The 115,343-nt window shown below is 41.7% G+C and carries 73 protein-coding genes (1 of these 73 only partly in view); 52 read left to right on the forward strand and 21 right to left on the reverse strand.

Features of this window, described 5'->3' with window-relative positions:
• From FAZ15_RS07865 to FAZ15_RS07980, 24 genes are all read left to right on the forward strand, one after another.
• Positions 1 to 960 carry the end of a glycoside hydrolase family 31 protein gene (locus FAZ15_RS07865; protein ID WP_136900773.1) on the forward strand. It extends 1,488 nt beyond the left edge of the window, so the window shows 960 of its 2,448 coding nt (coding positions 1,489-2,448); its start codon lies off the left edge, out of view; it ends in the stop codon at positions 958 to 960.
• A 1-nt stretch (position 961) separates the two neighbouring features.
• Complete coding sequence (locus tag FAZ15_RS07870) at positions 962 to 3,910, forward strand: DUF4982 domain-containing protein (protein WP_136900774.1); 2,949 nt, start codon at positions 962 to 964, stop codon at positions 3,908 to 3,910.
• Position 3,911: 1 nt separating this feature from the next.
• Positions 3,912 to 4,223 carry an L-rhamnose mutarotase gene (rhaM, locus tag FAZ15_RS07875; protein ID WP_136900775.1) on the forward strand — a complete coding sequence of 104 codons (312 nt, stop codon included), beginning with the start codon at positions 3,912 to 3,914 and terminating at the stop codon, positions 4,221 to 4,223.
• 8 nt (positions 4,224 to 4,231) lie between these two features.
• Positions 4,232 to 6,973, forward strand: coding sequence for a glycosyl hydrolase (locus tag FAZ15_RS07880; RefSeq protein WP_136900776.1), 2,742 nt, complete (start codon positions 4,232 to 4,234; stop codon positions 6,971 to 6,973).
• A gap of 216 nt (positions 6,974 to 7,189) precedes the next feature.
• Positions 7,190 to 10,441 (forward strand): SusC/RagA family TonB-linked outer membrane protein, encoded by a 3,252-nt coding sequence (locus tag FAZ15_RS07885; RefSeq protein ID WP_136900777.1) that lies wholly within the window; start codon positions 7,190 to 7,192, stop codon positions 10,439 to 10,441.
• 24 nt (positions 10,442 to 10,465) lie between these two features.
• Positions 10,466 to 12,622, forward strand: coding sequence for a RagB/SusD family nutrient uptake outer membrane protein (locus tag FAZ15_RS07890; RefSeq protein WP_162304901.1), 2,157 nt, complete (start codon positions 10,466 to 10,468; stop codon positions 12,620 to 12,622).
• A gap of 143 nt (positions 12,623 to 12,765) precedes the next feature.
• The gene (locus tag FAZ15_RS07895) at positions 12,766 to 13,797 is read left to right on the forward strand and encodes a GntR family transcriptional regulator (RefSeq protein WP_136900779.1); all 1,032 of its coding nucleotides are present in this window, start codon (positions 12,766 to 12,768) and stop codon (positions 13,795 to 13,797) included.
• Positions 13,798 to 14,646: 849 nt separating this feature from the next.
• Positions 14,647 to 15,747, forward strand: coding sequence for a glycoside hydrolase family protein (locus tag FAZ15_RS07900; protein ID WP_136900780.1), 1,101 nt, complete (start codon positions 14,647 to 14,649; stop codon positions 15,745 to 15,747).
• A gap of 55 nt (positions 15,748 to 15,802) precedes the next feature.
• Positions 15,803 to 17,203 carry a glycoside hydrolase family 28 protein gene (locus tag FAZ15_RS07905; protein WP_202912350.1) on the forward strand — a complete coding sequence of 467 codons (1,401 nt, stop codon included), beginning with the start codon at positions 15,803 to 15,805 and terminating at the stop codon, positions 17,201 to 17,203.
• Complete coding sequence (locus FAZ15_RS07910; protein ID WP_202912351.1) at positions 17,204 to 20,818, forward strand: DUF4450 domain-containing protein; 3,615 nt, start codon at positions 17,204 to 17,206, stop codon at positions 20,816 to 20,818.
• A gap of 83 nt (positions 20,819 to 20,901) precedes the next feature.
• Positions 20,902 to 23,055: a glycoside hydrolase family 65 protein gene (locus FAZ15_RS07915; RefSeq protein ID WP_202912352.1), complete on the forward strand. Its 2,154-nt coding sequence runs from the start codon at positions 20,902 to 20,904 to the stop codon at positions 23,053 to 23,055.
• 9 nt (positions 23,056 to 23,064) lie between these two features.
• On the forward strand, positions 23,065 to 24,192 hold the full coding sequence (locus FAZ15_RS07920) for a glycoside hydrolase family 88/105 protein (RefSeq protein WP_136900781.1): 1,128 nt from the start codon (positions 23,065 to 23,067) through the stop codon (positions 24,190 to 24,192).
• Between the two features lie 273 nt (positions 24,193 to 24,465).
• Positions 24,466 to 31,599 (forward strand): LamG-like jellyroll fold domain-containing protein, encoded by a 7,134-nt coding sequence (locus FAZ15_RS07925; RefSeq protein WP_136900782.1) that lies wholly within the window; start codon positions 24,466 to 24,468, stop codon positions 31,597 to 31,599.
• A gap of 17 nt (positions 31,600 to 31,616) precedes the next feature.
• Complete coding sequence (locus FAZ15_RS07930) at positions 31,617 to 32,480, forward strand: PorP/SprF family type IX secretion system membrane protein (protein ID WP_162304902.1); 864 nt, start codon at positions 31,617 to 31,619, stop codon at positions 32,478 to 32,480.
• A 231-nt stretch (positions 32,481 to 32,711) separates the two neighbouring features.
• Positions 32,712 to 34,913, forward strand: a complete 2,202-nt coding sequence (locus tag FAZ15_RS07935) for a fasciclin domain-containing protein (protein ID WP_136900784.1) — start codon at positions 32,712 to 32,714, stop codon at positions 34,911 to 34,913.
• Positions 34,914 to 34,947: 34 nt separating this feature from the next.
• Entirely contained in the window at positions 34,948 to 38,196 is a 3,249-nt protein-coding gene (locus tag FAZ15_RS07940) for a SusC/RagA family TonB-linked outer membrane protein (protein WP_136900785.1), read from the forward strand.
• Positions 38,197 to 38,206: 10 nt separating this feature from the next.
• Positions 38,207 to 39,667: a RagB/SusD family nutrient uptake outer membrane protein gene (locus FAZ15_RS07945; RefSeq protein ID WP_136900786.1), complete on the forward strand. Its 1,461-nt coding sequence runs from the start codon at positions 38,207 to 38,209 to the stop codon at positions 39,665 to 39,667.
• Positions 39,668 to 39,676: 9 nt separating this feature from the next.
• Positions 39,677 to 41,293: a fasciclin domain-containing protein gene (locus FAZ15_RS07950; protein ID WP_136900787.1), complete on the forward strand. Its 1,617-nt coding sequence runs from the start codon at positions 39,677 to 39,679 to the stop codon at positions 41,291 to 41,293.
• Positions 41,294 to 41,406: 113 nt separating this feature from the next.
• Positions 41,407 to 42,978, forward strand: a complete 1,572-nt coding sequence (locus FAZ15_RS07955; RefSeq protein ID WP_136900788.1) for a fasciclin domain-containing protein — start codon at positions 41,407 to 41,409, stop codon at positions 42,976 to 42,978.
• A gap of 20 nt (positions 42,979 to 42,998) precedes the next feature.
• Complete coding sequence (locus FAZ15_RS07960) at positions 42,999 to 46,097, forward strand: SusC/RagA family TonB-linked outer membrane protein (RefSeq protein WP_136900789.1); 3,099 nt, start codon at positions 42,999 to 43,001, stop codon at positions 46,095 to 46,097.
• A gap of 11 nt (positions 46,098 to 46,108) precedes the next feature.
• Positions 46,109 to 47,737, forward strand: a complete 1,629-nt coding sequence (locus tag FAZ15_RS07965; protein WP_136900790.1) for a RagB/SusD family protein — start codon at positions 46,109 to 46,111, stop codon at positions 47,735 to 47,737.
• A 292-nt stretch (positions 47,738 to 48,029) separates the two neighbouring features.
• Complete coding sequence (locus FAZ15_RS07970) at positions 48,030 to 51,251, forward strand: SusC/RagA family TonB-linked outer membrane protein (RefSeq protein WP_136900791.1); 3,222 nt, start codon at positions 48,030 to 48,032, stop codon at positions 51,249 to 51,251.
• An 11-nt stretch (positions 51,252 to 51,262) separates the two neighbouring features.
• A complete protein-coding gene (locus FAZ15_RS07975; protein WP_136900792.1) occupies positions 51,263 to 53,074 on the forward strand; it encodes a RagB/SusD family nutrient uptake outer membrane protein in 1,812 nt (603 codons plus the stop codon).
• A gap of 118 nt (positions 53,075 to 53,192) precedes the next feature.
• On the forward strand, positions 53,193 to 54,344 hold the full coding sequence (locus FAZ15_RS07980) for a glycoside hydrolase family 88/105 protein (RefSeq protein WP_136900793.1): 1,152 nt from the start codon (positions 53,193 to 53,195) through the stop codon (positions 54,342 to 54,344).
• A gap of 38 nt (positions 54,345 to 54,382) precedes the next feature.
• Here FAZ15_RS07980 and FAZ15_RS07985 read toward each other — a convergent pair whose 3' ends face one another.
• The 3 genes from FAZ15_RS07985 to FAZ15_RS07995 form a co-directional block, all read right to left on the reverse strand.
• The gene (locus FAZ15_RS07985; RefSeq protein WP_136900794.1) at positions 54,383 to 54,988 is read right to left on the reverse strand and encodes a DUF4136 domain-containing protein; all 606 of its coding nucleotides are present in this window, start codon (positions 54,986 to 54,988) and stop codon (positions 54,383 to 54,385) included.
• Between the two features lie 75 nt (positions 54,989 to 55,063).
• Positions 55,064 to 56,707: an NAD+ synthase gene (locus tag FAZ15_RS07990; RefSeq protein ID WP_136900795.1), complete on the reverse strand. Its 1,644-nt coding sequence runs from the start codon at positions 56,705 to 56,707 to the stop codon at positions 55,064 to 55,066.
• A 21-nt stretch (positions 56,708 to 56,728) separates the two neighbouring features.
• A complete protein-coding gene (locus FAZ15_RS07995; protein WP_136900796.1) occupies positions 56,729 to 57,427 on the reverse strand; it encodes an outer membrane beta-barrel protein in 699 nt (232 codons plus the stop codon).
• Between the two features lie 136 nt (positions 57,428 to 57,563).
• On the opposite strand from FAZ15_RS07995, the gene gldB reads away from it, so the two are divergent.
• The 7 genes from gldB to FAZ15_RS08030 all read left to right on the forward strand — a co-directional run bounded on the left by gldB (position 57,564) and on the right by FAZ15_RS08030 (position 70,439).
• Complete coding sequence (gene gldB, locus FAZ15_RS08000) at positions 57,564 to 58,601, forward strand: gliding motility lipoprotein GldB (protein WP_136900797.1); 1,038 nt, start codon at positions 57,564 to 57,566, stop codon at positions 58,599 to 58,601.
• A 302-nt stretch (positions 58,602 to 58,903) separates the two neighbouring features.
• The gene (locus FAZ15_RS08005; protein WP_136900798.1) at positions 58,904 to 60,622 is read left to right on the forward strand and encodes a DUF6377 domain-containing protein; all 1,719 of its coding nucleotides are present in this window, start codon (positions 58,904 to 58,906) and stop codon (positions 60,620 to 60,622) included.
• 891 nt (positions 60,623 to 61,513) lie between these two features.
• Positions 61,514 to 62,842, forward strand: a complete 1,329-nt coding sequence (locus FAZ15_RS08010; RefSeq protein ID WP_136900799.1) for an IPT/TIG domain-containing protein — start codon at positions 61,514 to 61,516, stop codon at positions 62,840 to 62,842.
• Between the two features lie 22 nt (positions 62,843 to 62,864).
• Positions 62,865 to 66,023, forward strand: a complete 3,159-nt coding sequence (locus FAZ15_RS08015; RefSeq protein WP_136900800.1) for a SusC/RagA family TonB-linked outer membrane protein — start codon at positions 62,865 to 62,867, stop codon at positions 66,021 to 66,023.
• Between the two features lie 23 nt (positions 66,024 to 66,046).
• Complete coding sequence (locus tag FAZ15_RS08020) at positions 66,047 to 68,113, forward strand: RagB/SusD family nutrient uptake outer membrane protein (protein WP_136900801.1); 2,067 nt, start codon at positions 66,047 to 66,049, stop codon at positions 68,111 to 68,113.
• A gap of 128 nt (positions 68,114 to 68,241) precedes the next feature.
• On the forward strand, positions 68,242 to 69,141 hold the full coding sequence (locus FAZ15_RS08025; RefSeq protein WP_136900802.1) for a BT_3044 domain-containing protein: 900 nt from the start codon (positions 68,242 to 68,244) through the stop codon (positions 69,139 to 69,141).
• Positions 69,142 to 69,170: 29 nt separating this feature from the next.
• Positions 69,171 to 70,439, forward strand: a complete 1,269-nt coding sequence (locus FAZ15_RS08030; protein ID WP_136900803.1) for a BACON domain-containing protein — start codon at positions 69,171 to 69,173, stop codon at positions 70,437 to 70,439.
• 82 nt (positions 70,440 to 70,521) lie between these two features.
• On the opposite strand, the gene FAZ15_RS08035 is transcribed toward FAZ15_RS08030, so the two are convergent.
• Positions 70,522 to 71,160, reverse strand: coding sequence for an FKBP-type peptidyl-prolyl cis-trans isomerase (locus FAZ15_RS08035; protein ID WP_162304903.1), 639 nt, complete (start codon positions 71,158 to 71,160; stop codon positions 70,522 to 70,524).
• Positions 71,161 to 71,330: 170 nt separating this feature from the next.
• The gene (locus FAZ15_RS08040; RefSeq protein ID WP_136900805.1) at positions 71,331 to 71,975 is read right to left on the reverse strand and encodes an FKBP-type peptidyl-prolyl cis-trans isomerase; all 645 of its coding nucleotides are present in this window, start codon (positions 71,973 to 71,975) and stop codon (positions 71,331 to 71,333) included.
• Between the two features lie 375 nt (positions 71,976 to 72,350).
• On the opposite strand from FAZ15_RS08040, the gene FAZ15_RS08045 reads away from it, so the two are divergent.
• Positions 72,351 to 72,779: a CBS domain-containing protein gene (locus tag FAZ15_RS08045; RefSeq protein ID WP_136900806.1), complete on the forward strand. Its 429-nt coding sequence runs from the start codon at positions 72,351 to 72,353 to the stop codon at positions 72,777 to 72,779.
• A gap of 51 nt (positions 72,780 to 72,830) precedes the next feature.
• On the opposite strand, the gene FAZ15_RS08050 is transcribed toward FAZ15_RS08045, so the two are convergent.
• From FAZ15_RS08050 to panC, 5 genes are all read right to left on the reverse strand, one after another.
• Entirely contained in the window at positions 72,831 to 73,334 is a 504-nt protein-coding gene (locus FAZ15_RS08050; protein WP_136900807.1) for a thioredoxin family protein, read from the reverse strand.
• An 11-nt stretch (positions 73,335 to 73,345) separates the two neighbouring features.
• Positions 73,346 to 75,577: a TonB-dependent receptor gene (locus tag FAZ15_RS08055; RefSeq protein WP_317130486.1), complete on the reverse strand. Its 2,232-nt coding sequence runs from the start codon at positions 75,575 to 75,577 to the stop codon at positions 73,346 to 73,348.
• Positions 75,578 to 75,824: 247 nt separating this feature from the next.
• Positions 75,825 to 76,193 carry a hypothetical protein gene (locus FAZ15_RS22840; RefSeq protein WP_238387195.1) on the reverse strand — a complete coding sequence of 123 codons (369 nt, stop codon included), beginning with the start codon at positions 76,191 to 76,193 and terminating at the stop codon, positions 75,825 to 75,827.
• 49 nt (positions 76,194 to 76,242) lie between these two features.
• Complete coding sequence (gene panD, locus FAZ15_RS08065; RefSeq protein WP_136900808.1) at positions 76,243 to 76,593, reverse strand: aspartate 1-decarboxylase; 351 nt, start codon at positions 76,591 to 76,593, stop codon at positions 76,243 to 76,245.
• A 74-nt stretch (positions 76,594 to 76,667) separates the two neighbouring features.
• Positions 76,668 to 77,516, reverse strand: coding sequence for a pantoate--beta-alanine ligase (gene panC / locus FAZ15_RS08070; protein ID WP_136900809.1), 849 nt, complete (start codon positions 77,514 to 77,516; stop codon positions 76,668 to 76,670).
• A gap of 148 nt (positions 77,517 to 77,664) precedes the next feature.
• Between panC and FAZ15_RS08075 the strand changes: the two genes are divergently transcribed.
• The gene (locus FAZ15_RS08075) at positions 77,665 to 78,486 is read left to right on the forward strand and encodes a glycogen/starch synthase (protein WP_136900810.1); all 822 of its coding nucleotides are present in this window, start codon (positions 77,665 to 77,667) and stop codon (positions 78,484 to 78,486) included.
• A gap of 59 nt (positions 78,487 to 78,545) precedes the next feature.
• Here FAZ15_RS08075 and FAZ15_RS08080 read toward each other — a convergent pair whose 3' ends face one another.
• Both FAZ15_RS08080 and FAZ15_RS08085 read right to left on the reverse strand, forming a co-directional pair.
• Complete coding sequence (locus FAZ15_RS08080; RefSeq protein ID WP_136900811.1) at positions 78,546 to 78,869, reverse strand: DUF493 domain-containing protein; 324 nt, start codon at positions 78,867 to 78,869, stop codon at positions 78,546 to 78,548.
• A gap of 88 nt (positions 78,870 to 78,957) precedes the next feature.
• The gene (locus tag FAZ15_RS08085; RefSeq protein WP_136900812.1) at positions 78,958 to 81,219 is read right to left on the reverse strand and encodes a GH92 family glycosyl hydrolase; all 2,262 of its coding nucleotides are present in this window, start codon (positions 81,217 to 81,219) and stop codon (positions 78,958 to 78,960) included.
• 293 nt (positions 81,220 to 81,512) lie between these two features.
• Between FAZ15_RS08085 and FAZ15_RS08090 the strand changes: the two genes are divergently transcribed.
• Entirely contained in the window at positions 81,513 to 82,502 is a 990-nt protein-coding gene (locus FAZ15_RS08090; protein WP_136900813.1) for a LacI family DNA-binding transcriptional regulator, read from the forward strand.
• Positions 82,503 to 82,521: 19 nt separating this feature from the next.
• Here the strand turns inward: FAZ15_RS08090 and FAZ15_RS08095 are convergent, their stop codons facing one another.
• Positions 82,522 to 82,950 (reverse strand): methionine-R-sulfoxide reductase, encoded by a 429-nt coding sequence (locus FAZ15_RS08095; protein ID WP_394343810.1) that lies wholly within the window; start codon positions 82,948 to 82,950, stop codon positions 82,522 to 82,524.
• Positions 82,951 to 83,369: 419 nt separating this feature from the next.
• Between FAZ15_RS08095 and FAZ15_RS08100 the strand changes: the two genes are divergently transcribed.
• The 16 genes from FAZ15_RS08100 (at position 83,370) to FAZ15_RS08175 (ending at position 100,539) form a co-directional block, all read left to right on the forward strand.
• Positions 83,370 to 84,653 carry a cytochrome c3 family protein gene (locus FAZ15_RS08100; protein WP_136900815.1) on the forward strand — a complete coding sequence of 428 codons (1,284 nt, stop codon included), beginning with the start codon at positions 83,370 to 83,372 and terminating at the stop codon, positions 84,651 to 84,653.
• 38 nt (positions 84,654 to 84,691) lie between these two features.
• Positions 84,692 to 87,697 carry a TAT-variant-translocated molybdopterin oxidoreductase gene (locus FAZ15_RS08105; RefSeq protein ID WP_136900816.1) on the forward strand — a complete coding sequence of 1,002 codons (3,006 nt, stop codon included), beginning with the start codon at positions 84,692 to 84,694 and terminating at the stop codon, positions 87,695 to 87,697.
• 29 nt (positions 87,698 to 87,726) lie between these two features.
• Positions 87,727 to 89,211 carry an NrfD/PsrC family molybdoenzyme membrane anchor subunit gene (gene nrfD / locus FAZ15_RS08110; RefSeq protein ID WP_136900817.1) on the forward strand — a complete coding sequence of 495 codons (1,485 nt, stop codon included), beginning with the start codon at positions 87,727 to 87,729 and terminating at the stop codon, positions 89,209 to 89,211.
• A 6-nt stretch (positions 89,212 to 89,217) separates the two neighbouring features.
• Complete coding sequence (locus tag FAZ15_RS08115) at positions 89,218 to 89,754, forward strand: DUF3341 domain-containing protein (protein WP_136900818.1); 537 nt, start codon at positions 89,218 to 89,220, stop codon at positions 89,752 to 89,754.
• Positions 89,747 to 90,376 carry a c-type cytochrome gene (locus FAZ15_RS08120; protein ID WP_317130487.1) on the forward strand — a complete coding sequence of 210 codons (630 nt, stop codon included), beginning with the start codon at positions 89,747 to 89,749 and terminating at the stop codon, positions 90,374 to 90,376. The genes FAZ15_RS08115 and FAZ15_RS08120 overlap by 8 nt, the downstream gene beginning before the upstream one ends.
• Positions 90,377 to 90,395: 19 nt before the next feature.
• The gene (locus tag FAZ15_RS08125; RefSeq protein WP_136900820.1) at positions 90,396 to 91,631 is read left to right on the forward strand and encodes a quinol:cytochrome C oxidoreductase; all 1,236 of its coding nucleotides are present in this window, start codon (positions 90,396 to 90,398) and stop codon (positions 91,629 to 91,631) included.
• A gap of 39 nt (positions 91,632 to 91,670) precedes the next feature.
• A complete protein-coding gene (locus FAZ15_RS08130) occupies positions 91,671 to 93,011 on the forward strand; it encodes a cytochrome c oxidase subunit II (RefSeq protein ID WP_238387196.1) in 1,341 nt (446 codons plus the stop codon).
• Between the two features lie 27 nt (positions 93,012 to 93,038).
• The gene (locus FAZ15_RS08135) at positions 93,039 to 94,913 is read left to right on the forward strand and encodes a cytochrome c oxidase subunit I (protein ID WP_394343807.1); all 1,875 of its coding nucleotides are present in this window, start codon (positions 93,039 to 93,041) and stop codon (positions 94,911 to 94,913) included.
• A 20-nt stretch (positions 94,914 to 94,933) separates the two neighbouring features.
• Positions 94,934 to 95,977, forward strand: coding sequence for a COX15/CtaA family protein (locus FAZ15_RS08140; protein WP_136900821.1), 1,044 nt, complete (start codon positions 94,934 to 94,936; stop codon positions 95,975 to 95,977).
• Positions 95,978 to 96,006: 29 nt separating this feature from the next.
• Positions 96,007 to 96,912 (forward strand): heme o synthase, encoded by a 906-nt coding sequence (cyoE, locus tag FAZ15_RS08145; RefSeq protein ID WP_136900822.1) that lies wholly within the window; start codon positions 96,007 to 96,009, stop codon positions 96,910 to 96,912.
• 8 nt (positions 96,913 to 96,920) lie between these two features.
• Positions 96,921 to 97,505, forward strand: a complete 585-nt coding sequence (locus FAZ15_RS08150) for a cytochrome c oxidase subunit 3 (protein WP_136900823.1) — start codon at positions 96,921 to 96,923, stop codon at positions 97,503 to 97,505.
• Positions 97,506 to 97,514: 9 nt separating this feature from the next.
• Positions 97,515 to 98,252, forward strand: a complete 738-nt coding sequence (locus FAZ15_RS08155) for a cytochrome c oxidase subunit 3 (protein WP_136900824.1) — start codon at positions 97,515 to 97,517, stop codon at positions 98,250 to 98,252.
• Positions 98,253 to 98,359: 107 nt separating this feature from the next.
• Positions 98,360 to 98,737 (forward strand): cytochrome C oxidase subunit IV family protein, encoded by a 378-nt coding sequence (locus FAZ15_RS08160; RefSeq protein ID WP_136900825.1) that lies wholly within the window; start codon positions 98,360 to 98,362, stop codon positions 98,735 to 98,737.
• A gap of 5 nt (positions 98,738 to 98,742) precedes the next feature.
• The gene (locus FAZ15_RS08165) at positions 98,743 to 99,465 is read left to right on the forward strand and encodes an SCO family protein (RefSeq protein ID WP_136900826.1); all 723 of its coding nucleotides are present in this window, start codon (positions 98,743 to 98,745) and stop codon (positions 99,463 to 99,465) included.
• A 2-nt stretch (positions 99,466 to 99,467) separates the two neighbouring features.
• On the forward strand, positions 99,468 to 100,007 hold the full coding sequence (locus FAZ15_RS08170; protein ID WP_136900827.1) for a DUF420 domain-containing protein: 540 nt from the start codon (positions 99,468 to 99,470) through the stop codon (positions 100,005 to 100,007).
• A 76-nt stretch (positions 100,008 to 100,083) separates the two neighbouring features.
• Positions 100,084 to 100,539, forward strand: coding sequence for an ABC transporter ATPase (locus FAZ15_RS08175; RefSeq protein ID WP_136900828.1), 456 nt, complete (start codon positions 100,084 to 100,086; stop codon positions 100,537 to 100,539).
• A gap of 31 nt (positions 100,540 to 100,570) precedes the next feature.
• On the opposite strand, the gene pckA is transcribed toward FAZ15_RS08175, so the two are convergent.
• Together pckA and FAZ15_RS08185 are read right to left on the reverse strand one after the other, a co-directional pair.
• Positions 100,571 to 102,181 (reverse strand): phosphoenolpyruvate carboxykinase (ATP), encoded by a 1,611-nt coding sequence (pckA, locus tag FAZ15_RS08180; protein ID WP_136900829.1) that lies wholly within the window; start codon positions 102,179 to 102,181, stop codon positions 100,571 to 100,573.
• Between the two features lie 199 nt (positions 102,182 to 102,380).
• On the reverse strand, positions 102,381 to 103,283 hold the full coding sequence (locus FAZ15_RS08185) for a S66 peptidase family protein (RefSeq protein ID WP_136900830.1): 903 nt from the start codon (positions 103,281 to 103,283) through the stop codon (positions 102,381 to 102,383).
• A 147-nt stretch (positions 103,284 to 103,430) separates the two neighbouring features.
• Between FAZ15_RS08185 and metG the strand changes: the two genes are divergently transcribed.
• Positions 103,431 to 105,500: a methionine--tRNA ligase gene (gene metG / locus FAZ15_RS08190; protein ID WP_136900831.1), complete on the forward strand. Its 2,070-nt coding sequence runs from the start codon at positions 103,431 to 103,433 to the stop codon at positions 105,498 to 105,500.
• Between the two features lie 92 nt (positions 105,501 to 105,592).
• Here the strand turns inward: metG and folP are convergent, their stop codons facing one another.
• From folP to FAZ15_RS08210, 4 genes are all read right to left on the reverse strand, one after another.
• Positions 105,593 to 106,432 carry a dihydropteroate synthase gene (gene folP, locus FAZ15_RS08195; RefSeq protein ID WP_136900832.1) on the reverse strand — a complete coding sequence of 280 codons (840 nt, stop codon included), beginning with the start codon at positions 106,430 to 106,432 and terminating at the stop codon, positions 105,593 to 105,595.
• 139 nt (positions 106,433 to 106,571) lie between these two features.
• Positions 106,572 to 107,051, reverse strand: a complete 480-nt coding sequence (locus FAZ15_RS08200; protein ID WP_136900833.1) for a DUF4920 domain-containing protein — start codon at positions 107,049 to 107,051, stop codon at positions 106,572 to 106,574.
• An 11-nt stretch (positions 107,052 to 107,062) separates the two neighbouring features.
• Complete coding sequence (locus tag FAZ15_RS08205) at positions 107,063 to 107,641, reverse strand: L-threonylcarbamoyladenylate synthase (RefSeq protein ID WP_136900834.1); 579 nt, start codon at positions 107,639 to 107,641, stop codon at positions 107,063 to 107,065.
• An 11-nt stretch (positions 107,642 to 107,652) separates the two neighbouring features.
• Positions 107,653 to 108,465 (reverse strand): 2,3,4,5-tetrahydropyridine-2,6-dicarboxylate N-succinyltransferase, encoded by an 813-nt coding sequence (locus tag FAZ15_RS08210; protein WP_136900835.1) that lies wholly within the window; start codon positions 108,463 to 108,465, stop codon positions 107,653 to 107,655.
• Between the two features lie 138 nt (positions 108,466 to 108,603).
• Here FAZ15_RS08210 and FAZ15_RS08215 point away from each other — a divergent pair, with 138 nt between their 5' ends.
• Complete coding sequence (locus tag FAZ15_RS08215) at positions 108,604 to 109,008, forward strand: RNA-binding S4 domain-containing protein (protein ID WP_136900836.1); 405 nt, start codon at positions 108,604 to 108,606, stop codon at positions 109,006 to 109,008.
• A gap of 56 nt (positions 109,009 to 109,064) precedes the next feature.
• Here FAZ15_RS08215 and FAZ15_RS08220 read toward each other — a convergent pair whose 3' ends face one another.
• Positions 109,065 to 110,531 (reverse strand): glutamate synthase subunit beta, encoded by a 1,467-nt coding sequence (locus tag FAZ15_RS08220; RefSeq protein WP_136900837.1) that lies wholly within the window; start codon positions 110,529 to 110,531, stop codon positions 109,065 to 109,067.
• Positions 110,532 to 110,549: 18 nt separating this feature from the next.
• The gene (gltB, locus tag FAZ15_RS08225) at positions 110,550 to 115,064 is read right to left on the reverse strand and encodes a glutamate synthase large subunit (RefSeq protein ID WP_136900838.1); all 4,515 of its coding nucleotides are present in this window, start codon (positions 115,062 to 115,064) and stop codon (positions 110,550 to 110,552) included.
• Positions 115,065 to 115,343: the final 279 nt, after the last annotated feature.

Consider the following 115,343-nt stretch of genomic DNA (forward strand, 5'->3'; position numbering starts at 1 on the left):
GTTATTAAAGCTGGATTGAACATCGGCCTGTCTGGAGTAGGGAACTGGACACATTGTATGGGTGGGTTTGAGCATAATGCCGATCCGGAGCTTTATACACGATGGGTTCAATTTGGTATGTTTTCGCCTATTGCCATGGTATTTGGTATGGATCACCCCGGTTACAAAGAGCCCTGGAATTATGGCGAAGAGGCGTTAGCCAATTTCAAATTCTACGACGAGCTACGCTACCAATTAATGCCATACCTGTATACCGCCCTCTATCAGAATCACCTCGAAGGTACGCCCCTAATGCGTGCGTTACTTTTGGATCATCAAGATGATGTGAACACCTATTCCATAACCGACCAGTATATGTTGGGTGACTATTTAATGGTGTGTCCGGTGACGACCAAAGGTGCTATTACACGGAGTATTTACCTACCTGAAGGTATTTGGTTTGACTATTGGACGGGTAAGAAATACGAGGGTAAACAATATATCCATGTGGTATCTCCGCTAGAAACAATACCGTTATTTGTGAAAGAGGGGGGAATTATACCCATGCAACCGAAAATGGCCTATACCGATGAAAAAAAGCTTGATAATATGACCTTAGATTTATTTCCCATAGGTCGCGATAAGGAATCGCGTTTCATCGTATACGACGATGATGGAGAAAGTCTAGCGTACAAGGACGGAAAGTTTGCGACTTCAACGATTACATGGAACAATGCCATATTGAAAATTGAGCGGAGCCAAGGTGGTTTTTCCGTACATCCGCGAACGTATACCGCGAAAATAAGATCTGTTATGTCAGCGCCACAAGCTATTTCAGAGAATGGGAAGTCGTTGCCTAAAGTGGCTACAGCAGATGGACTTTTCGGTGGTAGCTGGTATTATGACGCTACCAACCATGAATTAACGGTACAAACGGCTAATATGAATGCTGTAGATATTCAAGTAAATATAACCTATTGATATGCGTAATCTTCTAACCTTACTTCTACTTATGTATAGCTTTTTCGTATTCGGCAACGATCGTACGAAGTTTAGTTTTAATGCAGGATGGAAGCTGCATGTCGGAGACATAGCGGGTGCGGAAAAGCCTACTTTTGATGACGGAGAATGGAAGGGAGTCACATTGCCTTATGCCTGGAATGAGGACGAGGCTTTTGCCAAGCCCATTCATGAGCACAGCACGAATATTGTGTGGTATAGGAAATCTTTTGTCTTGCCAAAAGGCACGGTGACGGATAAGGTGTTTTTGGAGTTAGAAGGTATTCGGCATGGTGGAGAATTTTATTTGAATGGAAAATTCATCGGCAGACACGAGAATGGTGTGATGGGTGTAGGATTGGATCTATCAGATGCACTCCTGCCCGATCAGGAAAATATCTTAGCTATACGTATAGACAACAGTTGGTCGTACCGGGAAAAGGAGACGAACAGTACTTATCAGTGGAATGATAAAAATTTCAACGCCAATTACGGTGGAATTCCGAAAAATGTGTGGATTCATTTCACGGCGCCTGTTTACCAGACGCTGCCTTTATATTCTAATCTAAAGACAACGGGTGTGTATGTTTACGCCAAGAATATACAGATTGATAAAAAGACGATCGATCTATTCGTCGAATCGGAAGTGAAAAACGAAACGAATGAACCTAAAAGTGTCAATTTTGTCGTTGAGCTTCGTGATATGGATAATCAGGTTGTCAAAACCTTTGCAAAAGATTATATCGTGCAGCCAGGGAGTACCCACGTTTTGCAAGCCAGTGTATTTGTCAAGGACGTCAATTTCTGGAGTTGGGGCTATGGATATCTGTATACGGTAACCTCGAAGCTCGTTATTGATGAGCGTGTAGTCGATGCGGTCGATACCAAGACCGGATTTCGAAAAACAGCCTTTAAAGAAGGTATGGTGTATCTAAACGACAAGGTGTTGATGATGAAGGGGTATGCGCAGCGCACAAGTAACGAATGGCCGGCAATCGGGTTATCCGTTGCGCCTTGGCTGAGCGACTACAGCAATCGATTAATGGTAGAGAGTAATGCCAATCTGGTTAGGTGGATGCATGTAACGCCGTGGAAGCAAGACGTGGAATCATGTGATCGGGTCGGTTTGATGCAGATGTTGCCGGCCGGAGATGCGGAAAGAGATGTTACCGGCAGACGATGGGAACAGCGTACAGAACTCATGCGGGATGCGATCATATATTATAGAAATAGTCCCAGTGTGCTTTTTTACGAATGTGGCAATGAATCGATTTCGGAAGAACATATGGCAGAAATGATTGCTATACGGGACCAGTTTGATCTTCATGGCGGAAGGGCGATAGGCTCACGTGAGATGTTGGATAGTAAAATAGCCGAATATGGTGGAGAGATGCTTTATATCAATAAGAGCGACAGACATCCGATGATTGCAACAGAGTATATGCGCGACGAAGGATTACGTAAATATTGGGACGAACATACCTATCCGTACCATAAAAACGGGGAAGGACCGCTATACAAAGGAAACGATGCCAGCGACTATAACCGCAATCAGGACTCTCATGCTGTTGAAGCTGTAAAAAGATGGTGGGAGTACTGGAATGTTCGCCCTGGAACAGGAAAAAGAGTGAGTTCAGGCGGGGTGAATATTATTTTTTCAGATTCAAATACACACTATCGTGGTAAAGAGAACTACCGACGGAGTGGCGAAGTGGATGCCATGCGTATTCCAAAAGATGCTTTCTATGCACATCAGGTGATGTGGAACGGATGGGTAGAAACAGATCCGACGGGTTTGCATATCATTGGGCACTGGAACTATGGGCCTGAAGTGAAAAAGGATATCTTGGTTGTCGCTGCGGGAGAAAAAGTGGAACTTTTTGTCAATGGTGTTTCCAAGGGCTTCGGTGAGCGGTCGTATAATTTTCTTTTTACATTCCCAAACGTTGCATTCGAACCGGGAGAGATCACCGCGAAATCCTATACGAAAGATGGCATGTTGTTAGCGGAGAAATCCCTTGAGACGACCGGTGCCCCTTACCGTGTCAAATTAAAATACCTACATGGAGAAAATGGATTGTACGCCGATGGAAATGATATGGTAATGGTCGATGTAGAAGTCGTGGATCAAGAAGGTCGACGTTGCCCCACTGCGCTTAATATGATCGATTTTAATATCGATGGACCAATAGAATGGAAGGGAGGCATTGCGCAGGGGCCTAACAACTACATACTTTCCGAATCGCTGCCAGTAGAAGGCGGTGTGAACCGTGTGCTCCTGCGTACCCGCTATGGCAAGAAAGGTAAGGTACAGGTGAAGGCTTCTTCAAATGGTTTAATGGCGGATTCCGTCGCGTTTGAAGTGTCTCCGATAAAAACAATGGGTGATTACTTTGTAAAAGCGTCGGCTCTGAATCTGCCACTAAATCTGAGTCGGGGAGCCGCTCCGACAGGATCCACTATCGTCCGTACCCGTGAAACGTTACCAATTCAAAAAGTTACAGCTGGTGCGAATGCGGAGAGTGGTATGAAATCTTATGACAGCAACGAACTGTCAGATTGGGTAAACGATGGGAAATTAAATACAGCATGGATCGAATATACACTGGCTAAAAAATCGGATATTGATGAAATTGATCTGAAATTGAACAATTTTAGATCGCGATCATACCCCATTCAGATTTTTGTCGACGATAAATTGGTCTACGAGGGTAATACACCGACCACCTTGGGCTATTGTACGATATCCTTCCCAAAAACCAGCGGACGAAAGGTAAAAGTTCAATTGGCAGGATCGTCTTATATTGCTAGTGAGAATAAACATGAGGAAATCGGTGGAAAAAAACTGGACGATGGTGTACAACGGGACGATATGAACGCAAAAGGTACATTGAGTATTATTGAAATTGATATTCATAAAAAAATAAAATAGCATGGAAAAGATTGCATTTAAAATGAAACTCAAAGAGGGACAAAAGGAAGAGTATATAAAACGACACAACGAAATATGGCCGGAGCTGGTAAGGTTGCTTAAGAATGCTGGAGTGAGTGACTACAGTATTTTTCTGGATGAAGAAACAGATACATTATTTGCCGTACAGAAACAGGCGGGTAGTTCTTCCCAAGATCTAGGGGAGGAAGAAGTTGTGCAAAAATGGTGGAAATACATGGCGGATATTATGGAGACCCATGCGGATTCTTCGCCGGTATCTATACCTTTAACAAAAGTATTTCATTTAGATTAATCAAAAATATGAAGAAGATAGTTGCAGCGGTGATGTTGTCTTTGACGAGTTCTATGTCGATTTCTTTCGCGCAGGACCTATGGCCAAGTGTGACCAAGGAAATGAAGCCTTGGACCCGCTGGTGGTGGCTAGGATCGGCAGTGGATAAACCTAATCTGGACCGCGAATTAAAGCTGTTCGAGAAGGCGGGTTTCGGTGGCGTAGAAGTGACGCCCATTTATGGCGCAAAAAACTACGAGAAAAGATATGTACAGTACCTTTCCCCCACTTGGATGGAGATGCTCGACTTTACGACAAGCACTTCCAACAAACTGGGAATGGGTGTTGATATCAATCTCGGTACGGGATGGCCGTTTGGTGGTCCGCAGATCGAGGAAAAAGATGCTGCAACCCGGGTGTTTTTGGACGAGATCATCATAAAGAAAGGCGAAAAGCTCCACTTTCCAATCAAGGTAAGTGATGCCAAACAAACCTATTCAAGCTTGCAGGCTTTACGGGCTTACACCTCATCGGGCGAAGAAATAAATCTAGATGCCTTCATCCGGTCGGGAGATCCCGCTTGGACCGCTCCAGAGAATGTAAACATTATTGCCTTATTTTCGGGAAGAACACGGCAGAAGGTAAAACGGGCAGCTCCGGGTGGAGAAGGCTTTACCCTGGATCACTTAGGTACCTCTTCCGTGCAGACTTATTTTCAGCGGTTTGAAAAAGCATTTTCGGATAGACAGTTAAATGTGCGATCGTTCTTTAACGACAGCTATGAGGTATATGGTGCAAATTGGACAGATGGATTTCTAGGCGAATTCGAACAGCTAAAAGGATATAAATTGCAAGATCAGCTTATTCATTTTGCAGGTAAAAGTACTGATTTGGATAAGCAGGCTAGGGTTAAGTCGGATTATCGGGAGGTGGTAAGTGCGATTCTAAAAAATAATTTCTTAATTCCCTTTACGGCATTTGCCAATAAGCATGGAGCTATCTCTAAAAATCAGGCGCATGGATCGCCCGGTAATTTGATAGATTTGTACGCCAGTACGGATATTGCCGAATGTGAAACGTTTGGTTCGAGCAGTTTCGATATCCCGAACTTGAGAAGAGATAGTGCGGATGTACGAAATGTAGATCCGGATCCCATGATGGCCAAGTTTGCCACCTCTGCTACAAATACCAGCGGCAAGAAATATACCTCTTCGGAAACCTTTACCTGGCTCACCGAGCATTTCAAGACTTCGTTGTCTCAGGCCAAACCCGAAGTGGAACAACTGTTTTTGGCGGGTGTGAATCATGTGTTTTATCACGGCACGACCTATTCGCCTCAAGATGTCCCTTATCCAGGTTGGTTGTTTTATGCGTCTGTTAATTTTACGACCAATAATTCTTTCTGGCCACACCTGAGCGGATTGAATCAATACATAACACGCGTACAGTCAATTTTGCAAACCAGCAAAGCGGATAACGAATTATTGATCTATTGGCCGATATACGATATATGGCACAACGCGAAAGGTGTGGATAAGTCATTAAGTGTGCATCATGTGGACGATTGGTTACATCCTACAGAATTCTACAAGCAAAGTGTTCGTCTGCAAAAAATGGGTTTTAGTTTTGATTTCGTGACCGATGATATTATCGGACGAGCATCGGTACAGGATCATCGCATCATCACGGCAGAAAAAGCAAATCCCTATAAGGTAATCTATATTCCAACCTGTACCTATTTCTCGGAAAAGACCTTTGAAAAATTGTTGCTTCTAGCAGAGCAGGGTGCAACGATTATCTTTGAAGACTTGCCAAAAGAGATCCATGGTCTTTCGGATTCGGAAGGACGAAAAGCTAAACTCCAAAGTCTTATTGCAAAGCTGAACTTTAATAAAGATGATGTGAACCAATATACCGCCTATGGAAAGGGTAAGGTTTACTTGACCAAAGATGCGCAGTCTGCGTTGGAAACGGAACAGGTATTTGGTGAACGGATGATACGTACTGGTCTTAAGTTTAGTAGACGTGTGAGTGGTGAGGATACCTATTATTACCTGGTCAATCACGGGAAGTCTACTGTAGACCAAGAGGTACGATTGAATACGGAAGGAAAAAATTACATTCTATTGGATCCACAAACCGGGGCAAACTATGCTTTACCTGTTCGTAACAAATCGATACGGGTGCAGCTCAAGTCCGGCTATGCCTGGGTAATCCTTGTTACTGACGATAAACAGGCCGAAAAGACCTATGCTTATCACGACGATGTAAAAGAGGTCGTTACGTTTTCTGCACCATGGAAGGTAACCTTTACAACGGGCGGGCCTGAACTTCCAAAAGGCAGATCATTGTCAGAGCTTTCCTCGTGGACGACGTGGAATGACAAAGTAGCAAACAGGTTTTCGGGGACTGCGGCTTATGAAACAACATTCAAGCTGAACAAAGAGCAGGGAAAATCCTATGTGTTGGAATTGGGTAAAGTGGCTGAGAGTGCAAAGGTGATGGTCAATGGTAAGAACGTAGGACTCGTGTGGGCGCATCCGTTTGAAGTTAATATTGAAGATTTCCTAAACGACGGCGAAAATACCATTCGCGTTGAGGTGGCTAATTTAATGGCCAATCGGGTTCGGGATCTGGATGTACAAGGTGTGCAATGGAGAAATTACCATGAGATCAATTTTGTGAACATCAATTATAAGGAATTTGATGCGAGCGGTTGGAAGCTAATGGATAGTGGTTTGTTGGGGCCGGTTCGGATTTTAAGTTATTAGTGTTACAAAGATGATTACCGGAAATAGTTAGCTAACATACTATTTTATATTGTTTCTCAATAGGGAGCAGGATGCCGATATCCTGCTCCCTATTGTTTTTAAGGTTTATAGCTTCTAGGGACAGCACAGCGCCTGTAAGTCCATGATGGTTAGCAAGGAAACTGTTTTTAAATTGCGTTGCACCTATTGTAAAAATAAACCTCTAATAATTTTGATATGGATAAACATTTTTTTGCAAAAACTAAGATCATTCCCTTTTTATTTGTGCTGTACTCGATATTTGTTTGCGCAAATCTGTATGCCCAATCGGATCTTAGAAAAGGCAGAGTTGTTGATGCAACAACGAAAAAACCTATTAATGGGGCGACTTTAAAGATAGTTGAGACAGGTCTTTCTGCCTCTTCGGGTTCAGATGGAACTTTTCAAATCTCAGGAAAAAGCACGGAAACATTGGAAGTTAGTGTGGTTGGCTATACGACACGACGAGTACCACTCTCAGGCAATATTACCGAAATTGGATTGCAAAGTGAGGAAGAAGAACTGGAAGAGGTGGTCGTCGTGGGATATGGAACGCTGCGAAAACGGGACGTAACTGGTGCTATATCGCAGGTTTCCGGAGATGAAATTCGCGAACGGCCTGTACAAAACGTCGCAGAAGCCTTGCAGGGTAAGGCTGCAGGCGTCAATGTATCCAGTAATATTCGTCCCGGAGAAACACCATCTATCCGCATTCGTGGGAATAGATCGTTGACGGCTAATAATGAACCTTTAGTGGTTGTCGATGGTATTCCTTTAGTAGGGGGAGTATTGGGTGATATCAGTCCCAACGACATTGAGTCCATGGATGTACTTAAAGATGCTTCCGCTACAGCAATCTATGGGTCACGCGGTGCGAATGGTGTTATTCTTATAACGACAAAAAAAGGTAAATCTGGTCGTACTTCGGCCTCGTACCGTGGTACTGCTACCGTAGATCGCTATAAATCTTTAACCGACTGGATGGATGGTGGTCAGTATATTGATCGTTGGCGGGAAAGTTTAATGAACGGTAACCTGTACAGTACGGCCAAATATACCGATGCGTTTACGCCTGTAGGCAGAGGTTATGCCGATCCTTTTGAGGATGAAAGGAGAATGAGTCTTGGGCAAGATGCTTTTTCTAGAAACAGGGTCTGGCAAGGCTATGAATGGGAGGATTTTGGTAAAGTCGTTAAGACACGACCAACCACGGCTGCAGAACAGGCTATGGGGTGGCCCGCTGAAGTTCCTATCTACAATTCTGCAAATATTCCAACCCACGATTGGGTTGGAGATGTAACACGCCCGGGGGTAACGCAGAATCACCAGGTATCGGTGTCTAGCGGTAACGAAAAGTCCAGAATCTATGCGTCGTTAGATTATTTTGACCAGCAGGGCGTACTAAAAGATCAAGATTACGAGAGATTTAATATAACATTAAATGGAGATATAAATGCGACCGACTGGCTGAGCTTCGGAGCAAGTATATTTGCATCCACATCGATACAGAATTATGGTATATTAGCACCTAATACATCGAATACGGGCGCAAAAGATATCTTATCGAGAGCTTTATCACAGTTTCCTTTTGCTGCACCGACCAACGATAATGGAGACTGGATTGTTAATCCGGGAGGTAATCTGCAAATTTTTAATCCTGTTATGGATATTGACCAAGTGAAAAACGAGCGTCGCACATACGCGGTATCACCAACTTTATTTACAGAAGTGCAAATTCTTCCGTGGCTGAAGTATCGTCTCAATTTTGGAACGCAATTTCGTAACTACCGCGCCGGAGCATGGACTGGGCCGAACGCAACATCTCATCTAAATAACCGTCCAAATACCGCAGGATATACCAATGAGCAACGATTAGGATGGGTAGCCGAAAATTTACTTTTTGTGGATAAGGATTTTGGCGAAGACCATCGTCTGGGTGTTACCTTATTGCAATCTGCACAGCGTGAGCGTTTTGAGAGTATCAATACTAACGTAATTGGAACAGTATATGACATCAGTTATTGGTACGACCTCGCTTCCAATACTAATGGTAGACCCAATGGTTATGGAACAGGGTTTTCGGAGAATACCTTGATGTCTTGGATGGGTCGGGTGAACTATGGTTATAAAGGAAAGTATTTATTAACCGCTACCGGTCGTTACGACGGAGCATCGGTATTGGCACCAGGGCATAAATGGCATTTTTATCCCTCTATGGCATTGGCTTGGAATATCATGGATGAAGGCTTTATGTCGGCAGTTACCTGGGTCGACGAATTGAAATTGCGTGCGGGATATGGTGTTACTGGTAATGCTGGTGTTAATCCATATACTTCCAGTGGCCCATTAAGTCGCAATCCCTATGCTTTTGGCGATGGCGCCGCAGTTGGCTATTTGCCCCAGCTCGTACGCAATCCGTTGCTAGAGTGGGAGAATACAGCGCAGTATAATCTCGGCTTAGATTTTAGCTTGTGGAGTAGTCGTATTGGCGGTAGCATCGAGATGTATCAAGGAAATACTTCTTCCTTATTATTGGAGAGATCGCTACCACCGGTGTCGGGATATGTAAGTAAACTTGAAAATATTGGTAAAACGTTAAATCGTGGATTGGAGATCACATTGAATACGGTTAATATCCAAAAGGAAGATTTTTCGTGGTCAACTTCAATCAACTGGAACACCAATCGGGAGGAAATTGTCGAATTGCAGAACGGAAAGGAGGATATGTTAGCTGACCGAAGGTTTATTGGTCATCCTACACAAGTCTTTTTCCATTATGACAATGCCGGCATTTGGCAGAATACGCCAGAAGATATCGCGGAAATACAGCAATTCAATGCGAATGGCCATCGTTTTGCTCCAGGAGATATACGGGTCGTGGATCAGAATGGTGACTATAGAATTACTGGAGATGATATGGTGATTCGCGGTACCACGCGTCCCAAATGGGCAGGGGGTATTACAAATACCGTTCGTTACAAAGCTTTTACCCTTAGCACGTTTATCTATGCGCGTTTTGGGCAAACGTTTTATGGAGGATATCCCAATTCGTATGGTGGTATATGGCCAAACGGCCGGGTGGAGAACGATCTATGGTCGTTTGAAAATCCGAACGGCGCTTGGCCTAGAGCCAATTTGATAGGTAATAGAGACAATATCACACCGGCCATGCAATACCATGATGGATCGTTTGTATCGGTTCGCAATATATCCCTAACCTATGACTTACCTAAGCTTTTGCTGGAGAGACAGTTTGTAAAAGGAATACAGCTCAATGCCCAAGTGATGAACCCCTTTCTCTTCGGAAAGGATGCAGTCAAAATGGGATACAATCCCGATGATGATACGAACTGGGAGCGATCTTCCGGGGACGGCAATCCGCTGGGCGGGAACAATAATAATACGATTTTACCACAATCGTATGTATTTAGTATAAGAGCGAATTTTTAAATGGATCTACAAATTAGAAATGTGATGAAAAAATATATATTGATACTATTTACGGCGACCAGTTTGTTTTCGTGTAAGGGGTTTTTAGAAGAGGAGCAAGTTGCCAATCTGACACAAGATTTTTATACGAATGAAGTTGGTTTAGAATCGCTTATAAATGGGCTTTACGTGTATGCGAGGAATAAGCATGAGTGGGACGGGAGTGGAGCAAGATTAATCGAAACCGAGACGGATACTTATCAGACCGCTTCTGCTCCTGTTGCGCAAATGAATGTGGGAGAGTATGGAAACGATCTGAGTCGTATTGCTGGGAACATTGCTAATTTTCTTGGAGCAGTAAATGCTAGTTATGCACCGATGGGCGCTTATCCGCATATCAACAACTGTCATATTGCCTTAGAGACAATGGATCAGATAGCTCCTGGACGCTTTGGAAGCGATGAAACATTTTCGAATACGCGTCGAGCGGAGGTACGGTTTTTAAGAGCATGGGCATATTATTTGATTTCTAATCAATTGGGTGACGTGCCTATATTAAGTCAGGCAAGATACGAGACGGATGGCGTATTTCATTACCCCAAGTCTAGTATCGAAGATGTATATAAACACATTATTGAGGATCTGCGATTTGCTTATGAGCACCTACCGGTTTTGCAGAACGATCAAGGCCGTGTGACTAAACTTGCAGCGGGCCATTTCTTGGCGAAAGTTTACCTAAATCGTGCGCAGGCGGCAAATTTCCAGAACAGTGCGGAAGAACATCTTCGTATGTTGTACAAGGGAAATGTGACGACGGATCTGGATTCGACCATTTTATTGACTTCTGAAGTGATAAATTTGGCTGGAGGCGAAGGCGGTCTTGCGGTTGACTATTGGCGGTTATTTGATCCGGCCATAGCGGAAACGAATCCAGAAAAAGAAATATTATGGGCAGCACAATTTGATATTAACCTTACCTTACACGCTCGATTTGCTAACCGGTCGGTTAACTACCATACCGGTAACTACACCAATCAGTCAGGTGTAACAAGATCGATGATATATGGACGTCCTTTTGGTACTTTCAAACCGACGGATTGGGGCTACGATAATTTTACGGACAGAATGTACGATTCGCGATATGCAAAGACATTTCAGCATGAATACATAGCAAATATGCCGGAAAATACCAGTACATCGTATACTTGGGGGGCAGCAGCAGCCACCTGGTGGAATGCCAACAAACCGGCGGATGCACCGACCGTTTCGGCCAATGAAAAACGGATAAAGCAAAATCAACGCGCAATCATCTACCTTGAAAACAGCAAGGAAACCGCTTTAGATTCGGCCATGGTGCATAGTCAACCTTATCAGTTTATGGCCCGATGGGTGCGTTCCGCGACGAGCGGTCGATACTATTACCGACTTTTTATAGATGGTTCGAACCTAGGTTTGGCGACCGGACAGCCTGCGCCGTACCTGGCTTCGCGTAAACACGTTGATCCAATGCGGGGTGGAAGTGCGGATGAAGCTAATTTTAACAGTGAATCGGGTACACGGGATGCGATCTTGATGCGTTTGGCGGAGACGTTTTTAATCCGCGCAGAAGCATATGGCCGTAAAGGACAATATGGCCTAGCTGTCGAGGATATCAATGTAATACGTAGGCGTGCTGCTTTCAAAGCGGGTGATCCTCGACCTGAAGTGCTGGTACGGTGGGAACCGGAGGCTGTGGAGCTTGCTCCTGAAGAAAGAGTAGCGCCATATGCAACGGCGTCTAATACATTTGCTAAGATTGCGGTGACTGAGAGTTACTTTACTCCTGGAACGGCGGAGGCAAATCGCCAAGGCTATATGCCCAGCATAACTTCAAAGGAAGAGGCATTTATTCATTTTATCTATAATGAAAAGGCCAGAGAGTTTTTATCGGAAGGGTTGGCTTGGGAAGATCTACATAATGCTGGGATATTATATGAACGCACCGCACATTATAATCAAATGGCTTCTGACCGCTCTGGACTATGGCCTGTTGCGAGCAATACGGCTAACGGGACGGGTCAAAACGGCAACGGAAAAGGGCAGTTGGCGAAACACCACACCTTCCGTCCATGGCCTAACGCTTTCTTAGTTCAATTAACGGATGAATCAGGAAATCCAATGGACGAGGCGGCTCGAAAAGACTATCAGAATCCTGGCTATTAAGTTATGCAGAATGCTAAAAAGTAAAAGGCTTAATTCGTTAAGCCTTTTACTTTTTAATAATAATGTTACTGGATAATCTTTGCGTTTCGATTAAAATTCCTTTTCTTTACCCCTATTCCAATTTTAAATAAAGATTCACTGCTATGAGTTCGGTTGATTTGATTAAATATATTCAAATTAGTGATTTTTCATCTACTCCTAAGTATTTACAATTAGCGGATGCCGTAATTGATGCGATCAAAAACAAACTCATTGGGGTAGGGGATATGTTACCTTCTATTAACGAGCTGAGTATGCATTTGGATATTTCGCGCGATACCGTAGAGAAGGGATATAAATTGCTTAAAAATCAGGATATTATTGCATCAACGCCTGGTAAAGGATACTTTATTGCGAAGGCAGACATCAGAAGCCGCCAAAAAATTGCCCTATTCTTAAACAAGCTCAGCGCCCATAAAAAAATTGTCTATGATGCATTCGCGAAGGAGTTAGGCGATGATGCTTCTTTGGATATGTTTGTTTATAACAGCGATATATCCTACTTACGAAGCTTATTATTAAATCTGACTAAACAATACGACCGATATGTGGTCTTTCCGCACTTTAAAGAAGGCCGAGATCAGGCTCCAGATGTACTTGCCTTAATACCGGAAGAAAAGCTCATGTTGTTGGGAAGAATGGTAGATGGAATGGAAGGGGATTTCCCGGCCGTATATGAGAATTATGAGAAAGATATCTATCAAGCATTAGAAAAAGCGTTGGATCCGTTATCCAAATACCGTATGTTGAAGTTGGTATTTCCAGATAACAGTGATTACCCTAAAGCCATTATCAAAGGTTTTTATAAATTTTGTCAGCAATATGCTTTTGATCACAGTTTAGTAGGCAATCTATCCAAAGAAAATATAAAAAAAGGAGAATGTTATATTAATCTTGCTGAAGACGATTTAGTGATTCTTGTTGATAAAATAATATCAAAGGGATTAGAAATCGGAACAGACATTGGCATTATCTCCTATAATGAAACACCACTCAAGAAGTTTATCTTAAACGGTATTACAACAATTTCAACCGACTTCGAGTTAATGGGGAAGTATGCAGCACAGATTATCAAAGAAAATTCCAATAACCATGTTGAAGTACCATTTTATCTTAATTTGCGGCCTTCGATTTAAAACAGAAATGTTTTAAAATTTTATTTGTTAAATTTAAGGAAGGTTTATTTAACTATTTTATCTGTCTCCTTCTAATTCCAAATGGTATTAGCAATCATTAAATTCTGTTTTTTATCTTCTTGCCCTCATCGGCGGGCGGCCGCCTTCTTTTCTCTCAAAAGAAGCAAACCGAAAGTAGTGAGCTCAAGAATTCCATTAAAAACAACCATTTATTCTTAAAGTCGTCGCTGTGCCGGCTCGCACGTCGGCAAGTGCCTCCTCCTGCTACTAGCGATCCGCCAAGGCGACATTTTCCGGGTGTGTAAGGATAGTGCATTTGTAGTACGATTATATAAATCAGCTGAATTTAAAAGGACGACCTAGGTCCATGTAGCGTTAAGAAAGCTTTTGGGTTTGCGTTAAGAACAGATCTACGAAGTGCAACGGCTCAGATCTGTTTAGTAAATCCAAAAGCTTTTAGCGTAACATTGACCCAGTCTTGATTTTTTGTTTCGTTTTTTATCAAGAAAAAATGAAAGCCACGTCGCGGCGAGCGACAAACTGAATAAAATAAACCTTCTTTTCCCCATCCAAAAAATCACAACCCCAAATTTGTGTATCTATTCGCAAACTAAAGAACTCATGTAGTACACCGCTGCCACTCTGTAATATTGTAGTTATAGTATCTGTTGTGCAACTATTCAAAAGCTACGATAAAACTATCAAGAATAGCGATTTAGCCCGCTTTTAGAGAAAATACGGACGCGAATTGGATTTTTTACAGGACGGTGCAGGATACGCACGTATAGTGGTTTTAATATCTTGGTGGTTTAAACCTATAAGTTATCTTGTTAAAATCGTTGATTTACCATGATTGAAAGTAGCACAAATACGGAATTCCTTTCCAGAAAAAGATTTATAAAATCTTTAGTTTTGGCGACTTCTGCCGTGTTGGTCCCTAGTTATCTGTTAGCAGATACGGCGGTTAACGCACGGCCCTATTTTAAACTCAAACCCTTGGGCAGGAGCTTTTCACTCGAAGACTATTATATCTGGTGTTCATCACCTATTTGGGGCAAGGACGGAAAAGTCCATCTCTTTTATTCGCGATGGTTGAAAACGAAGGGAATGAGTGGTTGGATCAGAGGTTCTGAAATAGGTCATGCCGTAGCAGATTCCCCAGAAGGCCGTTTTCAGCACAAAGATGTTGCTTTGGCGCCAAGGGAGGAATATTGGGATAGCACGACCTGCCATAATCCGTTGATCAAAGAGGTGGAAGGTACATATTATCTTTTTTATATGGGCAATTCAAACGGGAAAACAAATACAAAGCGTATCGGTATAGCGACTTCAGAGAGCCTCGACGGACCTTGGAAACGGTACGATCAGCCCTGTCTTCTACCTGGTAAGGAGGGTGAATGGGATGATCACTGCACCACGAATCCTGCATTTATAAAAGGGGCCGATGGTAAGTATTGGTTGTATTACAAATCATGGAATACCGCAGAATACAACAACATGACAGGAGCCGTGCGTGGCAATCGTAAATATGGATTAGCAAAGGCTGACCACCCACTAGGGCCCTATCATAAAGTATCGGATAAACCCGTTATCGACTTCTCCAATCGTCCAAATAATGCGCAGCTCGAGGATGCATTCGTGTGGCGGGAGAGAAATAAATACAAGTTGATCGCGCGCGACATGGGGTTTTACAACCATGAGTACGGATTGATTTTAACATCCGATGACGGAATAAGCTGGTCGGAACCACAGATCGCTTACCTCGACTTAAAAACTTATGTAACCGAGAACGAACCACCTAAACACTTAAAGCGTTTCGGAAGATTAGAAAGACCAATGATTTTGTTTGACAAAGATAATAAGCGACCGAAGTACATCTTTGGCGGGACCCAGGGAGGAGCATACGATACGGCAACTACTTTCGTGTTTGAAATAGTAGACGCAGGTTGATCGGAGAAAGATAGCATTACAAAGAATAGACATAAACAAACTAGAAACTAATACCATGATGAAAAAACTATTGTACATCCTTATTTTAGTGATAATAGGTGTACAGGGAAAGGCACAAGAAACGGTGTGGACTTCTGTAAAGCAACCACTGAAGGAAGTAAAAGCTTTGAAAAAGCAGATCGTCAAGCCAAAATTTCGCAATAAAGACTATTCTATTACGGATTTTGGAGCAGTAGGAGATGGAACGACGAAGAATACCCAAGCGATAGCCGATGCCATTGCAAAGTGCCATGCTGATGGTGGCGGTCGCGTAGTGGTCCCGAAGGGGATATTTTTAACAGGAGCTATTCATTTGAAAAGCAATGTAAACCTGCATCTAGCCGATAGCACAGTTGTACTTTTTAGCCGGGATTCTACGGATTACCCAATGGTATTCACACGCTGGGAGGGTATGGAGTGTGTCAACTATTCCCCATTCATATATGCGTACGAACAGGAAAATATTGCTGTTACCGGCAATGGTACACTAGATGGTAATGCGAATATGGACTACTGGTGGTGGTGGTGTGGTGCCAAAAAATTCAATTGGGATGAAAGCAAGGGGAAGCAAACGCCGGCCCGTGTTGCCCTACATGAAATGATGGCCGATGAAGTAGATCCCAAGACGCGGATTTTTGGAGATGGACACTACCTGCGTCCGGCTTTTGTACAACCGTATAAATGTTCTAATATTTATATCGCTGATGTCAAATTAATTAATGCACCCATGTGGAACCTGAATCCTGTACTGTGCGAAAATGTATTGATCGAACGTGTGAAAGTGATTACACACGGTCCAAATAATGATGGTTGCGATCCGGAAGCCTGTAAAAATGTTTGGATCAAGGACTGTTATTTTGATACTGGAGATGATTGCATTGCGATCAAATCAGGTCGTGACGAAGACGGACGTAAAATTGGAAGACCGGCGGAAAACCACATCATCGAAAATTGCATTATGAAAGATGGGCACGGTGGTGTTGTTATTGGTAGTGAAATAGCGGGCGGTGCAAGAAATATCTATGCCTTAAATAATACGATGGATAGTCCTAATCTGGATCGTGCCTTGCGTATAAAAACTAGCTCAAGTAGAGGTGGTACAACTGAAAATGTGTTCTTTTATAACACCAAAGTTGGTAAATATAAGGATGCTGCGGTTCGGTTTAACATGTTTTATGAGAAACCTGGAAACCATATTCCTACAATCCGAAATATATGGGTAGAAAATATGAAGGTGAAAGAAGGCGGTAAATATGGTGTACTATCAGCTGCCTACAAAGAATCGCCTGTAAAAAATGTAACCATGATTAATTGCGTAATTGATGGGGTTAAAGAAGCCTATAAAGTAGATTACATGGAAAATGTAACCTTAAAGAAGGTTACGATTAACGGGAAGGCATACCAATCTTTTGACTAAATGATGTTTAAAAAAATAGCAGTTACTACATTATGTTCTGTTGCCATATATTGTGGAAGTTTGGCCCAATCCAAGCACTGGCAGCACAACGAACGTACGTTACACTATACCGAGGACAAAGGTGATTTTTTATTGGTTGAAGGCAAATATCGCTTCAACCGGGCTTTGTATGGAAGTAATAAGGCCTCTCGTGTGGAGGCGGGAGATCTTCCTGAATTTGCACTTTATATGCCAGGAATGGGTGGCAACCTGCAATTTGTGCTAAAAGGTAACAACGAATACAAGAAGCTCATTCATGCCGATAACATAGAGACAAGGTACCGGCCTGGAGCGATGGTTTATGCCATTCGGGATAAGCTACTAGGTAAAGGCGTGTTGGAAATCACGGTTCTAGCGCAGGTAGCTGAAGAGGGAATGATCGTCAAAGTTGGTGCCCAAAACGTACCTAAAGGAACGGAGTTGTTTGCGATATATGGCGGAGCAAGTGGAAAGCGATTTAGCCGCAATGGTGATATTGGGGCAGATCCCGAATCTGGCTTTTACCTGTTGCCTGAATACTGCAAGCAGAATAAGTTCGAGATAGCTAAAAACAGCTTTCAGCTGAACTATTTGGGAAGAAGCGCAGAAGAGGAAGTGCTATATGGTACATTTGGAAGCGCAGGAAAAGTTACATTGGCCGACGCGACGATGTTGGATGATATATCAAAGATAACGGTTTCAAAGGCAAAAGACGCCCCTATTGTAGTGGCAAACTATGGATTGGGAGCTGCACCATTTTATATACAGATCGCACGTGGTGAATTAAAGAACAAACTGCTTGGCGAGGCCGATTTGGTAAAGATCTATGATAAAGCGGAGTCGGATAGACAACAGCTAGCCAACCGCGTTACCATAAATACTCCAGATCGCTATATCAATAACTTTGGTGCGACACTCGCGGTCGCTGCCGATGGAATTTGGGAAAGTCCGACTTTCTTGCATGGTGCTGTCGCATGGCGAATGCGTTTAAATGCCTGGCGTGGGGCCTATTCCGCGGACGCGCTGGGGTGGCATGATCGCGCAAAAGAACATTTTTCGAGCTATGCAAATTCGCAGGTAATCGAGCCCGAGGTGGGTAAGGTCGTGGCAGATACGGCTTTGCATTTGGCACGCCACATTGAAGAGATGGGAACCGCCGTTTTTTCTAGCGGGTACATCTCGCGGAATCCGAACGATAACTCCAGACCCCATCATTATGATATGAACCTGGTGTTTTTCGACCAACTGTTTTCTCATTTTAATTATACCGGGGATCTCGTCTATTTGAAAAAAATGTGGCCTACGATTGTGCGTCATTTGGCTTGGGAACGTCGTAATTTTGATGTGGATCGAGATGGGCTCTATGATGCCTACTGCGCGATTTGGGCCAGTGATGGATTACAGTATTCGGGAGGAGGTGTGGCACATACAAGTGCGTATAACTATCGAGCGAACAAAGCGGCTGCTAAATTGGCCAAATTGATAGGTGAAGATCCAACGCTATATGAATCCGAAGCAAAAAAAATAGCCGATGCATTGCGTGCCCGGTTATGGCTCAAAGGAAATGGCCACTTTGCGGAGTATCAGGATTTATTAGGTAATAAGATAGTTCACGATAAACCGGGGCTTTGGACCATATATCATATTGCTGATGCGTATATTTTAGATGATTTCGATAACTACCAAAATGTGCAGTATATCGAGAATCACTTGCCCAAAATACCCGTACAGGTTAAAAATGGGGAACACCAAGGTTTATATACCTTGGCAACGACCAATTGGCAACCCTATACCTGGTCGGTTAACAACGTAGCATTGGCGGAAAACCTGCAAGCTGCTCTTGCATATTGGCAGTCCGGACGCTTTAATGAGGCTTTTCACCTTTGGAAGAGCAATATTATCGAAAGTATGTACCATGGAATCAGTCCGGGTAACTTTCAACAATTGTCGCATTACGATGCATATAGAGGTGAATTGTACCGGGATTTCGCCGATCCAATTGGTGTGGCTTCCCGCACATTGGTGGAGGGCTTATTCGGTATCCACCCCAATTTACTGGACAATAGCATTTTCATAAAGCCTGGTTTTCCAACGGAATGGGATTTTGCAGAGATTGAATTACCTGAACTAAGCTATAGTTACAAACGAACGGGAAAAACGATCCATTATAACATAAAACGTAAGGTTTCGGATCCGGTGTCGCTACGGTTGGAAATTCCGGTAAACCACACAAGAATCAAATCGGTGAAGGTAAATGGCAAAGAGGTCGAATGGACGTTAAAGCCGTCGTCTATTAATCTTCCGTATATCCAGTTCGAGACAGAAGCTAGTTCTTCTTTTGCGATAAACGTCGAACAGGCGGGTGAAAATATTTTACCAGTTTCCTATCGCTCCACGTATCCGTATACCGATCCATTTGTGATTAAGCTTTCTGCCGATGTAAAGGTAACCGATGTACATGATCCGCAAGGGCTTGTAAAAGACCGGACAGAAGCCGGATTTGTGCTGATCGAAAAGGCTCGTAAAGGTACTTTTTTTGTTCAATTGAAGCAGGGTGATCTCTCCTGGTGGGAAGCTGTTAATGTAGAATTGATAGCCCCTGTCGTTCCCGTCTACTCAGAAGAAGGTGGGACACACTATGTCACATTAGAAAGCAAGTCTAGTCTTGAATGCGCGGTCGACCTTAAGTTTAAGTCTCTTGAAAAAAGTATCGTATTGAAGGCGGGGCAGCGAGAAAAAATCGAACTACCCGCTAGTCTGTTATCCAAGGGCTCTAACCGAATTATGATTCAGGTTGGAAAACATACACTTAAACTGGATTACATCAATTGGGAAATTCCTAAAGTCGCGGCGTATGAAGCACAGGATTTGAGCGCCTATTACAATGATCGGGTGACGAATATTTTTGAACAGAAATATCTTTCTCCGAGACCGGATGTTCCCACCTTGCAATTGCCATGGCAAGGAATAGGTAATTGGTGTTATCCGTTGACTACGGCAGTGATCGATGATTCGGGTTTAATGGAAAGCAGAGAAAATAATACTGTTACATTTTTGGATATTCCGTTTAATATCACCGGCGATAAGAATGTGATCTTTAGTAGTCAATGGGATAACTATCCGGCCGAAGTAACGATCCCGCTTACAGGCCAGGCAGATAAGATGTATTTATTGATGGCTGGCTCTACAAATCCGATGCAATCACAGCTTGTTAATGCGAAAGTTAAGGTCGTATATACAGACGGTACGGTAGATGTCCTTGAACTAAAAAATCCAACCAATTGGTGGCCTATTGAGCAAGATTTCTTAGACGATAACTTTGCCTTTGAAATAGCAGATGACCAGATTCCTTACCGTATTCAGCTTAAAACAGGTGAGTTATATAAAGGGGGTACCTTAGCTAAATACAGTGACATTAAGGGCTATAGCAATAGAGCAATCGAAGGTGGAGCTGCTACCTTGTTGGATTTGCCGCTGCAGTCAGATAAAACGTTACAATCTGCGGTATTGGTATCCGAAGCGAATGATGTCGTCGTCGGTATAATGGGATTAACTTTACAAAGACACATGACCACGAAGTTGGATGCGTGCTATTAAAACAAAAGGAAATACGAATACTATTCCGTATGACAATTAAAAATCAAACCGAGCTTGCGAGCTCACGAAGTAATAATAGACCTATGAAAATAAAAAGAAAATTTTTAAGCATTGGATTATGCGCACTGGTGTTTTTCTCCTGTGAGGGACAGCAGGAAGGGAAGATAGACCGAAAAGCGGTCGTTCAACGTCATAATGTCATCAACGATAAGGTAGATACACTTTCCTCCCTCACAGTGGGTAACGGGGCGTTTGCATATACTGTTGACATTACAGGTATGCAATCTTTTCCAGAATTCTATAAAAATGGTGTTTCGCTGGGTACGCAATCCGAGTGGGGATGGAGTTCATTTCCAAACGAGGGTGATTACAAATTTGAGGAGACACTCAAATCATATGATTTTAATAATGAAGGACGGGATGCAAAATATAGCATCCAGCACAAGGAGCCGGGACGGAATAAAGAAGCGACCGAGTATTATCGGGTGAATCCCCACCGCCTTCAATTAGGTAATGTCGGTTTGGAATTGTATTTAAAGAATGGACAGAAAGCTAAAATTGAACAACTAACGGATATCAAGCAAACGCTGGATGCATGGACCGGTATTATTTCAAGTGAGTTCACTGTGGATGGTGATGTCGTGAAGGTTTCAACAGCAGCGCATCAATCGGAAGACAAAATCGCCGTGAAAGTAAGCTCAGACTTGATTGGACAGAATAGAATTAAAGTTTTTGTGCAGTATCCGTATCCGAGCGGAAAGTTTTTGGATGAGGGGACTAACTATGCAAATATCGAAGAACATGAGAGTTCGTTGATTTCCAGTGCTGCAGATGCTTCTATATTAAATCACAAATTAAAGGGAGCTAATTACTACACCTTTCTGGATTATTCGAATGGGGTCGTAAAAGAAAGCGGTAAGCATTATTTTGTCTATGAACCTGCAAAGGATTTAAAGGAATTTGAACTTACGGCTAGATTTTCCGCAAAGGATAGTATCCAATCGACCGAAGGACTTTATTCCGCTACTGCGGAAAGTAGCACCAACGGGTGGGCGGACTTTTGGAAAAGTGGAGCCGCGGTAGATTTTGAAGGGAGTACCGATCCGAGAGCCAATGAATTGGAACGACGCATTATATTGTCGCAATACCTAACGAAAGTACAATGTGGCGGAAGCAACCCGCCACAAGAAACCGGATTGACATTTAATAGCTGGTACGGTAAACCACATACGGAGATGCACTGGTGGCACGGTGTGCATTACGCGCTGTGGGGCAGACCGGAGATCATGGAAAATACGTTGGATTATTACTTTCATACCTACAATAAGGCTAAGGCACTTGCCGAACGCCAAGGGTATAAAGGTGTCCGGTGGATCAAGATGTCGGATAATGATGGGAATGAAAGTCCATCTTCTGTGGCGGCATTTTTAATATGGCAACAACCGCATATCATTTACATGACAGAACTGGCCTATCGCGACAAGCAGGACACGAAGGTGCTGGAGAAATATAAGGATTTGGTATTCGCTTCTGCTGAATTCATGGCCGATTATGCGTATTATGATAAAGCGAAAGATCGTTATAACCTAGGGAAAGGTGTTATTCCTGCACAGGAGGTATTTCGGGCTGTAGAGACCTTTAACCCCACTTACGAAGTGGCTTATTGGGATTGGGCACTTCGTATTGCGCAGGAATGGAAAGAACGCTTGGGTGAGCCACGTGATAAAAAGTGGGATGAGGTGATTAATAAACTAGCTCCTTTACCAGTGCAGGGTGATGTGTATCTAGCAACAGAATCGGCTACCGATTCCTATACATTCCCAAAATGGATGACCGATCATCCAGCTGTTCTAGGTGCCCTGGGCATGGTGCCAGAATCTCCAAAATTGGACAAAGAGATCATGAAAAACACATTGGATACCGTGTGGGCAAAATGGTCATGGGCCGATACCTGGGGTTGGGATTTTCCGATGACGGCCATGAATGCGGCTCGTTTGAACTTGCCTGAGAAGGCTCTCGATGCATTATTCATGGATATCCAGACGAATACTTACCTCAAAAATGGCCATAATTTTCAAGATAATCGGCTCCGGATATATCTGCCGGGTAACGGGGGTGTGCTGACCGCTGTCGCGATGATGCTTGAAGGCTGGGATGCTTCCGAGGGTGACTTCCCCGGTTTCCCGAAAGACGGAAGCTGGAAAATTAAGAAAGAAGGATTTAAAAAAATGCCGTAATTGATAAAGATGAAGAAGTTTATTGTTTTGTTATGGAGTGTTGTTTTTGTACTGGGACTTCAAGCGCAGACGGATCTAAGTAAAAATGAGGTCATCAAAAGGCTACGTCAGGCCAATAGTTATTTCATGAATAAATGGCCGGATCCAGGAAAGACCATTGTTACGAATAAGGAACGCCGTGCAAATATCTGGACGAGAGGGGTATACTACGAAGGCCTAATGGCGTTGTATAAGCTCGATCAGCAGAAAGAGTATTATGATTATGCAGTAGAGTGGGGAGAGAAGCACGATTGGAAACCTGTACGTGGCGAAGTGTATACACGACATGCCGACAATCAAAACTGTGGAATGACTTATATCGATCTTTACCGCATTGATCCACAGCCTGAACGCATTGATGCGATCAAAAAAAATATTGATTCGGTAATCAATAGCGGCAGGTACAACGACTGGACCTGGATTGACGCTATTCAGATGGCCATGCCGATCTATGCTAAGTTGGGTGTGACACTGAAGGACACCAAGTACTTTGATTACATGTATAAGATGTACCACCACATCAAGTATAAAGAAGGTGGTCATGGACTGTACAACCCCGCAGATCAGTTGTGGTGGAGAGACAAAGACTTTATTCCCCCATACAAAGAACCAAATGGGGAAGATTGCTATTGGTCTAGGGGCAACGGTTGGGTGCTTGCTGCATTAGCCTTGGTATTGGAAGAGCTGCCGGATACCGACCCACATTACCAAGAATACCTGTCGGATTTCAAAAGCTTGGCGAAGGCATTGGTACCCTTACAACGCGCTGACGGATTCTGGAATGTAAGCTTACATGACCCCAATCATTTTGGAGGTAAGGAAGCTTCTGGAACGGCATTGTTTGTGTACGGTATGGCTTGGGGTGTTAACCATGGTATACTGGATAAAGAAGAGTATTTGCCTGTTATTACAAAGGGATGGAATGCACTGACCAAAGAGTCGCTTCAGCCGAATGGCTTCTTGGGGTATCTGCAGTCTACGGGTAAAGAACCTAAAGACGGCCAGCCGGTCACCGTGGATAAGGTGCCGGATTTCGAAGATTATGGTTTGGGATGTTTTCTGCTGGCGGGAACTGAAGTGTTTGAGCTGGCGAAGTAAAGCGATAAAACAATAGCACGTTTGCGTGTTGAAAGCTGTATAATGAAAATTATACGGCTTTCTTTTTGATTATTTTTCATTTGTCGAAATTTTTTTATTGCTCAAAAGCGCCTTTATGGGCTTTTAAATGAAGTTGAGGTGAGCTTTTCTATTATATTCAGGACAGTACAGGATAATGTAATCGGTTGCATTAAATATATTTGAAACATATTAAGAAGAATGGGACACTGGTTCTGTTTTTCTTTGATAATAACCAGTAATAATCAGTAACCAATGAAAAGAGTAAACCTAATTAGGGGGATCATTATCCTGTTATTTTTTGTCTTCAGTTATGCTTCACAAGCACAGGAAGTACTTTCCTTTCCTGGAGCAGAAGGATATGGCCGATTTGCCCAAGGAGCAAGAGGGCATTCCTCACCTAGTGTGTATTTTGTAACCAATTTGAATGATAGCGGACCCGGCTCGTTTCGCGATGCGGTGAGCCAGCCTGGAAGATTTGTTATTTTCAAAGTGGGCGGAATCATTCAGCTCCAAAGCAGAATTGCTATCGCTGCGAATACCACCGTTGCTGGACATACCGCTCCTGGCGATGGCGTTGTCGTTTACGGAAGAGGAGTTTCGTTTAGTGGATCGAACCATACCATTGCGAGATACCTTCGTGTTCGATTGGGCGCCAATGGCGGGGCAGGAAAAAATGAAGATGCTTCGGGAATTGCAAATGGTCATAATATTATATTGGATCATATGTCGTTCAGCTGGGGATTGGATGAAAACTTTTCCATTAATTGGGATAATAAAGGTACTGATCCGGATAACATCACGATTCAAAACAGTATTATTGGGCAAGGTTTGCACCGACATAACCACTCGGCGGGCGGATTAATACAGTCTGGAGGTAAAGTTTCCATATTGAAATCGCTCTACATGAGTAACAAAACAAGAAATCCCAAAGTAAAGGGCATTAATGAATTCGTTAACAATGTTGTCTATAATTACGGAAATGCGAATACAACCTATTCTGATCATAGCATATCGGCAGATGGTTATATCTTAGGCGATTCGGAAGGCCGATCTGACGTGTTGATCCTCAATAATTACTTCGTAGGAGGGCCGGCTACACCAAGTAATAAAACAACACCTTTTTCACGGGGAAACGCTAACTTCAATGTTTACGAGGGGGGGAACTATTATGATAATAATCAAAATGGTACGTTAGATGGGGAGTTAATATTACCTAATAGTACGTGGTATCCGGGTCTCGAACCTCAAAATTTTAAAACTTCAGCGGATTATCCGACGTACCCAAGCCTCCATCCTTCTATGACAGCTGCACAGGCTTATCAATTTATGATTGATAAAGTAGGCGCAACATTGCCGGTACGGGATCAGGTAGATGGTCTTTTGATCGATGACCTAAGCAGTAAGGGAACCAAAGGTTTTTACGCGTATCGGGAAAATGATTTGCCATTGGAAAATGGTGGATTAGGAAGATTTGATGCTGCAACCTTGTTGGATGATACTGATAACGATGGTATTCCGGATGAATGGGAAGATCGTTTAGGTCTTGATAAGGAGGATGCGACTGACGCGTTGAAGCCAAGCAATGATCCGCAGCATGCCGGTTATCTCAACATAGAGGTTTATATTAATATGCTTGCTGATGAAACAACGCAAGGGGATTTTATTAGACCGGTAAGGCAAATTCAGGCAGAGGGTACTTCGGAAGATGTAGAGCCTCCTACAAGTACTGTGAAATTAACATGGCAAAATTCACAGGCGAATCGTGTTGTTATCGAACGTTCCGTTAACCAAGAGGATTGGACGACATTGGTGACGACGGAAGTTGGCGTTGAAGAATATCTGGACAACCAGGGGTTGGTGCCAAATACCCTGTATTATTATCGATTCAAATCGATGGTGGATGATGAAGAATCTACGTTTTCTTACCTAAGCTATCGAACGCCGGCAATACCGGCTGCTCCCGAAGCACCTATGAGTCCTCAGCCTGTTCATGCCGCTTCATTTGTTATGTTGACGGACGCAGCTCTTGATCTGAAATGGGTTGGAAGTGAAAATACCACATATTATGAAGTCTTTTTAGGAGAGACAGCAGATAACTTAGTGAAGGTTTCTACAGAACAGGTTACGCAGCCTAGTTTTACACTGTCGAACCTGACAAACGATAAGACATTTTTTTGGCGGGTAGATGCGATCAACGATAAAGGTAAGACCACCGGAGAGACATGGACATTTACTACTGAAAAGGTCTTTGAACCCCAGTTGGTAGGTTATTGGAAATTTGATGAGACAGAAGGAGAAAATGCAACTTCACTGCTCGATCATTCGACATTTGCCAATCACGGTGTCCTATCTCATAATATCGAAGAGGGTCCTAATTTGCGTATTGATGACGGAATTTCAGGGAGAGCTATTGGTTTAAAAGACGCGGATAAATCTACCTATGCGGCAAATATTCCACATGCTGATCACTTATTTCTGAGTAATTCGTCTTTTACCTTAGGTTTTTGGATGAAGGGTGGAGCTGAAGACAGACCTGAAGCAGGTGCGAGTGCATATTTGTTTTGTAAAGGATCTATCAGCAAAAATGAGGAAACAGGTGCGACAGGTAACCGATTTAATCTGGAGGTTAAAGATGCACAGTTTCGTTTTGCTATTGATAACGATGCGCTTGGCAAAGATGAGATTTTTGCCAATAGCGCAGACTTCTTTACAGGCGAATGGGTATACGTAACCGTAGTTCGGGATGTAGAGAACAAACTGTTGAAATTTTATAAAAATGCCGCGGAGGTTAAGCGAGGAAGTGTTACCAAAGCACTGTACGGAATTGGCGAAGAGTCCGATTTGATTATTGGTAATATTGGAGAACTAGAATTCCTCAAACAAAATACGGTAAACAGTGCTCCATACGGTGGGCAGATGGACGAGGTGAAGTTGTTCAACTATGCGCTGACGGAGGAGCAAATCGAGTCCGAGTACACGGCCTTATTGGGTCTGACACCACCGCATACGCCGACTCCTATTTCGGGCGGAGCTTCAGACAGACAAGATCGGGCAACGGTGACTTGGGAGGGTGGCGAGAATGCGGAGAAGTTCAGGGTCTTCCTAGGTACTTCCGAGGAGACGTTGTCATTGGTCGAGGAAATTGAGGGTACAGTTAAGTCATTCACATTTTCGAGCTTAGAAGTCGGCGTCATTTACTTTTGGAAGGTAGAATCGGTTGTCGGAACACAGGTTGCTCCCAGCGGCATATGGTCTTTTCAGACCAGCACAAAATCCCGGGAATTGATAGCGCATTATACGTTTGATGATCCCGCACAGATCGGTAAAGATAATACCAAATATGCCAATCACGCAGAACCAATCGGTTTCGAAGCTGTTCCGCATACTCCAAGTGGAAAACGAGGAGGCGCGGCAGATTTTGCTGTGGCGGGAGATGCAGCACAAAAACGATTGGCAGCACCTTCAACCGGTCAAAATACCTTAAGTCAAGAATCATTCACCATATCCTATTGGATGAAAGGAGCGTCTAACACGTATACTACATCTGCGGTGAATGCCTACGTTGTTCACAAGGGATCCTTCAATAAAAATACTGGAGGTCTTGGCAAGTGGTTCGGCGTTCAGCTTAGCCACAATGGAAATATCAACTTCGCCATTGATGACGACGCCACAAAAACGGATGCAGCGAGTAGTATTGCGAATAATAACCTGTTCAACAACGAATGGAACCATATCGTCGCGACACGCGATTATGAAAACAAGACGACTGCACTGTATGTCAACGGCACCCGGGTGCAATTTGTTGAAAATATTAAGACCATTGATATTGGAGAATCAGATAGACCGCTTGAAATTGGCAACTCCGCAGAAAATAGGTCATACCGGGATCTTCTTGACGATCTAAAGATTTACAACTATGCATTAAATCAGGAAGATATCCAGCGACTATATACACAATTTGTTCCTGTTCAGAAAGCAGTTAACGGTTTTCCTGCACATGAAAGTGAGGAGATTACCCATACGGATTTGGAATTGACCTGGGAAGGGGATGAAGAGAAGTATAACGTTTATTGGGGAACATCTCTTGAACAAATGTCTTTATTGGCCGAGGGCTTAACGGGGAAATCCTATGCGGTCGACATCGATCTGTCTGGCTTAACGACTTACTATTGGCGCGTTGATGCAGTGAGAGGTGACGAGTCTATTCAAGGTGACGTATGGCACTTCAAGACGGAAAATAAGGTAACTTATGAACCTTTTTCCCGCAAACTTATTGCACATTATAGCTTCGACGAGGAAAACAATATTGGAAAGGATTATAGTCGGTATGCAAATCATGCCGAGGTACTCGATTTTCCTGTTGGTCATAATCCGTATCTCGAAGAAGGTAAAAAAGCGGGATCTGCAAATTTTGCTACCACGGAATTAGTAGGCGCAAAGCGATTTAGAGCAGCTTCCCAAGAACAAAATGAATTATCCGAAGAATCTTTCTCGGTATCGTTCTGGATGAAAGCCGATGCGAATACCTATGCCGTTGCGCCTGCAAATTCGGCTAATAATGCCTACCTATTTCATAAAGGTACCTTCAGCGGTCCAGGTTTCTGGTATGGTATGCAACTGCACCAAAATGGTAATATTGTCTTCAGTATCGATGATAATACTACAAAAACGGATGTAGCTTTAACAGTTGCAGACCAGGCAACGCATCCTGTATTCAACGGTGAATGGAAGCATGTCGTTGCTGTCCGCGATTTTGAAGGGAAAACGACTGCTATCTATGTAGACGGCGTGTTGGCCAAGATGACATCAAATGTAATAACCGGAGCTATCGGTGATCCGAACAGACCACTCGAAATTGGAAATTCTGCCGAAAACAGATCATTTAGAGATCACTTAGACGAGTTCAAGATGTATAATTATGCACTTTCTCCTCAGGATATTAATCGCATTTTTACACAGCATGTTCCAGTAGAAAAGACGACGAATGGAATTCCGGCTCATGAAAGTGTAGAGGTTGGTCATACGGATTTGGAGTTGTCCTGGGAAGGAAAGGAAGACGCATATAATGTGTATCTGGGTACATCGCTAGAGTCACTGGCTTTGATAGCGGAAGGACTTACCGAAAAGACATTCAAGGTAGCGTCTTTAGATGGGTCGAAAGATTATTACTGGCGGGTCGACGCTATTCGTGATACAGAGGTCGCAACAGGTGACGTTTGGAAATTTGAAACAATGGCTAAGCTCACGGGTAAGGAGCTTATTGCTTACTATAGCTTCAATGATGAAAACAACCTCGGAAAAGACTACAGTAAGTATGGGAATGATGCAGCAGTATTGGATTTCCCTGCAGGTCATAATCCGCATACGGATGCTGGTAAACTGGACGGCGCTGCAAACTTTGCTACAACTGAACGTATTGCAGCGAAGCGTTTTCAAGCGCCATCAAAAGACCATAACGTATTATCCGAAGAATCATTTTCAGTTTCGTTCTGGATCAAAGCAACAACGAATACCTATGCAGCAACTCCGGCTAACGCAGTCAACAATGCCTATGTCTTCCATAAGGGAACATTTAGCGGACCGGGATACTGGTACGGTATGCAATTGAACCAAAATGGTAACATTGTGTTCAGTATTGATGATAACGTAACTAAAACCGACGTTGCCTTAACACCGGCCGATCAGACAACCTATCCGGTGTTTACCGGCGAATGGAAACATGTGGTGGCTGTTAGGGATTTTGAGGGCAAAACGACGGCGATATATGTGAACGGTGTGTTGGCAAAGATGACGTCAAATGTGGCAACAGGAGCGATCGGTGATGTAAATAGACCATTGGAAATTGGTAATTCTGCCGAAAACAAATCCTTTAGAGATTACCTGGATGAGTTTAAAATGTATAACTACGCATTATCGCCAGAGGAAATAAAACAGCTACATGATCAATATGTACCTACTCAAAAAGCAGTCAATATATCTCCTGTTCATCAAGGTGTAGGGGTTGACTTTGCGAATGTCGTATTGGAATGGGAAGGCAATGAAGATAAATATAATGTTTATGTAGGAGACTCTCCCACATCCCTTCAATTGGTGGCAGAGGGTATAACCTCACGGACACACGAATGGGGCGAATTAGAAGGTGATAACAAACAATATTATTGGAGGGTTGATGCAATAAGGGATATCGAAATTGCAACAGGGGACGTTTGGACTTTCCAAACGATGCCGGACAACCGTGATAAGCCAATTATTACCGAAGCGACGTTCGAGGTACGGGAAAATGCTTCAGTAGATAGTGAGATCGGACAGTTGGTAGGATGGGTGTTTACAGGTGCAGAATTAGGAAATTGGAGACTGGACAGTTTTGACGATCCCAATGGAAATGGTGTCGCTCCCGTGACGATTGATCCTGCAACGGGTATGGTATATGTAAACGATGTTGCCGACTTCAATGCGGAGCTGGCAGAAGAGTTGACGCTTCACGTTTTAGTCAATAACGGCGAATTTGTGAGCGATCCGACACCGATTACGCTGAAGGTCATATTTGTCAATGAAGCACCTTCTTTTGAGATCGAAGAGAATATCGATGTGTGTAATGTGGGTCAAGTTATGCAAATACCTATCACAAATATTAGTGCAGGTAAGGAGACAAATCAGGAACTGAAGTTTACGGTACAAACGCTTCAAAATTTCCTATTTAGAAATCTGAAAGTAGATACGCTGGAAAATAATGACGTGGTACTAAATTATCAGCTCGTAGACGATGTCCAAGGTTTGGTAACACTAAATCTAACGGTTACGGATGATGGAGGAACTCAGAATGGTGGTTCCAATATGTTCAGTAAACAAATTCTACTGCAGATAAACTCTATTCCGGAAATCAGCATCGCCTCAACGACGTCTGCTAGAATATTGGAAGAAAAGGAAGTAACCTTAATTGTACAACCTGCCTTGCCAAGTGGATATGCATACCGTTGGTATAAAGACAATCAATCCATCGGTGATATGGAATATGTTGTTGTAAAAGGAGAACGCGGAGCGGTGTATAAAGTTGAAGTGACGTCTCCATTAGGATGTGTTAGAGAAGCTTCTTTTGAGTTGGATGTGCTTACATTCAGTGAGAACCTAGAGATTGAGATCAGTAACTTTTTAACACCGAACAATGACGGGATAAATGACTTCTGGGTAATTAAGAATCTGGAGTTATTTAACCAAAATGAGGTAACCGTATTTGATTCGAGAGGGAATACCGTCTTTACAAAGAGAAATTACGCGAATGATTGGAATGGTATTTCGCAGGGCGGCAGACTGGCTACAGGTGTATACTATTACAAAGTAACGGTAGACGGAGAAGTGTACACAGGTAGTATAAGTATTGTTAACTAACAAAAATGATGGAGACTATGAAAATTGTTAAATATAGTTGTTTATTGACGCTGTTCGGAGGATTGATGTTGGCTAATGCGGCTTATGCCCAACAATCCCCGATTGTGTCAAGTTACTTTCAAAATGAATATTTATTTAATGCTGCGCAGGTCGGTGTGAATGGTATGAAGGCTGTCGATGCTATTGTTCGCACACCGGTAGGGCAGTATAAGGGGGAGATGAAAGAGAATTATGTCCATGCCATGTATGGCTTTGGCCGGCAGGGCATTGGAGCGGGATTCCGCTCCAATGCGATCGGCGCTTTTAATCTATCCGAAATCAATTTGTCTTATGCTTTGCATTTACCATTGGATGGTGAATCCCGGTTTTTAAGCATGGGTACGGGCGTTAAATTTTTAAGAGAACAGATCAATGCAGATAAAATCGTAGGAGATGTTAATGACCCGATGATCGCGTATTACAATAATGATCCAAATCGCTTTGATATCAATCTCGGTCTAGCGTATACAGCCACACATTTATCGCTGAATCTAGCTGTTAATAATATATTAAGGGATAAACATAATTTTTTACTTAACCCAAGCCCGTTTATCTATTCCAGTATAAAGTACAAGTTTTTATTGAACGATGTCTCTGTACAACCTGTTTTTGCATACAGAAGGTTGTTAAATGACAGGGATGTAGTTGATATAGGGACATCTGTTGGATTTGATGGCTTATTTGATATATATGCTTTTTATCATACCAGTAAAAATATGAGTACAGGATTATCCACTCAAGTGAAAAATTTACGGTTAAACTTGGGATATACCACAACTACAGCAAGTGTGCAGGGGTTAGCTGTTCAAGGATTGGATATTGGTGTACGATACCAATGGTAATCGGAACTGACTTTGTCTTTTTTCAGGACAGTACAGGATAATGTAACCGATTGCGTTTTCTATACTTGTACTGACCATTTTATGATTGATATAAGCCGAGTCAGAAATAAGATAAACCAAAGATAGGATCATTACTGTAAACGTTAAAAAAGAAAACTAATCAATTATATGAAATATCCACCTGTTGGAAGGGATATTCCATATAACCATTAAAAGACTAATTATTTACATATGAAAAGACTGTTAATATGTATTACCAGTGCATTGCTTACACTTTCCATTTCCTGCTCTAAAAAGGAGCTGATCACGCACTATGAGCGTCCGGATTGGTTGAGGGGGAACGCGTGGCAAATACTGGAAGAAAGAGGAGAGTTTACACAATTTTTGGACGGCGTTGAACGGGCCGGTTTTAGGGAGGTCTTAGATGGCAAAACAATTGCCACCGTTTTTGCACCCAATGATGAAGCGTTCACCGCTTATTTTAGGACGAAGAATATCTCTAATATCAGTCAGGTTCCCAAAAATGAATTGAAGAGATTGATAGGATACCACATCGTGTACTACGCATATGGCAAAGATCGACTTTTTGATTATCAACCCGGAGGAAGTGAAGGTTATGAAATTAATAATGCCGGACTTTATTATAAGCACAGGACGAGAAGTATCGACAGCATCACGGTAGAAGTTGACAAGACGGATGGAAAAAGAAAAAAAGTAATTCATAAAGATCGGTTTCTTCCGATTTTCTCCCAACAGCATTTTAATACCAAGGGAATAGATGCCATTCCAAACTATGAGTACTTCTATGGCGCGGGATCTTGGCGCGGAGGCGACGGATTTAACGTAAGCAATGCTTCTGTGGATGAGTATGCTATTCCGGCGGACAATGGATACGTGTATGTAGTTAATGAGGTTGTAGAGCCACTAAATACCGTTTATGACGAATTGGCCAATAGGGGTAATTATCGGGATTTTATCTCGCTTTATGACAAATTTAGAACATTTTGGTATGACGAACAGTCTTCGCTAAACTATGCTGCGGCCGGAGATTCCCTGTATATTGTTAACCACGGTATTTTGCCTCCGATCGCTTCGCAATGGTCGCATAATGGTGAATCGGGATTGCCGGATTATGCGAATCTGGCACAATTGAGTTATAGGGCCTACAGTATCTTTGCCCCCAGCAATACCGCCTTGCAGGGCTTCTTCAATGAATACTTCGCATCTTACTACAATTCGATTTTTGATGTCGATCTGCTGCCTATCTCCATGATTATGTCTAATCACGTGTATCAGGGTAATATTGTTTTCCCGAGTGAGATCGGGAAAAATGAAGACATCAAAACAGCTTATGGTACACCCATACTTTTTAACCCTACTGCAGATGTGCAGGACAAAGCGATTGCTTCCAATGGCGTGTACTATGGGTTGAACAGGGTTTTGATACCGGATTTGTTCAACAGCGTAACAGGTCCTGCATTTCGGAATCCCAGATACAAAATGTTTATGTACATGTTGTGGAGTACCGGCCTGTACCAGACCCTATCGAGCCAAAATATAGAATTTACCTTGTTTATTCCGAACGATGAGACCTTGCTGGAAACCATTGTCGGCAGCAGTTATTTATTTTGGTCAGAAGGTAATCCTTTAGTCTTTGGCGATGAGAGTGTCATGGTGCAAAACGATGACGGTGTGCTCGTGCCATTGTCCATCAGACAACAGGAGGTCTTTCTGTCGGATCATATTGTGTATGGCCGTATGAACTCCATGGTAGAGAAAAAGGTGTATCGTACGCGAAATCCGTTTACCTATGTATATACAGATAACGGAAGGGTTTATTCCTCTGCTACGTACAACATGGCCGATACCGATATCGCGACGACAAACATATCCGGCAATTGGTTCAACGGATTAAGTATAGAACCGTCTAGGAGTTTACTGGCAGAATCAGGTTCTATAAAAGGGACGATTATCGGTGCAGAGACGCCTTCGAACCCTTTGAATAAATATTCGGAATTTGCGAAGTTATTGGCAAGGGCAGGAATGTTGGAGACCGGTAGTGCCTTGTCTTTTTTATTCGGAAACCGTTTTATTCTGTTTGCTCCCGATAACCAAACGGTGTTGCAAGGGATTGCAAACGGTGTTTTTCCGGAGGATAATGCCGCGTTGGCAACGTACCTACGGTCCTACTTTATTTCGGTGCCGGACAATTCTTTAGCGGATTATCCGTTCCCGGGTTTTGGTATACAGGGCGTATGGAATACGACCCAAATGACCGGATATCAGCAGTATAGGTTATTGGAAGTTATTGATCAGAATACACGATTGGAACTGAAAGATACCGATGGTACGATTATACCCGTATCGACGGATTTACCCCAATTGTTTAGTGATGGTGCTGTGTATCGAATTTCAGGACTGCTTAAAAGATAACCAACAATATTTTAACCTATTAAAAATAAGATAAATGAGGCTACAGATTTTAATTTTAGTTGCTCTTTCCTCTTTCATTTTTTCAGCTTTTGCTCAAAGCTCAAAAGTATTGATTGGTACTATTAGAGGAGAAAAAAATGCACCTCTACAAGGAGCCTCGATTTTTGTAGAGAACAAAGAAAATAGAAACTTGAAGGGTGCATCAACGGATGCGTTGGGGCAGTATCAAATAGAAGTTCCTGCTGGAGATGGGCTCACAATTGTGATAGCTTGTATTGGATTTAAATCTACTCGTATTCCCTATAGCGGGCAAGGATCCATTAATATCACATTGATCGTTGATGATCAGTCTATCGAGGAGGTAACCATCGTTCGGGAAGGTGGGGCAAAGAACGATATGGGCATTAGTTTTAGAAACCAAGTCTCGGCTACTGAGCGGTTCGATATGAAAGAACTGGAAGCTATGCCTTTTGCTTCCATCGAAGCAGGACTACAGGGGCGTTTGGCCAATGTGGATATCATCTCCAGCGCGGATCCCGGAGCGCGAAGTTCGATTCGTATCCGCGGTACATCTTCACTCAACGGAAACTCCGAACCGCTGATCGTAGTGGATGGCATCCCTTATCCAACGACAATCAACGATGACTTTAACTTTTCGACGGCCAATGATGAAGACTTTGGAGCCTTGATCAATATATCGCCTAATGATATCGAGTCCATAGAAGTATTGAAAGATGCGGCCGCAACAGCAGTATGGGGTTCTCGCGGAGCGAACGGTGTCCTGTTGTTTACAACCAAGAAAGGCCGTAAAGGGAAAACACAATTTGCATTCTCCTCAAAGATTGACGTAAAGCGCGAAGCCGAGACCATCCCGATGCTGGATGGGGGACAGTATGTGTCCATGGTACAGGATGCGATCTGGAATACGGTCAACGACTTAGGCTATCAAGGATCGACGGCATATCTGAATATGTTGTACAATACTAACGAAATAAAATACGATCCCAACTGGAACTATTTCAACGAATATAACCAGAATACGAATTGGACGGATCTAGTAACCCAGGTGGGCCACTTTGAAGATAATTCACTGTCTATTAGCGGGGGTGGAGACAAGGCTACCTATCGGGTATCCTTGGGTTACCTGAACGATGTCGGTACAACTATCGGTACCAAGCTCAATCGATACAATTCACTGGTCAGCGTGAATTATAGATTTTCCAATAAGTTCAATATCAGTTCTGACTTGTCCTACTCACGGAGTATACAAAATAGCAATTGGACGGGGAAAGATGTTGCTAGTCCCAGAGGAATAGCAATGAATCGCATGCCTAATATGAGCCCATATGTCATCGATGAGTACGGCTTCTATTCGGATCAATATTTTACACCTCGGATTAATTTTCAGGGATCTTTCTTAGGTGAAAGTAAGTCGTCTATTTACAATCCTGTCGCGATGGTCAATGAGTCGATTAATCAGACTACAGGCGAGCAAGCCCGGGCGATCTTTAGAGCGCAGTATAATATTTTACCGTTTTTAAGCTACACAGGTACGATTGGTTTTGACATCCGGTCAAACAAAAGCAGAAAGTTCCTTCCACAGTCGGTCACGGGAGTTATTTGGACAGACCCTTTCTTTAACAGAGGGTCGGATCTGATGTCCGATGCCCTACACCTCAATACGGAAAATAAATTTATTTACAATAAGAATTTCGGTGAAGATCATAATATTGTCGGAACACAACTATTTCAGACCAATGAGTCCCGAAACTTTAGTTATGCTTCGGAGACATCCGGTAATGCCTCTGCATCTTTAAGCGACCCGACGGCCGGCGGGGCGGTCATTAGTATGGGATCGGGTAATTCCATGACCAGAAGTATGGGGGCTATTTCGAGTCTGTATTATGCCTATAAAAACAAGTATATTATTAACGGGATTTATCGTTGGGAAGCCAATTCGGCCATATCGGCACAGCACCGCTGGAAGGGGTTCCCGGCATTCGGGGTGGCCTGGCAGCTTGGGGATGAAGAGTTTATGAAGCAATTTGATTTTCTTGATATGGCCAAATTACGATTCAGCTGGGGGCAAAGCGGAAACGGTCCTACGGGTGCCTATACGTATATGGGTGTTTTTCAACCCATCACACCGGGTTATATGGATATGACAGCCATCCGCCCGACAAGAATACAATTGGATAATTTGAAATGGGAGACCATTACCCAAACCGATATCGGTATAGAATTATCTTTTTTTAAAGATCGTCTGCACTTCACTGGAGAAATTTACAACCGACTGACAACGGACCTCCTGAATAAGGATGTCAAGCTGCCTTCCTCGACTGGTTTTACCGAAATGAAATTTTACAATTCCGGTGAAATGGTAAACAAGGGATGGGAGATCATTTTTAGAGGAGATATATTTCGTGCTAAAGACTTTACCTTGAGTGCAGATCTGAATTTCTCAAGAAACCAGAATGAGGTACTGGAACTGCCGGAAAATCGACAGTTTGAACAGTATAATTTTGATAATGGTAATTACGCCCACAAGATCATTGAAGGAAACCCGTTGGGTTCATTTTACGGGTATAGGTATTTGGGTGTATATCAAAATGAAACCGAGACTTTTGCGCGTGATCTAAACAATAATGTCATTTACGACTTGATGGGGGAGGCCGTTTATATGCAGAATGGTAACCGTAAAGTCTACCCCGGGGATGCCAAATATCAGGACATGGACGGAAACGGGGTCATCAATCAGTACGATATTGTCTATTTGGGGAACGCTATGCCACTGTTTAACGGTGGTGCAGGAATAAGTGTACGTTATAAGGCATTTTCACTGACAACAAATTTTCACGGTAGACTTGGACAAAAAGTCGTCAATCGGGTACGCATCGATACGGAGAATATGCGAGGAATGAACAACCAAAGTACGGCGGTATTAAGCCGATGGAGACACGAAGGCGATCAGACGGATATTCCGAGAGCTTTATTTAATGAAGGATACAATACCTTGGGATCGGATCGCTTCGTGGAGGATGCGTCCTTTATAAGATTGAGATCGGTTTCTGTGCGCTATTCCTTTCCGAAACCGTTTATCAACCGGTTTAATATTACGCGGTTTGACGTCTTTTGTACGATGCAGGATTTATTTACATGGACTAATTATTCCGGTCAGGATCCAGAAGTCTCCCTGTCGTCTAATATATACATGCTCAGTGAAGATAAAGCGAGTACACCCAGACCAAGACGATTCGCATTTGGTATTTTAGCTAATTTTTAATTTGTAAGCTATGAAGATAATTAAATATACAGTAGTCCTATTGGCCGTGTTGAGTAGCTCATGTAGCAAGTGGCTGGATCTCTTGCCAGAGAATGAACAGGTAACGGATAAATATTGGAACACGAAAGAAGAGGTGGAAGCTGTACTTGGATCGGCCTATGTCACCTTACAAAAATCGGTCAACCCCATGATAACCTGGGGCGAGGCCAGAGGGAATATGCTTTCCACCGGTGGCTTCATACCCGTAGGTTTGAACGATTTCAAAAATTTAAGGCTACTTCCTTCCAATGAAATGGTCAAATGGGGAGATTTTTACCAGATTATCAATTATGCCAATATGGTGATACGCTATGCGCCGGATGTAGTGGAGCGGGATCCCTCGTTTAACCCAGCCGTAATGAACTCGTTTTTGTCTGAGGCCTATTTCTTGAGGGGATTGAGTTATTTCTATCTGGTTCGCAATTTTGGGGAAGTTCCCCTGATCCTAGAACCGTATATGAACGATAGTCAGCCGTACGAAGTGAGGAAATCTTCACAGCAGGACATCTATAATCAAATCGTCCTTGATCTGACAACCGCATTGGAGAACAGCAAAGATATATGGCCGACCGTATGGGAAACCAAAGGTCGCTCTACCTCCAATGCAATTCATGCGACATTGGCCGATGTCTATCTGTGGACCGAAGAGTATGATAAAGCGATTTTTTCCTGTAATGCGGTACTCGAATCCGGACGTGTCGGGCTAATTGAAGGCGTGGTAAATGCACGTAACAATTGGTTTACAATCTTCAATCCGGGTAATTCGAATGAGGGTATTTTTGAAATCCAATTTGACTTTGCAAAACAGCAGACCAATAATTTTACAACTATTTTCGGTGCATCTTACAATTGGATTATCTCTCCTTATGGCTTGGCCCTTTTCCAGGAAAATCCGGAAGATATCCGTGGCCTACGTGCAACCTACGCAGCTGACCTCAAGCTGTGGAAATATATCGGTGCAGAGGGAAATACAACGATCCCGAGGCCTCAAAGCGATCAAAATTTTATACTGTATCGTGTAGCCGATATTTATCTGATGAAAGCCGAAGCACTGCTTATGAAAGGGGAGAGTTCCTATCCTGCAGCATTGGAATTGATTGCAGCAGTCCGTTCCCGGGCACAGATCTCTAGACCGATCACACCAGGTTCCACGGAGCTGGAGATGTTAGCGTTATTGATGGACGAACGTGCGCGCGAGTTTGTCGGAGAAGGTAAGCGCTGGTACGACCTTTTGCGTGTTGCAAAGCGCAATAATTATGCGTATAAGGATTACCTTATCGATGAAGTTATGGAAGGGATGACGGGAGGATCTGCCCCAGTGGTACGCTCCATATTAATGAACGAAAATGCCCATTATCTGCCTATTCATCAGGATGAGATACGGAATAATAAACTCTTGGAACAGAATCCCTATTATGCACCTCTAAACTAAGTGAAGAAGATGGAAAGATTAGCAATTATGATAAAATCTCCGCTATATATGATTATCGCAGGTATCCTGTTCTTGACAGGCGCCTGCAAAGATGCTTATGAAGATAATACGTATATGGCATACGAAGAAAAGCCAATAGCTTTATTGCTCAAAAGTGATCCTGATGGCAAGTATGCACTGTGGGTGGAAATATTGGAAAAAGCAGACCTATATAATACGTTGAACCTTGCCCGTATTTATACTTTTTTTGCACCGACAAATACCGGTGTAGAAAGGTATTTGCAAAAGCTTGGTCTTTCGTCTGTATCGCAGATGACCAAGGAGGACGCCAATTATTTGGTAAAATATCACTTGATTCCGGGTGCTCAAATTGATCTCGGGCAATTCCAAAGCGGAGCGATCAACGATTTGAATGCAACAGATGATAACCTGTATATTGAGTTTAGGGAGCTCGGGCTGGAGGCAGTATATCTCAACAGTGAATCCCGGATCAATACCTTTGATATCAAAGCGACGAATGGTATCATACACAGTCTTGACGATGTGCTGGTGCCCTTGACGGCAACTATTTACAACCGGTTGGAAGATCCTAAATTTAGCGTTTTCCGGGAAGCAGTGGTCGCAACAGGTTTAGACGAAATCCTGAACCGGGTATATACCGAGGCTGTGGACCAAAATGGGGAGCCTATACAGCAACGGTTTAAGTATACCACATTTGCGGTTTCCAACAGTACCCTTGCCAAAGAAGGTATACAAAGCCTGCAGGATTTGGTTCAAAAACTAGAAGTGCCAAGTGGTTCAGATTATAAAAATCCCGAGAATGGCCTGTATAAATATGTAGCCTATCATATATTGGCGCAACAGCGCTCTTACGGAGATTTGGGAAAATTCCCGGAAGGTGTGCATACCATGAATTTTGAAACGATGGCAGCCAATGAATTGATGAAAGTCTCTGAAGGGCCGTCGGAATTGGTTATTAATGCCACAACAGACATGCAAAGTTATATCCAATTTGTCGAATTTAATATTGTCGCCAAAAACGGAGTCGTGCATGAGGTAGACAATTGGATGCCGCTGTTTTTGCCGGAGCGCGTGCAGGTTATTTGGGAGTTTACCGACTATCCTGATGTCGCTGCCAATGTGACCAACTACAGAAAATCAGACTTAGGTGCGCAATATAACAAAACATTTACAGCCAGTGAGTTGACCAGTATCAAATGGCAATCTGTCCCGGAAAACCGAGCTGATGTATTGATCTATCGAAATAACAGATCAAACGATGGGATTTGGTATACAGGTACACTGAACTGGGATCACTTTAGAGTCACGCTAGGCGAGTCTGGCTGGATAGAGTTCAAGACACCTACGATTGTAAGGGGGAAATACCGAGTTACCTTTGTCTGGGTCAGCCCGGCATCGAGTACGAATTCGGGAATATGCTCATTTATCATGGATAATCAGACCTTAAATCCGCGATTTGTTATTTCCAATACAGCAGAAGGCAAAAGGACGCAGGTTTTGGGTGAGGTCGATTTTCAGGAGACCACATCGCATACACTGCGCATACTATCGTTGGATGGCAGGTTGATCATCCTGGATCATATCGTTTTTGATCCTATTGACTAAAAATATAAAAGTAGACGTTATGAAACCATCATGATTTTTCAGAATCTGTTCAGAATATACATTGATGAAAAATCTGATAGCTTCATCACCTTTAAAAAATAAATAATATACAGATGAAAAATATTGTATTATTCCTGATTGCACTTAGCACGGTTTTGATGAGTGCATGTCAAAAAACATGGCAGGACCACTACCGGGATCTTGAGGAAACGGAGGTAGTGTCCCCATTGAATGTTTTGGACTATCTTGAAACACAGACTCAATATTCAGCATTCGTGGCAAAGCTGAAGGAATATGGACTGGACAAGGAGCTGGAAAGAGACCACACCCTAACGGTGTGGGCGGTATCCAACGAAAAAATGATGGCATTGAGTAGTATGGACTTTGACGAAGAGTATATACTGAGATATCATATCAACAGTCTGGTATTTGACAAGACGAAACTAAAAACTGGCCTGCGGTTGATGACGTTCAACGGGAAGTATCTTTCTGTGGAAGTCAATGGAGATCAAGTCCATGTTGGGGACGGCACGATTATCAAGGGAAATCAATTGTGTAAAAACGGGGTTGTTCATGAGATCGATCAATTGCTGTCGCCGGATATTAGTATCTATGACTATATCGAGAATCTGGGAGATAGCCATTCCATCATCAGGGACACGATCTTGGCCATGAACGATACGATCTTTGATTTGGCGAATAGCATACCAATCGGTGTAGATTCTAAAGGGAATACCGTATATGACTCTGTTTTTTCGATCACCAACCCGATTTTTTTGAGGTCAAATATTATGTCAGAATTTGCACAGGTGACCATGTTTTTGCCCAGTAATGAAGTGATCGAGGATTGCTTTGCGAATCTGGGCGAGCTATACGGACAGTTTGGTAAGGCATTTTTACGGGCAGACTCGCTTATTGCCTATACTTGGATCAAAGAAGCAATCTTTTACAACAAGGTCATAGAGAACTACGGCACGGAAGATTTAACTTCAGCTTTCAGTAGGTTATGGAAGCCAGATATACAGCAGGCAGACCCTGATTATATGCGCATGAGTAACGGAAGGATCTACAACATTACGAAATTAAAGATTCCGAACAATGTGCATATCTCCATGATTAAGCAGCTGTTTCATTATTGGGAGTCCGTACCGGATGATATCAAACCTAGTCTGTTTACAACGACTGACATAACCAGTATCGTTCCTACAGTTACTGATAATGTGAACTTTCCAGCACTGGGGATTACTGGTTATCCCTATCGGTACTTGCTGATTCAGGGAGATGCAGCGGAAGCATCTGTGCCATCCCTGGATTTCACGGCCATCATGTTGGAACAAGATGCGACTGGTGCGACAACCTACAAGGTGGTGGAGGTGCCCGCGGGCGAATACAACTTGTATATGGGATTCAGGGCGTCGGGTCACCCCTATCTAAATATTTACTTCAATGACGTATTGGTGAGGAGCGGCCTCAATGTAAGCCAATCCAACCCCTGGAATTATGACCGGAATACCAATACGACTCCCGGCGTGTCCAACCATAACGGATGGGGCGGATTAGTCGGCACGGTTAACGTGGAAGGGGAAGGAATGAACTCCTTCAGGATCAAGATCGAGTATTCGAGTGGAACGAAGACCCTTCGACCGTATCACTGGACCCTGGTACCAACAGCAAATAATTATTAACCAACTTTTTAAGTAAGTTTATGAGAAATAGAGCTAGAGGCTTATATAGATTAATTTTAACTTCAACAGTAGTGTTGGGTACCCTGCCCATATTTGCACAGACTATTATTTCAGGTAAGGTTTTGAGCTCATATGACAAAGCACCTATTCCTAATGCGGTAGTTAGTATAGTCAATACATCGCACAACACACAGACCAAGGCAAACGGAACTTTTCGGTTTGAGGATCTGGATACTTTTCCTTCCACGATCAGGGTCTGGAGTCCGGGATATTATGAAGCCATTGTTGAGGTTTTGGGTCGTACTGAATTTGAAGTTACTTTGATTTCTGAAGGCCGGATCAAGTACGACAATGTCATCGACGGCGCCTTTTCAGAGAAAAATAGTGCTTATCTGCAAAGTACGGACTACCGAGCGGGGGCGATAGGTATTGAAAACGTATTGGTCGGCGAGATGGCTGGTCTTCGCATCACGAATAAAAGTGGGATGGTCTCCGAAGGAGGAACAATCAATTTTAGAGGTGCGCGCTCTTTTGAGGCGGACAATTCGCCCTTGATCGTCATTGATGGGATACCTTTTCTACCGGACGCGACCAATTCGCCCATAATAGGCGCATACTCACGCGGAATATTGAGCGCGATCAATGTCAATGATATAAAAAGTGTGCGTCTGCTCAAAGGTGCGGATGCAGCTCGATACGGTTCATTGGGCTCCAATGGCGTATTGTCCTTGGAAACCTCTTCCTCATTGGATCTGCAGACCGTGATCGAGTTTAAAGGAAATTACGGCGTAGCGCATAATTTTAGGACTATCCCAGTATTGGGAGTGAGTGATTACAAAAGTTATTTGGGTAACGTAGGGATGACGGAGTACGATGATATGGGACAGCTCCTGAATAATTTTCCTTTTCTTCGTGATGATCCAAACTATTTTTACAATTACCTCTATAACAATACAACAGACTGGCAAGACCTCATTTATAGAAATGCCTTCGTCACCGACAATCACCTGCGTGTGAAAGGTGGGGATGCAGTCGCAAAATATGATCTTTCCCTCGGGGTATTGAACCAAAACGGAGCATTGGATCAAACAAGAAATACGAGGTACAGTACCCGCATGAATACAACCGTTGCGTTGGGCGCTAAGTTTGACCTGAATGCTGCGATGGGACTGACTTATGCGACGTCCAAGTTGCAGGAGCAGGGCATATCACGAGAGACCAATCCGGTATTGGCGGCCATGTACAGGGCACCGGTGCTAAGCCCTTATAAGAAAGATCGGGATAACAATCTGTTGCCAGACTATGATGCCATAGGGTACTTTGGGGTAACCAATCCGGTAGCACTGTTAAACGACGGAAATGTGAGTTCGGATATATACGATGTATTTGTCAACGCGAACCTAATTTATAAGGCTTCGGCGAACTTACGGTTTACCGGAACAGTGGGTTTGTTTTCAAATTATACCCGGCAAGCTCTTTTCGTGCCGGGATTGTCTAGCGGGACGGTGGCACCTCTGGAAGGAGGAATCGCCCTCAATACGGCTAGGGCTGGGGAGGGGCAAACCTCCAATATTTTCTTAGGAGTGAACACCCTATACGACAAGACTTTTGGGCAAGATGTTTGGCAGATTGGTGGAGGTATACAGTCCATCATGAGCTCGCAAGAATATGATGCGGGATCTGGACGGAATACCAGTTCAGATTTTTACAGAACACTGAACTATACGAATGCTGCGGGCAGGATGTTTTGGGGGTACAGTGAAAAATGGAACTGGTTAAGTTTCTATGGATTTTCCAGCTACAACTTTCGCAATTTGGTGAAGGTTGATGCTTCCCTGAATGTGGACGGCTCTTCGGTATCGGGTAATACTGCCAATCGCTTTGGACTATTTCCCGCGGCAGATGTGTCGTTCCTGATGAGCAATTATGGAGGAATCAAAGATGTCGAAAGTATCAATAGTCTGATTCTGAAATTAGGGTACTCGAAAACAGGAAATAGCCGGTTCTCTTCGAAGCTCTCCAAATCGTATTATTCCAGCCAATTGTACCGACAGTTGGCCGGTGTTGTCGTCGGCAATATCCCAAATACCGGAATACAATGGGAGGATAACCAAAACGTGCAGGCTAACCTTATCTTTTCAGGTTTTGACAGAAAGTTCAACCTAAATGTCGGCTATTATTATTCAAAATCTTCAAACCTGTTGAATATGTTCCCTGTTTCCCCTATAGCGGGTATCGATCGGGTCTATATCAATGGCGGACAGATTGATAATCATGGATTAGAGGTGGATTTAAACCTTTCTGTATTGGATAATCGGACTTGGTCTTTAGCCATCGGTGGAAATATTTCTACGCTGAACAGTACGGTTAAGCAGCTTGTCGGAAACAGTTCCCTAATTGTCGATCAGCCCGATGAGGTGCAACGTATTAATATGGTCGGACAATCTCCGTTTTCTTTCTATGGATACGAATTTATGGGTGTGATTTCGAGTCAGGCAGAAGCACAAGCACATAACCTGACCGATTTTAGAACTCAGGCTTTTGAAGCGGGGGATGCCTTGTTTAATGATGTCAACCAGGATGGTGTTATCGATAAGCAGGATAAACAATTGTTGGGGAGTAGCCTGCCGAAATTATTTGGCGGAGGGTCGGTCAGTTTGCGGTATAAGCAATTCAACCTTCAAGGTTATATGAGCTACAGTCAAGGTGGCCGGATGTACAATGGGCTTCGTAGGAGCTTGGAATCGCAGGATGGTTGGGCTAACCAATCAGAAGCAACCTTACGGAGGTGGCAAGCTGATGGACAGGTGACCGATATCCCGAAAGTACAGTACGGCGATCCAATGGAAAATGCGCGGTTTTCAAGTCGTTGGATAGAAGATGCATCCTATTTGAGGTTGGAAAATTTGATATTCTCTTATAGCATCTCCAAAAGTAGAATTAAAGCATTGAGTAACTCGGAGTGGTATATCGCAGGTGAAAATTTATTTACATGGACCAATTATCTTGGCTTGGATCCCGTGACCGAATACGCCAATCAGGTGGAGTATACAGGCTTAGATTACGGTAAAGTTGCGTTGCCAAGGACATTTAAAATCGGTGTGAACATTAAGTTATAGGATGTAATTTTATGAAAAAAAAATATATAATATACGGGTTATTGATAGGAGCATGCAGCTTTTACAGCTGTGAGAAGTTCTTTGAAGTGGATACCAGTGATATCCTGTTGGATGAAAATTATGTGGGTGAAGCCAACGAGTTGTATTCGGGCTATATCGGTGTTGCCTCCAAAATGCAGGCGATTGCCGATCAGACGATTTTCCTGAGCGACTTGCGGTCAGATTTTCTGGAACCTACGCAAAATGCGCCACAGGATCTATGGGATATCTACAATTTTAAAGAAACCAGAGGCAACGAGTTCGCCAATCCGAGTCCTTATTACGATTTGATTGTCAATGCCAATAACTATATTGACAAAGTCGTGAAATACCGTAAGGAAAACCCTAAAGTAATCGAAGAGTCGGATTATAGGGCATTGATTTCGGGAGCAATCCGATTTAAGGTTTGGACCTATTTGACCGTTGGAAAGCTGTATGGAAAAGTAGCCTATTTTGACAATCCTAATCTGAAGCTTGACGACATCGGCACTATTCCTATGATCACGTTAGATGAGCTGATACCCAAGTTGTTGTCATTAATGGAATCGGGAGTTGACGGTGTGAATGGGTTATACGAAACGAATTGGGCGAACATTCTATTTCCAGGCGTGCCGACCAATCAGCAGGATTTGGTCTGGAATATGATTTGTCCTTCACCCATGCCCTTGTTGATAGAATTACAATTGTGGGCTGGACAATATGAAAAAGTAGTCGCAAACGGGATGAATTTTATTTATGATAACGGGAGTGCGCGTTACAAAGTAAGTAGTGATGACTATAATGGGGAGGCGATTCAGGTGTTTACACGGGATCCGATAACTAGAACGAGAGTATTGATCAATATTGTTCCTTATGATTACGAACGTAACCAAACGAATAGATTGATTAAGTATTTCTCAAATACGCCACCTTCGGTCTATTATTTGAGACCGTCTCAGGTATCTATGGATAGATATGCCAGACAGCTGCGTGCGGACGGACTTAATTTGGGAGACCAGTATAGGGGGGAAAACTTTACCTATTTTTTTCAAAACGGGGATTGGGTCGTTCGAAAATATTCCAGGGACAGAGAGACTCCTTCGGAGATCTATAAAAATAATGTGCATGTCACGATTTACAGAGATGTTGATGTACATTTTGCTGTAATAGAGGCACTGAATCACTTAAGCTTATTCGCGGAAGCTGAAGCTCTTTTGAATAATGGTATAAGTACATATCAGGATTTGAATGTAGGTAACCTAAGATATCCCTTTGCTGATCCCTTGCAAACCACTCCACTTAGAAGAAACTGGGGGATACGTCGTCGTGTCAATATGTCTGCGGTGTATCCGGCCGGGATAGCTAAGCCAGGAGAAGGCAGCACGGCAGCAGATACCACTGCTTACAAAAAGGCATTGGATAAGCTTATTGTGGAAGAAACATTGTTGGAAAGTTCTGGTGAAGCAAAACCTTTCTTTTCCATGGTACGAATTGCCAAGAGATGGCAGGATAATTCCATTGTAGCGGATATCGTATCAAAAAAATACGGTGGTCGCGAAGAGGAAATTCGATCGTACCTGATGGACGAAAATAATTGGTTCATTAAATATCCGCTAAACTAAGTTATTAACAATTATGATCACCATTGTAACAAAACATTCTTGTTACAATGGTGAAAATTAATCTATTTTAAGATTTTTATACGCTAATTTCTTAAATGACACATTTATAGCTAGTAAGCTTTGTTTTATTTATTGTATTAAGATTAATCGGCGCTAAGTGCTGCGGTTTTATGCTGTTCTATTTCAGGATGGCACAGGATGCATGTTAGCTAAGAATAGGTTTATTTTTGTTCTCCACCTGAAAATGGGGGAGTAGTAAACCTATTTATTTTTATTATCAATATAGAAGCCGATGCTCATTACAAAACGAATTATCTTAGCTAGCCTGCTGTTCTTCAGTTTTCTAGCTACCAAGGCACAAGGGAACATTGACGTAACAGGAATTGTTACGGATCAGGACAACACACCTTTAAGCGGTGTAACCATCACCGTCTCCAACAGTACCACGTCTGCACAGACCGATGCAGCAGGTATGTATAAAATTTCTGTTCCAACTGCAGCAACATTAACATTTAATTATCTGGGTTTCGAAGCCCAACAGGTTCCGGTCAATAATCAAACTAAAATTGATATCCAAATGACCAAAAGTACCAATGTGATGGAAGAACTGGTCGTAATAGGATATGGAACCGCCCGGAAAAAGGACTTAACGGGTGCTGTCGGATCCGTAAAAGCGGCCGATATCCGTAATGTACCTGTCACTACTGCTGCCCAAGCTATCACAGGCAAAGTGGCCGGTGTAAATGTGGTTACACAAAGTGGTGCGCCGGGAGCTGATATCAATATTACTGTTCGTGGCGGAACCTCTATTACAGGCGAAACTTCTCCGCTTTATGTAGTGGATGGATTTGTGATGGAAAATGCGTTGATGAATATCGATATCAACGATATTGAAAATATAGACATCCTGAAGGATGCCTCCGCCTCCGCAATTTACGGATCGAGAGGAGCAAATGGAGTTGTCCTTATCACGACAAAATCTGGTAAAGCGGGGCGTACCAGCGTGGATTATAATGCTTATGCAAGTTTTGAAGGGTTAAGTAAAAAATTGGATCTGCTCGACGTGGAGGATTATGTGAAATATCAATACGAATACCAAACCTTAGGTGGTCAGCAAGTTAGGTTTGCGAATATGTTTGGTGGCGATCCAACTGATGCCAATTTTGCGAGTAGCGCATATGATCGAATCCGGAATGACTACGGAAATAGAGCGGGATTGGACTGGCAGGAGGAAGTTTTCGGGGGTACTGCACTTCTCCAAACGCATAATATAAATATTAATGGGGGCAATGAGAACACCAAGTTCATGCTCTCTTACAACAATACAAGTCAAGACGGATTATTGGCTAAAACGGGGTTTCGTCGCAATAGTGTTCGGGCCAAGATAAATCAAAAGCTGTTTGAAGGTGTCGATTTAGATTTCAATACCTTACTTCAAGATGCAAATAGACAAGGATCAGGATCCTTAGATGGCATGCTAAAGATGTCTATACTGCAACCAGCGACTGGTGGTATTCGGTTTACGGACGAACAGCTCCTTAATTCTGATGTTGCAGAAGAGTTACAGCTGATTGATTCGCAATACGATGTCTACAATCCTATTATCATGAACGATGCCCGCACACGCGAACGCGCCTCGAGACTTGCAAACGTTAACATGGGTATAACAGCTAAATTTTTGAACGATTTTACATTTCGTAGTTCAGCCGGCTATCAATGGAACCAACGCAGAACAGATTTTTGGGACGATGGACGTACCGTTAATGCAAGAAATAACGGGGGGCCTTATGGCTCCAGAGCGAATTCGGAATCGTACGAGTGGCAACTGACAAATACATTGTCTTGGATAAAGGATATGGGTAAGCATAACATTAATTTGCTAGCCGGACACGAGGTGCGCTACGAAAAGGGGATGGGCTTAGGACACGAATACTTCGAATTTCCTGCCAATAATTTCGGTTTAAATGATGTGTCGTTAGCAGGACGAACCAATCGTGGTGAAGCGGAGGAAAGACGGTATGGTTTGGTTTCAACCTTTGCCCGGGGTATCTACAATTATGATGACCGTTATTTATTAACAGCAACAATTCGTACGGACGGGGTTTCTACATTTCGGCAAGGTAACAAATGGGGATCTTTCCCCTCTGCATCTGCCGCTTGGAACATACACAATGAGCAGTTTATGGAAAATGTTAGCTTTTTCGATCAATTGAAGCTGAGAGCGGGATACGGTACGACAGGTAATGACCGGATTGGAACAACACGGTATGCGACACTTTATGGATCCACAGTGGTCGCAGTCGGTAATTCACTGATCACAGGTGTGAAACCATCAGATGTATTGGGAAACCCGGATCTGGTTTGGGAAAAAACACAGACGACCAACGTCGCCTTAGATCTGGCTTTTTTCAACAATCGCGTAAACCTGACTACCGATTTTTATAATAACGAGTCGCAAAATCTACTCATCGAAAATCAGATTCCAACGTCTACGGGTTATGCGCTGCAGTACCAAAATATAGCTGCCCTTCGGAATAGAGGTGTAGAAATCTCTTTGAACACCATGAATATTCGAAAGGATGATTTCCAATGGAAATCTAGCTTCAACATGACGTTTAATCGTTCTAAGGTCAAAGCGCTTTTCGGATCAAGTGGTAATGATTACATGATACGAAATTTAAGTTCGCGTATAGATTTTAGAACAGAAGTGGGGGAGCAGGTAAGTCGATTTTATGGTTATAAATACGATGGGGTTTATACAACCGATGATTTTACACAGAATGCGGACGGGTCCTATACCCTGAATGATGGTGTTGCCTCATTGAAGGGCAAAAATCGTTCATCTGTGAAGCCTGGTGATGTAAAGTATATTGCGGTTAATGGCGAAACGGATGCAGATGGTAATCCGGTTTGGTCTACGAATGATCGTACGGTAATTGGTAACCCCGAGCCAAAGTTCTTCGGTGGATTTAATAATGAATTTATCTATAAGAATTTTGATCTAAGTGTTTTTCTGAATTTTGTTTATGGAAACCAAGCGTTTAATATGAATACACAGCGCTATATGGGTCCATATTTACCGAACCAGAACTCATTAGGAATTATGGCAGATCGGTATACACTTATTGATCCGAATACTGGATTGGAGACGAGGGATCTGGGCAGATTGGCCGAATTAAATCCAAATCAGAGTAGTAACGATCAAATATGGAGTTTAAATTCGAGTAATAATATTGCGATCTCCGATGCCCTAGATTATTACTTGGAAGATGCGTCATTCTTACGTGTAAATAATATTACCCTCGGATACACACTGCCTGACGGAGTCTCAAAGAAAGCTTTTATTAACCGGATGCGTGTATACGTTACCTTAAACAACATCCATACGTTTACCAACTATTCGGGTTATGATCCTGAGGTATCGGCAAGCGGAAGTATATTAACCAGAGGAGTGGACAATTCGGCTTACCCTCGGGCGAAGAGTGTAGTGGCGGGCGTTAATTTGACCTTTTAAATTTGAATGCAATGAAAAAAATTATTTATATATTAAGTGCTTCCGTAGTTTTATTGACAACCTCGTGTAAGGATTGGTTAGAACTTCCTTCGCAGAAGGATTTTGATAGCACGACTATTTTTGAAAATCCGGGACGGGTAGAAATGGCACTTTTAGGTGCATATACCAGTACATTTAACATGGAACTGTATTATCAATTTGGCATGGGCACAGATGAAGCCTTCTCCACAGAGGGAGAAACGAATTCAAAAAACCAAGTATCAAATTATGTGTACAATCCGGCCACAAGCCCAAATTCAACTTATCGGACGATGTATGCCGGTGTTGAGCAGGTAAATGTACTTATCCGCAACATTCCTTTGATGGAGAATGTAACGGAGGCGGAAAGAAAACAATTGGATGGTTTTTTGGGTGAAGCATATGCCATACGTGCGAAAAACATGCTGAATGTAGTCCGTTATTTTGGAGATGTACCTTATCCACGCAGGCCTGTTGTCGAGGAAGAAAGTTTCGCTTCATCACGGGTAAGCCGCGATACGATCTTGGATGGTTGTGTAGCAGATCTACAGATGGCGGTCGAATTACTACCTTGGAAAAGCCAATCCGCTACGGCGTCGGAACGCATCACAAAAAATGCAGCGCTAGGGCTTCTTGCGCGAACAGCGTTATATGCAGCAGGCTATTCATTGCGATGGGATCTCAACTCGTATAATCCAGGATCCGTACAACTGGCGCAACGTTCGGATCCGGCGCGGATTCAAGAACTCTATGAAATTGTGCGTGCTGCTTGTGAAGCTGTGGTCACTCAAGGTGAGAATGATTTGGTTGATAGTTATGAAACCATTTTTAGGGATGTGATTAACAGCCGATACAATGTAGAATCTATGCTGGAATACGGTCAGCTGGGTGCAGACCGTAATGAATCAAGAATCGGGTATACCAATGGCATCTTTGCCCATCAAAATTCGTTTCATAAAAAAGCGCAACCGGCAATGGCGGCGATACCGACCTATTACTTTGAGTTTGAGGAAGGGGATAGTAGGAGAGATGTGGCCATTGCGAGCTATTCTCTTGCGGCTGACAGTACGCATCAGATGAATACCTATGCCACGCATACAATCGGTAAATTTCGTGTCAACTGGAAGGGCGATGAGAGTATCGGTGTGAACTTAAGGGATATTAATTGGATTGACCTGCGTTATGCTGATGTATTGCTCATGTATGCCGAAGCCGAAAATGAACTGAATAATGGACCGACTACCGTAGCGAAAGAAATGTATGAGAAGGTGCGCCTACGAGCTTTTGGAGGGGATGCGTCTAAAATAGGCGTGACGCCGTCCGGGTATCAGGATTTTAAAGATGCCATCATTCAGGAACGTAAACTGGAACTTGGATTTGAAGGCTGGAGACGTACCGATTTGATCCGTTGGGGCATTCTTTTCGAGAAGCTTACCAGTACAAAACAAGATATGCTAGATATGGCCAACAAAACTGGGAAATATACTGATATCGATCTATACCGTGCGTACAAACGTACACCGGCTATTTCATTTAACGATCCTACCGTGGCACTAGATTTTATACCTTTTAAGACTGAACCTACCGCAGATGAGGTAACGGATTTAGAGTCAGAAGGCTATACGATATTGGAAATGCATAGCGGTATTTCTGCTTTTAACTCCAATGCTTTAACTGCAGATGCCGTATGGCTTAACAACATTTATCGAGGACTTGAAAAAAATAAAGTAGAACTATTTCCTTTAAGTACAGGTACTATTGACGACAACCCTGGTTTAAGGGGGCAACAACATCCTTTGTACTAATTTACGTGATAGATACATTGAAAAATTATATTAGTTTATTTCTCTTAATGGTTTGTTCGGCTTCGCTCGGAACCGGACAAACTATTATACTCGCCTTACCATTTAAAACTGATTAAATATGAAAGTATGTGCCATCTTGATATCTTATTTGTTCGTTGTCGTCGGCTCTTATGCCCAATCTGTTGGCATCCAGTTTGCGAATTCAGAAATGAATAGATTTCCAGAAGCGTGGCAACTGGATCATGGCAAACGGCTTTACTTTGGATATGCACAAGGCTTGGGCTGCCTGGCGATGTTAAAAGTTTGGGAACAGACAGGAGATCAAAAATACTTTGATTATGTAGAAGCGTGGGGCGATACCATTATCAACGAGCAGGGAGAAATTCACCTGTACAAAGTGGAAACGTACAACGTAGACTATATTAATCCGGGTAAAATTTTGTTTTTCTTATATAAAGAGACGGGTAAGGAAAAATATAAATTAGCTATTGAGCGTCTAATGGATCAACTGAAGCGGCATCCACGTACGTTGGAAGGAGCTTATTGGCACAAGTTGATTTATCCGCATCAAGTGTGGTTGGATGGGGTGTATATGGCGGCGCCATTTGTGGCGCAATATGGTCAGTTCACGCAAGACTCTACGTACTATGAGGATGCGATTAATCACGTCTTAATCGCTGCTAAACATACTTTCGATCCCGCTACGGGTTTGTATTATCATGCCTGGGATGAAAGCAAGAAACAACAATGGGCGAATCCCATAACTGGACAGTCACCTAATTTTTGGGGAAGAAGTATCGGGTGGTGGTATATGGCGTTGGTCGATGTGTTAGATTACATTCCTGCAGATTACCCGAGGAGAGATAGTGTGGTACAGGTTATTCAAGGTTTAGCGAAAAGCTTAACCAGATATCAGGATAAGGACGGTCTTTGGTGGCAGGTGCTGGATAAGGCAGGAGCGCCCAAAAATTACCAGGAAGCCTCGGTGAACAGCATGTTTCTTTATGGCTATAGCAAGGCAATCAATAGAGGTTATATCGGTAAGGAATACGTAAGCGTTGTAGATAAGGTTTTCGAAGGAATAAATACGAAACTGATCCGTAAGGATGGTGATAATCTTACCCTAATCCAGTGCAATGCCGTGGCTGGATTGGGCGGTCATCCTTACCGCGATGGAAGTTACGAATATTATGTGAATGAACGCATTCGTGAAAATGATTCAAAGGCCACAGGGCCATTTATCATGGGATGTCTGGAAGCAAAGAAGTAATAAAAAAAGCTCCGAATTTATTTTCAGAGCTTTTTTTATTACTTCTTATTGGGTTGTAGCGGATATTCTTTCATAATACCTGATACAATTTTAGGTAAATCATTAATTGCTTTTTCGGGAATATCAACCTCTCCAGTACCCCTTGCTTGCCAAATAACACCATTGCTTTTACGATCTACCGCTTCCAATATGATATGTCCGTAGCGGACTTTCTCTTTAGCTACAGGATGTGAGAATCCCATTCCCATACCCCAGCCCATTCCCCAGCCTCCATAGAGTCCCCAGGGTCTATGCCATCCCCATGGGCCGCCCCATCCCCAAGGACCACCCCAGTAATTTCCATAAACTAAGCGACTTTTATTGTTCACAATGGTAACATATCGAAATAATATATCCGGATTTTCTTTGGAATAGGTTAATCCTCTAGCTTCTAGTTCTTTATTTGCTGTGGTAAGGATATTTCCTTTTGCAATATCATTATTAAAATAATCTTTAGATAGCGAATCCACGGGCGGTAACCAACCGTAAGTTTTATACTGGCTGAAATCTAGATTTTGCACGCGGGTGGTGTGGTACTTCTGGGAAGAACACGAAGTCACGACGATCAGCGTCAGACACGAAACAAAAAATAATAACTTTTTCATATGATATATGTAAATAATCTACTAAAACACTTACCCCTTTACCGTTAGACATTCTTTTGGTATAAAGGTTTAACGTTAAAAGGGATATTTTGCAACCAATGGCATCGATCTTCCGATACCAAAAGCTTTAGGACTTACCCGTAGAATCGGTGGTGATTGAAATCGCTTAAATTCAGCATGGCCTAATAGGTGGACAATGCGTTGCACCAACGCTTCTTCGAATCCTAATTTTATAACCTCGCTACCGGATTTTTCTAACTCGACCAGCTGAAATAAGATGGCATCCAATAGATCGTAAGGAGGTAACGAGTCAGAGTCTTTCTGATCCGGACGAAGTTCTGCGGACGGCGGTTTTACGATCGTATTCACAGGAATGATTTCTTTGTTACGATTTATGTAGTTAGCAAGCTCGTAAATTTGAGTTTTATATACATCTCCGATTACAGCGAGTGACCCAGCCATATCGCCATATAAGGTGCCGTAGCCCACTGCAGATTCGCTCTTGTTGGAGGTGTTTAGCAGAATATGTCCGAATTTATTGGATAGCGCCATCAGGAGGGTTCCACGTGTACGTGCCTGTATGTTTTCTTCGGTCGTATTCGGTTGTAAGCCGGTGAAAGTATCGCTCAATGTACCTTCGAAAGCAGATGTAATGTCTTTTATAGGTAGTATTAAGTGGTCACATCCCGTGTTTTGAACCAGATCAAGCGCATCTTTTAAGGAGTGGCCAGAAGAGTAGACGGAAGGCATGAGTACCGTAAGCACGTTCTCGGCTCCCAGTGCTTCGATAGCTAAAGTTGCTACAACTGCCGAATCAATCCCGCCGGATAAGCCCAGTACTGCCTTCTGAAAACCGGATTTTGAAAAATAATCTCTCAATCCAAGTATAAGAGCTTCATGTATTAACGCAATTTCAGCTGCTTCTGGTTTTTCTTCGTGCTGTTCAGTCGCTTGTAGGTTACCCTTGTCAAATGTTACATATTGAATATCTTCTTCGAATTTCTTTAATTCCGCTACGATCTCTCCGTATTGATCCAGCGCAACGGAACGTCCATCAAAAATGATATCGGCATGTGCTCCGATTTGATTAACGTAAATGAGTGGCGCATGTGCTTTTAGTACATTACGCTGCAAAACATTTAACCTCCTTGTGAAATGGGTATAGGAGAAAGGGGAGGCTGCGATATTGATGATTAGATCGGGATGTTCTTGGGCAAGTTCTCCCATCAGATCGCCGATGTACGAATTGTCTCCGTCATCGTCCCACAGATCTTCACATACTGTTAAGGCGACTTTTAGATCATCCATTTGAATACACCTCAGGTTGTCGCTCGGTTCGAAGAATCGGTACTCGTCAAATACATCGTAGTTGGGTAGAAGGGATTTTTTATGGAAGTTCACCACCTTCCCTTTACTGATATATACCGCGGCATTGAATAAATTCTTTCCTTCCCCGCTGGTGTTTTTTAACGGCGCGCCGATTATACAGTCAATATCTTGGCAATGCGTTGCAATGAGGTCTATACTTCGTTTGCATTCTTCTATAAAGACCGCATTGCGCAAAAGATCCTTTGCCGGATAGCCGCCAATGGCCAATTCGGCAAAGACGACTAAATGAGCACCTTGAGATTTTGCTTGTTGTATGGCATCGATTATTTTTTCATTATTTTTTTCAAAATTCCCGATATGATAATTTAATTGTGCTAAAGCGATCTTCATCTGTAGATAATTTGTTTTCCATTAAAAAAATAAGCCGACATTCAGGGATACATACGAGGTCTTGGGTTTATCGGCGCCATATATGCCTTCTCCCATATTGATGGCTCTCGTAAAACCATTATTATAGGCTACACCAGTCAGTAGAGCTAGGTTATTGGATAGTCTCCACTCGGCACCACCGCCGATCAGTAATCCTATACGAAAGATATCAGCACCACTGATCGATGTTTTTGTTGTTTGGCTTGGCAATTGCTCTTTTCCAGATACCTTAAAGCCACCGGTAAAGCCGAACTGACCGTAGAAACGCCCTACCTGGTTTTCTTCGCTTTTGAGTTTTATAGTCAGTGGTACTTCAACGTATTTTAAGTAAATGCTTCGACTGAAATCTTTATAATCACCTTCGGTATCCATGGCATTGCCTGCGGAAATGCTGCTATTAATCGCGTTGATGAGCAGCCCGGTAGAAAAGTAATAGTTTCTAGTAAATCCGAAATCAGCAACGAGACCGTAAGAATACCCCGGTTTCGCTTTTGCCTTAGAACCGTTTTCATATTTTAACCAACCGATATTGGGATTAAATGTAAGTGCTAAGCGGATGTTTTTATCACCGCTGCTATAGGATCGATTGGGGTAATAGTCCTGGCCTTTTGCGGATGTCGTCGCAAAAAATGTCGCTAGAAAAGCGAAAGAAGCAATGAAAATTGCAGGGGGTTTTATCATTCTCTTGTTTATTTAATATACAGGTATGTCTTACTTCATCTAATTGTGTGCACAGCAATCGTCATGTAAATGAAACGAATCCTTGTAACAAAACGTCTAGTTACCTAAGTTTGTTTACATAAATTGATAGATATAGATGAAATTCAATATAGCACAAATTTATTTCTTTTTTTTCATACTCGGTATGGGTTCGTGTCATCAATCTGCTACAATAAGTAGACCTGATGTTTCTGATATAGAACTTGATATTAAAGTTGAGCGTTTTGATCAGGAGTTTTCGGTTTTAGATACGGCTGCGATTCTGCAGAAAAATAGTGATTGGCAGCGACACTACGATCTATTTTATACGGATTTTATGACTGAAATGCTGGAGGTAGGACATCCTACGGATAGCTTAAAGGTTGAGTCCATTTTGAAAAAAGTACTGGTAAAAAAAGATTTTGTAGATCTTTCAACCGCGGTTTCTACGGCATTTCCGAATCTCGAAAGGCAGGAAAAGGAACTGTCGCAGGCTTTCAAGTACATCAAATATTACTATCCGGAATATATGCTGCCTCGTTTTATTTCTTTCGTCGGTGGTTTCTCGTTTCAGACCATATCGGGCGAAGATTATCTTGGAATCGGATTGGACATGTTTTTGGGAGCTGAGTCAGAATTTTATCCGGCCCTTGTTCAATCGATACCCCGTTATATCTCCCGAAGATTTACACCTGAGAATATAACTCCTCGTGTAGTGGAGACCGTACTTCGGCAAGAGCTATTTCCCCAACATAATGGTGATGTCAATATGCTGCAGCACATGATCTACAATGGTAAGGTGTTGTATGCAATGGATGTGATACTGGAAAATGTGCCTGATAGCTTAAAGATAGGTTACACCACGCCGCAAATGGAATGGATTCAGCGCTATCAAGAAGATGTGTGGGCTTGGTTTATTCAAGAAAACCTGTTGTATAGCACGGATTACATGGGCGTGCAGAGGTATTTTAGTGAGGCTCCCTTTAGCCCTGAACTCGGAGAGAACAATGAATCTGCACCCAAACTGGGCTCTTATATCGGCTGGATGATCGTGCGAAAATTTATGGAAAAGAACCCGGAGCTGAATCTAAGGCAATTGCTTGCAAAGGAAGACGCACAGGATATTCTGGAAGGATCCAAGTTTAGGGGGAAGTAATCCCTCTGCCGACTAGCTCTCACCTATATTCTTTTGGTTGCGTGGATTGTTTATCCGGTAGGTTCCTGATTAGTAACGAAAAGTTTATTGTTATTGCAATATATACTCATACGTCAAAAAATAAAATACAATTGTTAACAAATTCATAATGTTCTGTTTATATTTTACTGATCTGTTTTGTCTTCTTTTGTAGAACCAAATGGTAAGCTCTAATATGAAGGATGGGCAACATAATTCATGATATGTTGTTTGTCGCATAGTAGAACGCAGGCAACCTAGCCGTGCCTTTTTTAAGGAAAAATATGAAGATCGCTTTGCTCACAATATTATCGACTTTTTTGTTCAATCTCCTGCTAGGTGGAACACAAACAGATATGTCCTATAGCGAATCATTTGCTTTGCTCAAAAATGAGATCGCCAAGAGTGATTATTATTTGGAAAAGAAATTGAATCGGATTGATCAAATGCGAAAACAGCTGGATTCTTCTGTAAATCCGGTAGCTCAATTTGATGCTTGTCGATCACTTTTTCAGATGTATACTGATTTACAGATTGATAGTGCGTTGAAGTATGGAGAGTACATGCTTGCGCTGTCGGAGAGTTCGCTTAAAAAATACGCCATTTACAAGGCCGAATCCTCGCTTTATGTTGCCCGTGCGTACGCATATGCTGGAATGTATCGCGAATGTAGTGAATTATTAGATAAGTTTATTTTTAGAGCGGAGTTTCCTAATGAAATAAACGTACTCTATTTTACCATACGAATGGAACTGTACAAAGGGTTAGCTGATTATACGATTATTGCAAGTGAGAAGAAAATATATAAAAGTGAAATAAATGCCTGTTTGGATTCACTGTTGCGCTATACACCTGAACAGTCGGTCTGGCATACGGTACATCTCGCCAACAAGCTTAGAACGCAGAAATTTTATGATGATGCGATAGAGGTGTTATTCGGAGCCTACAATCAGCTCACTGTAGAAGATCGGGAGATGGCTCATGTTGCCTTTTATATGTCCTCTCTGTTCCGTTTGAAAGGAGATTTGGAACAGCAAAAGCGATTTCTTGCTATTTCGGCTGTCACCGATGTAAAATATGCAGTAAAAGAGTATGTGTCCCTGTGGAAGCTGGCGGCACTTTTATATGATGAAGGTGATATTGAAACCGCGTACCAATTTATCGAAATATCGTTACAAGATGCAACCTATAGTGGGGCGTACCGATGGGTCCAACAGATAATAAAGATTCTTCCCAAAATATATGAAGCCTATAACACGAAAATTGTACAACAACGGAATGCAATCTCATCCGGATTCTTGATTATCACTTGTCTGTTGGCATTTACCATTTTATTATCGCTGTTCGTCGTAAAGCAATACAGGAAACTGCGCAAGACAAAAGATCAGTTAAGTGTATTGAACGACGATTTGAAGAAGATGAATCAAGAACTTAATTCACTGAGTAATCAACTGCACCTTTCTAATGCAGAGCTACAGATTGCCAATAGTCAGATGGCATTCTCGAATAGTGAATTGGTCTCTATGAGTTTGTTAAAGGAAACTTACTTGAGTAAGTTCATCGATTTGTGTTCGGATTACATTGAAAAATTGAATGATTATCGTGTTAATTTGAAAAGATTGCTGAAGAGAGGGACGATTGAGAAAATCCAAATGGAATTAGATTCTACGGCATATATTGAAAGTGAATACAAAGCGTTCCTGATTAATTTTGACAAGACTTTTTTGAAATTATATCCTAATTTCGTGATGGAGTTTAATAACCTCTTACCTCTAGAGGAAAGAATAGAAGTAAAGGGGACATTATTAACAACTGAACTTCGGATTTTTGCACTTATCAGATTAGGCATAACCGACAGCGCTAAGATTTCACGGTTTCTACGATGCTCAATAAATACGATTTATACATACCGAAGTAAGACCAAAAATAAATCGATTTGTCCAGATCAGTTTGAAGGGCGCATTCAGGTACTTGATCGCGAAGATCTATTATTGTCGTGTTAATCCCTTTTATCCAAACGATTTCTTTTTTTTTGCTTAAAAAAAATATTCCTGCTGCCTGTAAGTGTCTGGTTAATAGGAATGAAGGATTTTCTTAATCAATTTTGTTTGTCGCTGTACCCATTTGCCACAAGAGCTAGTGCCTCCTCCTGCTATTAGCAAATGGCTAAGGCGACATTTTCCGAATTTGTAAGGACACTGCTTCTAGCGTAACATTGACCCAGTCTTGATCTTTTGGTCCATTTTCCATCAAGGGAAACCCTCGAAGAGGTCTCTTGAATTCCTTTAAAAAGCAAACAAAGGATGAAAAAAGGACTGGGCTCCCCGCCGATGAGGGCAAATTGATTAAAAAATAGGTTCTTTTAATTATTTCCATCTAAATGAAATATACTTGATTCAAAAGTCAACAGATCACTAAGGATATAACTTATTCCTACTGCAGAAAGGCAGGTCAACTTCATCATATTTGAGCCGTCAAAAGTGAATTGAAGGCGAAATAAAATAGCCTTAAACAGGTGAAAATCTGAAGTGCGTTAACGGGCTATAAATTCTATGTTAAATTCCCGAAAATACCATAGCGAAATGCTTGTAAGTATATTTTAAAAGTTTAGAAAATATGATTTATTTGTCGGTGTAAAATTCTGTTTATTAGAGTTTTGTGTTTTTTATGATTTTGATTTTGATGTTATGAAAAGTCGCATTTAAAGTAATCTAACATTAAAGTCTGACCTTTGAAAAACGAAACTAAAGAGCCAATGAGATTAACAAAAATGAAGAATTTTTTATACCATTTGCATTCGAGAAAACGACGATTCCGGTTATTGCATATGGACAAAATTGAGATGCAGAATAGACGTTTAGTAAAACATAATTGTAAGTAATAAATTAATAAAAATGCGACCTGAAAAACAGATTTTTTCATACTTAGTACTCCTGTTCGTGCTGTTGTCTTCTTGTAAAAATGAGGAAGCTGATTTGAATAAAGGATATGACCCAACAAAACCCATTGTGTTGACCTCTTTTTCTCCGATGGAGGGTGGAGCAAAAGACAAGATTCTACTGGATGGTGAAAATTTTGGAACCGACGCCAGCAAAATCAAAGTGTATTTCAACAATGCCAGAGCATCAGTTGTATCATCTAGTGGCAATCGCATTTATGCCATCGTACCTCGTCTTCCGGGAGCAGATCCCCGTATTTCGGTGGTTATAGGGTCGGATTCGGTTGTCTATGACAATATGTTTGTCTACACTGCTAAAGCACAGGTAACCACTGTCACGGGGACCGGTGATAAAAACTTCGAAGCGGGAACGCTTAATCAGGCCCATGTTTATGGTAAGTATCTCGAACTGGATGCCGAGGGCAATATATTTATGTCCTGGCGGGATGGCGGCTCTTTCGGTGTGGCACGGATCAATGAAAAGGAAAATATCGTGACCGCATTGTACGAAATAGCTTCCTCTCCTTACCCATATTCCAACGGAATCACCGTAGACCGTGCTACGGGCGTGGTTACGGTTTCCCATGAATCTGTACCGGAGGTGTTTTTCTCCTTTGACCCTAGAGAAGCCTGGATGATGCGTCAACGTAATGCCCGATTCTCCGTTGCAGATTATAATTCCATCGTATGGGCCGACCGCTACGCTAACTTTATTTCTTTCTGTCCGTACGATGGCTACCTATATACCCGATTCCGTGATGGTAAAGTTGCTAAGATACATCCGGATACTTACGAAGCGACGATTGTCCATCAGGGACCATACGGATCGCAATACGGGCAGGCGATCAACCCGGCAAAGCCATGGGAACTGTATATGACTCTCCATTCTAATGCCACGCCAAATGAATTCAGACAGGGTATTATGGTGCTAGACCTCCGTGATCCAAATGGGACAGGCGGATTCAAACGGATCAATGCCCCCGGTGGTAGCGGATTTCGTGATGGCCCAGTCAAGGAAGCCATATTCAACCTGCCGAAAGATATCAAGTTTGACAATACCGGAAATATGTTCATTGCGGATTATGGCAACCATTGTATCCGCATGTTATCGGCCGATGGTATTGTTACTACAGTAGCAGGGCAACCCGGAACGGCAGGTTACAAAGATGGAGGCCCGGTGGAATCCCAATTCAACCAGCCCTGGGGAGTGGCAGTTAATGAGCAAGGTGATATTTACATCGCCGACTGGAGTAATGCGCGGATCCGCAAATTAGTTATTGAATAATAGAGTTAAAGTTACGTACACAATGAAGATATTTCAGATTTTGTGCTTGTTGTCGTTTTGCTTTTCGTTTACGACCACGTTTGCACAGCAGCCTAATAAGTTAACAATAGCCGGTACGGTCGTCAATGAAGATGGTGAGCCACTACCTAACGTATCTATTTATATTAAAGACAAAGCTGCGGCCGGTACGTCAACCGGCAACGATGGAAAGTTTAGCATTAGCGTAGTCTATGGTGATCGGTTGGTCTTTAGCTCAGTGGGGTATGATCTTGTGGAACACATAGCAGTTGAAGCGACCACCGATTTAATCATAGAGCTCTCCGAAAGGAGTTCGGAACTCGATGAAGTCGTTGTGGTAGGTCTGGGGGCTTCACAACGGAAGATCAGTTCGGTTGGTGCCATCACTACGGTCGATGTCAAGCAGCTCCAAAGTCCTGCCCCATCCATTGCAAACCTTCTTGGAGGACGCGCGGCCGGCGTTATTTCCATGCAAAGCAGTGGTGAACCCGGACAAAATATTGCCGAATTCTGGGTGCGTGGTATAGGTACATTTGGAGCCAATAGTAGCGCCCTTGTACTTATTGATGGCTTAGAAGGAGATCTAAATACCTTGGATCCGGCGGATATTGAAAGCTTTTCGATATTGAAAGATGCATCAGCTACCGCCGTATATGGTGTAAGGGGTGCGAATGGTGTAGTGTTGGTAACCACAAAGAGAGGCCTTGTGGATCGGATCCAGATCACAGGCCGCGCCAATTCGACGCTTTCAACGCTTAATCGCTTGCCTCAATATTTGCGCGCCTATGATTATGCTAAATTGGCCAATGAAGCCAGCGTCGTCAGGGGCAATAGTCCTTTGTACAACGAAACCGAAATGGGTATTATCCAGTATGGTCTGGATCTGGATATGTACCCTGATGTGAGCTGGCAGGATGAGATTCTCAACAATGACTTTTGGCGCCAAAGCTATTATGCAAGTGGACGTGGGGGGTCTGAAGTCGCCCGCTATTTCCTGAGCTTGGGTGGTAATCAGGAAACAGCCGCTTACAAGGTGGATAAAAACAGTGTGTACAGCTCGAATGTCGGATTCAATACTTACAATTACCGGATCAATTTGGATCTCAATCTGACAAAAACGACGAGCATTTTTCTAGGGTCGGATGGATTTTTATCCAAGCTAAACCAGCCTGGGATAGCAAATACCGACTATATTTGGGGTACGCAGTCTAGGCTCACCCCGGTAGCTATTCCCACCCAATACTCGAATAATCTGTTGCCTGGTCGTGGCAGTGGAGACGGTTCATCACCTTACGTGATGATCAACCGTACGGGTCGAGCCTCCAATGAGGTATATAAAGGTAAGGCAACTATTGCCCTTAACCAGAATCTTTCCAGCGTGCTGGACGGGCTTAAATTCCGCGTACAGGGCGCTTATGATATCAATAGCTACTTTAGAGAGCGGAGATCAATCCAACCCGCCCTTTATGAGGCTATAGGCAGGAATTATGATGGATCGCTTATCATGGCAGAAAGGGTTCAGGAGCGATCTGCATCGTACGATCAGATGACACGTGCGTATCGTAAATATTTTCTGGAATCTGTTATCAACTACGATCAGCAATTCGATGAAGAACACCGGACATCGGCTTTGCTCTATTACTACCTGAGTGATGCCAAAGATACCAAAGATGCGAAGAGTAACCTGGAAGCCATTCCCCTGCGCTATCAAGGGGTGTCCAGCCGGTTTACTTATGGTTTCCGCGATACCTACCTGTTGGATGTCAACTTTGGGTATACCGGGTCTGAAAACTTCCAACCCGGCAGACAATATGGTTTTTTTCCTTCCGTTGCATTAGGATGGGTGCCGACAAGTTATAAATTCATGGAGGAAACAGCACCATGGCTCAATTACTTCAAGATCAGGGCGTCTTATGGTACGGTAGGTAATGACCGGATTACTGACATCCGGTTCCCCTACCTGACCAAAGTAAATGAAAGTTCGAGCAATGTGTGGGGGATCCCCGGGGTCGAAACCATACACGAAACACGTATTGGAGCGGATAACCTTGCCTGGGAAAGAGCTATTAAGTCCAACCTGGGAATTGAAGGTAAACTCCTGAATAATAAAATAGATTTTGTTGTCGACTTTTTCCAGGATCAGCGTAATGGTATTTTCCAACAGCGGGTACAAGTGCCGGAATACGTAGGTGTGATATCCAACCCCTTTGCCAATGTCGGCAAGATGAAAAGCTCCGGCGCTGATGGAAACATAAGCTACGCTACGGAAGTTTCTCCCAACTTTGGTTTCACGGTACGTGGTAATTTTACCTACTCCAAAAATATCGTACAGAATTGGGAGCAAGCCTATATGGAGCACGCTTATTTAGAAAACAACGGCTACCCATACAATTCCATCCGAGGTTATCAGGCCGTTGGATTGTTTAAAGACGAAGATGATATCAAGTACAGTCCGAGACAGACATTTGGAGCGGTCATGCCCGGCGATATTAAATATAAGGATGTAAACGGAGATGGAGTGATCAATTCCCTGGATAAGGTGCCGCTGACACATAGCAATTACCCGCTGACGATGTACGGCATAGGCGGAGAATTCCGATACAAAAATCTAACGTTGGGCGTACTTTTCAAAGGAACAGGAAAAACGTCGTTTTTCTACGTTGGACAGAGTATGAGCGAGAAAGTTGACGACGACTGGTATAGCTGGGAGGGCCGTACGCGAAGTGTTACAAACGGAATGGGCTATATGCCGTTCCATCAAGGTACTGATGGCAATGTGCTCTCCGTGGTTGCAGATCCAGCAAACCGTTGGATCCCGCGGGAATATGCATTGGAGCATGGGATAGACCTGTCATTAGCTGAAAATCCCAATGCCCGCTTCCCGCGCTTGCAATATGGAAATAACAGCAACAATAGCCAACTGTCTACGTTTTGGCAAGGGGATGCGCGTTACCTGCGTTTACAGGAAATCACGCTGAATTACCATGTTAATCCAAATTTCCTGAAGCGGCTTGGTGTTTCTTCAATGGATCTGCAATTTGTGGGTAATAACCTCTATATATGGGATCAGGTGAAAATCTTTGATCCGGAACAAGCCGCCTGGAATGGGCGTAAATACCCGATACCTTCTACATATTCGGTACAAGTATATATCAACCTTTAGTACTACAGACATAAATCAATGACATGAGAACGTCAATAATTATAAAAAGAATAACAAAAGCAGTCTTGGTCGTCCAATTGGTCGTGATGGCAACATCCTGCAAAGATTACCTGAATATCGACAATTACTTCGACGATGAGTTTAACATTGACTCGGCATTCGTCAACGCGCGTTATATGGAAGCCTATATGTGGGGAGCAGCGGCCATGTTTCCGGATGAATCAAACACAGTCCGCTATGGCTACACACCGGGACCTATGGCTACGGACGAAGGATTTAACGGACTTACCGGCGGCGGATCTAATAACGTGTATTACGGGATGGATTTTGTGACTGGAAATATCAACCCTGACTTTTTTGGGTCCGGTGGCGGCCCGGCAGGCAACCTCAACCAATGGGGCAGATACTACAAAATCATCCGGAAATGTAATCTTATCCTACAAAATCTTGATGTGCCGAGAGACCTGACCACTACGGATCGGCTTCGAATCGAAGGGTATACACGCTTTATACGCGCTTATGCCTATTACAATATCTTGGTCGATTACGGCCCGGCTATCTTATTAGGTGATGAAGTTGTTGGTACAAACGAATCGCTCGAATACTACGACCGTCCGCGGGCGACCTACGACGAATCGATGGACTATACCTGTGAAGAGTTTGAAAAAGCGGCGCAGTTGCTTCCGCGAGAAACAGGCCTTTTGGAGTTCGGACGTCCAACCAGAGGAACCGCATTAGCGTTAATCGCCCGGCTCCGGTTGATACATGCCAGTCCGTTGTTTAATGGCGGTCCGGTAGCCAGTTCCTATTTTGGCAACTGGACACGCTCCGCGGATGGGGTACACTATGTGTCTCAGCAATACGACGAAAGCCGCTGGGCAGTGGCTGCGGCAACGGCCAAAAGAGTGATGGATCTTGGAATATATAGACTCCATACTGTACCGGCAAATGACGAAACTCCCGCCCTGCCTGCAGGCGTTACTTCGGATCCTAATTTCTATGGAACTTATCCCAATGGAGCTTATGGTATTGACGCTTTTAGGTCCTATTCGGATATCTTTACAGGAGAAGCAGTGGCTTCCATTAACCCGGAGTTGATCTGGGGTAGAAACACGGGATACCTTGCGGAATTTATTGTCCAAGGAACTATGCCGAAAGGGTTGGGTGGATGGAATCGCTTCTGTGTCACTCAGAAGGTGGTCGATGCCTATCTGATGGGTGATGGCCGCACCAAAGAAGAGGCGCGTGGTGACACCTATTTTGAGACGGTGTCAGATCTTCCTGCCGGTGGAACCTTCAACGATCTCTTTACCGAACAACCTACCTCTTTTTCGGGATATTCACTCAATGCCGGCGTATTTAAGATGTATGCCAACCGCGAGATGCGGTTCTACGCATCCGTTGGATTCAACGAAGCCTTGTGGCAGGCATTGTCGAGTACTACGGTCAATACCTATACGGCAAAATATTACTACCAGAACGCCGATGGTCGGGGTGGGGTAAGTGCGACATCGCCCGATTATCCTATTACGGGATATGTCCTCAAAAAACTCAACCACCCTTACGATGCCATTAGTGGTACGGGAGCACGACGCATCCCAAAAGCCTATGCTATCATCCGGTATGCTGAAATCCTGCTGTCGTATGCAGAGGCACTTAACAATTTGACCGGTAGCCATACCGTACAATTGGGTGAGCAAACATATACCGTTTCACGTGACGTAGAAGCGATTAAAAATGCTTTTAACCCTGTCCGTTATCGTGCGGGATTGCCTGGACTAAGTGTCAGCCAGATCAACAATGCGGGTGAGGTACAGAAACAAATCGAACGTGAGCGCATGGTTGAATTTTTGTGGGAAAACAGACGCTTCTACGATGTGCGCCGTTGGGGACTTTATGAAGAGACCGAACGTGAACCGATACGCGGTATGAATCCGGATGGAGCTACCAGAGAAACATATTACCAACGCGTCATCCCGGGTACATCATCATTCCTGACACGGGTAGTCAACAAAAAGTTTGTATGGGTACCTATACCACGTGCCGAAATGAGAAGGTTACCTTCTCTCGATCAGAATCCGGGCTACTAGCATATAAAATAAACGAGATCCCTCCCATCGTCGGGATGATAAAAACGATATTTGACATCTTTATTAGAAACCTTCGTCATAGATACAATTGAACATAAGTTTATTTAATAAAGACAAAAAACAAACAGATGAAACGAAGTTATATAGCAATATTTGCACTTATTGCGGTGCTCTCCTCGTGCAAAGACAATGAATTGTTCGAGAAGGAAATGTACAAAAATGTGGTGGCTTTGATTAGCAGTGACTACCATAACACCTTTCAGGAGGTCGTTCACTTGACAGGTGAGGAAGAGATCATTGGGTATATTGCCGCCTCTACCGGAGGTACACATGCTCCGGAAAAGAACCTGGTTATCGGGTTGGAAGAAGATCCGGAACCTTTAGCAAAGTACAACTGGTCGCTTTATGATGCGGATGAAAGGTTGTATGCCAAACTGTTGCCAGAGGACAAGTATGAGATTGTCGATTACAAGATCCAGATCGATGCGGGCGAACGCACAGGAAGGGCGATGATTAAACTGCGTCCGGATGGTTTATCTCCGGATTCAACTTATTTTATTGGATTAAGGGCAACCGATATCTCGGGAGGTGTTGAAATCAATGAGAAGAAAAATACAATGCTTTTTCAGGTACTCATTAAGAATGATTATGCTTCTCAGGCTGAAAATTCTTTATATACCATGACCGGGTTGCTAAACGAAATGGCGACAGCGGCAAATAAGCAGCTCTTTCCACTTACCTACAACAGCGTTCGGATGATTGCGGGTAACGAAACTTTCCAGTCGACTGAAGCGTCTATTGCTAGGACGTCCATTATATTGGAGGTGGATGAGGACAACAAGATATCTATCAAGCCGTATAAGGATATACAGGTCACTCAATTGAACAACGACCCTTTGTATCCGAATATATTTCGGGTCGAAGAGGCGTTTGGAAGAAAGACCAACGTATTTCTGTTAAAATATGAGTACACGATTGGTGGTGTTACAAATGTTATACAAGAACGTGTAGAAATGCAAGTAAGGTAGGGAGTTACAACAATATTAATGTCATAACGATGAAAATAAATTATTACGCAAATTTTAGGGAAGTTTCAGGAATGCTTGTAGGGGTATTTTTCTTGAGCTTTTTGGTGTTTTTTTCTTCCTGTAGTAAAGAAAATGATGGAAGTACTCATTTTGAATTGAAAGATAATCCGAGCAGTCTGACTGCATCTTCCCAAGGGATATCCGAGATCTTTACTGTGCAGTCTTCAGGAACATGGAGAGTGGAACCTTTGCGCAACGAAAAATGGATAAAGATTGAGCCTAGCGAAGGGAATGGGTCAGGGACATTTACGGTCACTGTCGACAGAAACACGACCATGGAAGCACGTCAATCTGTTCTAACGTTTGTTGTGGACGGAAAAATACAAAATAATGTATTACGGATCGAGCAAGAAGCACGTAGTATAAATAATGGAGATGACGATCCTTATGTCAATCTGGATGGCTTGTCAAGTTTAGAAGCTCCTGAAGAAGGGCTCTATGGGCGATATGTTGTCCGGTCGACAGGAGATTGGAAAGTAGAAATACTTGAAGGTGCGGATTGGTTGAACATTGAACCGAAGGAAGGTCGCTTCGACACCGGGGTGACCCTGAGTGTAGGCGCAAATGCAACCCCCGAAGTGCGAAAAGCAACGTTAGTCTTCTACCTGAACGACGAACAAGCACCCGGTGTATTTGAGGTTAATCAGCAAGGAATGGAAGTCGTTCTATTTGAAGATTTTAATTGGTTGAACTATGGAAATGCTGTTTTTTATACGACCACCGGTGAAAGAAGAATGGATAGTTGGAGTGCTGCTGAATTGGAAAGGGGATGGAGTCATTACCAACTAGATCCGACCGGAGTGTCTTCGACATATGCCCGTCCGGGATTTTTAAAATTAGGACGGACGAACTACGGGGGAGACATCCTCAGTCCAAAGCTGTCAGCTGTGGAGGGTACACAGAATCTGCAAGTATCCTTTAAAGCTGTACCTTACAAGACCGCTACAGGTGCTCAAGATGTTACTCTCCTTAAGGTTGGTGTCACCGGCCCCGGTACAGTCAATGTTAGTGAGTTTAATATTAACAATTGGCCAGACTACGACTTAGACCCGAACTGTACAGAAATTTGGAAGGTTCCTGAAACGACCCGAACGTTCACGATTACAGGTGCTACCGCCGACACCCAAATATGGTTTTTGGGTGGTGCTTATAATTTGAGTGCAGGGAGTGACTGGCAGGGGGTGCGAAATGTAAACCGTATATTCTTGGATGACATTCTTGTAGCAGTCAAGAAATAATCTGAACACAATAGTAAACTAGTAGGCCACGATTTTTTGAATCGTGGCCTACTAGTTTACTATCTACAGATATTTTGAAGTACTATTTAATATCTACAACTTCAATGGTGAAATCTAACGGAGAATTCGCCGGGATAGTTACTTGACCTTGCTCATCCTTTTTTTCCGTGGCGTCATAGGCGAGTGGTGAAGACGTGACAAATCTAATCTTAGCACCTTTTTGTAGTCCATTAGGTGTTATTCCACCAACTTTATATTCAGTGCCATTGATCTTAATAGCCATTGGGATAAAGGCAAGTTGCCAAGCTGGAATGACCTCTGCTAAACTAAACGAGGCCGTTTTTCCCTCCTCAGTCTTATCAAATACAGTTCCATTTAATAGTCGTCCCGTGTATTTGACCGTTATGGTAGGAGCAATTAAATAACCATTATTACCAAAAGAATAGGTATAAGAGTTTTCTTCGCCCCATTCCGATACATCATACCAGATACCCAGCGAATCAATCAACGTTGCCTCCGGAAGATTTGTAGATACATATTCCGCAAGTATTGGAGCTTGAGCTGCTATTATGCCGTCAACTCTAGCTTTTTCAATGGAGTCCTTAATACGTTGCTCTTCCTGTAATTTGTCCATATCAAAATCATTGTCCTTCATACAGGCCGTAAAAATTGTGGTTGTAATAGCGAAAGCAACTAATAATAGTTTAAATAAATTTTTCATTTGTATTGTTTTGTTAAACATAATAATAAATGTCTGCCTCATCATTTTGTTTCATCAAAATTTTTAACATGTAAATAGGGTTAGATGTGCACGGAATTGAGGCAGTCGGGGTTTAAGCTAAAAAAAAGCGCCAACATTATTTGTTGACGCTTTCTGTGTACTTAATTGTTTTATTGAATAGATAATACCTCAAACTCATACACTAATGGTGAGTTAGCAGGAATTTTGTCTGTTTTAGTCGCTCCATATGCCCAAGGAGATGGACTGATCACTCGGATTATACTTCCTTTTTTTAAGCCGTCTTTCGTTAAACCGGCCTGAATAATTGGGTCACCATTTAATTTTATAGAGTATGGAATAAATGATATTGCCCAAGCACTATTAATAATTTTGGAAGTTTGATTAAAATCATAATCACTACCTGTCAAATCCGATTCAACCACGGTGCCATCTAATAGTTTAGCTGTATATTTGAGTTTAACCTTTGGATAGATCACTTGACGTGAAGAATTCAATTTATATTCATAAGAATCATCCGTTGGTTCACTTACGATTTCATACCACAATCCTCTTTTAATGGTTTTATCTAAAACTTGATAGCGGTATTTAAGCGTGTCTTCTTGAGGTGTATCAAAGTTGGCAAGTGCATATTCCTTAATTTTTACTGCCTCAGCACTGAAAATGTTGTCTAACTCTTGTTCTTGTTGTCTGATCTTTTCTCTTTCCGCTTCATAATCATAATCGTCGTTGTTACATGCTACAAAAGTCGTCGCAACAATTGCTAGAGCAAATAGTGGATTTAATAGTTTTTTCATATTTGTTGTATCATTAATATAGCTTTAAAACGATCTTAGGATCTTAATGCTACACATAATTTTGTTAAAATTATAAAATTTTTAACAAATCTTTAATACTTAGGTACTTTTGTTTGGGGTTTAATACATTAAATTCGGTGTCAAGTATCAGCGCCACTGGAAAAATCATGCTGTTTGACCTGTCAACAGCGTCGCGAGCATATGGTATTTGCCACGACGCTTCGTAACGGCAGGCTGATTCCGTAATGCTACAGCAAAAGGCAGAAAAAAGGTTTTATTTTTTATTCCGCTAAAAAAAGTTATCTTTAATAAACTTATTCATATAATGGCCAATTTGTTGGTGCCTACTCATCAACAACATAAAAACTAATTTAGATGAAAACCGTAAAACACATTCTCCAGGGTAAATCGTCTGTTATTCACGCTGTGAGCCAAAACACATTGGTTTTGGATGCTTTGCAAATGATGATGGAAAAAAACATCAGTGCATTGTTGATTGTTGAAAATGATGCGTTAGTTGGTATCTTTACCGAGCGTGACTATGCCCGAAAAATTATTTTGCAGGGGAAATCATCCAAAGACACACCTATTCATGTTGTCATGACACATAATCCACGTACCATTACGACTGAAGAAAAAATTGAAAGTTGTATGGAACTGATGACGACCAATCATTTTAGGCATTTGCCTGTCGTGGAAAACGATATTGTTATTGGCATAATTTCTATCGGTGATCTTGTGAAACATATCATCGACGATCAAAGGCAGACCATTGACCAACTTCAAAGTTACATCAGCAGTTAGAAAAGTAGAGCTAAATAAAAAGTAAAAAAGGGTGTCTCCCACCCTCTTTTGTTAAGGCGTTTGTAAATCACTTACACTTATGTTTCCGATTGCGTCCAATAGTTCTTTTAACTGGATCGGAGTCAGTACGCCACCGTGGCGAAATAGCGTTTGATAGTTGTTGTCCAGTAATACCCAAGTTGGAAAAGCCAGCGTGCCGGGGCCGTTTAACGCCCGAGCAAGTTCGTTCGTGCCGGTATTTTTGCCCGTAGGCTTGAAAGTATAATTCTTGCCTTGAAATAAAACATTGTCTTTACTTTCCGCATTAAACTCTACATAGTAGAATGAGGTTGCTTTTAGAGCGAAATCCTTGTGCTTTCGTATTTGGTTTTTCTGCATCTGGCAATATTGACACCAATCGGTGGATAGCAGGATTAGTATCGGCTTCGCTTGTTGCTCCATGAGGCTATCTACCTTAGCGATGTCCACTGGATTTATCTGCGCTTTACAAAAGGAGCTGAACAAACCAATTAAAGCTAGCAATACCGCATAATTTTTACCTAATCCTGCTATCATTATACCTAATATTATCTTAACAAATTATACCGAACACCAAGGAATCCACGAATTCCTTGGTTTGGTCCATAAACGTAACTGGGGTCAAACGGCAGAAGACTCGGATCATCAATTTTTTCAAATGGGTCATGGGCACGGGAGATAATAAATGGAATCCCTTTGGTGGGTGTCCAGTTCAGTAAATTCTTTAAACCGGCAAAAATTTCAAGTCCGTTCTGGAAGTGTTTCGTGACTTGTATATTCTGGATGCTCCATGCCTTCGACTCGTCGGGTCTGGGATCGTCTGCACCTAGAATAGGTAAACGCATAGGACCTATGACATTACCAGTATAGTCAAAACTTAATCCGAGACGGTTCCAGTTATATCCAATGGTCCAGGTACCCATATATTTTTCGGTCAGCATCTGCCATTCCCGCTCGCCCTCTTCTTCACTGTATACATCCATCACCGTCCCACCGATCATCGCTTTCAAACCACTCGAATGCGCCCAGTCCAAATTGACAGAAATACCTTTTGAAACGGCATGTCCATCTAAATTGGAATAGATGATTTTATTGATATCGGTATCATAGTCGGGGATAATTTTATTGCTAAAGTAGGTGTAAAATGCACTGGCATCGATGCCAAATACAGAACCATTGTCCGAGTAAAACTTCTTCACGTAGTTGACGTTTGTATTCCAGGAAGTTTCGGGCTTGAGATCACCTTCGAAAACCACATCGCGGGCACCGGTTAGTGCGGCATGGTCTTCCGTAAAGACATTGGCTACACGATAACCGTTTCCGGCACCGATCCTCAGGACCTGGGTTTTGTCTTTGGAGTTCCATTTATAATTTACACGCGGAGATAAGATACTCCCATGAATAGAGTTATAATCGTAACGTGCGCCAAGCAATAACTTGTGTTGCGGATGGAAGGTAATTTCATCTTGGACAAATAATCCAGGTAAATGTGTGTGCGATACTTCGGTTGTTGCGGGAGTATTATCGTCGTAATAGGTGTAACGATAAGCTAGTCCGGTCAATAGATCATGGTTTTTAACTTGTTTATGCCAAGTTAATTGGCCAAATACAATTTTCTGGTCTGCCGTATATTGGACGTCGCCATAGACACTATTTTGATCATGTCCATTTGCGCTGAAAGATAAAGAGAAATCTTCGCTTCCAGGTAAGTCGTAGACGCCCATCACTTCCCAGCGTTTGGTATAAATGCTTTCGCCATACACCTCATTGCCTCCACGATATTGCTTGTTCCAGTTCATTTCTCCGCCCCAACGGTCTTCGTATATATATCGGCCGGCTAGTGAGAATGTTTTATTGTCTTTGCGCGCAAAATTCCATTTATTAAAAAGGGAAATCCGATCCTGCAGGGTGACATCTGTAAAATTGTCTCCATTTTTATCTAAAGGATTCGAATAGTTAAAGTAATTCACGCCTAACAACGACTGAGCAGAACCCACCTTAAACTTGCCTCCGAGATCCAAGTTGTATTCCTGCCAGGTTGTTCCGAATGTTTCTAAGCTAAATAATGGCGCGTTTTCAGGTGTTTTGGTGATGATGTTGATGAGACCACCTACCGCTTCACTACCGTATAATGTAGAGGCCGGACCTTTTACTATTTCTACACGCTCAATTAGGGCTTGCGGAATCCCGTTCAATCCATATACCGTTGAAAGACCTGAGACAATAGGCATACCGTCAATCAGTACCATGGTATATGGCCCTTCCAGGCCATTGATATGGATGTCGCCTGTATTACACACACTGCAATTGATCTGCGGGCGCACACCATTTATATTCTGTAGAGATTCGAAAATTGTCGGGGCTGGATTTGCTCTGAAAAATTTGGCCGAATAGACCTCTACCGGAATGGGGCTTTCTAATTTTGAGACTTCTCGCAGCGTGCCCGAGACCACTACTTCATCTAGATTGCGATTGTCCTTTTGTAATATAATACGGAGTTGTGAACTTTTTTGGGAATCGTTGATATTTTGTTTATAGGGTAGATAACCGATTGTACGGACTAGGATAGTGGCCTGATTTTGTGTGGAGGTTAGGGAAAATTTACCCTGCTCATCGGAAGAAGCGGCTATAGACGTGCCTTCTATGAGGACAGTGGCATGCTCAATAGGATTGCCTTTCGAGTCTTGGATAGTCCCTTCAATTTTCTGTTGGGCAAAGCTAGTTGATAAAACAAATAGCATAAGTACGGTCATGAAATGACCATAGTAGTTTGTAGACATATAATATATAATGTGTTCTTGATGAAATACGTTTAAAAAAGATACAGAGTTGTGGTAACGGATGAATAAATATGGTTGTGATCAATTGCCGTGTGGTATCGCCTCGTAATAACGATAGTGTTATACCTCTCACCGTACCTGCGATAGTTTACGCAGTAGACGATCTTTTCTCAAGAGTTGTGATCGATTGCTACCTCGTACTCTCTCAATGATGATAATATTATTTTTTCCGTTCCTTAAAATTTTGTTACACTTGGCCTTGGGGAGGACCTCTAAGGTAATAAGAATGGAAAACAGAAGCATATTCGTGATAGGAATAGCATGAATAATTTTCGAATTGAAACTCCTGAAAGAAAGGGATTTCGAAGCTGACGAAATCAGAAGAAATAAAGCTTCCTTGAAAAACAATGTTTAGGTATTGAATTTCACCATCTGACTTGTGATGCTTCTTCGGTGACTTATCTGTAAAATCATATGGGTGAATATGCGTGACAATTTCCCCACTGGAAGTTACCTCTTTGTGCATAAATACCACACCACTGATCACAATTACACACATCCATCCTGCTAAGAGGGATGCAAATAATCTGCGGTATGTGGATAGTATGCTCAGCATATTCGGCAACGCGATCGAACTTGTAATTATTCGATGGTAAAGTTAGTCATTATTTCAATAACCTGTTGTGGTCATCGGGAAATACGAGAGAAGGTTTGTGTTTTCTTGCTTCTTCACGATCCATGGTGGCATAGGAAATAATGATTACAATGTCTCCTACTTGTACCAGTCGCGCTGCTGCACCATTAAGACAGATGGTACCTGTGCCTCTTTCTCCAGGTATTACGTATGTTTCTAAACGGGCGCCATTATTATTATTTACAATTTGTACCTTCTCATTGGCAATAATATCTGCTGCATCCATCAAGTCTTCATCAATAGTGATGCTTCCCACATAATTCAATTCGGCTTGTGTCACACGAGCACGATGAATCTTTGATTTCATTACTTCAATCATCATGATTGCAAAATTAATCTTTTTATTGTTTATATAAAGTAAGAAAATGAAAGGGTATTTATTTGATGAATCGAGACTTATTCATTTAACAACATATTATCAAGAAGTCGTACGCCTTCCACCCAAGCTACGACTAGTGCAACATACGCTTTATCAGCATGAAGCTCATTAACCTGTTGTAACGTTTTTGTTTCGCAGATGGCGAAATATTCGAGTGTTACCCCTTCTTCGGAATGGATGATCTCTTTTCCACGCTGCGTTAATTCGTCGGTCGCTATGGATTTAAAATTTGCCTGTACATATCGAAGGGCTTTGGAAAGGGCCAACGCCTTTGTTTTTCCTTCGGTAGAGAGACGCATATTACGGGAACTGAGCGCCAAACCTTGTTGATCCCGTATAATAGGAGAGATGATAAGTTTTATTGGGAGTTGTTTTATATCGATCATTTTCTGCACGACCATGACCTGTTGAAAATCTTTTTGACCGAAACATGCAAAATCAGGTTGCACCAAAGTAAATAGCTTATATACGATCTGTGTTACTCCTTGAAAATGTCCCGGACGGTGTTCGCCTTCCCAAATTGTTTCCAGATCTCCCAAGTTCAGTTGCCAATTTTCATTAGGATCTGGATACATTTCTTCGACCGAAGGCAAAAATAATATATCGCAGGAGGCAGATTTCAATAGTGAGATATCGTTTTCTAATGGTCTCGGGTATTTTTCCAGATCTTTAGGGTCATTGAATTGGGTTGGGTTGACAAAAATACTACATATAGTAATGTCGGCTGATTGTTTGGCCTGTTGGATAAGAGACAAGTGTCCTTCGTGTAACGCCCCCATAGTAGGCACCAAAGCAATAGTTTTATGACTTTCACGAATGCCTAGAAGATACTGTTCGAGGCTGTGTTGTGTGTTGAAAATTTGCACGTATCGCTAACTTTAAAAATGGGAGCAAAGTTGCATAATATATTTGTAATATAAAACCATGATTTTTAATAAATTGTAAAATTCAGATAATTTGCGTACCTTTGTGCTACTGATTTTTATATTCTATTAATAAAAAAAGCAATTGGAGATGGCAAAAACGAAAATATTGTTTATTACCCACGAGATGTCGCCTTTCCTTGAAATAAGTAAAATTTCTGAAATTACACGCCAGTTACCTCAAGCCATGCAAGAAAAAGGATTTGAAATCCGTATTTTAATGCCTCGCTTTGGTAATATCAATGAGCGCAGAAATCGTCTTCACGAGGTGATAAGGTTGTCGGGAATGAATATTGTGGTAGACAATAACGATAATCCATTGATTATTAAGGTAGCTTCATTACCAGCTGCACGTATGCAGGTTTATTTTTTGGATAATGAGGAGTATTTCCAACGTAAAAAGGTTTTCCGTGATGAAAGCGGCAAATTTTTTAATGATAATAACGAGCGTTCGTTGTTTTTTGGAAAAGGTGTGTTGGAGACGGTGAAGAAGTTGGGTTGGTCTCCTGATGTAGTACACTGTCATGGCTGGTTTTCCGCTATGGTGCCTCTGTACTTGAAAAAGGTGTACCACGAAGACCCGACATTTAAAGATGCGAAGGTATTTTACTCCCTATACAAAGAAGACTTTGGCGCCGATACATTAAGTGCCAAATATGGTGAAATGCCGGCACAGGAAGATGTGGACGTACAGGATTCTGCTGCGTATGGTTCAGGTAACTATGTCGACTTATATAAAGGTGCTTTAACGTATACGGACGTCGCTGTAATCAATGATAGTGAGCTGAATGCAGAGGTGCTTCAATTTATTGAAGACCAAAAAATAAGAGTGTTTAAACCAAATGGAGATGATGATTATGAATCGTTTTCTACATTATACGAAGAATTTGCTCCTGAAGAAATAGAAGCATAATAATTAAAGGTTGATTAGAAGAAAAGAGCCGGTTGTCATATTGACAGCCGGCTCTTCTTTTATAACATGATTACCTGGTCTATTTTAGCAACAGCTTTATAATAATCGACCACCTGATCGGCTGTACTTACAAAGGTTTCAATGGTAAATGAATTGTATTTCCCAGTTTTGGAATCTTTGGTAGAAATTTTCGTGCTGGGGTGCTCAAAAAGTTTTTCTATTTGTTGCTTTGTTTCGATTGAAGCTGGTGCTATAAATTTGAAAACATATAGGGAAGGGAATGTTTCTACATCGATCAATTTTTGTCTAAAATTCTCGTAAAAATCTGCCGCGTCATTGTTTCCAGGTATATCCTGTATCTTTATATTATTTAAATCAGCCATTTTATATATCTCCTTTTATAACGTATTAGCAATAAATGTACCTTTTTAATGTTAGTATGAAAAAAGCGACATTTCGTCGCTTTTCCGTTTAATTTTCCATTGATGTAGGCCAGCTTGCTTTATTTTTTCCTAACTTTTTATTTGGTCTATTAGACATCTCAAAAACCAGTTCACCTCCTTTGAGCATTTCATCGTGTGTAATGAAAACTTTGTGATAAGGTCTGCCATTGAGCGTAATGGATTTAATGTATATGTTTTTGGACGAATTGTTGTTTGCAACTATGGTGAATAGTTTATTATTTGGCATGGTAATCGTCGCTTTATTTAGTGATGGGCTGCCGAATACATATTCGCCGCCAACCGGAGAAGCGGGATATAGGCCCATCATTGACCATACTGCCCAAGCGCTCATTTGTCCGGCATCTTCGTTGCCAGCATAGCCATCTGGACGATCGTGATACATCGAATCCACGATTTGTCGGATTTTTTCCTGTGTTTTCCATGCTTCCCCAATGTAGCTATACATATAGGCGATATGATGGCTGGGTTCGTTTCCATGGGCATACTGGCCAATGAATCCGCTAGCGTCGGGTGATTGGTTTTCGCCGGTCATATAAGAAGGAGCCGCAAATAATGCATCGAGCATTGTGCCTAATCCGTTTTCCTTTGGAAATAATTTTGCCAATCCTCTAATATCGTGTGGTACAAAAAACGAATGTTGCCATGCATTTCCTTCAATGTATTGGCTTTTGTCAAAATCGTGCTCAGAATGAAAGGGATCAAATGGCTCGGCAAATTTGCCGTTTTTGAATTTGGCCCGCATAAATCCAGATTGTGGGTCAAAAAGATGTTTGTAATTTTTTGCCCGTTTTGTGAAAAGTTGATAGTCTTCGTGTTTTCCAAGCTTTTGGGCTACCAATGAAATGCAATAATCGTCGAAGGCATATTCCAGTGTTTTGGTCACACTGCCGCCGTTGACATCCTGAGGTACATAGCCATGTTCAATATAAGCCGGAACCTCACGTATTTGTTGAAAAGCGCTTGCACGCATGGCTTGATAGGCTCGTTCCGCATCTACTCCCGGCCAGTTTTTAAGAATAGCATCTGCTAGAACGGGTATAGCGTGATAGCCAGTCATGGTGTTGGTTTCGAATGTGCTTAAGTCCCATACAGGCAATAGGCCATTCTCATCGTAAAAGGAAAGCATGCTATTTAGTATATCGCTATATTTTTCGGGTTGTGTAATGGTAAAGAGTGGTTTCAATGCCCGAAAGGTATCCCAAAGCGAAAATAAGGTATAGCGCTGCGCTCCGTTGGGCATGCGACGTATTTCACCTTTGTAGTTCTTGTATTCACCATCTTGGTCCGAATACAGTGTTGGGGATACGGCAGTATGATAAAGTGCGGAGTAAAAAATTCGTTTTATATTTTCGTTGTCCGTTTCTACTTTTATTTTTGCCAGTTCTTTCTCCCATTTTGCAACGGCGTCATCCCGCACCTGATCAAAATCCCAATGTGGGATCTCCTGAAGTGCTGCAAGCGCCTTATCGGTATTTGTCGTCGATAGGGCAACTTTGATCTTTATACTGGATGAAAATTTAAATACCAGTTGTGCGTTTGCTGATTTTGAACCTCCCTGTGCACTATTGTTAGTGATCTCTAGAAAGGAATCGAAGTCTGCCGCCCTAGCGCCGTTGAATAGGTGATCTGCTATAGGCTGCGACGTGCGTAACGCAAAATAAACGTGTTGTTTATTCGCCCAACCATACGAATACCGATGTCCTATAATGGTGCTGTCATTGCGGATTTCTATACGTGTCGATGTCGGACTATCCCAATTGTAGGCATGTCCTAAATCTATTCTCAATGTAGGTGAACCTGTGTTGGAGGGGAATGTGTACTCATGTAATCCTACGCGTTCGGTACTTGTCAATTTTGTTTGAATGCCATTATTGAATTTAACTTCATAATATCCGGGACTTGCTTTTTCATGCTCATGGGAAAATTTTTGGCGCATATCTATTTTTTCTTTTAAAATAGGGGCTAACATGGGCATGACGGCAATATCTAACCAATCGCCAATACCTGTCCCGCTCAAATGCATGTGACTGAATCCCGCAATGGAATCCGAAGAAATATGATAACCGCTGACCCAGTCCCAGCCATTTTTGCCATTATCCGGTGATAGCTGTACGAGGGAAAAGGGAACTGTAGCTCCGGGATAAGTATGTCCATGACCACCTGTGCCTATAAATGGATCTACATATTTGGTGTAGGTTTGCGCGGTGACAGTGTAGCCTAATAGGCTGAATATAAACAACGCAAGAAATATTTTTTTTGGACTAATCATGTGAAAGATAATGATATGACGGATGTATTTAATTACATTAGAAAAGATAAAACCTTTTAGCAAACTTAGATAAATTTACCTTTATATACAATATAATCACTTTACATATTAAAAGTAAATTATTGGTTACCTTGAGGTAAGATTGGGTAGCCTTCAGAAGACGAAAAAAATCAGTTTTCCGCTGTTGTAGGATTTTTTGGAGAAAATTAAAAATATAATTTAGCTAAAATTATTGTCAAATTTTAGTAGATTGTGCCTTATTAAATTACTGTGATCAAAAATATACCTAATTCATGAAAAAAAGATTGTCTATTAGCGATATAGCCAAAAATCTAGGAATATCAGTTACGACTGTTTCATTTATATTAAACGATAAAGCTAAAGAAAAAAGAATAAGCGATGCATTGACACACCGCGTATTGGACTATGTGAAGAAAGTGGGGTATAAGCCTAATCAGCTCGCTAAAAGCCTTCGTACAGGTAAATCAAAAACCCTGGGTCTGCTTGTAGAAGATATTTCCAATACTTTTTTTGCGAATATCGCGAAGCAGATTGAGCAGAGAGCTTACGACCACGGATACCATATTTTGTATTGTAGTATGAATAACGATGTGAATCGCGCGAAAGAACTTATTCAACTTTTTCATGATAGACAGATTGACGGCTTCATCATTGCGCCTACGGAGGGGCTTTCCGAAGTGATTCATAATTTGCTCAAAAATAATGTTCCCATTGTGTTATTCGATCGTTTTATAGAAGATTTAGATACCAATTACGTCGTGTCGGAGAATAAGCAGGGAGCCTATATGGGATCCAAATACTTATTAGAAGACTTAAAGGCGACAAAAGTTGGTATGCTTACTATCAATTCTGCACAAACACAGATGCGAAGTCGTTTGGATGGCTATATGCAAGCAATGGATGAGTGGGGTAGGGATGCTGTCATTAAGAAAATTCAAGTTGATCAACCGAATGATATAACAATTGATCTGGTACGTGATTTTATTGTCGATAACAAGTTAGATGCCGTTTTTTTTGCGACGAATTATATTGCGATAACCGGACTCAAAGCAATTAAAAAGTATAAATTAGGTATAGATAAGATCGTTTCTTTTGATGATCATGCTATATTTTCGCTATTCCAAACTCCCGTTACCTCGTTGTCACAGGATATAAAGGGGATTTCGGATCATATTATACAGATACTTCTTTCTGAGATCAACGGAAAAAGCAAGGGATATCAGCATATAGTTATCCCTTGTGAACTGAAAGTGAGAAGCTAATTTTCTGCTGTCCTTAGTTTTATTGCTTTTTAGCAGGGACAAATTTCATAGAAATAGAATTTACGCAGTGTCGTGTGTTTTTTGCGGTAAAACCTTCCCCAAGAAACACATGGCCTAAATGACCACCACATTTTTTACAAAGTATTTCTGTTCTTCTACCATCGGCATCGGTTATGCGTTGTACCGCGCCGGGAATTTCATCATCAAAACTTGGCCAACCACAGTGTGACTCAAATTTATCTTCTGAATGATAAAGGGGAGCGTCACACCTTTTGCATACGTAAGTACCTTTTTCCTTGTTCTCCAATAGTTCACCTGTGTATGGTCTCTCGGTACCTTTATGTAAAATCACATATTCTTCCTCTGCCGTTAATTTGTTGTATTTTGTAGTGTCTTCCATATGTTGCTGTACTGATTGTGAGTTGCCATTCGTGCACGCACCTAACATCAACCCGATTATTAAATTTAAAACAAATAAGTTCATTGATTTCATTTCTATTTTATTTTAAAATAAAAGTAACAACGATTGCAAAAATAAATATCCCATAAGTACTAAATTACGAATAATAGAAGACGATAAAAATGATTTTCAATATATCATAATCCTACCAGTGTCATTTTTGAAAATTTTCTTTTTTTTTTAAAAACGGGGATCAGTAAAACGTTTCCTTACGACGGTTTTAATGGCTTAAATGGATATGTAATCGAATTATTTAGAATGAATTTAAATTGATAATTTGCGTCATTAAATTGTCACTGATTACTTAAATAGTTATACTTTTGTGCATTGTTTTATGGGAGAATTCCACATTACAATTAAGTTAAGTAATTTTTATATTCATAAATAAATAGTATAAAGTGCTAAATATGAGAAATATCTCATCCGTTTTGGGAAGACTTGCGAAGTCAATATCGATCAGTTTGGTATTGTTATTTGCCGTTACGATGACATCAAATGCGCAAGATGTAAAGGAAGGTGCAACCCTTTTTAAAGCAAATTGTACAACGTGTCACAAGATTGACAAGAAAGTAACAGGTCCTGCTTTAGCAGGGATGTCGGCACGTCACTCGGAGGAGTGGTTGGTTAGCTGGATTAAAAATTCGAAGGCAATGGTCGATGCGGGGGATCCTGCAGCTGTCGCTATCTACGAAGAGTACAATAAGATGGCCATGACGGCTTTTACGCACTTGTCGGATGATCAGATCAAGAGTATTATTGCGTATGTGCAAGACGAGGAAGTTAAATTAGCGGAAAAAGCTAATAATCCTCCTGTGGATGGTGGTGCCGGGCAAAGTAGTGGAGCTAATAACTTCATGATTTTTGGTTTGGTGGCAATCTTGATTCTAGCAATCGGTGTTGTGATTGTTTTAAACCGTGTAACCCGTACGCTGGAAAAGGTACTTATTAATAATCAGGCGGCCATTCAAGCGGCGCAAGCTAGCCAAGAAACATATGCGGAAAGCCGCAATGCAAAATTCGCAAAAGCATTTTTGAAAAACAAAAAGTTAGTAGGTTTTGCGGTTTTAATGCTAGTTGCTTTATTGGCAGTAGTAGGATGGCGTACCATGTGGAATATCGGTGTGCATGAAGGGTATCAGCCCGTACAGCCAATTAAATTTTCGCATCAAATCCATGCTGGGGTAAATCAAATTGACTGTCAATACTGTCATGGCGGGGCATTTAAATCGAAGAACGCGTCAATCCCCTCTGCAAATGTGTGTATGAACTGTCATAATACAGTAACGGCTTCGGATCACTATGATGGTGAGCTTTCTCCGGAGATCGCAAAACTATATCGTGCGGTAGATTTTAATCCAGATACACGTGAGTATGGCAGCAATCCAAGACCTATTGAATGGGTAAGAATTCATAATCTTCCAGATTTTGCCTATTTCAATCACTCGCAACACGTTTCAGTAGCTGGTGTAGAATGTCAAACGTGTCACGGCCCGATCGAGACAATGGAAGAGGTATACCAATATTCTCCGTTAACGATGAAATGGTGTGTGGATTGTCATAAGACTACTGAAGTGAATGCGGATAATGCATACTACGATCAATTGATTGAAGCGCACGAAAAATTGAAAAAGGGTGAGAAAATGACTGCAGCCATGATCGGTGGTCTGGAATGTGGAAAATGTCACTATTAATAATTAATTAGGAAAACGCAATCTTATATACAGCTTAAATGGATAGCAATAAAAAATATTGGAAAGGTTTAGAAGAGTTAAATCAAACTCCTGCTTTCGTAGAAAGCAATAAGGGGGAGTTTGCTGAACCTATTCCTGTAGAAGATGTATTAAATGAAGCAGGTTTAAGTACAAGAACGCCACGACGTGACTTTTTGAAAGCTTTAGGGTTCGGTTTAGGAGCTGTAACATTGGCAGCTTGTAACCGTACACCTATTCATAAGGCAGTGCCTTATGTGATTAAGCCGGAAGAAGTTACACCGGGTATACCTAATTTCTATGCTTCCTCTTTTAATGGACAAAGTGTATTAGTAAGGACACGTGAAGGTCGTCCTATTTCGATTGAAGCTAATCCGAATGCAATTGGTTTAAATCAGGGAACGGATGCACCTACAGTGGCTTCTGTTTTGGATTTATACGATATGTCCAAATTGCAGAATCCACAAATCGGTGGTAAAGATGTCGAATGGTCTAAATTAGATAGTACCGTTATTGCTTCTTTGGATAAAGCCGCAGCTGCAGGCAAGCAGATTACAATTGTTTCGAATACAGTGAATTCGCCAACAACGTTAGCTACGATAGCGAAATTGGCGGCCAAATACCCGACAACTTCTCATATTCAAGTTGATGCGATTTCCTATAGCGGTATTATCGAAGCGAATAGAAATTCATTTGGTAAAGCTGTAGTACCTTCATACCACTTTGCGAATGCGCAAGTTGTGGTTTCTGTAGCAGCGGATTTCTTAGGGTCGTGGTTGGCAGGTGAAGAACATACACAAGATTATATTAAAAACCGTGACTACAAGTCATTGAAAAATGGTAAGATGTCACGTCATATTCAGTTCGAATCAGGATTGAGCATGACAGGATCTAATGCTGATGTGCGTATCGCTATCAAACCGTCGGAAGAAGGAGCTGTTTTAATCGCGTTATATAATGAGATTAGTGGTCAGAACGTAGCAGGTGGTACGACAAATGCAAAAGCACAGACTGCGATCAAATTAGCGGCTAAAGAGTTAACCAATTCAAGAGGTGCGGCAGTAGTAGTAGCTGGATCGAATGATATAAATACGCAGACATTAGTCAATGCGATCAACACACAATTGGGTGCTTACGGTGCAATTATTGACTTAGACAATTATTCTAAACAATATCAGGGTTCAGATGCCGCTTTCCAACAGTTCTTAACAGCAGCTAAGACTGGTCAGGTAGGTGTTGCATTTTTCTTGAATAGCAATCCGATTTACGATTATTTCAATGCCGCCGATGTAAAAGCTGCTTTAGCGAAGGTAGACTTTAGCTTGTCTTTCGCTGATCGCGCAGATGAAACTGCTTCGGAATTAAAAGCAATTGCACCGGCTTCCACATTCCTGGAATCTTGGGGTGATGCTTCCGCCAAAGAAGGATTATTTACGATAGTACAACCTACTATCAATCCGGTATTTAACACCAGACAAGCTGAGCAAAGCTTGTTGGTATGGGCCGGAGATACAATTTCTATTTACGACTTTGTAAAATTGAATTGGGAAACCAACATTCTTCCAGGTACAGGTAAAGCATGGAAAGATGTATTGCAAGCTGGTTTCGTATATAAAGGTTCGGCCACAGGGTCATCCTATTCTGCTAATGTAGATGTGAATTCGGTAGCTTCCGCTATCGTAAGCGACAGCAAGAAAATTGCTGGAGAGGTAGAATTGAAATTATACGAATCTACTGTCATGCGTGATGGACGCTATGCAAATAACGCATACCTACAAGAGTTACCTGATCCTGTATCTAAAGTAACTTGGGATAATTACGCAGCCATTAATCCTAAGTTTGCAGAAGAGTTGGGCTTAGGCGAACATGGTAAAGTTACTGTGGAGGCGAATGGTCAATCTATTGATCTGCCAGTCGTGTTGCAACCTGGTCAGACTATGGGTACGGTTTCGGTCGCATTGGGTTACGGTCGGACGAAAGTAGGCAAAGCTGGTAATGAAGTTGGAAAGAATGCTTTCCCATTAACAAGCTTGGTAAATGGTACTGTACAATTGGCTGCACAAGCTAAAGTTTCTAAAGCTGCAGGTACTTACGAGTTAGCACAGACACAAACACATCATACGATTGAAGGCCGTAATATTATTCGCGAAACTACTTTCGCTAAATATTTAAAAGATCCGAATTCAGAGTCAGGTCGTTTTGCGGATTCGCATAAAACGTATGATTTATGGAATAAATTTGAGCAACCGGGTCATAAATGGGTGATGGCGATTGACTTGAATGCCTGTACAGGTTGTGGTTCATGTATCGTCGCATGTAACGTAGAAAATAATATTCCGGTTGTAGGACGTGACGAGGTACGCCGTCGTCGTGAAATGCACTGGTTACGTATCGACCGTTACTATACAATCGAAGAAAACGGTACTAGATTCACAAAAGAGAAAGAGATCGCGGATATTCAAGATTTCGAAAATGTAACAGTGGTGCACCAACCGATGTTGTGTCAACACTGTGAGCATGCTCCATGTGAAACTGTTTGTCCGGTATTAGCGACTGTTCACTCTTCAGAAGGTCTTAATCATATGGCGTACAACCGTTGTTTCGGTACACGTTACTGTGCGAACAACTGTCCATATAAAGTGCGTCGTTTCAACTGGTTTAACTACTGGAATGATTCACGTTTCGACAATTACTTAAATAACGAGTTTACACAATTGGTATTGAATCCTGACGTAACTACACGTTCTCGTGGGGTGATGGAAAAATGTTCAATGTGTATACAACGTATTCAAGGTGGTAAATTGCAAGCGAAAATCGAAAATCGTAAATTGAAAGATGGCGATGTGAAAATGGCATGTCAAGCAGCATGTTCTGCAAATGCAATTATCTTCGGTGATGCTAACGATCCGGAATCAGAAGTTTCAAAAGCACTACGCAATGAGCGTGTTTACTACGTATTGGAAGAAATCAATGTTCAACCGAACATCGGTTATATGACTAAAGTAAGAAATACATTTGAAGCGTAATTTTATTCAATATCTGAAATAAAAAAACTATGTCATCGCATAACGAATCAATATTAAGAGAACCATTAGTAACCGGCAAGAATATCACTTATGCTAAAGTGACTGATGATATCTTGCTTCCGGTTGAAAATAAACCAAACAAAGCTTGGTGGATAGGATTTATTGTAGCTGTCTGCGGAGCAATGCTATGGGTTGTGAGTGTTGGATACACCTTCTGGACAGGTATAGGCGCTTGGGGGCTGAATAAAACAGTAGGATGGGCTTGGGATATCACCGACTTCGTATGGTGGGTAGGTATCGGTCACGCGGGTACACTGATTTCAGCCGTATTATTATTATTCCGCCAGAACTGGCGTAACTCCATTAACCGTTCTGCGGAGGCCATGACGATCTTTGCCGTAATCTGTGCAGCGACTTACGTTGTGGCGCACATGGGACGTCCGTGGTTGGCTTATTGGATTTTTCCATTACCGAATCAATTTGGTTCATTGTGGGTTAACTTTAACTCTCCACTCGTATGGGATGCATTTGCCATCTCGACATACTTTACTGTATCCTTGGTATTTTGGTATTGTGGTTTGTTGCCGGATATCGCTTCCGTACGTGACCGTGCTACTGGGCTAAAACGGAAAATATATTCTATTTTCTCATTCGGATGGAATGGCTCTGTGAAGACTTGGCAACGTTTTGAGATTGTATCGTTGATTTTAGCAGGTATTTCTACACCGCTGGTACTTTCGGTACACACGATCGTATCCATGGACTTTGCTACTTCGGTAATTCCGGGTTGGCACACGACAATCTTCCCCCCATATTTTGTTGCAGGGGCGATTTTCTCCGGTTTTGCTATGGTACAGACTTTATTGTTAATCCTTCGTAAGGTGTTGAATTTTGAGGACTACATTACTATGTTCCACATTGAATCGATGAATAAGATTATCATGGTAACGGGATCTATTGTTGGGGTAGCTTACTTAACGGAGTTATTCATTGCATGGTACTCGGGATCGGAATATGAACAGTATGCATTTGCAAACCGTATCGCTGGTCCTTATGCATGGGCTTATTGGGCAATGATGACCTGTAACGTAATCTCACCACAGTTGTTTTGGTTTAAAAAGATCCGTACAAGTATTCCGATTTCATGGGTGTTGTCTATCGTCGTGAATATTGGTATGTGGTTCGAACGTTTTGTAATTATTGTGACCTCTTTACACCGTGATTACTTACCTTCTTCGTGGGCAATGTTTTATCCAACATGGACTGACGTAGGTATATTCGTGGGATCGATTGGTTTATTTTTTACCTTGTTCTTGTTGTTCTTGCGTTTCTTACCAGGTATTGCAATTGCAGAGGTTAAATTATTGTTGAAAAGCTCAAGTTTACAACAAAAAACTAAGTTGGTTCAAGAGGGTGCATTTTCTGATGAACAAGTGGAGTTTTTCAAAAAATCCTTGGGTAAATATGATTCTGTTACAGAGGAAGATATTAAGGCATTAGACGTTAGAAATTAATAAGCAATGAGCAATACAAAATATATATTAGGTAGTTTTGCCGATCCAGATGAAATGATGCATGGGATTGACAAGTTGCAAGCTAGTAATATTAGCATATATGACTGTTTTACGCCTATGCCGATACACGGCATAGAAGCAAAATTGGGCGTTAAGCCTTCACGTTTACCTATCGCAGCTTTTATTTTTGGCGCTACAGGTACCGTGCTGGGATTTAGCTTGCTATATTATACTATGGCTTACGATTGGCCGATGAATGTTGGTGGTAAACCGTCATTGCCGTTGCCAAACTTTGTACCGGTTACATTTGAGGTAACCATCTTACTGTGTGCTTTGGGTATGGTGGCGACTTTTTTCTTCCGTAATCATCTCTTCCCTGGACGTACACCTCGCGTGATGGATTTAAGAGCAACGGATGATCGTTTTATTATAGCAATAGACGCAAATGAAAATACGGATCATGCTTTGATAGATAATTTGTTGAAGGAAGCTGGAGCAGTAGAAGTTAAATACAATGACAGAAAATATGTTAGTTATGAATAAGAAGAATTTTCTCGGAACTGTATGTGTAGCTGTCGCATTAGCAGCAGTTGTTTCTGCCTGTGGCGATGGGACTACACGCGACGCAGGTTGGGAATTTTCGCGCAATATGTATGACCCGATTGCTTACAATCCGGATCAGCCAAATAATAATTTTAAAAATAACCAGACTGCACAAACTCCGCCTATCGGAACTACACCGATTGGTTTCGAACGGTTTGAATTTGCAAATACACTGGAAGATTATCAACGAGCAGGTGTTGAACTAACAAATCCTCTCGCAGCGACAGAAGAAAACATAGCACAAGGAGAGCATTTGTTTTTAGTAAACTGTGCGATGTGTCACGGTGCTGATGGTAAAGGAGATGGTGCCATCACGAAGGACCGTTTTGTGGAGGACTCAAGGGGTAGACGTCAGTTGGAGAATTTCCCTCCTCCGCCGTCTTACGCAGCGTCAACTGGATCTGTATCTTCTAGAGGAGGTGCTATGAGTGATTTGACAGCAGGAAAAATTTATCATACTATTTATTACGGATTGAATGCCATGGGATCTCATGCCTCTCAATTGAATCCAGAGGAACGCTGGAAAGTAGTAATGTACGTACAAGAATTACAAAAGAAATAATCTAACATCGATTTTATAAATGGGAACTCACAGTCATCATCACGATTATAATTTCAGCGAGCAATATAAATTTGCTGGTACCGCGAAGGTACTTAGTTTAGTTGCTATCGTTGTGGGAATAGTTGCAGTCGCATTCGGTATGTTATCTAGTGATCACATCATAGTTGAGCGTACATATGCAAACCTTTTATTGATGGGTTATTATTTTACTTGTGTGTGTGCTGCAGGAGCTTTCTTCGTAGCATTGCAATTAGTAACTCAGTCAGGCTGGTCTGCTGGACTAATCCGTATTCCTCAGGCGATGGCAAGCATTTTGCCAATAGCCTCCATTATATTGTTTATTATTATAGCCTTAGGTTTAACCACACATAATTTGTATCATCATTGGCATGCGGAGGGGTTGATTGATCCCAACAGTCCTAATTATGATGCATTGGTTGCCGGTAAAGCAAGTTATTTGAATATGCCTTGGTTTTTGGGTCGTCAGATTATTTTTATGGGCTTATACAGTGTATTTGCTGTTATATTAGCCAAGCTTTCTTATAATGAAGATTTAGTTGGAGGTTTAAGTTCATACAAACAGAGCTTTAAATTATCAGCTATATTTTTAGTCATATTTGGTTTCACAACACCGATTTGGTCATTTGATACCATCATGTCATTGGAGGCACACTGGTTCTCTACCATGTTTGGTTGGTACAATTTTGCGGCAATGTGGGTAAGTGGATTATGTGTGATTGCGTTGATCTTAATCTTTTTGAAGAAAGCTGGTTATATGTCTTGGGTTAATGAAAATCACCTACACGATTTAGGTAAATTGATTTTTGGATTCTCGATTTTTTGGACTTATGTATGGTTTGCACAGTTCATGTTGATTTGGTATGCAAACATTCCTGAAGAAACAGTGTATTTTTACAAACGTTTTGAACCGGAATACAAACTATGGTTTTGGATCAATATAATCATTAACTTCGTCGCTCCTTTACTATTGTTGGTAGATCGGGATGCGAAACGTAGACTTAATATGATGGCATTCGTTTGTATTCTGTTGTTATTAGGACATTGGTTAGATTATTATATTATGATCATGCCGGGCACAGTAGAAACACATAGAGGATTTGGATTTATCGAAGTAGGTACAGCTATAGGTTTTATGGGTATTTTTATCTTCTTAGTGATGAATAAATTGAGCAGGCACCCGTTGGCTGCCAAGAATCATCCGTTCTTAGATGAAAGCTTACATCATCAAATTTAATAGCAAGAAAAAGGAATTACGTTCAAACGTTTTTAAGAAATGAAGTTAAAAATAAATAACAGATTCAAATCCATATTGGGTTGTCTACTACTAATCAGCTTATTTTTTGCTGCACCCGTTTTAGCTTATCAACAGGATTCTGTTGTAGTAGATACTATAGCAGGAGAGGAGACATCAGCGTCTGTAGGCGTTGAATCCGTTGTGGCTGATACGGCTACTTCGGTCGATGGTATAGCAGCGGGAGCTGATTCTTCGGCTACAGTTGCAGTGTCGTCAGATGATGCAACTAGCACAGGTTCGACCGCGGCTGAAGTTAAACAAATAGATCCACAGGTTTATAAAGACTTTTTCTATTATGTCTTATTATTCTTGGTTATTTGCACTGTTATAGCAGTGATTGGTAAGGTTATTTCGATCTACGAGCTAACACGTAAAACTGAAGGAAAGTATAATCCCCTTGCAAATAATACCTTGCAAGCGGCATTGTTGTTGGCGTTTTTAGTCTTTTTCTTGTGGGGAGTATACTATTCATACACCGTATGGGGGAGTTGGTCGTGGAGAGATGCCGTTACAGAACATGGTGAGAAAATCGATACAATGTTTATTATTACTTTAGTTATTACAACTTTTGTAATGATTGTTGTGCACATTTTGTTGCTGTCATTCGCTTATATCTATCGAATGCGCGCCAACGGTAAGGCTTACTTTTTACCACACAACGATACGATTGAAAAAATTTGGACTATTGTGCCGGCAGTCGTGTTGACGGTATTGGTATTATTTGGTTTCTTTACTTGGAGATCTATTACCAGTGTTCCAGAAGATCTTCAGAAATCAGCACTTCAAGTGGAGGTTTTGGGTGAGCAATTTATGTGGCGTGTGCGGTATCCGGGAACGGATGGTGAAATGGGTAAACGGAATTACAAATTGACGACGGCAGACAATCCTTATGGTATAGATTTTAACGACAAGAATTCTTGGGATGATATATCTGGTGAGCATATCGTATTGCCAGTTGGAAGATCAGTACGTTTCCACATTATTTCTAAAGATATTATTCACTCGTTTTATATTCCGGATTTTCGTGTTCAGATTAATGCGGTACCGGGTATGACTAATTATTTCCAATTCACACCGACGGTAACGACGGAAGAGATGCGGGATCGTATGAACGATCCGAAATATGATTATGTGATGCTGTGTAATAAAATTTGTGGATCGGCCCATTACAATATGCAGAAGAAAGTTGTAGTTGTAACTGAAGCTGAGTATAAACAATGGTTGAGTACACAGAGCAAATATTTCACGGAAGATTTGCAAAAGGAATTTGCGCAACAAAATAAGGAAGTTGAAGGAATTACTACCGCTTCATTAAATTAATAGAACAAAGATTTTTTACAATAGAATATGTCTAGTACAGTTATATCGCACGACGCAGCACATCACGGTTCACATGATCACCATCATGAGACATTCTTGACTAAATATATATTTAGTCAGGATCACAAGATGATCGCTAAGCAATTCTTGATTACAGGTATTATTATGGCGGTTTTTGCCATGTTGTTATCTATATTGTTTCGTATTCAATTAGCATGGCCGGATAAGGATTTTCCTATTTTGGAGGTGTTTTTAGGAAAGTGGGCTGAGGGTGGCCGTATTAAACCAGAGTTTTTTCTTTCCTTAGTTACCATCCACGGTACAATGATGGTTTTCTTTGTATTGACAGCGGGTTTATCCGGTACGTTCAGTAACTTATTGATTCCCTATCAAATTGGAGCACGAGATATGGCATCTCCATTGATGAACATGCTATCTTACTGGTTCTTCTTTGTAGCCTGCGTTATCATGGTCGCTTCTTTCTTCGTGGAGAGTGGACCTGCTTCGGCTGGGTGGACTATTTACCCACCGTTGTCGGCTGTCCCTACTTCAATTTCGGGATCCGGATTAGGGATGACATTGTGGTTGATCAGTATGACGTTGTTCATAGCATCTCAAGTATTAGGTGGGGTTAACTACATTAGTACCATATTAAATATGCGTACAAAAGGTATGGACTTATGGAGAATGCCATTAACAATCTGGTCGTTTTTCTTAACGGCGATCGTAGGTTTATTGTCATTCCCGGTCTTAGTATCTGCTGTAGTATTATTGATTTTTGATCGTTCATTCGGTACATCATTTTACTTGTCTGATTTAGTAGTTCAAGGGCAGATTCTACCGAATGAAGGTGGATCACCTATTCTATTCCAACACTTATTCTGGTTCTTGGGTCACCCCGAGGTATATATTGTAGTTATGCCTGCTTTGGGTTTGACGTCTGAAGTAATTTCTACCAACTCCCGCAAACCTATCTTTGGATACCATGCAATGGTTTATTCATTAGTCGGTATCACTGTATTATCATTTATTGTATGGGGTCACCACATGTTTGTAACAGGTATGAACCCGTTCTTGGGCGGTGTGTTTATGATCACTACCTTGATTATCGCGGTGCCTTCTGCGGTAAAGGCGTTTAACTATATAGCTACATTATGGAGAGGTAATATTCGTTTCACTCCAGCTATGTTGTTTGCAATCGGTATGGTTTCGTTTTTTGTTTCAGGTGGTGTTACCGGTATTTTCCTAGGTAATGCAGCCTTGGATATTAATTTACATGATACGTATTTTGTAGTTGCCCACTTTCACTTGGTAATGGGTTCAGCATCGATTTTTGGTATGTTGTGTGGTGTATATCACTGGTATCCTAAGATGTTTGGCCGTATGATGAATGCGAAATTGGGATATTTACATTTCTGGTTAACATTCTTGGGCGCTTATTTGGTATTTTTCCCGATGCACTTCATGGGTATAGATGGTGTTCCTCGTCGTTATTATGCATTCACTGAGTTTCCGTTTATGGAAAAATGGATTTCAGTAAATATTCTTGTTACCTGGGCGGCTATTGTTGCTGGTTTGGGACAGGTTGCATTTTTGGTTAATTTCTTCGGATCGATTTGGGGAGGTAAAAAGGCATCACAAAATCCATGGAAATCAAATACATTGGAATGGACGACACCGGTGGAACATATTCACGGAAACTGGCCAGGTGAGATTCCTGCAGTACACCGTTGGCCATATGATTATAGTAAACCAGGTCACGACGAGGATTTTATCTCTCAGGTTGTACCATATTCTCAAACGATGAGTTCCAATTCGTATCACGATTTCGAAGGTGATGAAGAGGCTATTGCAATACAAAGAGAGTGGAATAAGGAAAATAATAGATCGGTAGAAGAGTAAGAAATAAAGCAAAAGAAGGTATGTACCCTAGTAGTGAGAAGAGATTTGTCAAAATAAATAGGGTTACGATCATTGTTTTATTTCTCGTGATCACAGCGGGTGGGGTAGTAAGAAGTACAGGTTCTGGGATGGGATGTCCGGATTGGCCTAAATGTTTCAATCAGATTATTCCTCCCACCGATGTTTCTCAATTGCCTGAGGGTTATGAAGAAAAATACATAGCGGGTAGAGATGTTAAGAATCAGCGATTTGCGAAGATGGTGGATTTTTTTGGTTCCGCAGAGATGGCTGATCGAATTCGGAATGATAAATCGATACTAATTCACGAAGAGTTTAACGCTGCTAAGACTTGGACCGAATATATTAACCGGCTTGTGGGAGTTGTTGCAGGTTTTTGCCTTCTATTTTGTGCTCTTTTTTCATTTACTTATATAAAAGTAAAACCCTCCATATTCATATGGAGCGTTCTTAATCTTTTTGCAGTAATAATACAAGCTTGGTTGGGCTCTATAGTCGTTTCGACAAATTTGATGCCCTGGATTATTACGGTGCATATGCTGTTGGCATTGGTTATAGTTGCGATAAGTATTTATACTTTTTATATGGCAACGACACTCAGAAACAAAACCATACTGGTAAATTATCAGTATGCCAGTGTTAAAGTTATTGCCATCATTTCTATTATCATTACACTGGTTCAAGTGGTATATGGTACAGAAGTGAGAGAAGCGATAGATCATTTAAATGATCAAGGGATATCTAGATCGGAGTGGATCGATGCTATCGGAAGGAGTTATGATATTCATCGTATTCTTTCGTATATCACATTGGCGGTTGCAGTTCTATTTTTCTTTTTGGTGAAGAATAGATTTAGTCGTCTATCTCTACAAAGTAAATATGCTTGGATTGTGTTGTTCTTGGTATTTTTACAAATGTTGTCGGGTCTTATTATGGCTCATTTTAATGTGCCGGCGTTTGCACAGACAACACATTTAGTAATTGCTAGTTTGTTTTTTGGAGCACAGTATTATTTAATGCTTCTGATGACAAAATTGAAAAGATAGGTTAGGTAGATTTTGGAGGTGCCGTATAAATGAAGACTTTTATTTCAGATTTTAACAAACTAGTTAAATTACGCTTAACGTTAACTGTTGTTTTTTCTGCATCTATCTCATTTTTGATAGGAGCGAAGCAGCAGGGTGATATCATGTGGTTCAATTGGCTTATGCTCACAATCGGCGGTTTTTTAGTTACCGGTGCAGCAAATGGGTTTAACGAGATCATTGAAAAGGATATTGACAAGTTGATGAAAAGGACGATGGATCGTCCGCTGCCTTCGGGTCGGATGAATACCGGTCAGGCTTTGGTACTCAGTCTTATGATGGGCATAATAGGCACATTGGTATTGGTACAGTTGAATTTTGTCGCGGGGTTATTATCTGTTTTTTCAATATTTCTATATGCCTTTGTATATACTCCATTAAAACAGAAGTCTCCTATCGCGGTTTTTGTAGGTGCATTTCCGGGGGCATTACCGCCATTGATCGGTTATTATGCTGCCTTTCAGTCTGCAGGATTCGGGTTAGCCTATGCTGAGGTCAGTGAGGCGGCGATTGTCATTATCCCTTTGGTGTTATTTGGCATTCAGTTTTTATGGCAATTTCCGCACTTTTGGGCTATTGCATGGGTAGCGGAAGAAGATTATAGTAACGCGGGTATTCATTTGCTGCCTACGACAAAGAAAGATAATATATCTGCTTTTATGATTTTCTTTTCAGGCTTGTTGATGGTGCCAGCTGGATTTTTGCCTATGTATTATGGCTTTGGAGGCTGGGTATTTACCATTGTTTCGGTATTTGGTGGTCTTTTTTTTACATGGTACGGCTATAAGCATATGATCGAAAAAACGGATGCTTCTGCAAAGAGGGTGATGTATACATCGTTTTTATATTTGCCATTAACGCAATTGATACTGTTATTTGACTTTATTCCTTTATAATAAAATTGATGGAAAACAAAGAATTGGTAATAGCCGATTTATTACGTACACGAAAGGCAAAGAAGTTTAGTCTTTGGTTGGGTTTGATAGGTATGTTTATGATGTTTGCTGCTTTGTCGAGTGGGTTCATTGTATACACAGCGAGTGGCGTTGATAAAGGTATCAAGACGATTTTGCCACAAGCATTTATATATAGTACAGTAGCAATTATCTTAAGTAGTGTGGCCATGCATTTAGCCTTTCAGGCCGCAAAGTCCGGTAACTTGGCGAGACAGAAGTTACTACTGCTATTTACCTTGGTGTTGGGACTTGTTTTTTTTGCACTTCAATTGAATGCATGGGGAATTCTGGCCGAGAGAGGGATTTATTTTATTAATAATAACGCTTCGCAATCTTTTATATACATATTTACAGGATTGCATTTAGCACACATTATAGCTGGAATCATTGTTTTATTACGGTGTTATATTGGAGCTGCAAAGCCTATAGCACACGATCACAATGTTTTTCGGATGGATCTAGGCGCAATTTTTTGGCATTTTCTAGATCTTTTATGGATTTATATTTATGTTTTCTTACTTTTGAATCAATAATAGTAAACAATGAGTACAACTGTATCGCAATTGGATAAGGTAAAAGACGGACCGTGGAACGGTGGCAAGTCTCCTTGGAACTTAGAGTATGGAAAAATCATGATGTGGTTTTTCTTGGTGTCGGACGCATTTACATTTTCTGCCTTCCTAATTTATTATGGCGCGCAAAAATTTGCACAACCTACATGGATTGATGCGGATAAAGTGTTCCAATCTATTCCCGGCATTGCCGAATCTGGACAACCGTTGGTGTTCGTAGGTATCATGACCTTTATCTTGATTATGTCTTCGGTAACGATGGTGTTAGCAGTAGAAGCAGGACATCGTAATTCCAAACATGAGGTTGTTAAATGGATGTTATGGACGATTTTAGGAGGTTTGTTGTTTGTTGGCTGTCAAGCTATCGAATGGACTCACTTACACCATCAGGGGTTTTGGTTTGGACGTAATCCGGCAACGGGCTTAGAAGGAGACTTAGCTATTGCAGAAGCATTGAGACCTTATTTTACGAATGATATATCATACACTGCAGCATTGCAATTTTCGAATTTGTTTTTCACCATTACCGGTTTTCACGGATTCCACGTTTCTATCGGTATCCTTTTAAATATCATTATTTTGAGTATGACGCTTAATAATACATTTGAAAGAAGAGGCACATATTTGATGGTTGAAAAAGTTGGTTTGTACTGGCACTTTGTGGATTTGGTGTGGGTATTTGTATTTACTTTCTTCTACCTGATCTAAGTCGTAAAATAAAATAAAAGGTAAAAATTAAAAAAAACAGGTGTTTTATGGAGTATCGGCTAAGAATACTCCATATTTAATACGCAATACTTAATACTAAAAAAAAGATGGCTAATCACGATCATATTGCTACACATGATGCGCACGCGCATGAGGATGGAATGGACAAAAAAAGAATTTGGTCTGTATTCTTTGTACTGTTGGCATTAACAGCTTTAGAGTTTTTAATTGCATTGGGCTTCGTTCACCATTGGGGAATTCTACAAAAGGGTACTCTAGTAAATGTAATCTACATCATACTTACACTAGTGAAGGCATTTTATATTGTGGCTTTCTTCATGCACTTAAAGTTTGAGAAATCCAGTTTTATAGTCTGCTGTTCGATAGTATTTCTTTTTATTATCTATTTTATTGTCCTGATGTTAATTGAAGGTGACTTTTTGTTAGGCGCATTTCAAGATCATCCACTGTATCCAAATAAATAGACTGAATGAGTAATACTACTCAAAAAAGGAACTTTTCAAAAGTAATTATCCTGGCCATTGTTTTATTGGTGCCAGGATTTTTATATTTATTGCTCAATCGTATTGGGTCTAATGAATATGTAAAGCTACCCATTTATGGCGAAAAATCGCTGTCTGGAAAGATGAACAGAAAAATGGGAAGAGAGATTCCGGATACAACTTATCATCAGTTAACCCCCATCGAATTTATAAATAGTAGAGGAGATTCTATACATTTCTTGGCGTCGGATACAGTGATTACGGTAGTACACCTTTTTTACACTAAGGATACGACATTATCCAGGGTCATGATGGATAATCTTTATGCTATTGCGAATAGGTTTAAAAATAATTCTTCCTTGCGGTTGCTGTCTATTTCGGTGGATCCGTATGATAATCCCGAGAGTTTAAAAAATTATGTGCGATCCTATGATGCGTTAATTGGTAAATATTGGGATGCCGTGAGTAGTTCTCATACTGATATGTTGAAATATGCCCGTGAGGAAATGTTGGTTGATGCTATGCGAAATCCAGCTGATACAAATGCGTTTGTCATCAGTAATAATTACCTGTTGATAGATTCACAACGTCGTATAAGAGGATTTTACGACATAAACCTGAAAACGGAGGTGGACAGGCTAGAAGACGAAATAAAGCTTCAATTGGTAGAGGAAATAAGAAATAACCCATTAAAAGTAGAGAAGAGATAAAAATGGCAATGACAGAAGAAGAAAAGAAATATAAGGGCTGGATTTGGACATTATCGATTGTAATTCCATTGGCAGTAGCGGCTCTATTTGGCGTCAACTTAAGAAAGCTAGGATATGATGTGGAGCCGCTTTCTTTCTTGCCTCCTATTTACGCGTCTATTAATGGTTTGACGGCTGTACTCTTAGTGTGGGCCATATCAGCCGTAAAAAAAGGTAACGTCAAATTACATGAGGGATTGATTAAGCTTTGTATGGTTTGTTCTTCCTTATTCCTGGTGATGTATGTAGCTTACCACATGACTTCGGATTCTACTTCTTATGGGGGTGAGGGTTTTATTCGGTATGTGTATTTCTTTATATTGATAACACATATCTTGCTATCCATAATTATTATCCCTTTTGTTTTGTTTACGTTTGTAAGAGGGATAGCAGGTGCTTATGAAAGGCATAAAAAATTAGCAAGAATCACATATCCGATGTGGCTTTATGTAGCGGTTACCGGGGTAATTGTATATATGATGATTTCACCGTATTATAGTTAGTTAGCTAATATTAATCGTTAGAATAGAATTTCAACCTTCTAGCTTTTTAACCCTTTAACTTTCTTAACTTTGTAAAATGAAAAAGATTTGGATATACCAGGCCGATAGGATTCTCTCGCCAGACGAAAGTGCTCAGATCATGGAAAGGGTGCGGCCCTTTATTTCTTCATGGACAGCCCATGGCAGTGCTTTGGAAGGGAAAGGGTATATAAAACACAATTTATTTTTGATTCTTGAAGTCGATGAAGAGCAGGCAGGGGTAACAGGTTGTTCAATAGATAAATCTGTTCATTTTATAAAATCGCTCGAGCAGGAATTTAACGTTAACTTTTTTGATAGACTAAAGATAGCCTATCGCGACGAGGCACATGCGATTCAGCTGGTAGATCGGTCTGTTTTCGAAAAATTGATCAAATCAGGAATAGTTCATTCGCAAACTATGGTGTTCAACAATATCTTAATGCATGCATCTGAATTGGAGTCCAATTGGGAGATTCCTTTTCAAGATAGTTGGCATAGCAAGGTCTTTTAAAAAGGGTTGGTTTTAATAAACCAACCCTTTTTTATAACACTGTTTTTGGTGCCGCGGATAGAATCTCATCGGTAGCCTTATCTTCAAATTGTTTGAAGTTATTGATAAACAATTGAGCGAGTGATAAGGCGCGTTGATCATATGACTCCGTATTTTTCCATGTGTTTCTTGGATTGAGGTACTCACTAGGTACACCTGGACAAGATTGAGGTTTTAATACACCGAATATCACATGAGGTATATATTCTACCTCATTCAGATCTCCGTTTATTGCAGCGTTTATCATAGCACGTGTGTATTTGAGGCTGATACGTTTTCCTATACCGTAAGGCCCGCCAGTCCATCCTGTGTTAATCAGCCATACATTCACATCGGGATGCTTCTCTAGCTTTTCGCCTAAAAGTTTAGCATATTTAATGGGATGTAGCGGTAAAAATACGCTGCCAAAGCACGCGGAAAATGTTGTTTGGGGTTCGATTATACCGATCTCTGTCCCTGCTACTTTAGCGGTATAGCCCGAAATGAAGTGATACATAGCCTGCTCTTTTGTTAATTTTGATATTGGTGGTAAAATACCAAATGCATCACAGGTCAAGAAGAATATATTCTTTGGGTTTCCTCCTAACGAGGGATTTTTCGAGTTTTTAATATGTCCGATCGGATATGCTGCCCGAGTATTTTCGGTGATACTTGAGTCTGCGTAGTTAACAATATTAGAATCGGGAAAAAAGGAAGTATTTTCTAATAATGTATGCTCTTTTACAGCAGCAAATATTTCCGGTTCTTTTTCGGGACTGAGGTCTACACATTTTGCATAGCACCCCCCTTCAAAGTTGAAAATTGATCCGTCGGCCCATCCGTGTTCATCATCACCGATAAGTGCCCGATTCGAGTCGGCAGACAACGTTGTTTTCCCCGTACCGCTGAGGCCGAAAAAAAGTGCCACGTCTTCCGCTTTTCCTTCGTTAGCCGAACAGTGCATAGGTAATACGTTGTGGTGATACGGAAGAAGGAAATTCAACACACTGAATATTCCTTTTTTGATTTCTCCGGTATATGCCGATCCCCCAATTAGTATTGTTTTTTTGCTGAAGCTGACGATCGTAAAATTTTCTTGTCTGGTTCCGTCCACTCCAGGATTTGCTAGGAATTCTGGAATTTGAAGAATCAACCATTCCTGTTGAAAATTGTGTAATTCGTCTTCCGAGGGAACAATGAAAAGATTGCTGCAAAAGAGATTTGCCCACGGTGTTGTATTTACTACCGTCACATTCAATCTAAAATTGGGATGTGCTCCCGCAAAACAATTTCTTATCCAGATCTCTTTTTCTGTTAAGAAATTAATCATTTTGGCATAAAGATGATCGAACACATGCTCAGCAATCGGAATGTTGATGTCTCCCCAATCAATTGCATTTGCTGTATAAGAATCCTTTACAATAAATTTATCCCTTGGAGATCTTCCGGTAAATTTTCCAGTACTGACACATAGTGCTCCCGTATCGTTTAATCTTCCCTGACCAAGCTTCAGTGTTTGTTGAGTGAGTGTACTTCGATCAAGGTTCCAGTTTATTTTATTCGATAATAAACCCAAATGAGTAATGTCAATGAATGGACTTTTTGTTCCTAATTCTAGCTCCATATAATGTCATAATTTACGAGGCTAAGGTAAGGATAATGTTAAAATGAAAATATAATAATGTAATTTTTGCAAAAATCGTTTTTATTTATTGTTTTTTGTAGCTTATTTTATTAATATAATAATTTTAATTGAAACATTCGTGCGGTTTATAACGAATCATTATGAGAATATTAATTGGGATTTGTAAAACTACGCCCCTTTAAAAAGAATACTTCAAAGATACTTTTATCTCTTCAACGTGGAGTTTCACTTTTCTGCCCAATACTAAAGCTCTATTGTCGTCAATATGACCTGCTGGGAATCCGAAAGCAACAGGGAAATCGAATTCGTTGACCTTGTCCATAATGATTTCCTCGAAGCGTTGTCCAAATGGGGGGGCACTGTCTCGCAATGATGTAAAGCCTCCCACTATGAGACCTTTTAAATTGTTAAATTTATCGGCTCTTTTTAATGTCCACAACATACGGTCTATGTTATAATGTGATTCGCCCACATCTTCGATAAAAAGAATCTTATCATCGTATTTGACATCAGAAACGGATGCAAGAACGCTTTGCAGAATGGCTAAGTTTCCCCCAATAAGAATACCCTCGCTCTCTCCGGAACGATTTGGAAAATCAGTGCTTGAGTAGGTGATATCCATTCGTTTTCCAAAAAGCGCATTTTTAAGTGTTTCCAGGGCTTCAAAAGTTGAATCTGCGAAAGATTTTACCATCTGGCCATGGATGGTAGGAATACTAAATTGACGCTGAATATGGCTGTGAATAACGGTAACATCACTAAAGCCTACTAGCCATTTCGGATTAGCCGTGAATTGGCTGAAGTCCAAATTGTCAATAATTCGTACAGAACCATATCCGCCCCGCCCCGCTATCACTGCTTTAATTTCAGGGTCATCCAGCGCGTGCTGAAGATCGCTGGTACGCAGGCTGTCTTCACCAGCAAACTGATGAAATTGCGATGTCACAGACGGGGCGACCTGTACCGTTAATCCCCAACTTTCTAAGGTCTTTACGCCTATGTCAATATCTCCTTTTATATGACTTGCTGGGCATACAACGGCTACTCTATCACCGGGTTGTAGATATGGAGGGATCTTCATGTTTGATTTTGCGTTATCATGTCTAAAAAAAATGTCTATTCCAACGGAATATTGTTCGATGGCTATTTATTAAGCTCAAATTGAGTTATCTTTGCAAACAATTTTACGATTTATTTTTTAGTATTAACATTAAAAATACGATATATCTTGAGTACTTTATCCAAAAAACGCTATACTATTACTTCTGCCCTGCCGTATGCAAATGGTCCTTTGCATATTGGACACTTGGCTGGAGCATATATACCGGGTGATATTTTTGTTCGCTTTTTGCGATTGAATCATAAAGATGTGGTGTATGTGTGCGGTTCGGACGAACATGGTGCTGCTATAACGATCAAAGCAAAGAAAGAAGGGGTCACGCCCAAAGAAATTATTAACAAATACAACAAGCAAATTAAAGATAGCTTCGAAGATTTTGGTATTTCGTTTGATATTTATCACCGGACATCGGAACCTATTCACCATCAACTATCCCAAGAATTTTTCTTGAACCTATATGAAAAAGGGGAGTTTATTGAGAAATTCTCGGAACAATATTATGACGAAGAGTTCAATCAGTTTTTAGCTGATCGGTATATTGTTGGTACGTGTCCACATTGTCAAAATGAAGGGGCATATGGGGATCAGTGTGAAAAATGTGGTACTTCATTAAGCCCAACAGATTTGATTAACCCTAAATCTACCTTAAGTGGCAACACTCCAATTTTGAAAGAGACAAAACATTGGTACCTTCCGCTAGATAAATATCAACCCTGGTTGGAAGAATGGCTTATCGAGGGCAAAAAGGGAGAGTTGAAATCAAACGTATTCGGGCAATGCCAGTCTTGGTTAAAATCTGGATTGCAACCGCGTTCCATGACACGTGATTTGGATTGGGGAGTGGATGTGCCGTTGGTAGAGGCAGAAGGAAAGAAATTGTATGTATGGTTGGATGCTCCAATTGGTTACATTTCGGCTACAAAGCAGTGGGCTATAGATCATGGGAAAAACTGGGAAGATTATTGGAAGAAGACGGCGAATCCGGAAGATGAATCTACGTTGATTCATTTTATCGGCAAAGACAATATTGTTTTTCACTGTATTATCTTTCCGGCTATATTGCATGCGCATGGCGACTATATTTTACCGGATAATGTACCGGCAAACGAGTTTCTAAATCTTGAAGGAGACAAATTGTCTACCTCCCGTAATCACGCAGTATGGTTACACGAATACTTGGAAGAGTTTCCGGGTAAACAGGATGAATTACGTTATGTATTGACATCGATTCTGCCCGAAACATCAGATAGCGAATTTACGTGGAAGGATTTTCAGGCTCGTGTTAATAATGAATTGGTCGCTATTTTAGGTAATTTTATAAATCGAGTGATGGTATTGTCACACAAATATTTTGATGGTAAGCTGTTAAGAGGATCGGTGTATACTGATACCGATCAAAATGTGTTCGAAGAGTTGGCAAAATATCCGGGATTGATTGAACAGTCTATAGGCAGCTACCGTTTCCGTGAAGCATTATCCTACTTTATAAATGCGGCACGCCTTGGAAATAAATACCTAGCCGAGGAGGAACCTTGGAAAATCATTAAGAATGACGAGGAACGTGTAAAAACAGTGCTTTTTGTTGCTTCGCAAATCGTTGCGAACTTAGCCGTTTTGGCACAACCTTTCTTGCCTAAAACAGCCACGAAATTATTTGAAATGCTGAATCTGCCGCAGAAAAGTTGGGATAGCGCGGGAGAAGTAGATTTATTGAAAGAAGGACAACAGTTGGGTGAAGTACAGCTATTATTTGAGAAAATAACGGATGAACAGGTGGAATTCCAATTAAACAAATTGGCTCAGTCTAAGATAGACAACGCAAAATCCGTTTCTATTGCTGCTCCAGCTAAGGCGAATGTGACCTTTGATGACTTTATGAAGTTGGATATTCGTGTAGGTACAATTTTGGAAGCGGAGAAAGTAGCCAAAACCAAGAAATTGTTGAAATTAAAAATTGATACCGGGATAGACCAGCGGATTGTTGTGTCAGGAATAGCCGAATTCTTTGCACCTGCTGATATTGTGGGAAAACAGGTTTCAATTTTGGTAAATTTAGAGCCCCGCGAAATTAAAGGCATTATGTCACAGGGTATGATTCTGATGGCTGAGGATGCAGATGGTCGATTAGATTTTGTGAATCCCACCGATGCAGTAAAATCGGGAAGTACAGTTCGCTAAGCTGAACAACGATATGGTATTAAAGATTAAGGACCTAAGGTTGTCTTTAATCTTTGATCCTTTTAACTTTCTGTCTTTCTAGCCTTCTCATCTCAATAAAACAAATCAATTAGCTGTTTTGCTTCTTTTACATCGTGTATGCGAAGTATTTGGACACCTCTTTCCAACAGAAGCGTGTTTAAGGCAGTCGTAGCATTTAAGGATTCGTTTGGCGTTACCCCCAATTTTTTATAGATCATAGACTTTCTCGATATACCACCGAGAATTGGTAATCCAAGGTAATGTAATTCATTCACGCGATACAGTAGCTCATAATTCTGTTCCATTGTTTTTGCAAATCCAAATCCCGGATCAAGAATGATGTCTTTTACACCTAATGCTCTTAAAGCGGCGACACGTTCTCCTAAAAACACAGCCACGTCGGTTACTACATCATTGTATGCGGTAAGATGTTGCATATTCTCCGGAAGTCCTCGCATATGCATAAGGACATAAGGGACTTGTAGTCGTGCTACCGTTGGAAACATGTTTTCATCAATTGTTCCTCCCGAAACATCATTAATGATATGTATCCCTGATTTTACGGCTTCTTCGGCCACATCCGCGTGAAAAGTGTCTATCGAAAGCAAAATGTCGGGAAACTCTTTCCGTATGGCCTCGATAGCCGGCAATGCACGATCCATTTCTTCCTGAGATGAAATCAATGATGCACCAGGTCTTGACGAAAAAGCACCGATATCAATGATATCCGCTCCTTCTGTAATCAGTTGTCGAGACTTCTGTATCGCATTTCCAACCGTGGTGTGTCTTCCACCATCATAAAAGGAATCCGGAGTTACATTGAGTATCCCCATAAGCTGTGGTTTGTCGAAGACGATCAGTTTTCCGTTGACATTGATCGATTGAGCAAGGTGTGTCTTGAATTTGTTCATGAAACCGGCTATTTGATAAAGAAAGTGACGCGTTATTAGCTGTACGTCATTGCGATGAGCATAGCGAGGAAGCAATCTTCCGAACTTAATAAAATAAAAACAGCTTCGTGCTTTCTCGCGATGACGATAATTTGCTTTTTTAGTTCACAACAAGTACACCATCAGCAACGACCGAAATATCTTTCTTCGGTTTTGTGATTTTGGCGATTTCTGCGGCGCTTTTTCCTTTATCTTCAGCATAATGTTTTTGCCATTCCACTGAAGTTTCTTTGACTTTTGCTTTGCCTTCGACGACGACCGTCTTCCCAATGATATCGGCAGGGACGAAATATGCATAGTCTGTAAACCGTACCATGATTGGTTCTTGATCGCCATCACGTTTCAACGTGATGAAGCAACCTTTTTTCTTACAGACTTCGACTACCTCGCCTTCAATCTTTCCATTGAAAGTAGCATCTTTTTTGAAAGAATTTTCCAAGGTCTTTACCGAAATAGCATTTTCCTTATTTACCGTTTTTCCATAGGTTATTCCTGCCTTAGCCGGAGTAATTTTTTGCTGTGCTTGGGCTACTGATAAGAGAATACCACATAGCGAACAAAGGGCGATTAATTTTTTCATATATATATATACTATTTTCGTAGAAATTCAAATTTTCCACTGGGGTCCACCTTCATAATGACCGAAGGTTTTCCTTCGCTTTTATCGTGCTGACCGAATTTGACAATATAATCTACACCCATTTTTATTTCATTGGCTATGTCGTTGAAAGATGTAGCCGAAGGTGCCCCACTCAAATTTGCTGAAGTAGAAATAATGGGTTTTCTAAACCGTTGTAATAATTGCTGACAAAAAGGATGCTCCACGATGCGGATTCCAATTGAACCATCTTCTGCAACGATGTTTTCAGGCAAATTTTTCGATTTGGAATATACTATTGTAAGCGGTCTATTTGTAGCTTCTATCAATTCATAGGCAATTTCCGGGACGTCCTGTACATAGCCCGCTAGTTGATTGTCACTATGGAGTAGAATGATCAAACTCTTGCTTTTATCTCTCCCTTTTAGCGTAAATACTTTTTCCACCGCTTCTTTATTGGTCGCATCACAACCGATACCCCAAATGGTATCGGTAGGATACAAAATCAATCCGCCTTTTTTTAACGTTTCAAGCGCTTGATTAATGTCTTCTCTATTTACAAAAGTGGACATGATTTATGTTGTTAAACAGCAACGTTATGCTCACGCAAAGCATCGTTTAATGAGGTCTTTTTGTCAGTAGATTCCTTACGTTTTCCAATGATCAAAGCGCAAGGCACCTGATACTCACCAGCAGGGAATTTTTTGGTATACGAACCTGGAATAACGACTGAACGAGCTGGAACGTAGCCTTTGTATTCAACAGGTTCTGGTCCTGATACATCGATAATTTTAGTTGAGGCTGTCAATACGACATTTGCACCAAGTACAGCTTCCGTTTCAACGCGGATACCTTCAACGACGATGGTACGGGATCCTACAAATACATTGTCTTCGATCACAACTGGTGCCGCTTGTACGGGTTCTAATACACCGCCAATTCCAACACCTCCTGATAAATGGACATTTTTACCAATTTGAGCACAAGAACCTACCGTAGCCCAGGTATCAACCATTGTTCCTTCATCTACATATGCACCAATATTTACATAAGAAGGCATCATGATTACACCTTTAGCAAGATACGCTCCGTATCGGGCTGAAGCTCCGGGTACTACACGAACACCTAATTCCTTGTAGTTTGTTTTCAATTTCATTTTATCGTGATATACGAAAGGTTTGTTGTCAATCTCTTTCATTTCACGGATAGGGAAATATAAAATCACTGCTTTTTTAATCCAATCGTTTACATGCCAACGGTCACCAATTGGTTCTGCCACCCGTAAGCTGCCGCTATCCAGCTTCATGATTACGTATTGGATAGCCTCAAAGTACTCCTTATATTGTAATAATTGTCTGTCTTCCCAAGCTGCTTCGATTAGTTTTTGTAGTTCCATTTTAAATAAATACTGATTAAAAAATAAGAACAAAGATGCTCATTTTTGTTGAAAAGTCCTTTACATGATGGGCTATTTTTAACGTAATATGACTAATTTAATTTTGTATATACACGCCAAGTTGGCTAAGTTTGTTGTATGGCTAGTGAATCCGAAAAATTACGCATTGATAAATACTTATGGTGTATTCGTGTCTTTAAAACCAGGAGTTTGGCGACTGAAGCCTGTAAGGCTGGTCGGGTGAAATTAAATGGACAAAATATTAAACCATCATACGTAGTAAAGGTAGGGGAGGCGTATACTGTACAAAAGGGGGTTGAAAGAAAGGTGATACGTGTTATCGGGTTGCTCGAACGACGTGTAGATGCGAAAACAGCTGTTCAATTTTATAACGATGAAACCCCTGTAGAAGAAACATATGCCTTTAAATCGGTTTTTCAGGCACCAGTCTTAAAAAGGGATCGAGGGGCAGGTCGTCCGACAAAGCGGGATCGTCGTGAAATAGACGGTCTTCAATCGGATTGGTGGGAAGAAGAAAAATAAAACCGTCTTTTAGCTCGCTAAAAGACGGTTTAGGTGTAAATATATTGATCGATTAGTTAGGCGTAATTATAAACCGCTTCTTTGCTTTCCAATTCGGTGGTTCCCATGAGGAATTCGTCGACTTTACGTGCGCACTCACGACCTTCTGAAATGGCCCATACGACTAAGGATTGCCCTCTACGCATGTCACCAGCTACGAAAATTTTGTCTGCAGTTGTCTTGTATTCGCTTTCCGTAGCTTGTACATTTCCTCTACCGTCCAACGTTACGCCCAATTGTTGTAGAAGGCCTTGATGCTGCGGATGTAAGAAACCCATTGCTAAGGTCACCAATTCGCAGGGAATTTCACGTTGTGAGCCTTCCACTTCTTTGAAGGATGTGGGTCTTCCTAATGCATCTGTTTCCCACTCCAGGTCCACGACCAATGCGCCTCGCAAGTTGCCTTCGGCATCGCCCAAAAATTCTTTGGTGCTAATGCTCCAATGTCTTTGGCAACCTTCTTCATGGGAGGTCGTAGTCTTCAAGAGCATAGGATATGTCGGCCATGGCATTGCAGCTGTACGCGTTTGCGGAGGTTGTGGCATCAACTCAAATTGAGTAACGGATTTAGCACCATGGCGATTGGATGTTCCGACACAGTCAGATCCAGTGTCACCCCCACCTATTACCAGCACATTTTTATCCGTTGCCATTATTTCTTCAACATCGATGGGTGAGTTTCCTACGCGTTTATTTTGCTGTTTCAAGAATTCCATCGCAAAATAAACTCCTTTAAGCTCACGTCCCGGGATATTCAGATTTCGTGGAATAGTGGATCCACCGGCTAATACGACAGCGTCATATGCACTCAACTCGGAAGCGGGTACATTGTTTCCTACTTCTGCATTGGTACGGAATTCGATGCCAGACTCTTCCATGATTTCGATACGGCGATCGATGACAGATTTGTCTAATTTAAAATCAGGGATGCCATAACGTAATAATCCCCCTACTTTATCGTCACGTTCGTACACAACGACATCATGACCAGCTTTGTTTAGCTGCGCTGCCGCGGCTAGACCCGAAGGTCCTGAACCTACAACAGCAATTTTTTTTCCTGTTTTTAAAAAGCTTTTGTTGGGTTTCACGTAACCCTTTTTGTAAGCGATCTCGATAATGTGCTTCTCGATTTCTTCGATAGCTACAGGTGATTTGTTGATGCCTAATACACATGCTGATTCACACGGTGCAGGGCAGATACGTCCTGTAAATTCCGGAAAATTGTTGGTCGATGACAGTATGTTATACGCGTCTTCCCATTTCCCGTCGTACACGGCATCGTTAAATTCGGGAATCACATTCCCCAATGGACATCCTGAATGACAGAATGGAATTCCACAGTCCATACAACGTGCCGCTTGGCTATTTAATTGCTCATCCGAATAAAGCTGGACGAATTCTTGATAATTTTGTTTTCTACTTTCTACAGCGTCTTTTTGAGGAGCCGCTCTATCAAATTCTAAAAATCCTGTTGGTTTTCCCATGATACTTTCCCTCTTATTTTATGCTACAACCAATTTTTTTCTTAATACATTTTTATATTCACGTGGGAATACCTTGATGAAGCGAATCTTCTCTGCTGTCCAATTGTTTAGGATATAAGAGGCTCTTTCGCTATTTGTCAATAAAATATGACGTTTCAAAAGTGCAATGATTGCAGTTTCATCTTCGGATTCCAGTGGGTCTAGATCAACCATTTCTTGATTACAGTTTTCTCTAAAGGTACCGTTGATATCATAGATCCACGCGATCCCACCGCTCATTCCTGCTGCGAAGTTACGTCCAGTAGATCCCAGGATCAGCGCTTTACCACCGGTCATATATTCACATCCGTGATCCCCTATTCCTTCTACTACTGCAGTAGCTCCGGAGTTACGTACGGCAAAGCGTTCGCCGGCCATACCGTTGATAAATAAGTGTCCCGAAGTAGCGCCATACAGGGCTACGTTACCAATGATAATATTGTCGTGTGGAACTAGTGTGCTCACTTTCGCCGGATATATGGCTAATTGCGCACCCGATAAGCCCTTACCTACATAGTCGTTTGCTTCACCTTCTAATTCAAAAGAAATCCCTTTGGTATTGAAGGCCCCGAACGACTGGCCTGCCGAGCCTTCAAATTTGAAATTGATCGTATTATCTGGTAATCCTTCGGCGCCGTATAATTTGGATATTTCATTGGATAATAAAGTTCCGATCGTACGATCTGTGTTTTTGACCAAGAAGGTTCCGAATACAGGTGTCTTCGTATCCAAAGCAGGCTTAGCTTGTTTGACGAGACCCCAGTCTAAAATCATGCTCATGCCATGATCTTGCTCTTCGGTGTTATAAAGTGTTTCCCCTGTTGCATTTCGAGCGACGTGTAAGATTCCGGAGAAATCAATTTTGTTGGCTTTCCAATGCTTAATATCTTCACGTTTTTTAAGGAATTGTGCGCGACCTACCATTTCATTGATAGTACGGAAACCTAATTCTGCCATGATCTCCCGCATTTCTTCTGCTAAGAATTGGAATAAGTTTACGATATCTTCAGGTTTTCCAGAGAATAACTTACGTAATTCTGGATCTTGTGTCGCTACACCTACCGGGCAGGTATTTAAGTGACATTTGCGCATCATAATACATCCGCCAGCTACTAAGGCCGCAGTTGCCACACCCCATTCTTCAGCACCTAATAATGTAGCGATAACTAAATCGCGACCTGTTTTCATTTGGCCATCGGCTTGCAATACAACTCGACTTCTTAGTTTGTTCTGTACCAATGTTTGATGTGCCTCGGCTAATCCTAATTCCCAAGGAAGACCTGCATGTTTAATCGAACTGATTGGAGAGGCTCCTGTTCCGCCGTCGTATCCTGCTATTAGGATTACATCAGCGTGTGCTTTTGCAACACCTGCTGCAATTGTTCCGACTCCAGCTTTAGAAACTAATTTCACGTTGATACGTGCTTCTCTGTTCGCGTTTTTAAGATCAAAGATTAATTGTGCTAAATCTTCAATAGAATAAATATCGTGATGTGGGGGAGGAGAAATTAAACCCACGCCAGGTGTTGAGTGACGTACTTTAGCAATCCACTCGTCTACTTTGTGTCCTGGTAACTGGCCACCTTCTCCTGGTTTAGCCCCTTGTGCCATTTTGATTTGAAGCTCATCTGCTTGTGTCAGGTAATTGGATGTTACACCAAATCGTCCTGAAGCCACTTGCTTGATAGCCGAGCGCATCGAATCACCGTTGGGCAATTTTTGATAGCGTAACTCATCTTCCCCACCTTCACCCGTATTGGACTTCCCGCCGACACGGTTCATCGCAATGGCTAGGGTACTGTGCGCTTCATGCGAAATCGATCCAAAAGACATCGCTCCAGTTGCGAATCTTTTCATGATTTCACTCGTAGGTTCTACTTCGTCAATAGAAATAGCTGTACGGTGTTTTGCAAAATCCAACAGCCCACGTAGGGTAAAAATACGTTCTTTCTGGTTGTTGATAAGTGCGGAATATTTTTTAAAGGTCTGAAAGTCATCCGTGCGGCATGCTTGCTGCAATAAATGTACAGTTTGCGGATTCCACAAGTGTCCTTCGCCACGTCTTTTCCATTGATAGATACCGCCTTCTGGTAATAAGCTTTTTGGAGATCGATTGTTTTCAAAGCTTCTCCAGTGTTTGGCTAAAGCTTCTTTTGCGATGTCGTCTAGCTTTAGTCCGCCAATACGTGAAACTGCTCCACAGAAATATTTATCGACTACTTCCTTATCTATACCCAATACTTCAAATATTTGAGCACCGTGATACGACTGAAGGGTCGAGATACCCATTTTTGAGAATATTTTCAATAGGCCGTTGCAAACAGCTTTGACGTAGTTTTTCTTTAATTGATCCCAAGTGAGTTCGGTGTCTAATTGCCCTTCTTCGCGCATGGTACGGATACTTGCCAACGCCATATATGGATTAATTGCGGTGGCACCAAAAGCCAACAAGCATGCGAAATGGTGTACTTCCCAAGCATCTCCGGCTTCGACGACCAAACCAACAGCTCCTCGGTTTCCGGTTTTAATCAAGTGGTGATGTACAGCAGATACGGCAAGGATAGAAGGTATGGCCGCATGTTGTGAGTCTATAGCTCTATCCGATAAGATAATAACTTCGAAACCATCACGTACGGCATCGTCAGCATAGCGGCAAAGGCGCTCAATGCCGGCTTCTAAAGAACCTGGCTTGCCATCTGCACGGAAATAGGACTGTAATGTTTTGGCTTGGAATACGCCGGTGTCGATCGAACGCAATTTCTCCAGTTCGCTAGACGTTAGTATAGGATGTTCTAAGGTTACACAATGACAGAACTTTTTGTCTTCAATGAGTATGTTTCCGGCATTTCCAATGAATGTTGCTAAGCTCATGACTAAGCGTTCGCGAATAGGGTCTATCGGCGGATTGGTAACTTGTGCAAAGAATTGCTTGAAATAACTGGATAAGTGTTGCGGTTGGTCTGACAATAACGCCAATGGAACATCTGTGCCCATTGAGCCAATCGGCTCATAGCCCGTTACGGCCATTGGTGTAAGGATTGTTTCCAGGTCCTCACGTGAGTATCCAAAAGATTGTTGGTATCTGAATACAGACTCTTTTGATAAATAGGTGAATGTAACGCGAGGTTCTGCTAATTCCTCCAACTTGATTTTGTAATTGTCTAGCCATTCACCGTAAGGTTGTTGACGAACTAATTCACCTTTTACTTCCTCATCGCTTCGGATAAGGCCGGCTTCCATGTCTACAACAAAGATTTTTCCCGGTTGTTGACGGCCTTTTTTGATAATGGTAGCTTCATCTATAGGTAGAGCTCCGGCTTCAGAAGCTACAACAACACGGTCATCGGATGTGATAGCATAGCGCAAGGGACGAAGGCCATTGCGATCTAATGTAGCGCCAATCGTTTTTCCATCCGTGAAACATAATGCAGCTGGACCATCCCAAGGCTCCATTAATGTTGCGTGATATTCATAGAACGCTCTTTTCAATGGATCCATCTGTGTATTACCATCCCAAGCTTCTGGAACAAGCATGAGCATCACATGGGGTAAGCTACGGCCGCTGTGCAATAAGAGTTCTACCACATTGTCGAGGCAGGCTGAATCGGATTGACCTTTATCAACTACCGGTAATAGGATTTCCATTTCTTCTTCCGTGAAATAGGGGGAAGATAGAGAGCGTACTCCTGCATAAAACCAGTTTAGGTTTCCGGTAAGTGTATTAATCTCACCGTTGTGCGCAATCATGCGGAACGGCTGAGCCAATGACCAAGAAGGAAATGTATTGGTAGAAAAACGCGAATGGACCAATCCAAAAGCGGAAACTACGCGCGTATCGCGAAGGTCTTCAAAATAGGTGCCTACTTGATAGGTCGTTAATTGACCTTTGTAGATAATGGTCTTGCATGACAGCGATGCAATATATAAAGGTAGTGGGTAATCTTGTTTTTGTTTTATTTTTTGAATGATCAAGCGTCTCAATACATACAATTTCCGTTCGAACTCTTCCGTATTTGCCACACCATCAGGACGAGAAACGAAAAATTGAATAATTTCTGGTTCAGCTCCTAACGCTGTAGGGCCGATGCCTTGACGATTCACGGGAACGGAACGGAATCCAAGAAAAGTCATATTACGTTCTTCCGTAGCTTCTTGTATTATCGTTCGACAGAGTTGATTTAATTCGGCCTCCTTTGGAAGAAATACCATTCCGGTTCCATAATAACCAGGTTCTTCCAGTTGAATACCTAATTTAATACATTCTTCCCACAAAAATTCATGTGGTAACTGAATCATAATACCAGCGCCATCTCCACTCTCTGGGTCGCATCCACATGCACCACGGTGTTCCATGTTTTCCAACATAGTAAGCGCATCATTGACTTGAGCATGTGATTTTTGCCCTTTGATATGGGCAACAAAACCAACACCACATGCGTCATGTTCAAATTCCGGGTTGTAAAGTCCTTCTTGCTGCATTCTTTCGTTAATCATTTTCTCTCCTCAAAATATTGGTTTGCTAATATACGAATAATTTCTGTGTCGTATTGAATAATTTATAAAAATTATGTATTTATTTTGATTTTTCTTCAATGAAGATTTGTGAAAATAATTGAATTCGCATTTATTGCGCTTTTAAATACAAAAATGGAAATATCATTCAGTAGCGTTGGCGTATCGGCGAATAATGGTGTTTGTTTTTTTTTGGTGATAGCGGGGTACTCATCTTTTTTGTACTACTATTTGCCGTCCAAAGGAAAATTCTTGTTAACG

This window comes from Sphingobacterium olei (genome assembly GCF_005048855.1).
Taxonomy (GTDB): domain Bacteria; phylum Bacteroidota; class Bacteroidia; order Sphingobacteriales; family Sphingobacteriaceae; genus Sphingobacterium; species Sphingobacterium olei.

Bases quoted from the DNA above. Each gene is read 5' to 3' on its own strand.
- FAZ15_RS07870 (WP_136900774.1), top strand. From the start codon at position 962: ATGCGTAATCTTCTAACCTTACTTCTACTTATGTATAGCTTTTTCGTA.
- FAZ15_RS08020 (WP_136900801.1), top strand. From the start codon at position 66,047: ATGAGAACGTCAATAATTATAAAAAGAATAACAAAAGCAGTCTTGGTC.
- FAZ15_RS08085 (WP_136900812.1), bottom strand. From the start codon at position 81,219: ATGATTAGTCCAAAAAAAATATTTCTTGCGTTGTTTATATTCAGCCTA.
- FAZ15_RS08140 (WP_136900821.1), top strand. From the start codon at position 94,934: ATGTACCCTAGTAGTGAGAAGAGATTTGTCAAAATAAATAGGGTTACG.
- FAZ15_RS08115 (WP_136900818.1), top strand. From the start codon at position 89,218: ATGAGCAATACAAAATATATATTAGGTAGTTTTGCCGATCCAGATGAA.
- FAZ15_RS07965 (WP_136900790.1), top strand. From the start codon at position 46,109: ATGAAAAAAAAATATATAATATACGGGTTATTGATAGGAGCATGCAGC.
- FAZ15_RS08175 (WP_136900828.1), top strand. From the start codon at position 100,084: ATGAAAAAGATTTGGATATACCAGGCCGATAGGATTCTCTCGCCAGAC.
- FAZ15_RS07960 (WP_136900789.1), top strand. From the start codon at position 42,999: ATGAGAAATAGAGCTAGAGGCTTATATAGATTAATTTTAACTTCAACA.
- nrfD (WP_136900817.1), top strand. From the start codon at position 87,727: ATGTCATCGCATAACGAATCAATATTAAGAGAACCATTAGTAACCGGC.
- FAZ15_RS07945 (WP_136900786.1), top strand. From the start codon at position 38,207: ATGAAGATAATTAAATATACAGTAGTCCTATTGGCCGTGTTGAGTAGC.
- FAZ15_RS07900 (WP_136900780.1), top strand. From the start codon at position 14,647: ATGATTGAAAGTAGCACAAATACGGAATTCCTTTCCAGAAAAAGATTT.
- FAZ15_RS08030 (WP_136900803.1), top strand. From the start codon at position 69,171: ATGAAAATAAATTATTACGCAAATTTTAGGGAAGTTTCAGGAATGCTT.
- FAZ15_RS08055 (WP_317130486.1), bottom strand. From the start codon at position 75,577: ATGTCTACAAACTACTATGGTCATTTCATGACCGTACTTATGCTATTT.
- FAZ15_RS08025 (WP_136900802.1), top strand. From the start codon at position 68,242: ATGAAACGAAGTTATATAGCAATATTTGCACTTATTGCGGTGCTCTCC.
- FAZ15_RS08215 (WP_136900836.1), top strand. From the start codon at position 108,604: ATGGCTAGTGAATCCGAAAAATTACGCATTGATAAATACTTATGGTGT.
- FAZ15_RS08125 (WP_136900820.1), top strand. From the start codon at position 90,396: ATGGGAACTCACAGTCATCATCACGATTATAATTTCAGCGAGCAATAT.
- folP (WP_136900832.1), bottom strand. From the start codon at position 106,432: ATGAACAAATTCAAGACACACCTTGCTCAATCGATCAATGTCAACGGA.
- FAZ15_RS08010 (WP_136900799.1), top strand. From the start codon at position 61,514: ATGCGACCTGAAAAACAGATTTTTTCATACTTAGTACTCCTGTTCGTG.
- FAZ15_RS08105 (WP_136900816.1), top strand. From the start codon at position 84,692: ATGGATAGCAATAAAAAATATTGGAAAGGTTTAGAAGAGTTAAATCAA.
- FAZ15_RS08045 (WP_136900806.1), top strand. From the start codon at position 72,351: ATGAAAACCGTAAAACACATTCTCCAGGGTAAATCGTCTGTTATTCAC.
- gltB (WP_136900838.1), bottom strand. From the start codon at position 115,064: ATGATTAACGAAAGAATGCAGCAAGAAGGACTTTACAACCCGGAATTT.
- FAZ15_RS08200 (WP_136900833.1), bottom strand. From the start codon at position 107,051: ATGAAAAAATTAATCGCCCTTTGTTCGCTATGTGGTATTCTCTTATCA.
- FAZ15_RS08210 (WP_136900835.1), bottom strand. From the start codon at position 108,465: ATGGAACTACAAAAACTAATCGAAGCAGCTTGGGAAGACAGACAATTA.
- FAZ15_RS07890 (WP_162304901.1), top strand. From the start codon at position 10,466: ATGAAAAAATATATATTGATACTATTTACGGCGACCAGTTTGTTTTCG.
- pckA (WP_136900829.1), bottom strand. From the start codon at position 102,181: ATGGAGCTAGAATTAGGAACAAAAAGTCCATTCATTGACATTACTCAT.
- FAZ15_RS08220 (WP_136900837.1), bottom strand. From the start codon at position 110,531: ATGGGAAAACCAACAGGATTTTTAGAATTTGATAGAGCGGCTCCTCAA.
- FAZ15_RS07940 (WP_136900785.1), top strand. From the start codon at position 34,948: ATGAGGCTACAGATTTTAATTTTAGTTGCTCTTTCCTCTTTCATTTTT.
- rhaM (WP_136900775.1), top strand. From the start codon at position 3,912: ATGGAAAAGATTGCATTTAAAATGAAACTCAAAGAGGGACAAAAGGAA.
- FAZ15_RS07895 (WP_136900779.1), top strand. From the start codon at position 12,766: ATGAGTTCGGTTGATTTGATTAAATATATTCAAATTAGTGATTTTTCA.
- cyoE (WP_136900822.1), top strand. From the start codon at position 96,007: ATGAAGACTTTTATTTCAGATTTTAACAAACTAGTTAAATTACGCTTA.
- FAZ15_RS07910 (WP_202912351.1), top strand. From the start codon at position 17,204: ATGATGTTTAAAAAAATAGCAGTTACTACATTATGTTCTGTTGCCATA.
- FAZ15_RS07935 (WP_136900784.1), top strand. From the start codon at position 32,712: ATGAAAAGACTGTTAATATGTATTACCAGTGCATTGCTTACACTTTCC.
- FAZ15_RS08075 (WP_136900810.1), top strand. From the start codon at position 77,665: ATGGCAAAAACGAAAATATTGTTTATTACCCACGAGATGTCGCCTTTC.
- FAZ15_RS08185 (WP_136900830.1), bottom strand. From the start codon at position 103,283: ATGAAGATCCCTCCATATCTACAACCCGGTGATAGAGTAGCCGTTGTA.
- FAZ15_RS07880 (WP_136900776.1), top strand. From the start codon at position 4,232: ATGAAGAAGATAGTTGCAGCGGTGATGTTGTCTTTGACGAGTTCTATG.
- FAZ15_RS08035 (WP_162304903.1), bottom strand. From the start codon at position 71,160: ATGAAAAATTTATTTAAACTATTATTAGTTGCTTTCGCTATTACAACC.
- FAZ15_RS07885 (WP_136900777.1), top strand. From the start codon at position 7,190: ATGGATAAACATTTTTTTGCAAAAACTAAGATCATTCCCTTTTTATTT.
- FAZ15_RS08120 (WP_317130487.1), top strand. From the start codon at position 89,747: ATGAATAAGAAGAATTTTCTCGGAACTGTATGTGTAGCTGTCGCATTA.
- FAZ15_RS07955 (WP_136900788.1), top strand. From the start codon at position 41,407: ATGAAAAATATTGTATTATTCCTGATTGCACTTAGCACGGTTTTGATG.
- FAZ15_RS07985 (WP_136900794.1), bottom strand. From the start codon at position 54,988: ATGAAAAAGTTATTATTTTTTGTTTCGTGTCTGACGCTGATCGTCGTG.
- FAZ15_RS07970 (WP_136900791.1), top strand. From the start codon at position 48,030: ATGCTCATTACAAAACGAATTATCTTAGCTAGCCTGCTGTTCTTCAGT.
- FAZ15_RS08170 (WP_136900827.1), top strand. From the start codon at position 99,468: ATGGCAATGACAGAAGAAGAAAAGAAATATAAGGGCTGGATTTGGACA.
- FAZ15_RS08150 (WP_136900823.1), top strand. From the start codon at position 96,921: ATGGAAAACAAAGAATTGGTAATAGCCGATTTATTACGTACACGAAAG.
- FAZ15_RS08160 (WP_136900825.1), top strand. From the start codon at position 98,360: ATGGCTAATCACGATCATATTGCTACACATGATGCGCACGCGCATGAG.
- FAZ15_RS07930 (WP_162304902.1), top strand. From the start codon at position 31,617: ATGAAAATTGTTAAATATAGTTGTTTATTGACGCTGTTCGGAGGATTG.
- FAZ15_RS07980 (WP_136900793.1), top strand. From the start codon at position 53,193: ATGAAAGTATGTGCCATCTTGATATCTTATTTGTTCGTTGTCGTCGGC.
- FAZ15_RS08090 (WP_136900813.1), top strand. From the start codon at position 81,513: ATGAAAAAAAGATTGTCTATTAGCGATATAGCCAAAAATCTAGGAATA.
- FAZ15_RS08135 (WP_394343807.1), top strand. From the start codon at position 93,039: ATGTCTAGTACAGTTATATCGCACGACGCAGCACATCACGGTTCACAT.
- FAZ15_RS08205 (WP_136900834.1), bottom strand. From the start codon at position 107,641: ATGTCCACTTTTGTAAATAGAGAAGACATTAATCAAGCGCTTGAAACG.
- FAZ15_RS07925 (WP_136900782.1), top strand. From the start codon at position 24,466: ATGAAAAGAGTAAACCTAATTAGGGGGATCATTATCCTGTTATTTTTT.
- FAZ15_RS22840 (WP_238387195.1), bottom strand. From the start codon at position 76,193: ATGCTGAGCATACTATCCACATACCGCAGATTATTTGCATCCCTCTTA.
- FAZ15_RS07905 (WP_202912350.1), top strand. From the start codon at position 15,803: ATGATGAAAAAACTATTGTACATCCTTATTTTAGTGATAATAGGTGTA.
- FAZ15_RS07975 (WP_136900792.1), top strand. From the start codon at position 51,263: ATGAAAAAAATTATTTATATATTAAGTGCTTCCGTAGTTTTATTGACA.
- FAZ15_RS07990 (WP_136900795.1), bottom strand. From the start codon at position 56,707: ATGAAGATCGCTTTAGCACAATTAAATTATCATATCGGGAATTTTGAA.
- FAZ15_RS08155 (WP_136900824.1), top strand. From the start codon at position 97,515: ATGAGTACAACTGTATCGCAATTGGATAAGGTAAAAGACGGACCGTGG.
- FAZ15_RS08130 (WP_238387196.1), top strand. From the start codon at position 91,671: ATGAAGTTAAAAATAAATAACAGATTCAAATCCATATTGGGTTGTCTA.
- FAZ15_RS08080 (WP_136900811.1), bottom strand. From the start codon at position 78,869: ATGGCTGATTTAAATAATATAAAGATACAGGATATACCTGGAAACAAT.
- panD (WP_136900808.1), bottom strand. From the start codon at position 76,593: ATGATGATTGAAGTAATGAAATCAAAGATTCATCGTGCTCGTGTGACA.
- FAZ15_RS08005 (WP_136900798.1), top strand. From the start codon at position 58,904: ATGAAGATCGCTTTGCTCACAATATTATCGACTTTTTTGTTCAATCTC.
- FAZ15_RS08100 (WP_136900815.1), top strand. From the start codon at position 83,370: ATGAGAAATATCTCATCCGTTTTGGGAAGACTTGCGAAGTCAATATCG.
- FAZ15_RS08165 (WP_136900826.1), top strand. From the start codon at position 98,743: ATGAGTAATACTACTCAAAAAAGGAACTTTTCAAAAGTAATTATCCTG.
- FAZ15_RS07995 (WP_136900796.1), bottom strand. From the start codon at position 57,427: ATGATAAAACCCCCTGCAATTTTCATTGCTTCTTTCGCTTTTCTAGCG.
- FAZ15_RS08040 (WP_136900805.1), bottom strand. From the start codon at position 71,975: ATGAAAAAACTATTAAATCCACTATTTGCTCTAGCAATTGTTGCGACG.
- FAZ15_RS07920 (WP_136900781.1), top strand. From the start codon at position 23,065: ATGAAGAAGTTTATTGTTTTGTTATGGAGTGTTGTTTTTGTACTGGGA.
- FAZ15_RS08050 (WP_136900807.1), bottom strand. From the start codon at position 73,334: ATGATAGCAGGATTAGGTAAAAATTATGCGGTATTGCTAGCTTTAATT.
- FAZ15_RS08015 (WP_136900800.1), top strand. From the start codon at position 62,865: ATGAAGATATTTCAGATTTTGTGCTTGTTGTCGTTTTGCTTTTCGTTT.
- FAZ15_RS07915 (WP_202912352.1), top strand. From the start codon at position 20,902: ATGAAAATAAAAAGAAAATTTTTAAGCATTGGATTATGCGCACTGGTG.
- FAZ15_RS07950 (WP_136900787.1), top strand. From the start codon at position 39,677: ATGGAAAGATTAGCAATTATGATAAAATCTCCGCTATATATGATTATC.
- FAZ15_RS08095 (WP_394343810.1), bottom strand. From the start codon at position 82,950: ATGTTAGGTGCGTGCACGAATGGCAACTCACAATCAGTACAGCAACAT.
- gldB (WP_136900797.1), top strand. From the start codon at position 57,564: ATGAAATTCAATATAGCACAAATTTATTTCTTTTTTTTCATACTCGGT.